Origin of the sequence: Streptomyces sp. NPDC051310 (assembly GCF_044455245.1) — a bacterium.
GTDB lineage: Bacteria > Actinomycetota > Actinomycetes > Streptomycetales > Streptomycetaceae > Streptomyces.
This window is the reverse complement of the sequence record NZ_JBITEO010000020.1, coordinates 1-115343: the sequence shown is the minus strand read 5'-3', so window position 1 is coordinate 115343 and position 115343 is coordinate 1. Positions and strand designations below refer to the sequence as shown.

General features: G+C 70.7%; 103 protein-coding genes and 5 pseudogenes. 45 read left to right on the top strand and 63 right to left on the bottom strand.

What is annotated here, in order from left to right:
• The first annotated feature begins 1911 nt into the window (after window positions 1–1911).
• Window positions 1912–2166 carry a hypothetical protein gene (locus ACIA79_RS25895; RefSeq protein WP_399430725.1) on the top strand — a complete coding sequence of 85 codons (255 nt, stop codon included), beginning with the start codon at window positions 1912–1914 and terminating at the stop codon, window positions 2164–2166.
• A gap of 412 nt (window positions 2167–2578) precedes the next feature.
• Here ACIA79_RS25895 and ACIA79_RS25890 read toward each other — a convergent pair whose 3' ends face one another.
• Both ACIA79_RS25890 and ACIA79_RS25885 read right to left on the bottom strand, forming a co-directional pair.
• Entirely contained in the window at window positions 2579–3058 is a 480-nt protein-coding gene (locus tag ACIA79_RS25890; RefSeq protein WP_399430724.1) for a hypothetical protein, read from the bottom strand.
• 332 nt (window positions 3059–3390) lie between these two features.
• The gene (locus ACIA79_RS25885) at window positions 3391–3843 is read right to left on the bottom strand and encodes a hypothetical protein (protein ID WP_399430723.1); all 453 of its coding nucleotides are present in this window, start codon (window positions 3841–3843) and stop codon (window positions 3391–3393) included.
• Window positions 3844–3965: 122 nt separating this feature from the next.
• Here ACIA79_RS25885 and ACIA79_RS25880 point away from each other — a divergent pair, with 122 nt between their 5' ends.
• Genes ACIA79_RS25880 through ACIA79_RS25860 form a run of 5 tightly spaced genes read left to right on the top strand, consistent with a single transcriptional unit; the run spans window position 3966 to window position 8083 of the window.
• Complete coding sequence (locus ACIA79_RS25880) at window positions 3966–4370, top strand: hypothetical protein (RefSeq protein ID WP_031069236.1); 405 nt, start codon at window positions 3966–3968, stop codon at window positions 4368–4370.
• Complete coding sequence (locus ACIA79_RS25875; protein ID WP_399430722.1) at window positions 4340–4615, top strand: hypothetical protein; 276 nt, start codon at window positions 4340–4342, stop codon at window positions 4613–4615. Before ACIA79_RS25880 ends, ACIA79_RS25875 begins: the two co-directional genes overlap by 31 nt.
• A gap of 5 nt (window positions 4616–4620) precedes the next feature.
• Complete coding sequence (locus ACIA79_RS25870) at window positions 4621–5730, top strand: radical SAM protein (RefSeq protein WP_399430721.1); 1110 nt, start codon at window positions 4621–4623, stop codon at window positions 5728–5730.
• A gap of 23 nt (window positions 5731–5753) precedes the next feature.
• Complete coding sequence (locus ACIA79_RS25865; protein ID WP_399430720.1) at window positions 5754–6860, top strand: radical SAM protein; 1107 nt, start codon at window positions 5754–5756, stop codon at window positions 6858–6860.
• Window positions 6857–8083 (top strand): 2OG-Fe(II) oxygenase, encoded by a 1227-nt coding sequence (locus ACIA79_RS25860; RefSeq protein WP_399430719.1) that lies wholly within the window; start codon window positions 6857–6859, stop codon window positions 8081–8083. Before ACIA79_RS25865 ends, ACIA79_RS25860 begins: the two co-directional genes overlap by 4 nt.
• A 47-nt stretch (window positions 8084–8130) precedes the next feature.
• Here ACIA79_RS25860 and ACIA79_RS25855 read toward each other — a convergent pair whose 3' ends face one another.
• Window positions 8131–9114, bottom strand: coding sequence for a glycosyltransferase family 2 protein (locus ACIA79_RS25855; RefSeq protein ID WP_399430718.1), 984 nt, complete (start codon window positions 9112–9114; stop codon window positions 8131–8133).
• Window positions 9114–10025, bottom strand: coding sequence for a hypothetical protein (locus ACIA79_RS25850; RefSeq protein WP_399430717.1), 912 nt, complete (start codon window positions 10023–10025; stop codon window positions 9114–9116). Before ACIA79_RS25850 ends, ACIA79_RS25855 begins: the two co-directional genes overlap by 1 nt.
• Before the next feature lie 288 nt (window positions 10026–10313).
• Between ACIA79_RS25850 and ACIA79_RS25845 the strand changes: the two genes are divergently transcribed.
• Window positions 10314–13697, top strand: a complete 3384-nt coding sequence (locus tag ACIA79_RS25845) for a LodA/GoxA family CTQ-dependent oxidase (RefSeq protein WP_399430716.1) — start codon at window positions 10314–10316, stop codon at window positions 13695–13697.
• A complete protein-coding gene (locus tag ACIA79_RS25840) occupies window positions 13697–14827 on the top strand; it encodes an FAD-dependent oxidoreductase (protein ID WP_399430715.1) in 1131 nt (376 codons plus the stop codon). Before ACIA79_RS25845 ends, ACIA79_RS25840 begins: the two co-directional genes overlap by 1 nt.
• Before the next feature lie 117 nt (window positions 14828–14944).
• Here the strand turns inward: ACIA79_RS25840 and ACIA79_RS25835 are convergent.
• The 4 genes and pseudogenes from ACIA79_RS25835 to ACIA79_RS25820 all read right to left on the bottom strand — a co-directional run.
• Window positions 14945–15316: pseudogene (locus tag ACIA79_RS25835) on the bottom strand (potassium transporter TrkA); the annotation flags it as partial.
• Between the two features lie 146 nt (window positions 15317–15462).
• Window positions 15463–15897 (bottom strand): hypothetical protein, encoded by a 435-nt coding sequence (locus tag ACIA79_RS25830; RefSeq protein WP_399430714.1) that lies wholly within the window; start codon window positions 15895–15897, stop codon window positions 15463–15465.
• Window positions 15898–16146: 249 nt separating this feature from the next.
• A complete protein-coding gene (locus ACIA79_RS25825; protein ID WP_399430713.1) occupies window positions 16147–16908 on the bottom strand; it encodes a ZIP family metal transporter in 762 nt (253 codons plus the stop codon).
• 543 nt (window positions 16909–17451) lie between these two features.
• Window positions 17452–17598 (bottom strand): hypothetical protein, encoded by a 147-nt coding sequence (locus tag ACIA79_RS25820; RefSeq protein ID WP_399430712.1) that lies wholly within the window; start codon window positions 17596–17598, stop codon window positions 17452–17454.
• A 501-nt stretch (window positions 17599–18099) separates the two neighbouring features.
• Here ACIA79_RS25820 and ACIA79_RS25815 point away from each other — a divergent pair.
• Window positions 18100–20142 (top strand): PA14 domain-containing protein, encoded by a 2043-nt coding sequence (locus ACIA79_RS25815; protein WP_399430711.1) that lies wholly within the window; start codon window positions 18100–18102, stop codon window positions 20140–20142.
• Window positions 20143–20254: 112 nt separating this feature from the next.
• Here the strand turns inward: ACIA79_RS25815 and ACIA79_RS25810 are convergent, their stop codons facing one another.
• The 3 genes from ACIA79_RS25810 to ACIA79_RS25800 all read right to left on the bottom strand — a co-directional run bounded on the left by ACIA79_RS25810 (window position 20255) and on the right by ACIA79_RS25800 (window position 21825).
• Window positions 20255–20377, bottom strand: coding sequence for a hypothetical protein (locus tag ACIA79_RS25810; RefSeq protein WP_399430710.1), 123 nt, complete (start codon window positions 20375–20377; stop codon window positions 20255–20257).
• Between the two features lie 170 nt (window positions 20378–20547).
• Entirely contained in the window at window positions 20548–20757 is a 210-nt protein-coding gene (locus ACIA79_RS25805; RefSeq protein ID WP_399430709.1) for a hypothetical protein, read from the bottom strand.
• A 453-nt stretch (window positions 20758–21210) separates the two neighbouring features.
• The gene (locus tag ACIA79_RS25800; RefSeq protein ID WP_399430708.1) at window positions 21211–21825 is read right to left on the bottom strand and encodes an RNA polymerase sigma factor; all 615 of its coding nucleotides are present in this window, start codon (window positions 21823–21825) and stop codon (window positions 21211–21213) included.
• Between the two features lie 743 nt (window positions 21826–22568).
• On the opposite strand from ACIA79_RS25800, the gene ACIA79_RS25795 reads away from it, so the two are divergent.
• Window positions 22569–23210 (top strand): PQQ-binding-like beta-propeller repeat protein, encoded by a 642-nt coding sequence (locus ACIA79_RS25795; RefSeq protein WP_399430707.1) that lies wholly within the window; start codon window positions 22569–22571, stop codon window positions 23208–23210.
• 246 nt (window positions 23211–23456) lie between these two features.
• On the opposite strand, the gene ACIA79_RS25790 is transcribed toward ACIA79_RS25795, so the two are convergent.
• The 4 genes from ACIA79_RS25790 to ACIA79_RS25775 form a co-directional block, all read right to left on the bottom strand.
• Complete coding sequence (locus ACIA79_RS25790; protein WP_399430706.1) at window positions 23457–24677, bottom strand: hypothetical protein; 1221 nt, start codon at window positions 24675–24677, stop codon at window positions 23457–23459.
• 143 nt (window positions 24678–24820) lie between these two features.
• Entirely contained in the window at window positions 24821–25969 is a 1149-nt protein-coding gene (locus ACIA79_RS25785) for a hypothetical protein (RefSeq protein ID WP_399430705.1), read from the bottom strand.
• A 228-nt stretch (window positions 25970–26197) separates the two neighbouring features.
• Window positions 26198–26932: a C40 family peptidase gene (locus tag ACIA79_RS25780; RefSeq protein WP_399430704.1), complete on the bottom strand. Its 735-nt coding sequence runs from the start codon at window positions 26930–26932 to the stop codon at window positions 26198–26200.
• A 234-nt stretch (window positions 26933–27166) separates the two neighbouring features.
• Window positions 27167–29251, bottom strand: coding sequence for a protein kinase (locus tag ACIA79_RS25775; RefSeq protein WP_399430703.1), 2085 nt, complete (start codon window positions 29249–29251; stop codon window positions 27167–27169).
• Between the two features lie 571 nt (window positions 29252–29822).
• Here ACIA79_RS25775 and ACIA79_RS25770 point away from each other — a divergent pair.
• Window positions 29823–30104: a hypothetical protein gene (locus ACIA79_RS25770; protein ID WP_399430701.1), complete on the top strand. Its 282-nt coding sequence runs from the start codon at window positions 29823–29825 to the stop codon at window positions 30102–30104.
• A gap of 111 nt (window positions 30105–30215) precedes the next feature.
• A pseudogene (locus ACIA79_RS25765) lies at window positions 30216–30545 on the top strand (transposase); the annotation flags it as partial.
• 430 nt (window positions 30546–30975) lie between these two features.
• Here the strand turns inward: ACIA79_RS25765 and ACIA79_RS25760 are convergent.
• The 7 genes from ACIA79_RS25760 to ACIA79_RS25730 all read right to left on the bottom strand — a co-directional run bounded on the left by ACIA79_RS25760 (window position 30976) and on the right by ACIA79_RS25730 (window position 39257).
• Complete coding sequence (locus ACIA79_RS25760; RefSeq protein ID WP_399430754.1) at window positions 30976–31290, bottom strand: NIPSNAP family protein; 315 nt, start codon at window positions 31288–31290, stop codon at window positions 30976–30978.
• 1070 nt (window positions 31291–32360) lie between these two features.
• On the bottom strand, window positions 32361–33596 hold the full coding sequence (locus tag ACIA79_RS25755; protein WP_399430700.1) for an endonuclease/exonuclease/phosphatase family protein: 1236 nt from the start codon (window positions 33594–33596) through the stop codon (window positions 32361–32363).
• Between the two features lie 37 nt (window positions 33597–33633).
• On the bottom strand, window positions 33634–33987 hold the full coding sequence (locus ACIA79_RS25750) for a hypothetical protein (protein WP_399430699.1): 354 nt from the start codon (window positions 33985–33987) through the stop codon (window positions 33634–33636).
• Window positions 33980–34192, bottom strand: coding sequence for a hypothetical protein (locus tag ACIA79_RS25745; RefSeq protein ID WP_399430698.1), 213 nt, complete (start codon window positions 34190–34192; stop codon window positions 33980–33982). Before ACIA79_RS25745 ends, ACIA79_RS25750 begins: the two co-directional genes overlap by 8 nt.
• Before the next feature lie 548 nt (window positions 34193–34740).
• The gene (locus ACIA79_RS25740; protein ID WP_399430696.1) at window positions 34741–35646 is read right to left on the bottom strand and encodes a hypothetical protein; all 906 of its coding nucleotides are present in this window, start codon (window positions 35644–35646) and stop codon (window positions 34741–34743) included.
• Between the two features lie 4 nt (window positions 35647–35650).
• Entirely contained in the window at window positions 35651–36007 is a 357-nt protein-coding gene (locus ACIA79_RS25735; protein WP_399430695.1) for a hypothetical protein, read from the bottom strand.
• A gap of 55 nt (window positions 36008–36062) precedes the next feature.
• Window positions 36063–39257 (bottom strand): CHAT domain-containing protein, encoded by a 3195-nt coding sequence (locus ACIA79_RS25730; protein ID WP_399430694.1) that lies wholly within the window; start codon window positions 39255–39257, stop codon window positions 36063–36065.
• Window positions 39258–39723: 466 nt separating this feature from the next.
• Between ACIA79_RS25730 and ACIA79_RS25725 the strand changes: the two genes are divergently transcribed.
• The 3 genes from ACIA79_RS25725 (at window position 39724) to ACIA79_RS25715 (ending at window position 41355) form a co-directional block, all read left to right on the top strand.
• On the top strand, window positions 39724–40302 hold the full coding sequence (locus ACIA79_RS25725) for a hypothetical protein (protein ID WP_399430693.1): 579 nt from the start codon (window positions 39724–39726) through the stop codon (window positions 40300–40302).
• A gap of 173 nt (window positions 40303–40475) precedes the next feature.
• Entirely contained in the window at window positions 40476–40820 is a 345-nt protein-coding gene (locus tag ACIA79_RS25720) for a hypothetical protein (RefSeq protein WP_399430692.1), read from the top strand.
• A gap of 367 nt (window positions 40821–41187) precedes the next feature.
• Window positions 41188–41355, top strand: coding sequence for a hypothetical protein (locus ACIA79_RS25715; RefSeq protein ID WP_399430691.1), 168 nt, complete (start codon window positions 41188–41190; stop codon window positions 41353–41355).
• 115 nt (window positions 41356–41470) lie between these two features.
• Here ACIA79_RS25715 and ACIA79_RS25710 read toward each other — a convergent pair whose 3' ends face one another.
• Entirely contained in the window at window positions 41471–41641 is a 171-nt protein-coding gene (locus tag ACIA79_RS25710; RefSeq protein WP_399430690.1) for a hypothetical protein, read from the bottom strand.
• A 36-nt stretch (window positions 41642–41677) separates the two neighbouring features.
• On the opposite strand from ACIA79_RS25710, the gene ACIA79_RS25705 reads away from it, so the two are divergent.
• The 6 genes and pseudogenes from ACIA79_RS25705 to ACIA79_RS25680 all read left to right on the top strand — a co-directional run bounded on the left by ACIA79_RS25705 (window position 41678) and on the right by ACIA79_RS25680 (window position 47709).
• The gene (locus ACIA79_RS25705; RefSeq protein WP_399430689.1) at window positions 41678–42229 is read left to right on the top strand and encodes a hypothetical protein; all 552 of its coding nucleotides are present in this window, start codon (window positions 41678–41680) and stop codon (window positions 42227–42229) included.
• Between the two features lie 127 nt (window positions 42230–42356).
• Window positions 42357–43301 (top strand): endonuclease/exonuclease/phosphatase family protein, encoded by a 945-nt coding sequence (locus ACIA79_RS25700; protein WP_399430688.1) that lies wholly within the window; start codon window positions 42357–42359, stop codon window positions 43299–43301.
• A 43-nt stretch (window positions 43302–43344) separates the two neighbouring features.
• A complete protein-coding gene (locus ACIA79_RS25695; RefSeq protein WP_399430687.1) occupies window positions 43345–45384 on the top strand; it encodes a S8 family serine peptidase in 2040 nt (679 codons plus the stop codon).
• A 165-nt stretch (window positions 45385–45549) separates the two neighbouring features.
• Window positions 45550–45678: pseudogene (locus tag ACIA79_RS25690) on the top strand (transposase); the annotation flags it as partial.
• Between the two features lie 829 nt (window positions 45679–46507).
• Window positions 46508–46759 carry a hypothetical protein gene (locus ACIA79_RS25685; RefSeq protein ID WP_399430686.1) on the top strand — a complete coding sequence of 84 codons (252 nt, stop codon included), beginning with the start codon at window positions 46508–46510 and terminating at the stop codon, window positions 46757–46759.
• A 137-nt stretch (window positions 46760–46896) separates the two neighbouring features.
• Window positions 46897–47709 (top strand): IS5 family transposase, encoded by an 813-nt coding sequence (locus ACIA79_RS25680; protein WP_399430685.1) that lies wholly within the window; start codon window positions 46897–46899, stop codon window positions 47707–47709.
• A 46-nt stretch (window positions 47710–47755) separates the two neighbouring features.
• Here the strand turns inward: ACIA79_RS25680 and ACIA79_RS25675 are convergent, their stop codons facing one another.
• On the bottom strand, window positions 47756–48496 hold the full coding sequence (locus tag ACIA79_RS25675; protein WP_399430684.1) for a class I SAM-dependent DNA methyltransferase: 741 nt from the start codon (window positions 48494–48496) through the stop codon (window positions 47756–47758).
• Between the two features lie 264 nt (window positions 48497–48760).
• Between ACIA79_RS25675 and ACIA79_RS25670 the strand changes: the two genes are divergently transcribed.
• Both ACIA79_RS25670 and ACIA79_RS25665 read left to right on the top strand, forming a co-directional pair.
• Window positions 48761–49114 carry a hypothetical protein gene (locus tag ACIA79_RS25670; RefSeq protein WP_399430683.1) on the top strand — a complete coding sequence of 118 codons (354 nt, stop codon included), beginning with the start codon at window positions 48761–48763 and terminating at the stop codon, window positions 49112–49114.
• A 16-nt stretch (window positions 49115–49130) separates the two neighbouring features.
• Window positions 49131–49376, top strand: a complete 246-nt coding sequence (locus ACIA79_RS25665) for a hypothetical protein (RefSeq protein ID WP_399430682.1) — start codon at window positions 49131–49133, stop codon at window positions 49374–49376.
• A gap of 262 nt (window positions 49377–49638) precedes the next feature.
• On the opposite strand, the pseudogene ACIA79_RS25660 reads toward ACIA79_RS25665, so the two are convergent.
• The 3 genes and pseudogenes from ACIA79_RS25660 to ACIA79_RS25650 form a co-directional block, all read right to left on the bottom strand.
• Window positions 49639–50271, bottom strand: a pseudogene (locus tag ACIA79_RS25660) (HNH endonuclease family protein).
• A gap of 214 nt (window positions 50272–50485) precedes the next feature.
• Entirely contained in the window at window positions 50486–51712 is a 1227-nt protein-coding gene (locus ACIA79_RS25655) for an SUKH-4 family immunity protein (RefSeq protein ID WP_399430681.1), read from the bottom strand.
• Window positions 51713–52021: 309 nt separating this feature from the next.
• Entirely contained in the window at window positions 52022–52705 is a 684-nt protein-coding gene (locus tag ACIA79_RS25650; RefSeq protein ID WP_399430680.1) for a TetR-like C-terminal domain-containing protein, read from the bottom strand.
• A gap of 795 nt (window positions 52706–53500) precedes the next feature.
• On the opposite strand from ACIA79_RS25650, the gene ACIA79_RS25645 reads away from it, so the two are divergent.
• Window positions 53501–55003, top strand: a complete 1503-nt coding sequence (locus ACIA79_RS25645) for a hypothetical protein (RefSeq protein ID WP_399430679.1) — start codon at window positions 53501–53503, stop codon at window positions 55001–55003.
• A gap of 272 nt (window positions 55004–55275) precedes the next feature.
• Here the strand turns inward: ACIA79_RS25645 and ACIA79_RS25640 are convergent, their stop codons facing one another.
• Complete coding sequence (locus ACIA79_RS25640) at window positions 55276–55887, bottom strand: hypothetical protein (RefSeq protein ID WP_399430678.1); 612 nt, start codon at window positions 55885–55887, stop codon at window positions 55276–55278.
• A gap of 511 nt (window positions 55888–56398) precedes the next feature.
• Window positions 56399–56845 carry a hypothetical protein gene (locus tag ACIA79_RS25635; RefSeq protein ID WP_399430677.1) on the bottom strand — a complete coding sequence of 149 codons (447 nt, stop codon included), beginning with the start codon at window positions 56843–56845 and terminating at the stop codon, window positions 56399–56401.
• Between the two features lie 60 nt (window positions 56846–56905).
• Between ACIA79_RS25635 and ACIA79_RS25630 the strand changes: the two genes are divergently transcribed.
• The 9 genes from ACIA79_RS25630 (at window position 56906) to ACIA79_RS25590 (ending at window position 65091) form a co-directional block, all read left to right on the top strand.
• Window positions 56906–57070 carry a hypothetical protein gene (locus ACIA79_RS25630; protein ID WP_399430676.1) on the top strand — a complete coding sequence of 55 codons (165 nt, stop codon included), beginning with the start codon at window positions 56906–56908 and terminating at the stop codon, window positions 57068–57070.
• Window positions 57061–57753: a hypothetical protein gene (locus ACIA79_RS25625; protein ID WP_399430675.1), complete on the top strand. Its 693-nt coding sequence runs from the start codon at window positions 57061–57063 to the stop codon at window positions 57751–57753. The genes ACIA79_RS25630 and ACIA79_RS25625 overlap by 10 nt, the downstream gene beginning before the upstream one ends.
• Before the next feature lie 389 nt (window positions 57754–58142).
• Entirely contained in the window at window positions 58143–59090 is a 948-nt protein-coding gene (locus ACIA79_RS25620; RefSeq protein WP_399430674.1) for a 3-oxoacyl-ACP synthase III family protein, read from the top strand.
• The gene (locus tag ACIA79_RS25615; protein WP_399430673.1) at window positions 59087–59827 is read left to right on the top strand and encodes a glycosyltransferase family 2 protein; all 741 of its coding nucleotides are present in this window, start codon (window positions 59087–59089) and stop codon (window positions 59825–59827) included. The genes ACIA79_RS25620 and ACIA79_RS25615 overlap by 4 nt, the downstream gene beginning before the upstream one ends.
• The gene (locus tag ACIA79_RS25610; RefSeq protein ID WP_399430672.1) at window positions 59827–61350 is read left to right on the top strand and encodes a class I adenylate-forming enzyme family protein; all 1524 of its coding nucleotides are present in this window, start codon (window positions 59827–59829) and stop codon (window positions 61348–61350) included. Before ACIA79_RS25615 ends, ACIA79_RS25610 begins: the two co-directional genes overlap by 1 nt.
• On the top strand, window positions 61347–62123 hold the full coding sequence (locus ACIA79_RS25605) for a glycosyltransferase (RefSeq protein ID WP_399430671.1): 777 nt from the start codon (window positions 61347–61349) through the stop codon (window positions 62121–62123). Before ACIA79_RS25610 ends, ACIA79_RS25605 begins: the two co-directional genes overlap by 4 nt.
• Complete coding sequence (locus ACIA79_RS25600; RefSeq protein WP_399430669.1) at window positions 62120–63319, top strand: cytochrome P450; 1200 nt, start codon at window positions 62120–62122, stop codon at window positions 63317–63319. Before ACIA79_RS25605 ends, ACIA79_RS25600 begins: the two co-directional genes overlap by 4 nt.
• On the top strand, window positions 63316–64230 hold the full coding sequence (locus ACIA79_RS25595; protein WP_399430668.1) for an NAD-dependent epimerase/dehydratase family protein: 915 nt from the start codon (window positions 63316–63318) through the stop codon (window positions 64228–64230). Before ACIA79_RS25600 ends, ACIA79_RS25595 begins: the two co-directional genes overlap by 4 nt.
• Window positions 64231–64389: 159 nt before the next feature.
• Window positions 64390–65091, top strand: a complete 702-nt coding sequence (locus tag ACIA79_RS25590) for a hypothetical protein (protein WP_399430667.1) — start codon at window positions 64390–64392, stop codon at window positions 65089–65091.
• A gap of 964 nt (window positions 65092–66055) precedes the next feature.
• Here the strand turns inward: ACIA79_RS25590 and ACIA79_RS25585 are convergent.
• A complete protein-coding gene (locus ACIA79_RS25585; protein WP_399430666.1) occupies window positions 66056–66649 on the bottom strand; it encodes a dihydrofolate reductase family protein in 594 nt (197 codons plus the stop codon).
• A gap of 378 nt (window positions 66650–67027) precedes the next feature.
• On the opposite strand from ACIA79_RS25585, the gene ACIA79_RS25580 reads away from it, so the two are divergent.
• On the top strand, window positions 67028–67171 hold the full coding sequence (locus ACIA79_RS25580; protein ID WP_399430665.1) for a hypothetical protein: 144 nt from the start codon (window positions 67028–67030) through the stop codon (window positions 67169–67171).
• Window positions 67172–67369: 198 nt separating this feature from the next.
• On the opposite strand, the gene ACIA79_RS25575 is transcribed toward ACIA79_RS25580, so the two are convergent.
• On the bottom strand, window positions 67370–67660 hold the full coding sequence (locus ACIA79_RS25575) for a hypothetical protein (protein WP_399430664.1): 291 nt from the start codon (window positions 67658–67660) through the stop codon (window positions 67370–67372).
• Window positions 67661–68503: 843 nt separating this feature from the next.
• Window positions 68504–68809, bottom strand: coding sequence for a hypothetical protein (locus ACIA79_RS25570; protein WP_399430662.1), 306 nt, complete (start codon window positions 68807–68809; stop codon window positions 68504–68506).
• A gap of 655 nt (window positions 68810–69464) precedes the next feature.
• On the opposite strand from ACIA79_RS25570, the gene ACIA79_RS25565 reads away from it, so the two are divergent.
• Window positions 69465–69836: a hypothetical protein gene (locus ACIA79_RS25565; RefSeq protein ID WP_399430661.1), complete on the top strand. Its 372-nt coding sequence runs from the start codon at window positions 69465–69467 to the stop codon at window positions 69834–69836.
• A 411-nt stretch (window positions 69837–70247) separates the two neighbouring features.
• On the opposite strand, the gene ACIA79_RS25560 is transcribed toward ACIA79_RS25565, so the two are convergent.
• Window positions 70248–70823 (bottom strand): YdeI family protein, encoded by a 576-nt coding sequence (locus tag ACIA79_RS25560; RefSeq protein WP_399430659.1) that lies wholly within the window; start codon window positions 70821–70823, stop codon window positions 70248–70250.
• 347 nt (window positions 70824–71170) lie between these two features.
• On the opposite strand from ACIA79_RS25560, the gene ACIA79_RS25555 reads away from it, so the two are divergent.
• Window positions 71171–72691 carry a VWA domain-containing protein gene (locus tag ACIA79_RS25555; RefSeq protein WP_399430657.1) on the top strand — a complete coding sequence of 507 codons (1521 nt, stop codon included), beginning with the start codon at window positions 71171–71173 and terminating at the stop codon, window positions 72689–72691.
• Window positions 72692–73060: 369 nt separating this feature from the next.
• Here ACIA79_RS25555 and ACIA79_RS25550 read toward each other — a convergent pair whose 3' ends face one another.
• The 3 genes from ACIA79_RS25550 to ACIA79_RS25540 form a co-directional block, all read right to left on the bottom strand.
• Window positions 73061–74137 (bottom strand): DNA alkylation repair protein, encoded by a 1077-nt coding sequence (locus ACIA79_RS25550; protein WP_399430656.1) that lies wholly within the window; start codon window positions 74135–74137, stop codon window positions 73061–73063.
• A gap of 67 nt (window positions 74138–74204) precedes the next feature.
• Window positions 74205–74504, bottom strand: a complete 300-nt coding sequence (locus ACIA79_RS25545) for an antibiotic biosynthesis monooxygenase (RefSeq protein ID WP_399430655.1) — start codon at window positions 74502–74504, stop codon at window positions 74205–74207.
• Between the two features lie 105 nt (window positions 74505–74609).
• A complete protein-coding gene (locus ACIA79_RS25540; RefSeq protein WP_399430654.1) occupies window positions 74610–75335 on the bottom strand; it encodes a helix-turn-helix transcriptional regulator in 726 nt (241 codons plus the stop codon).
• Between the two features lie 373 nt (window positions 75336–75708).
• Between ACIA79_RS25540 and ACIA79_RS25535 the strand changes: the two genes are divergently transcribed.
• Window positions 75709–76638, top strand: coding sequence for an ADP-ribosylglycohydrolase family protein (locus tag ACIA79_RS25535; protein WP_399430653.1), 930 nt, complete (start codon window positions 75709–75711; stop codon window positions 76636–76638).
• A gap of 556 nt (window positions 76639–77194) precedes the next feature.
• On the opposite strand, the gene ACIA79_RS25530 is transcribed toward ACIA79_RS25535, so the two are convergent.
• Window positions 77195–77728, bottom strand: a complete 534-nt coding sequence (locus ACIA79_RS25530; protein ID WP_399430652.1) for a hypothetical protein — start codon at window positions 77726–77728, stop codon at window positions 77195–77197.
• An 892-nt stretch (window positions 77729–78620) separates the two neighbouring features.
• On the opposite strand from ACIA79_RS25530, the gene ACIA79_RS25525 reads away from it, so the two are divergent.
• From ACIA79_RS25525 to ACIA79_RS25515, 3 genes are read left to right on the top strand one after another with little or no spacing between them, the layout of a single operon-like run.
• Window positions 78621–79805 carry a hypothetical protein gene (locus ACIA79_RS25525; RefSeq protein WP_399430651.1) on the top strand — a complete coding sequence of 395 codons (1185 nt, stop codon included), beginning with the start codon at window positions 78621–78623 and terminating at the stop codon, window positions 79803–79805.
• The gene (locus ACIA79_RS25520) at window positions 79802–80392 is read left to right on the top strand and encodes a class I SAM-dependent methyltransferase (RefSeq protein WP_399430650.1); all 591 of its coding nucleotides are present in this window, start codon (window positions 79802–79804) and stop codon (window positions 80390–80392) included. The genes ACIA79_RS25525 and ACIA79_RS25520 overlap by 4 nt, the downstream gene beginning before the upstream one ends.
• Entirely contained in the window at window positions 80317–80877 is a 561-nt protein-coding gene (locus ACIA79_RS25515) for an NAD(P)H-dependent flavin oxidoreductase (RefSeq protein ID WP_399430752.1), read from the top strand. The genes ACIA79_RS25520 and ACIA79_RS25515 overlap by 76 nt, the downstream gene beginning before the upstream one ends.
• Window positions 80878–81083: 206 nt before the next feature.
• Here the strand turns inward: ACIA79_RS25515 and ACIA79_RS25510 are convergent, their stop codons facing one another.
• The 3 genes and pseudogenes from ACIA79_RS25510 to ACIA79_RS25500 all read right to left on the bottom strand — a co-directional run bounded on the left by ACIA79_RS25510 (window position 81084) and on the right by ACIA79_RS25500 (window position 83434).
• Complete coding sequence (locus ACIA79_RS25510; protein ID WP_399430751.1) at window positions 81084–81935, bottom strand: MFS transporter; 852 nt, start codon at window positions 81933–81935, stop codon at window positions 81084–81086.
• Window positions 81883–82341, bottom strand: a pseudogene (locus tag ACIA79_RS25505) (MFS transporter); the annotation flags it as partial. The pseudogene ACIA79_RS25505 and the gene ACIA79_RS25510, both read right to left, overlap by 53 nt.
• A 229-nt stretch (window positions 82342–82570) precedes the next feature.
• Window positions 82571–83434, bottom strand: a complete 864-nt coding sequence (locus ACIA79_RS25500) for an alpha/beta fold hydrolase (RefSeq protein ID WP_399430649.1) — start codon at window positions 83432–83434, stop codon at window positions 82571–82573.
• A gap of 642 nt (window positions 83435–84076) precedes the next feature.
• Between ACIA79_RS25500 and ACIA79_RS25495 the strand changes: the two genes are divergently transcribed.
• The 4 genes from ACIA79_RS25495 to ACIA79_RS25480 are packed head-to-tail and all read left to right on the top strand — an operon-like array spanning window position 84077 to window position 90192.
• Window positions 84077–85348: a phenylacetate--CoA ligase family protein gene (locus ACIA79_RS25495; RefSeq protein WP_399430648.1), complete on the top strand. Its 1272-nt coding sequence runs from the start codon at window positions 84077–84079 to the stop codon at window positions 85346–85348.
• Between the two features lie 46 nt (window positions 85349–85394).
• Window positions 85395–86531: a GNAT family N-acetyltransferase gene (locus ACIA79_RS25490; RefSeq protein ID WP_399430647.1), complete on the top strand. Its 1137-nt coding sequence runs from the start codon at window positions 85395–85397 to the stop codon at window positions 86529–86531.
• On the top strand, window positions 86528–87676 hold the full coding sequence (locus tag ACIA79_RS25485; protein ID WP_399430646.1) for an acyl-protein synthase: 1149 nt from the start codon (window positions 86528–86530) through the stop codon (window positions 87674–87676). The genes ACIA79_RS25490 and ACIA79_RS25485 overlap by 4 nt, the downstream gene beginning before the upstream one ends.
• Window positions 87673–90192 (top strand): acyl-CoA reductase, encoded by a 2520-nt coding sequence (locus ACIA79_RS25480; RefSeq protein ID WP_399430645.1) that lies wholly within the window; start codon window positions 87673–87675, stop codon window positions 90190–90192. The genes ACIA79_RS25485 and ACIA79_RS25480 overlap by 4 nt, the downstream gene beginning before the upstream one ends.
• A 137-nt stretch (window positions 90193–90329) precedes the next feature.
• Here the strand turns inward: ACIA79_RS25480 and ACIA79_RS25475 are convergent, their stop codons facing one another.
• The 19 genes from ACIA79_RS25475 to ACIA79_RS25385 all read right to left on the bottom strand — a co-directional run bounded on the left by ACIA79_RS25475 (window position 90330) and on the right by ACIA79_RS25385 (window position 110494).
• On the bottom strand, window positions 90330–91109 hold the full coding sequence (locus tag ACIA79_RS25475) for a metallophosphoesterase family protein (RefSeq protein ID WP_399430644.1): 780 nt from the start codon (window positions 91107–91109) through the stop codon (window positions 90330–90332).
• A gap of 68 nt (window positions 91110–91177) precedes the next feature.
• The gene (locus tag ACIA79_RS25470) at window positions 91178–92416 is read right to left on the bottom strand and encodes an ATP-dependent carboxylate-amine ligase (protein ID WP_399430643.1); all 1239 of its coding nucleotides are present in this window, start codon (window positions 92414–92416) and stop codon (window positions 91178–91180) included.
• Entirely contained in the window at window positions 92413–93186 is a 774-nt protein-coding gene (locus tag ACIA79_RS25465) for an inositol monophosphatase family protein (RefSeq protein ID WP_399430642.1), read from the bottom strand. Before ACIA79_RS25465 ends, ACIA79_RS25470 begins: the two co-directional genes overlap by 4 nt.
• The gene (locus ACIA79_RS25460) at window positions 93183–94415 is read right to left on the bottom strand and encodes an ATP-grasp domain-containing protein (protein ID WP_399430641.1); all 1233 of its coding nucleotides are present in this window, start codon (window positions 94413–94415) and stop codon (window positions 93183–93185) included. The genes ACIA79_RS25465 and ACIA79_RS25460 overlap by 4 nt, the downstream gene beginning before the upstream one ends.
• Window positions 94408–95562: a hypothetical protein gene (locus ACIA79_RS25455; protein WP_399430640.1), complete on the bottom strand. Its 1155-nt coding sequence runs from the start codon at window positions 95560–95562 to the stop codon at window positions 94408–94410. Before ACIA79_RS25455 ends, ACIA79_RS25460 begins: the two co-directional genes overlap by 8 nt.
• A gap of 17 nt (window positions 95563–95579) precedes the next feature.
• A complete protein-coding gene (locus ACIA79_RS25450; protein WP_399430639.1) occupies window positions 95580–96641 on the bottom strand; it encodes an amidohydrolase family protein in 1062 nt (353 codons plus the stop codon).
• A 25-nt stretch (window positions 96642–96666) separates the two neighbouring features.
• On the bottom strand, window positions 96667–97530 hold the full coding sequence (locus ACIA79_RS25445; protein ID WP_399430638.1) for a hypothetical protein: 864 nt from the start codon (window positions 97528–97530) through the stop codon (window positions 96667–96669).
• 2 nt (window positions 97531–97532) lie between these two features.
• Window positions 97533–98381, bottom strand: a complete 849-nt coding sequence (locus ACIA79_RS25440) for a hypothetical protein (protein WP_399430637.1) — start codon at window positions 98379–98381, stop codon at window positions 97533–97535.
• Window positions 98378–99649 (bottom strand): MFS transporter, encoded by a 1272-nt coding sequence (locus tag ACIA79_RS25435; RefSeq protein ID WP_399430636.1) that lies wholly within the window; start codon window positions 99647–99649, stop codon window positions 98378–98380. Before ACIA79_RS25435 ends, ACIA79_RS25440 begins: the two co-directional genes overlap by 4 nt.
• The gene (locus tag ACIA79_RS25430) at window positions 99646–100335 is read right to left on the bottom strand and encodes a class I SAM-dependent methyltransferase (RefSeq protein WP_399430635.1); all 690 of its coding nucleotides are present in this window, start codon (window positions 100333–100335) and stop codon (window positions 99646–99648) included. Before ACIA79_RS25430 ends, ACIA79_RS25435 begins: the two co-directional genes overlap by 4 nt.
• On the bottom strand, window positions 100332–102323 hold the full coding sequence (locus tag ACIA79_RS25425; RefSeq protein WP_399430634.1) for an alpha-hydroxy-acid oxidizing protein: 1992 nt from the start codon (window positions 102321–102323) through the stop codon (window positions 100332–100334). The genes ACIA79_RS25430 and ACIA79_RS25425 overlap by 4 nt, the downstream gene beginning before the upstream one ends.
• Entirely contained in the window at window positions 102320–102913 is a 594-nt protein-coding gene (locus tag ACIA79_RS25420; protein ID WP_399430633.1) for a thiamine pyrophosphate-dependent enzyme, read from the bottom strand. Before ACIA79_RS25420 ends, ACIA79_RS25425 begins: the two co-directional genes overlap by 4 nt.
• Before the next feature lie 6 nt (window positions 102914–102919).
• Complete coding sequence (locus tag ACIA79_RS25415) at window positions 102920–103441, bottom strand: hypothetical protein (RefSeq protein WP_399430632.1); 522 nt, start codon at window positions 103439–103441, stop codon at window positions 102920–102922.
• Window positions 103442–103443: 2 nt separating this feature from the next.
• The gene (locus ACIA79_RS25410; protein ID WP_399430631.1) at window positions 103444–104673 is read right to left on the bottom strand and encodes a GNAT family N-acetyltransferase; all 1230 of its coding nucleotides are present in this window, start codon (window positions 104671–104673) and stop codon (window positions 103444–103446) included.
• Between the two features lie 17 nt (window positions 104674–104690).
• Window positions 104691–105389, bottom strand: coding sequence for a YqcI/YcgG family protein (locus ACIA79_RS25405; protein ID WP_399430630.1), 699 nt, complete (start codon window positions 105387–105389; stop codon window positions 104691–104693).
• A 49-nt stretch (window positions 105390–105438) separates the two neighbouring features.
• Window positions 105439–106362, bottom strand: a complete 924-nt coding sequence (locus ACIA79_RS25400; protein WP_399430629.1) for a nucleoside-diphosphate kinase — start codon at window positions 106360–106362, stop codon at window positions 105439–105441.
• A 2000-nt stretch (window positions 106363–108362) separates the two neighbouring features.
• Window positions 108363–108755, bottom strand: a complete 393-nt coding sequence (locus ACIA79_RS25395; protein ID WP_399430628.1) for a VOC family protein — start codon at window positions 108753–108755, stop codon at window positions 108363–108365.
• The gene (locus tag ACIA79_RS25390; protein ID WP_399430627.1) at window positions 108752–109054 is read right to left on the bottom strand and encodes an ArsR/SmtB family transcription factor; all 303 of its coding nucleotides are present in this window, start codon (window positions 109052–109054) and stop codon (window positions 108752–108754) included. Before ACIA79_RS25390 ends, ACIA79_RS25395 begins: the two co-directional genes overlap by 4 nt.
• Window positions 109055–109255: 201 nt before the next feature.
• Window positions 109256–110494, bottom strand: a complete 1239-nt coding sequence (locus ACIA79_RS25385; protein ID WP_399430626.1) for an FAD-dependent oxidoreductase — start codon at window positions 110492–110494, stop codon at window positions 109256–109258.
• A 98-nt stretch (window positions 110495–110592) separates the two neighbouring features.
• Between ACIA79_RS25385 and ACIA79_RS25380 the strand changes: the two genes are divergently transcribed.
• Window positions 110593–111609 (top strand): helix-turn-helix transcriptional regulator, encoded by a 1017-nt coding sequence (locus ACIA79_RS25380; RefSeq protein ID WP_399430625.1) that lies wholly within the window; start codon window positions 110593–110595, stop codon window positions 111607–111609.
• Window positions 111610–111787: 178 nt separating this feature from the next.
• Here the strand turns inward: ACIA79_RS25380 and ACIA79_RS25375 are convergent, their stop codons facing one another.
• The 4 genes from ACIA79_RS25375 to ACIA79_RS25360 all read right to left on the bottom strand — a co-directional run bounded on the left by ACIA79_RS25375 (window position 111788) and on the right by ACIA79_RS25360 (window position 115195).
• Window positions 111788–112351: an Imm21 family immunity protein gene (locus tag ACIA79_RS25375; protein ID WP_399430624.1), complete on the bottom strand. Its 564-nt coding sequence runs from the start codon at window positions 112349–112351 to the stop codon at window positions 111788–111790.
• A gap of 156 nt (window positions 112352–112507) precedes the next feature.
• On the bottom strand, window positions 112508–113731 hold the full coding sequence (locus tag ACIA79_RS25370; RefSeq protein WP_399430623.1) for an endonuclease/exonuclease/phosphatase family protein: 1224 nt from the start codon (window positions 113729–113731) through the stop codon (window positions 112508–112510).
• 138 nt (window positions 113732–113869) lie between these two features.
• Window positions 113870–114469, bottom strand: a complete 600-nt coding sequence (locus tag ACIA79_RS25365) for an HD domain-containing protein (RefSeq protein ID WP_399430622.1) — start codon at window positions 114467–114469, stop codon at window positions 113870–113872.
• Window positions 114470–114868: 399 nt separating this feature from the next.
• Complete coding sequence (locus tag ACIA79_RS25360; RefSeq protein WP_399430621.1) at window positions 114869–115195, bottom strand: MerR family transcriptional regulator; 327 nt, start codon at window positions 115193–115195, stop codon at window positions 114869–114871.
• Window positions 115196–115343 lie beyond the last annotated feature (148 nt).

Here is a 115343-nt window from a genome sequence, read left to right as displayed (position 1 = left end):
CGCGGCGTGCATGGCCGGCAGCAGCGGGTTGTTCCTGGTGTCCCACTCGTCGACGGGCGGAACTCGCCAACAGCTTCCCCGGTTTCCTGCGCCACCCGGCCCGGAGGGCACCATCGGCGGCCTCATCCTCGGCGTCCTGCTGCTCTAGGAGCCGGACACAGCGACTCAGGGGCGGTCCGGCAGACGGCCCGCCCCTTCGCACGTCGTACGGCGAGGACGCTCCCGCGGAGGCAAGCGAGCCGGGGACCTGATCCGGCATGCAGTTCCTTACCGGGAAGCGGCACGCCACGCATGCGCAGAAGGCGGAGCACGGCCCGCAGAGGCTGTTCACCGAGACCGTTCTGCACGGCCTGAAGGCCCGCCTGTGCGACGACGTCGCCTCGCTGGACAGCTACCCGCCCCACGGTCGCGGAGCTGGCGAGGAAGGTCACCAGCGTGCTGGAGGAGCCGCAGCCAGCCACCGCGTGACGGCGGGGGTCGCAACGTCGTTGGACGATGCGACCCCCGAGCCGGGCCCCCGGGGACGTCATGGCTGACCCCCGGGGTCCATGGTGCGTTGAGATCAGATCTCCTCGGCCGCCGTGGCGGTGAGCCAGTTGGCGGCTTCGGCGTCGGTTCAGCACGGCCTGGGCTGGCTGGGCATCGCCGTCCTGGACGACGTGGACGCAGCCCGGGAGCGGGCTGCTCTTGGGGGCAGGGTCGACTACCGGGGCGAGCCGCTGCCCAGTGCCGGCGCTGACCCGGGCGAGGATGACGGTGCGAACTGCGCGCGGGCGGCCGGGATGAGGCAATCGGCGACGGTGGCGGGCCTTTCACGCCGGCGCTGCCCATCTCCCGGTCGGCGGATGGACGGGCAGGCCCAGGACCTCATGGGTACGGCGCAGCAGGGTCGCGGCCGCGCGGGCTGCCGTGCCAGCACGAGCAGCAGGCGGCGGTGGCGCGGATCGCCGAACCAGGCACAGAGCGGCGGGCGCGGCAGCGCGGCTCCGGCACAGCGACCGGCGGCGGGGCAACGACACCGGCCACGCGCGGCGACCTCAAGCAGCACGGCACCGCCCCGACGCGCGGTACGGCGCACGGCGGAACGGCGACCGCAGCAGCAACAGGCGGCAAGACGACGCGGTGCCGGCCAGGCCGTACGACGACCGGCCAGCAGCAGCACGCGCGCGCCCGCGGCGGGCAGCGACCCGGCGGAACGGCGCGCGAGCGCGCGGCCGTGCGAGCGGTGAGTACCAAGACCCCGACACGGGACGACGGAGCTGCGTTCGGCACGGAGCGGCGGAAGGCCGGACGGCGGCCGGCCTGGCCGGACCCGGGGCCCGTGGGCAGTGCCTGGCCGACCTCATCGGCGGAGGCGTGCGGGGTACGGCGACCTCGGCGCTGGGCGAAGCGGAGCGGCGACCGCACGACGACCTCGTACGGCGGCACGACCGTATGGCGACCCCGGCGCGGAGCAGCGGACGGCGAACGGTCCAGGCGGGGTGCGGCCGTACGGCGACCTCGGCTGGCGGCCGTACGACGGGCGGCAGGGCGGCACGACGGAGCCGCAGGCACGCGCGAAGTGCCGTACGACGGACGAACGGCGCAGCGGCAGCCCGGCAAGCGACCCAGCGGGCCCGGCGCCGGCACGCAGGACCTCAACCCGCGCACGCTCCAGGCGCGAAGGCGGCGCGGCGCGGCGCGGCGGCCCCCGCCACGACCAGCCGCAGTCGGCCGGAACACAGCTCGGGCCGAACGGCGCGTGAACACCACATACTGAACGGCAGCTCGGCGGAAGGAAGCGGCCTGACGATCCCGACACGGAGGGCGGCCGTACGGAAAGCGGCCCACGCAGACGGCGGCGACCACACGACAGGCAGCGAGGCCCGGCCGCAGGTGGAGCCTCCGTGGAGCGGGGGTCCGGGGCCGCGCGTGACGTCCTGGGTGCCCGGGCCCCGGCCCGCGCTGCGGGTGTGGACCGGGCGGCGCTGGGTGTATGCCGAGGTACAGGCCCGCCATGACTACCCGGCTCCGGACGGCCGGGCCGTCTACCTCGTGCTGATGCCGGTCCGGGACGACGCCCACTCGGTGCGCGCGTACCGGTGGCCGCAGCCGGTGCTGCGGGTCGCACACGGGCCGCGTGAGCCGTCGGAGCAGCCGAGCCACATCGACTCGGCCACGGCCTGACCTGGCCGGGTCGCGGGGTGTGCCGCTATCGACTGCTCCCAGCCCCTCCGGTAGCCGGGCTGCTTACAGGCCCGGGACGCGGCACGGGCGGTCGCACCGGCGTGCGCGCACATCCGCTGGACCTTCCGGCGCTCTCTCCCGCGTAATGACGTGGCGCCCGCAGAATCGCGCCCAGCCCGAGGCCCCGTTGCGGGGGCGCTCAGGCGACAGGTGCTCTGCTCGAGGTTGTCACTGCCGTCATCCACGCCTGTGGCACGGACAAGTGGGGGCAGACCCGCATACGCCGCTGCACCGGCGTGTCCTCGTCGACCCTGTGACTGGCTCCGGACCGGGCAGGACAGGACAGGACGCAGCCACTCCCCCGGCGGCAGTGCCTGCCTTCGGGCCCGATGGACAGCACCTGCTGGCGGTATCAGAAGGGACAATCTGTCCCGTAGCTTGCGGGGAAGGTCCTCTCCGGGACGCCGTTGTTCATGTGGAAGGTCGAGTACACCTGGTGCTGCTGTCCGCACCATTGCGAGAAGGGGACACTCGGTCCGAAACAGGCCCGACGCTCTCCGCCGGGGAGAGGGGCAGTGTCACAGTAGAACCCCGCTACGCCGCCGTTGATGGTGTTCGGCTCGACGAGTCCCGTGATGTTGGCGACCTTGGTTCCCTTGTTGAGCACGATGAGGGCAGCCTGAGCGGCAGTCCCCGGACTTGCGATGATGCACGTCTGGAAGTGGATGTTCTGTGAGAGGTACGAGATGCTCGTCACCCCGCAATTCCAGCGTGAGCTGGTGCTGAACGTCTGCCACTGACCATCCGCGTGTGCTGATGAGCTGGCGGCGAAGACGAGTCCGAGGGACCCGGCGGCGGCGGTGACCAGCCTGGCAACGCGGCTGAACTTCACGAGGCAATCCTCCGGAGAGTGATGATGACGGTCACTGGAACCATGGTGCGGTGAGGCAGAGCTGGGCGGCCGGCAGTCTGCGAAGGAGCAGGTCAACGGCTTCTGACGGCGGGCCGCGAACCACCTTCCCCTGGGCTGGCGGGCTGAACAAGGCCGGTTTCCGCATGAGAGTCATAAGCGGGAATGATCAATCGGGAATGCAGTGGAGCTGCGGGGCGTCGAGATTTTTCTGACCGTCGCGGAGGAGCTGCACTCCGGCCCTGCTGTCACGGTCCAGACGGCGGTCACCGCGCACGTCGAGGCGATCGGTGAGTCCCGGCACGAGGCGCCGGCTAGGACGCTTTCTTCCGCCGCGCGGTCGTCTTCTTCGCCGCCGTCTTCTTGGCGGCCGGCTTCTTCGCGGGCTTCTTCGGGGCGGGCATCTCGTGCACCGTGGCGTGCTCCCCGGCCTCGCCCCGGGACGCGCGGGCCTGCTCGACGGACGCGTTGAGGGCGGCCATCAGGTCGACCAGCTGCCCCTCGGGCTCCGGCGCGGCGCCGCCGACCGGGACGGGCTGGCGGTGCTCGGCCTTCGCGTGGATGAGCTCCTCGAGCTCCTCGCGGTATTCGTCCCGGAACTCTTCGAGGGTGTCGGTGGTCATGGCGTCGATGAGCGCGACGGCACCGTCGACCTCGCTGTCGCCGATGTCTACCGCGGGCGGGGCGACGGCGGAGGAGTCGCGGATCTCGTCCGGCCAGCGCATGGTGTGCAGCGCGATGACGTCGCCGTCCAGCACCTGCAGCAACCCCAGCCTTTCCCTGTTGTGCCGCGCGCAGGGCTTCGCACAGCAGCTTCACCCGCACGGCGCTGCCTCTGCGGCGCGCCGCCCGAGGCGTTGACCCCACGCGCGGGAGAAGCTGAGGGGGCGTGATCAACATCACCCGCCCGGGTCGGCTCCCGTTCCACGACGAGGTGGCGGACCGACGGGGCGGCGCACCACTCCATGTGAGGGAGGCCGTCATGGCTGAGGAACACGAACGCATTTCGGAAGACGAGGTCGCGGCATTCGTCCGGAAGCTCGAGCAATGGAGCGAGGGCCTCGACGACAAGGAAAAGGCCCTGCTGCAGGCCATGATGACTCCTCCTGAGGACGTGCAGCACGGCACGACAAGTCTTGAGGAGCGCGGCTTCAAGTTCAACAAGTTCAGCATCGAGGTTCCTCTGGAGAGCCTCCTGTACCGCTTCCGGTACGAGCAGGAGGGTCCCGGGAAGCGCGTGTACATCAAGGAGGCAGGCCCGTCGTGGGTGAGATTCATTCAGCGGCAGAGGTGAGGAACGGCATGGAATCGACCTCGGCAGTGCAGCCGGACAAGCAGACGGCGGCCGATCTGGCGGCCAAGCTCTTCGACTGGGGCAATGCGGAACTCTCCGAGAGGGAGCGCGCGATCCTCATCGACCTCGCCTGGCGTCACGCCGGTCCTCACGACCGCATGCGCGTGGAACAGGTGGACGTGCTCGACCCTTCGGAGGAAGCTCTCGTCCGTGAGCTCGAATCGGAGTTTCGGCGGCCGGAATGACCAGTGTGGAACTCATCGTCAAAGCGACCCGACTGTGCAACCTGCGCTGCACCTACTGCTACGACTGGCGCGCGGGCGAGGGCAACACCATGTCCTTCAGCACTCTTGCACGGCTCGTCGCCAGGACGCTCGGCCACCCCGACCATCGTTCGGCCGGGTTCGACTGGCACGGCGGTGAGCCCACGGTCCTTCCCCTCGCCTTCTTCAAGAAGGCACTTCATCTGCAGGAGCGCTTCCGGCAGCCGGGCCAGCTGGTCCGGAACGCCATCCAGACCAACGCCACGCGGATCACGTCGGAGTGGGCGCGATTCTTCGCGGACAACCACATCGACGTGGGCATCAGCATCGACGGGCCGGCTGCCGTTCACGACCGCTACCGTGTCGACAGAGCAGGTCGCCCCACATTGGCCCGGACGCTGGAGGGGCTCCGGCGGCTGCGGGACCACGGGATCGAACCGGGCGTCGGAGTCGTCGTGGACCAGGCGGCCCTGGACCTGGGCCCCGCAGCCCTGTTCGACTTCCTCATCCAGCATGACATCAGCGTCGCCGGTCTCAATTTCGTGATGCCGGACGCCCTCGCCGATGCGATCGGGCACGGCGACGGGCGGCACTACGTCGATCCCGGGCAGTCCGCCCGGTTCCTCATCGGCCTGTACGACCGCTGGCGCCGGCACACAGGCCCGGACATCCACATCCGGGAACTGGCCGCGCTCGTGGAGTCGCTGCACGGCAGGAAGCCCTCGCCGTGCACCCTGGCGGGTCGCTGTTTCGGCATCGTCTATCGCATCGAGCCGAACGGCGACGTCCGCCACTGCGACTATTTCGGAGAAGACCCCCGCTATCGCTGGGGGAACATCAACACCGACGACTTCTCCGCCATCCGGCGGAATGCCGGCCTTCACGAGCGGTCCAAGGCCCATGCGCAGGACCGCGAGCGGATGCGCTCCTGCGACGAATTCAGTGTGTGCAACGGCTGGTGCCCCCATGTACGGCACACATCACGTCAGCACTACGCGGGGCATCGCGAGGACTGCTGTGGCCTGCGACCGCTCATCACGCACATCCGTGCGAACCCGCCGCAGAACGCCCAACCGGCTCCGGCCGTATCAGGTTGACCGACTACAGGGAGAACAGCGCGATGCGCGACGTCGGGCTCATTGTCAAGGTAACCCGCTTGTGCAACCTGCGGTGCTCGTACTGTTACGACTGGCGGTCAGGACCGGATCAGAGGATGCCGTTCCGAGTGGCCGCCCGCATGACGGCCGCGGCGCTCCGGGACCCCGAGCACCGGGCGGTCGAGTTCCTCTGGCACGGCGGAGAGCCCACGCTGGTTCCGATCGACTATTTCGAGAAGGTGATGGCGGTACAGGGGCGTTTCAGGCGCCCGGGACAGCCCATCGTCAACTCGATCCACACGAATGCCCTCCACATCAGCGATAGGTGGATCGACTTCTTCCGCCGGTACGAATGGCAGGTCGGCATCAGCGTGGACGGCCCGCGCGAGGTCCATGACCGCCACCGTGTGGACGCGGCCGGCCGTCCCACCCTGGACCGCGCGCTGCGCGGCTACGCGAAGCTCCGCGCGGAGGGGCTCGGTGTGGGAGTCATCTCGGTGGTGGACCGGCAGGCACTTGCCCTCGGCCCTGACGCGCTCTTCGACTTCATGGCAGAGGTCGGTATCCGTGACTACGGCATCAACTTCGCCATGCCCGAGCCGCAGCCCCATGCCCCGCCCGGCACCAGGGTTGATCACTACATCACGACCAAGGAACGGACGGAGTTCCTGATCGGCCTGTACGACCGGTGGCGGGCTCACGGCGACCGGGGCATCGAGATCCGGGAGATCTCCACGGTGCGGCACCGGCTGGCGAAGATCCGCGGCGGCTCGTTGCCGTGCACGTTCGCGGGCGACTGCTTCGGAAACCTCTACACGGTCGAAGCCAACGGTGATGTCAACCATTGCTGTTACCTGCTGGGCGACCCGAGCTACCAGTGGGGCAACATCATGCACCAGGACTTCGCGGCCATCCGGCGAAGCCCGAACATGAAGGTGGTCGTTGCCGAGCGAGCGGAGGAAGAGGCGTCGCTGCAACAGTGCCCCGAGGTCGAGGTGTGCCGGGGCGGATGCCCCATGGAGACGTACATGGCCGCGCGTCATGACCCGGAACCCGTCGGCGGGTGCTGCGGGCAGGCCGATTTCATCCGCCACGTCCGAGCACATCCCGTGGCGGACGAGCACGGATGACCGGCCGGACGAGTGATACGAGAGCCACATCCCGATCCGGCTCCGCCCCCACCGGCCCCGAACGGTGCGCCGGCTCCGCCGCACTCGCACGGGAGCCGTATCGGCACGCTCTCATCGACGGATTCCTCGACGAGGACATCGCCGCCCGCATCCTCGACTGGCTCGAGAAACAGGGCTCCTGGGCCGTCGAGCACACCGGTCTTTACGAGCAGCACCGCTGCGTGAACCTCCTGGATCTTCTCTTCGCCGACTCGACCTGCACCAGCGCGATGCTGCTGGGCTCAGCCGACCGGCTGGAGGAGGTCTTCCGCCGTCCGATGGAGCGGCGGCGCATCGAGGTCAGTGCGCACAAGCTGGTGGAGGGGCAGTACATCCGGACGCACACCGATGTACCGCACGGCCTCACCGAGACCCATCGAGCGGTGATCTCGCTCGCGTCCCCCACTCCCCCCGTCACAGGGGGAGAGCTGATGCTCCAGCGCTCGCAGTTCTCCTCGGACGACGCCGTGCGCGTGCGGCCGGTGCACAACCGTGCGGCGCTCATGGAATTGTCCGACCGCTCCTTCCACTCCGTCCTCCCGGTACGGAGCGGCATCAGATACAGCCTGGTGCTGTCGTACTGGGCCGCGGATGCGCGCGAAGGACTGCGCCGCGGTCGGGACGCGGGGGCTCTCCCCGGTCACCTACGGCAGTTCATGGAGCGGATCGGGGCCCATGAGGTTCCGCATGCCGGTCGGCGGGCTGCCACCTCCGGACGCCTGCGACCACTATCCGATCATCTGCTCGGTACGCATGCGATCCTCAAGTCCTGGGGATGCGATCCCGACGTGTGCACGGCCGGGCTCTTCCACGGGATCTACGGACCGCTGGGCCTCGGCACCGCCCTCCTGCCCCCGGACGCCCGGGCCACACTGCGGGAGGTCATCGGCGCGAAGGCCGAACAACTCGTTCACCTCTACACGACCCTCGACCGCCGTACCGACCGGCCCACTTCCGGCGGTCGTTTCACTGCTCGCATCCTCGGGGAGCCCGCGGCTGCCCATCTGGACGGCAGCACAGCGGCAGGTGTCTTCCTCATCTCCTGGGCCAGCCTGCGCGAGCAGGTTCCCGACGTCGAAGTGTCCGGAGCCGAGATGGATGAAATCCTGGGCCGGCTCGAGCTGTTCGGGCCTCTAGTTCCTTCCCGCGCGGCCGCTGATCTGAGGGCGACGTTCTGCCCCTGATGACATCGCAGGACCCACCACCAGCGCCCCGGCCGGCGGCCGGAGTGTCAGCAGGGTTGCCAGCCCGGCAGCCCACCGTCGTACTGATCCCTGAGACGGGTACGGGCATACTCGCCGGCCACCCGCACGTGTGCACGCAGGAGTTCGACGCCGACGTAGTCGTCGTGCGCATCGGCCGACCACGACATCTGCCCGAGGTGGCGGAACTTGGCTGCGACACCGGGCGGGAAGGGCTTCCACGGCACTCCTTGCCGTTGCATCTCCTCGAAGAGAGCGGCTGCCGTGTCGTAGAAGGCCGCTGACGGGAAGCCGTCGAAAGCCGACGGATCGAGAACATGGTGGCGTGCACGCGCGTACCACCGCTCCTCCTCACGTGGGTCGCCGAACCGCAGAACCTGGCGGAAGGGGACGCCGAGCCCGCGGAATGCGTCGGTGCGCAGCAGGAGCAGGTAGGTCGCGAGGCGATCCTGGCAAGGAAACCGGCCGGGTTCGAATTCGCCGACGGCTGCCAGCCCCTCGGCTTCCGCAAGGTCGACGAGATCGCTGAGCCACCCCGGGGCCAGAAACTCGACATCGGAGTCGAGCAGCAGGAAGTACGGCGTGTCCACCTGGGGCGCGAGCCAGTCGAGAGCTGTGGAATGCTGGCAGAGCTCGCTGTCGGTCGGGAGCACGATCTCCACTCCGGTCGTGAGCTTTTCGAGCAAGGAACGCTGCCCCGCTGGGCACTCGGCGAACAGCGCATCCATCTTCTTCTTCAGCTTCCGCAGCGTCCTGCGCGCTTCCAGCGCCTCCTCCCGGGCACGGCGCTTCCTCTCGTCCAGTGAGAAGACGGTCACCCAGTCGAGTCGCCGTAGATCGTCGAGCGTGCCGTCAGTGGATCCGTTGTCCGCCACCAGCACGCGAACGGGTTCGGGAGTGTGGCGACGGAACGACGCGTACGTCAGGCGGGTCACCGGACGTGCGTTCCTCGTCGCTCCGATCACCGTCACCCGCGGGTCTGCCGTCACCCCTTGCCCGGTGCGCCGGTCCATCAGAGTCGTGTCCGTTCGACGTCGAGGGTCAGTGCACACAGGTCGTGCCGTGCCGTGATGCGAACGGCCGCACCCGCCTTCGTCGTGACCGGCGCGGGGAAGGTTTGCACTGCCTGCTCCCAGTGGCACGAACCCGCGCCGTGGTTGCTCACGGTAATGCCGTTGCCGAGGTCGAGTTCGAACCACATGACGGCGGCGTGTGCGATGCCGTCCCTGGTGACGGGGACCGTGAGCTGCCGGGTGCGGGGAACGGGTGGTTCACCGAAGGTGAAGTCGAAAAGCCTGAACGCGGGAGCCAGAACGGTATGGGGGTGACAGTCGATCCGGCGCGGGAAGTAACCGCGCGTGCTCGCAGCGTTGAACGGGCGCAGGTCGAAGCCCTCCACGACATCGACGTGGTTGAGCCCGTGGAGGCTCTCGCTCTCCACCAGCTGCGCCCAGAGGCGGCCGCCGGAGGGAACGAGGCGCGTGGTGGAGGAGATGAGCTCGCGGTGGGCGTGCTCGAGGGCATGCAGGGCCGACTCACCGATCAGCCCGCAGTCGAAGATCTCAGCGGTGACGACGTCCGGTTTTCCGGGGAGGTCGCGGCCGACAACGAGCTCGGTGGACGAGCGCGGAATCAGTGTGATCCGGTCGCCGTAGCCGTTGGCGCTGATCACCCGGTCTGCGAGGAACGCCGTGTGAAGGTTGCTTTCGCAGGTGAAGACCTGACCACCGGCGCGAGCGGCGAGCAGCGCCGTGACACCGGCGCCGGTACCGATGTCCAGGACGAGGTCGCCGGGGCGAACGGCCGTCTCGATCGCTTGCCGATAGGCGTGATTTCGCTCCTGGTCGTTCATCATGGCGAAGTGCCAGGGAGGGATCGCCTGTTGCATCGTCAATTCCGCGCCCCGGGGGAGCTCGGCGGACAAGGAGGTCACCTGTGCATGTCCAATCGGGTTCCGTCATCACAGAATCAGCCGGTGCCCGTTTCCCGGAGAGGGCTTCTCCCAGGACGTGAACACCGGCAAGGTTCCCCTCCTCGTTGCAGCGTAGCTGCTGATCTCTACTGTTGGCCTGCCCGGCGCGGCACAAACCCCCCGACGCTCGCATATGCGACCATGCGGACGTTTCCAGCCCACTCTGCGACGACCCCCTGGCAGCATCCGGGGGAATGCCTGCACGTCCATCGGCCGTCGCAGTTCCTGACGGAGGCCTGGTTGAATCCTGACGAGATCGCCCATTGCGAAATCCATCCGACGGTCGGCGTCGCACGAGTCGGCAACAGCCCGGACGCGTACTTCGTCGGGCCGGAGTCACCGGGCATCCCGGTCCGTCCGGAGGGTGGTTTCAAAGATCCCGAAGGACGGATCAAGCGCCAGGCCGCACGCTTTCGTGTCTATGCGTTCGACAAGGACGGCAATGTCCTCGGCGAGGTGTCGGCTGCCGATGCAGACGTGGAATGGTCGGTCGAGCTGTCCAACACCAAAGCGGCGTGGTTCCAGTTCCGCGGGCGGTTCCATCAGTCGGAATCCCTGGAGAACCGGCGTAATCAGCACGTCGATCCGGCGGATCCGCAGGCGCGTGCGACGCTGATGATCACGCCGGGGCCGCGACGGGTCAAGGGCCCGGACGCGGATGGCACGGACGCCCAGTTCGACACCGGGACTTTTCTCGGGAAGCCGGTCCCCCTCGGGGAGCTGCGGACCGACGAGGCGGGGCGGCTCCTCGTCCTGGGCGGCTTCGGGCAGGCGGCCTCCGTGAAACCGGACAACCCTCTGACCCACTACGCGAACAACGACCACTGGTACGACGACACCTCCGACGGACCGGTCACGGCTACCGTGCGTGTCGGCGAGCACCGCACGGTTCCCGTGAGGCCCGCCTGGGTGATCGTCGCTCCACCCGACTTCTCACCCGACACGTCGAATCTCGTGACCCTGTACGACGTCGCCCGCGATGTCGCCGAGCGCACCGGCCGGCTGCCGCAGGCCGGCGAGGTGTCGTTCACCCGTGACATCCGCCCACTGCTGGAACGCATCCATGGCTACTCATGGGTGAACAGGAACGCTCTGCGAGGGCACGGCCGGGGCACGCAGGGCGATTTCCTGAACCCCGGCCTCCTTTCCCGCCTGGCATCGAACGCCCCGGCGGACTCGGGCGTCAGGAAGGCGGTCTTCGACCGGCTGCGCACGCCCGGCGCGGAGGACGTGACCCAGGCCAACTACGCCTTCATGCCACAGCTCGCGGGGGACGACGGAGCTCCGACCGACGGCAAGCCCCGCACCTGGACGTCGCTCCTGCCGGGACAGTACGAACAAATGCGCCGATGGGCCGCAGGCGAATTCATCGCCGACGGCACGGGCCCGGTCGAAGCGGTTCCGCTCAGCGACCTCCCTCTTGCCGAGCAACCGCACGCGCTGGTCCGGGCTTCCCTCGAGGCATGTGTCGGGGCGTCGTTCTTCCCAGGCATCGAGATGACGTACATCGCCGCCGAGCCGTCGACCTGGTCGGAACCGTTCCGCCTGCGTGAGGACCTTCGGGCCGGAGATGTCACCAAGCATATGGCCGTGCCGTGGCACGCCGACTTCTACGAGTGCCATACGCACTGGTGGCCGGCTCAACGCCCGGACGACGTCCTGCCCGAGGAGCAGTACCGGCGGCTCATCAGCACGGCGGAGGCCCATTGGGAGCCCACCGAGCTCAGTGTGTACCGCAGGCCATGGGCGCGTGGCGTCGGCGTCCAGCCGGTCTACCCTCCGCAACTCGATCCGCTGCCGGGCGAGAACGAGCAACAGTACCTCGACAGGGTCGCCGAGCGCTGGACCCTGCTGCGCGCGCACGCCGGAGACAACGAGATGGTCGAGAAATGGAGCAGCCTCGGCTTCGTCGTGTCCCGTACCGGTACGTCGGGCGAAACCATGCTGGTCGAAACCGAACGCGCGGAGCACGTCGGACTCGGCGACCGTGACTGGTTCCACATGCTCCAACACCCCGACCGGTACCCCGAGCAGGCGGATGCTGCCCAGCGCTACGCGGAGGCGGTGCTGGCCCAGGCCCGGGCGGCACAGACCACCGACCCCTTGTTCCCGCTGATGCTGCGTCCGTTCCGGTACACCCGTGACGCATTCGAAGCACGGCTGCAGCTCATCTACACGGACATCGTGGAACGGGTGGAGAACGCAGACCCCGCACTCGACCCGCTCCGTACCCGTAGCGACGTCATCGAGCGGATCCGTCAATTCGCGCCGTTCAACCTTCTGGACGGCGCCTGGTTGCGCAACATCACTCCCCTGGGGCCGATCGACGAGGTCCATTCACTGCTGTTCTCCATCTGGATCGACGAGATCGGCGGCGGTGATCCCGCCCTGAACCATTCCAACCTCTATGCCGATCTGTTGCACAGTGTGGGCCTGTACCTTCCACCGGTCGACTCCTACCAGTTCGCCATGCTCCCGGAGATGCTTGATTCGGCGTACACGGCCAGCGCGTTCCAATTGGCCATCTCCCAGCATTCCCAGCGCTTCTTTCCGGAACTGCTCGGAATGACACTGCAACTGGAGTGGAACGTTCTGGAGATCGTGCCGGTCGTGCGGCTGCTGGACTATCACGGCATCAGTTCGCAGTTCTACAGGATGCACATCGGCATCGACAATGCGGCGGCGGGTCACGGTGCCAAGGCCCGCGATGCGGTCATGCTCTACCTGGACAAGGTGCACGAGAGCGGCGGAGATGAAGCCGTACAGGAGCACTGGCGACGCATCTGGGACGGCTATGTGGCCTTCCTCATCGTCGGCACCCTGTCCGATGACCTCAGAGCTCTGGTGGCCGACCGGCCGACACCGCAGGAGCGGCTGATCGGCCTGATCGAGCGCAAGGCTCCCTTCGCCCGCATGAACCACCACGACAAGCGGCTCGGAGGCAACACGATCAACGACTGGTTCCTCGACCCTCCCGGCCTTCTGCTGGAACTCCAGGAGTCGGGACTGATCGTGCCGGGGGAACCGGAGAAGAGCCCCTTCTTCGAACTGACCACGTTCTCCGGGCCCATGTACAAAGTCTTCGAGGAGAGCGAGCTCGAGCTGTGGCGCGAGTGGACTCGTTCACTCGCCCTTCCCCCCGACGGCCACCCTCACCTCTCACCGCTGCAGGCAATGATCCGGTTGGTCGACACGCTGCGCCCGCGGCAGACGGGTTCGGTCGCCCACACCGGCATCCGCATCACCGGCCCCGACCCCGGCGACCCGACCCGCACAAGGCACGAGTCGGTAGCCTGGTGGTTCACCCAGCCCACGGTGTTCCTCCTGAGCGCCGTCGCCCACCTAGCAAACGAGCTCGTCTCACCCGGCCGCCCGGAGGAGAGCGCCTTCCTCGGCCTTCTCGCACCGTCGACCAGCATGGGCAGGGCCTACGCCGGCGTGGTGCCCGGGACGGGGACGACCGGCCGCGAGATCACCATCAACTGGATCGCTGCGGGTTGTCCGCTGCCGGACCTGACGCCTCCGGCCAACCGGCCTCTTCTCTCGGCACCGTTGCCGGCCAAGGCCCCCGGCGCCGCGGAGAAACCGCCGATGCACGTGTACGGCATGGGGGCCGTGCACTGATGAGTGAACCGTGGGCCGGTGCGTGCAGTGACGTGGCCGTTGCCGGGGCGGGGCCTGCGGGGGCCGCGGCCGCGATCACCCTTGCACACCACGGTGCCTCCGTAGTCATCATCGACCCGGGCAGCAGACATCCGTGGAAGCCCGGTGAAAGCCTGGCGTCCCGAGCGAGACCTCTTCTGGAGCGCCTCGGCGTGCTGGACGCGGTGGCCACCGGGCCCCACACCCCGTGCTTCGGCAATCAGTCGCTCTGGGGTGGTGACACGCTCGATGAGGTGGACTTCCTCTTCAGCCCCTATGGAACGGGGTGGCACCTCGATCGCACTCATTTCGACCGGCTGCTGGTCGACACGGCACGCCGGGCCGGTGCTCGCGTCTGCACCGGCCGCGTCAGGTCGGCGCGGCGCGACGGCGCCCGCTGGCAGCTCTCGCTCGATCACGGCAGCATCCGGGCCCGGTACCTCATCGATGCCACGGGGGCAGGTGCACGGCTGGCGCGTCAGGCAGGAGCCACCCTCGTGAGGGCCGACCGTATGGTCGCTCTCGCGGCCTGCCTGCCGTTCGGCGCGCCGGGTCGCGGTGTGCCCCGGAGTTCGCTGATCGAGTCGGCGCCCTTCGGCTGGTGGTACAGCGCGCCGCTGCCCGCCGGAGCTTGCTTCGTCATGGCGATGACGGACGCCGACCTCGTCGCCGGGCAGGCGCTCCACAGGCCGGACCACTGGTGGGGGGCGCTGCAGGAGACCACCCTTCTTCGCCAACGCGTGTGGCGCGCAAGGGCAGCCCCGCCTTCCGGACTGCGCATCGTACGGACGGCGACGTCCTGCACCAGCCCCGCGGCAGCTCCGGGATGGGCCGCGGTGGGTGACGCTGCCACCACGTCCGACCCGATCGCCGCGAGGGGCATCATCACCGCACTCGCCACAGGCATCGCGGCGGCCGACGCCCTTCACGCCGACGCGGCAGGCGACTCCGCCGCTCTGAGTGCTTATGCCGGACTGGTCGGGGCGAGCCACAGCGAGTTCTTGAGGGGCCGCCTCATCTGTTACGGGAGGGAGCGGCGGTGGGACACACCGTTCTGGAGGAGACGCCGCTCCGGAGCGTCGGACCCGGCTGCCGGCCTCGAGTCGTCATGATCCCTCCTCTCCGGCGTCACGGGCACTTGCCGCGAAGGTGAGGACTTCGGGCCCAGGCGTTACGTGCACCCTTCGCGCGCCGGTCGTTCAGACGGTCCTCGCGGCGAAACGAAGCTCCTACCCGGCGGTGCGCGCACGCGCGTGTCTGCCGAGCAGTTCGGCCAGGCCACGACGGGTCGTGGCGAGGACGACGCGGTCCTCGGGCTTCAGGACGCAGCCGGGATGAAGGTCCCAGACCAGACCCGTGGGGTGCCGTTCTCCGTCGGCTGGGCGGGGGGTGGCCAGGTTGGGGCGCCGGTCGGCGGGCGCGGTGGTGTCAAGGGCGAAGACGCGCCAGGCCCCGGGCCGGAAAGCCTCGGCGACGGTGCGTCCCCGCAGCTGTGGGCGGCCGGCGACCTCCAGCGCGGCGAAGAGGAGGACCCTGCGCTCGACAGGTATGGCGCCGAGGAACTGGCGTCCCATCATGGCTCCGGCCGATGACGAGGAGGCGGGGCAGGTCCGGAGTGGGCGCCGAGTCCCGTCCCGGTCGCGGGGCTGGGAGCAGCACCGCCAGCCGCGGACGAGGGGCCTGCAGTCGTCCATCCAACTAGGGAAATGCGCTGGCCTCGGTATGAGGCCAGCGCCTCTCATTTCGGCTAGATCTGGGTCAGGTAGCTGTCCATGCTGTACCAGCCGCTTCGCGGGAGCTTGAACCAGCCAGACTGGACGTAAGCGGGACCAGCTCCCATGTTGAGCGAGCAGGTGTTCTTGTAGTACCCGTTCGCTGGCGAGCTGATCGTGCATGTCCAGTCGTACGTACCGGCCGCGAGGTAGATCTCTCGTGTGCCGTGACTGTCGATGTAACTGTTGCCCGCGTCGGATGTGGAGATGTCCCACCCATAGTTGCCAGCCGCAAGGTAGATCGTCCGGCTCATCGAGGCCGAGGCCCCTGCAGTCGGAGTGTTGGTCAGGTAGAGCGACCGCTGCAGAGTCGCTCCCAGGGCGAAGGCCTGAGTGGCCGCAAGCAGCAAGGCTGCGGTAGCGGCCACAACTGCGGTGGCGAAGCGTCCGATGGAGCGTCGACTAGTCATGCGGGTCAAGGTGCTCAACTGGTTCCCCCCTGCTGAGGATTCGGTTGTATGAGTGGCCCGCACATCCTCCTTGTGTAACCTCAAATATTCAAAATCATTTTTGGGTCAGGGCTTCTAAGGCCTTGGAGGAAGTGAGGGTGATGCGTGCGCCGGGGACTGTGATGGGAAAGAGCCGCACGGCAAGGGAGCGGCAGCTCGCCTCGCCCGGCCCGACCCGGCAAACCGCCGCCGCAGAGAGACGTGCGTGACTCAGGCGTGGGAGAGGGCGAAGGACACGAGGAAGCCGCTCACCGTGATCAGTCCTATGAACAGGTGGGCGTCCTTAAAGGCCTCCGGGATCATCGTGTCGGCAATCATGGCGAGGATCGCCCCGGCCGCTACCGCCGTGACTGCGGCAATCACGGCAGGGGAGAAGGCTCCGACGACGGTATAGCCGAGGACAGCGGACACCGTGCTGGCGGCGGCGATCGCACCCCACACACCGAAGACATACGTCTTGCCACGGCCCGCCCGCTTCATCCCGGCGGAACTCGACAGCCCTTCTGGGACGTTGCTGATGAACACGGCCGCCACGGTTACCAGGCTGACCACGCCGCCGTCGAGCAGGCTCACGCCGATCACGGCAGACTCCGGCACCCCGTCCAGCAGCGCCCCGAGCGCCAGCGCCAACCCCGAACCGCCTTGCTGAGCCTCGGACGGCTGTTCCTTCGACCTGTGGTGACCAGAGCGTTTCCGATGGCGGGCGCCACGGCGGGACAGCCAGAGGTTGCCGACCGTGTAGGCGCCCGCGCCAAGGATCGTGCCGATCGCGGCCGGCCCCAGCCCGGCCTGGTCGTAGGCCTCGCCGACCAGCTCGAAGGAGACGGCGGAGATCAGCACGCCCGCGCCGAAGGCCATCACCGTGGCGATCACCTTCTGCGGCACCCGCACGCCGAAGCCGATCACCGCGCCCAGCAGCAGTGCCGAGCCCGCCAGCAAACCCCAAAGTCCTGCCTGCACCACCTCAGCCATGCGGTCCCGGCCCACCTCCGCAGCGTCGAGACCGCTGGCCTGCGTAAATCAGGCGTGAGCGTCGCTCACGCGCCGCGCCTCGCCGCCGACCGCCACGTCATGAGACAGGCCTCGTGGCGACCAGGACGTAGTCGAAGTACCGCGAACACCCCCGGAGGCCGCTCGCGTCCGGGCTGAGCGCTGATCCGGCCCAACCTTGCACCAATCTCCATCGCTTCGTCGAAGGGAATACCGAACCGGAGCGGTCCCACGCCGACGTGCGGCTGGATCTCAACGTCCATGCTTGCTCCGCCTACTTTTTGAACGAAACGCTCTAATGGCGGCGTTCCAGGATGTACAGGTCCCAGCTGTCGGGATCGCCGATGTACACGAACAGCTTCGGCTGCTCGGGCTGCCGAAGACCTCCCAGGTGCCCATCGCGCAGTCGGCCACGGACACCTCCACGTGCTGGGACCACGGTCCGGTGCCCGGGTCGTACGTCCAGGTCCCCGCGCCGGTGCACTTGCGCACTACGGGTTCGTAGGAGCTGTCGAAGTGGAACGTCTACACGCGGCTCGCCGTGGCCTTGCCGTCCGCCGTGAGGATGAGCGTGCCGCCTCTGCCGTCGGACCACGTCCCGGCGACCCGCTTCGTGGTCAGTTGCGGAGGCTCGTATCCGATCCCGGCGTAGAGACCGATGCTGGCGAGCATGCCGGCCATGACGACAGCGAGCGTCCCGTACAGGGCCACGGTTCGGCAGCAGCAGCCTGCGGGCGGTCGGCCCAGGGCGCCGCAGGCCAGGTGGATCTTGCTGGTCAGGCCGCCACTGGACCGGCCGAGTCCTGGGGTGCGAACCGGCTTCCGCGGACGGCTCTGCCACACCTGCTACATGTTCGGCCGGGGGCACGACGCGGCGGCCGAGGAGCGGTTGGTTACGCCGTACGCGGGTCGCCGCGCCAAGGAGAGGCGCATCGCGATCGTGCGTTGTACGGCCTGCGTGCCACCGGCTTCACCGTGGAGCTTGCCGCGCTCGTCCGCGACTGGACGCCGCGCCGCTACGGGTGAGCGGTCGGGACTTCCCCCGAAATCCGGAGGTCCTCCCGAAAAAACGTGCGGGGGTGACGGGCAACCCCGCCGCCGCCTCACGAGTCACACAGGCGTCTGACACTGCACGTGATCCGCCATGGTCCGAAAGGGGCCCTTTTCTCTGTGATGACTCGTACCCGGCTGAGCGCGCTGGCCGCGACGGCCATTCTCGCCGCCGTCGGCGGCCTGATCACCGCCGTCCCGGCCTCCGCGGCCGTTACCTGCACCTCTCCGGTGTGGACGGCGCAGTACTTCGCCAACACCTCGTTCAGCGGCACCCCGAAGCTGACCGCCTGTGACTCGGCCATCGCCGAGAGCATGGGCTCCGGAGACCCGGCAGGCGTCACGCTGCCGAACGACAACTTCTCCATCCGCTGGTCCCTCACCCGGGACTTCGGCTCCGGCGGCCCCTTCCGGCTTGCCGCGGCCACCCAGGACGGCATGCGCGTCTACGTCGACGGCGTGCGCAAGATCAACCTGTGGACCAACGTCTCCACCACCGCGCGCAAGACCGTGGACCTGAACATCCCGGCCGGCCGCCACACGATCCGTGTGGACTACGTCGCCTGGACTGGCGCCGCCTACGCCGGGTTCACCTACGCCCCGCGCACCGAGGCAAGCGTCGACACGGTCAAGCCGCTGGCCCCGACCGGTCTGACCGCCGCGTACAGCCGGGACACCGCCAAGACCACGCTGCGCTGGACAGCCAACAAGGAGATGGACCTCGCCGGGTACCGCGTCTACCGCCGGCTGAGCACCACCTCCTGGGCGAAGGTCAGCGGCAGCTCTCTGCTCACCACCCCCTCCTTCGTCGACACGCCGCCCGCGACCGGCCAGACCTTCCTGTACGAGGTCCGCGCCGTGGACAAGGCCGGCCGCGAATCCACCGGCAGCGTCGACGCCACCGCCGCGACGGTGGACCGCACGGGCCCGGCCGCCCCGACCGGTCTCACGGTCGTCAGCGACGCGTGGATGGCCACCCTGAACTGGCAGGCCGTCTCCGACGCGGCGACGTACGAGGTGTACGCCTCGTCCGCGGCTACCGGCCCGTTCGAGCTGCTCATCACGACGACTACGACGTCGTACCGCACCAGCGCGCCCACGAACGCGAACCAGTACTACCGCGTCCGCGGCATCGACGCGTCCGGCAACCCGGGGGCGTACGCCACGGTCGCCGGCGACGGCGTCGACCGCACGCCGCCGGGGTCCCCAACCGGCCTGAACTCCGTCGCCCGTCCCGGCTCCACCGCGGTGTACTGGACGGCGCCCGGCGGCCGCTGGGTCGAGGACTGGGACAACGGCGGGCACTACCGCGTGTACCGCTCGTCCGGCAAGACCTTCGACCCGGCCGCGCGCACCGAGGTGGCCTGCGCCGAAGAGGGGAGCAACGAGGCGGGCAACGGGGGTGCGTGCGTCGACCTGGGCATGCCCGTGAACACGTACGTGACGTACGCCGTCACGGCGGTGGACCCGGACGGCAACGAGTCGGCGTACTCCGCCCCGCTCGTCGTGCGCACCGGCGACACCGTGGCGCCGGGCCCGGTCACCGGCGTGCAGGTCACCCCGCGCAGCGACGGGATGCTGGTGAGCTGGGCCGCCTCGCCCGAGGACGACATCGACGAGTACGTGGTGTGGGCCGGCGCCCGGCAGGCCGACGGCACGGTCAAGTGGCTCGGCCCCGACCGCTGCTGGGAGGGCGTGAGCAACCCACTCGCGATCCTCTGCGGCAACCTCCCGGACGGGGAGACACGCGTGTACGCGGTGATCGCGAAGGACCACTGGGGCAACGGGCTGCACCCGAGCGACCCGAAGGTCATCGCCGTCGAGGTCACCGAGCTCGACGTCCGGCCCTCCGTAACCGTCACCCGGGACTGGAACCTCGGCAGCCTGAGCCACAACCCGACGGCCGCCCGCCCGTCCGTCGACTGGCAGTGCACCGACACGACCCGGTGCGGCACCGTCACCGGCTACCGCGTGAGCCGGTGGAACCCGGCGACCAAGGCGTACGAGTCCCAGCACGACGGACTGCTCCCGGCCGACGCCCGAACGTGGACGGACCTCACGGCAACGAGGGGGAACACGTACTTCTACACGCTGGAAGCCGTGACGGCCGACGGCGCCGTGGTGGGGACGTACCCCTGGTACACGATCTTCCATGACCGTGTCTGAAGCACCGTCCGACTGAGTGCCCCAGCGGCCGCCTCCTCCACGGAGGCGGCCGTTTCCACACCCCCGGCACGGCGGCCGGCGGACCACGACCACCGGGACGCCCGCCTCGCATTCAGGCGCGGTGCTGGATCCAGAAGGTGATGAGGCTGATCAGGCCCGTACCGATGCCGTAACAGGCGCCGCGCAGCAGGTGGCTGAGTGCCGCGCGCCTGCGGCGGCGAACCCAGCAGGCCAACCGAGCGGTAGATCGGTGGATCGTGCGTGCTGTACGGCGGGGCGGGCTATCGTGCATGGCAGATGTTCCTCTTCTCGGGGTGCGTCGTACGAAGGAGCCCTCTCGACCCGGTGGCCTCGGAACCTCAGGGGTCGAGGACGGGCTCCTTCGCTGTGAGCGGGGGCGGGCGGTCAGCGGCGGGCGAAGTCGTGGAGCTGGTCGGCCAGGCGCCGGTCGGGGCCGCCGACGATGATGCAGGAGTCCTTGGTGGCCAGGCGGTCGACTTCCATCTCCAGGTGCCCGGTCGGCGGGGTGGCGGCGGAGCCGTTGTTGCGCACGTAGCGGGCGAACATCTCCAGGCAGTCCAAGAACGTCTCGTCCGGGGCGTCGGAGTCCACCACGGAGTGGGTCACCTCGTGCAGCCAGTGCTGCGCTTCCTTGCTCTCTCCCAGCGCCTGGTGGTGAAGGTGCAGGCAGTACGCGGCCGCGCGGTTGCCGGCTCCGGCGGCAAGCTGCCACCAGAACTGCGCGCTTTCCGGGTGCCCCGTCAGGTACAGCAGGCAGGCGAAGACCAGCGCGCCGTCGACGTCCAGGTGTTCCTCCCCCCCCCCGCTCGGTGCCGTCGGTGTCCTCGGCCAGTCGGTCGACGTGCACGGCTGCGCCCGGCTCGTTCAAGACCCAGCGGCAGACCACGGCCAGACGCTTGCCCGCCTCGGCCGCGCGTGCCATGTCCGGGGTCGGGGAGGCCTTGGTCGCGTCCGCGGCGAGCCGGCGCAGGGCTGCGGCCACGTCGAACGTGGCCGACGAAGACACCGGCACGGCCGCCTTGGCCAACAGCTCGTCGATGGTGGCAGTCACTGTCCCGTCCCTTTCTTATTCTTGTTCTTGGCTCGCTGCGGCGCCGGGAGCCCAAGCTGAGCCCGCAGGCGCTCCTTGCCCTTGCGGCCGTGGTAGTCGACCGTCCGCTCATGCAGGCCCATGAAGCGAGCGATCCGCGACGTCTCGTAGCCGAGGAGGTGCCGCAGCACGATGACGGCGAACTGCCGGGTCGGCAGTCCGGTGATCGCCTCGTACAGGCCGCTGCTGGACTCCATCAGCTCGAGCTTGTCCTTCGGCTCACGCAGGGCACGGAATATCGGGCCGTTGATGACGAAGGCCGGTTCACGGCCCTCCTTCTCCAGCCGGGCGCGGACGTGGCGGTGCAGCACCGCGAGCGTGCGCTGCTCCAGGTCCCCCTCCTGCAGGAGCTGGTCCCAGCCGCCGAGGATTTCCAGGAAGACCTGGTGGGCCACCTCTTCAGCCGCGCGTCGGCTGCCGAGGTGGATCTCGCCGTACGCGTGGAAAAACTCCTGATGGCCCAGGTAGAAGGCCTCGAAGTCCAGGGGCAGGTTCAGCACCTCGTCGGCCATGGGCTGGCCGCCGGCGCTGTCCTGGGGCGAACCGTCAGCGTTGACGTCGCCATCTCTCACACGGGCCTTCGCTATGCGTTGACCACCGTTCGGTCCTCGTCATCGAGGCGGTGGTGCCGAAAGCGAGTACGGGCGACTCGCCCGTACGAGGGCTCCGTTGGCCCTCAGGACCCACCCTGTCGATTTCCAGGGCCCGACACTCACGCCCACCTCAAGAAGAATGACCGAGCGATCACACCTGGGGACGCAACGTAGTCGCGAGAGTCGGATTCACATTCGAACAATGACCCGTGACCTGGCAAGACGCACCCTGCCCGGCGCCACCCCCTGTCCTTTGTCGAGCATCAAGTGGCAGATGTCACACCGCACTTGCTCGGCATCCGTCACCGGACGAACCACAGCAGTCACATAACCGACCGCCACCTCCCGCTCGAGCGCGACGGCCAGGCCCCAGATGCCGCGTACGGCCTCGACCCACCGCGCGCGTCCGCGCGCGATCCCCGGCGCCGTCACGAGCCGCTTCGCGTCCTCCCCGCGCCCCCAGGTTGTCCGCCATGGCGGGCCCGACGCCCGCCGGGCGCCGGGCCGCTCCTGCTCCGCGCCTCCCCCGCCGCCACCGCAAGGCGTGCCGTGGGAATGGAAGTTCCGCGCCACCGGACAGGGGCACGCGCGCCCTCTGTACGGGGGCGGCCGTGGCGAGCCCGCCCGCTTGCGGGCCTAACCCGCCGGTCCTCCACCGTGCTCCCGCCGACCCGGCCCGTCCGGGACGGGAGGACTCTTTCCACACACTCACTGGAGGACCCATGCCCATCGACGTACTGCTCGCCCTGCCCTGGATCCTCGGCCTCGGCATGCTGTGCGCCGCCGTCGTCTGCATCGTGGCCCTGTGTCGCGCGCACCGGACCGACACGGTGGCCGTGGTCCGCGCGCTGCCCGAGCTCGCGGCGACGTTCCTGCGCTACCGCCGGCGGCCCCGCCGAAGAACCCGGGGGCGGCCATCCCCGGTCAGCCCATCGAGCGCGACGCAGAGCGCCGTCGTACGTCATCCGGACGTAGGGCGGGGCCCGCCGACGCCGCGCGTCGGAACCTTCATTGCCTCACGCGGCGGCGCGGTCGTCGGTGTGGATGCGAGTCAGGCCGCGCCGCAGCTGTTCCAGCTTGAGGGGCAGCAGCTGACGCAGCCCGTCGTACCACAGCCGGCCGACGCGGTACGAGGTGATCAGCCCGTTCTCCTCCAGCGGCATCCCCGGAGGCCTGATCGTCGTGTTGCCCTGGTCGTCGTACCCTCCGGCAGCTCGGACGCCAAGCTGTATGCGGTGGCCGCCGACACCGGGAAACAGCGCTGGTCCTTCCCCACCGGCGGCCGGGTGTCCTCGCCGGTGGTGTCCGACGGCGTCGTCTACGCCGGCAGCTTCGACCACAAGCTGTATGCAGTGCAGACATGACAGCGTCGGCGCACTATTTATCTCCCGAAGGGGTGGCCCGCTACGTGAAGTGGCTCCGGGACACCCCGTTCGCCGCCCCGGACTGGCTTCGGCGGGGCAGAGCGCGGCGGATGAGAGCCGGTGGGCCATGGGGGACACGGACGGAGGCGGCACCTGACGACCGCCGGCCAGCGCGCTCGGGGCCGATCCGCCGAGGGCTCCCCTTGGGCGGCCCGGCCGGGGCCGTGCCGCCCTCCCTCTGTGGGATCAGCTGATGCGAGCGGTGAAGGTGCGGTTGTCGCCGGTGAAGCGGACCAGGGGATTGGCCTGGGCGTGGAAGAGGGTGCGCTCGTGGTCGGTGGCGATGGTCAGGTGGTTGACGTTCCAGTTGTCGCCGCCGAGGCCGCCGCGGGAGGTGGTGGTCAGCTGCACGCCGGTGATGTGGGAGGCGGGGACCGGCTGGTCCAGGCGGATGCGGACGGTCTGCTGGTAGTGGTCGATCCAGCGGGCGCTGTTGTTGAGGTTGAGGGCGTGCTGCGGCGGGCGGCCGGCGACGTGGATGGTGGCGTTCACGTTGTCGTTGCCGCCGCGCAGGTCGTCGCCGCCGGTGCCGATGTGGAGGACGAGTTCGGTGACCTGTCCGGGGACCGGGGTGGCCGGGCCGGGGAACGCGGGGGGCGTGCGGGGCTGGTACCTGTGGTCGACGAAGTAGGTGCGCCAGGTCTTGTGGGGTTCTTCGAGGTAGCTGAAGACGTTGCGGTCGGGGTGCGGGACGAGCGTCAGGGTGCGGCCTGGGAAGTTGGGGTCGTACACGAAGATTTTCAGGTCCTGCTGGTGGCTGCGGAGGTCGCCGGTGTAGCGGCCGAGTTCGTAGCCGACGGCGACGACCTGGTGGTGTGGGCCCCAGACGTTGGCGTCCGGCTTGAACAGGCCCAGGGGCATGGGCGTTCCGGCGTCGATGGCCTCGCGCAGCTCCTGGAGCCGTCCGCCGCCGAAGCCCTGCAGGCCCCAGGTGAAGAACTCGCGGTTCCGCCATCCGAACGGGTTGAAGGTGAGCTCGCCCCACTTGTCGAGGTTGTCGGCGATCGACGTCACCTGACGGCCGTAGATGCTCTGGTGCAGGGGTGATCCGGTGGCGGGGAGGGTCTGCTGCTGTGGGATGCGCCGGCCGGTGTGGAAGTGGTCCAGGGACAGGTACGACATCCCGCCGCACAGTCCGCCGAAGCGGAAGTCGAACAGCGGTTTGCTCTGGAAGTCGTTGCTGAAGCGGAAGCCGTGCCGGCCCGGGTCGAAGCCGGTCATCCGGCGTCCGAGCGTGCGCGGGTCGACGCAGGTGTGGTCACCGCCGGACCGGGCGTCGCGCCAGACCTGGCCGGTGGGGCAGGACCGCGGGTCTGCGGTGGAGGGGGTGGCGCCGGCCAGCATGCCGGCGAGCACGGTGAGAGTGAGCAGGAGGGCTGCGGCGCAGCGCCGCCAGAACCGGTGCATCAGCGATTGTCCTCTCGGGTTGCGGTGTGGGTTGTGGTGCGGGAGACGGCCGGGCATGGGGGGTGGGGCCGGACGCTGCCGGGGTGGGGCCGCCGGCAGCGTCCGGGGCGGGGTGAGGTACCGCTGGCCTGCTGAGACCGGGGTCAGCTGGAGAGGACCTTGATGTCGTCGATGGCCATGTGTGCGGGTGCTCCGACGCCCCAGAAGCCGGCGAAGGCGGTGACGGTCGTGTTGTCGCCGGAGTTGAAGCGGACGCTGATCTGCCCGTAGCAGCGGGGGGTGGTGGGCGGGCACCAGGCGGGTGCGGGGCCGAAGTGGCGTTCGGTGGGCGGCCAGACGCCGGGCAGTCGGACTCCGAAGAAGGCTGTGTTGACGTTGCTGGAGGTGCGGAAGAACCCGGTGATCACGTAGTTGGTGTGGGGCCTGACGGGGATGGGCTGGGTCAGGGCGTTCCACACGCGGGTGCCGGGCGAGCTGAGGACGGCGGCGTTGCTGCCGGAGTTGGCCCCGCCGGGCCTGTTCACGATGGTTTTGACGTCGGGGCCTTCCACGTTCCAGGGCTGGGAGACGGTGGAGGTGCGCTGCTGCTCGAATCCGCCGTCCTGCAGGGGATTGCGGTAGAGCTGGATGTCGACGTTCCAGGCGCCGAAGTTGTCCCAGTCCTGGTCGTCGTTGATCCGCAGGTCCAGCTTTCCGGAGATGCCGACCTCGCGGCAGCCAAGGCGGCTGAGGACCTCGAAGGGCTGATCACCGGTCAGGCGGGCGATGAGGCTGTACTTGTTCAGGCCGGGTGCGGGGTAGCCGGCGTCGGCGGGCTGCCGGGGGTCGGCGCCGGCGGGGGTGACCCAGTTGGAGCCGTCGGCAGGCTGCCACCAGAAGCCGCTGGTGGAGACCTCGTCGTTCATGCGCGGGACGATGCGGACGACGTCGCCGGGGCGCAGGCCCCGGGCGTCCGCGGGGAAGGTGGTGCCCCGGCCGCCGGACAGGTGCAGGCTGGCGGAGGCGTCCGGGGTGAATCCGTTGGTGCAGCGGGCCTTTGCGGTGGTGGGCACCCTGGGGGGCCCGGCGTGGGCCGGCACGCTCTGCAGGAGGGTGGCCAGGACGGCTAGGAGCAGGGCGGCGGCCAGGCCGCGGCCCGTGCCGGGGCGGGTGTGACGGCTCATGACGACCACGGCGCTACGCCGGGTGCTGGTGTCAGGACGCTGCCCCGGGACGAAGCGGGAGCGTGGCCGGCCCGATCCGGCGGGGGCGGAAGGGACGGCGGCGCGGCACCGCTGCCAGAGCTTGTTCATGCTGTTCTCCTTGTCGGGTGATGGGGCCCGCCGAGACCGGTCGTGCATGCTCGGCAGCACTTGGCTCGGCGGGATGTGCGGGGGAATCCGGGCCGGTTGGGGCGTCCGGATGTCCGGCGGGCAGGTCAGCGCCGTGCGGCGGGCAGGCGGCCGGACAATGCGCGGTGTGTGCTGCAGGCGTCGGAGCGGTTGTGGCCCGGGTACGGCCTGAGCTGTGCGGCGTGCCTGTCAGCGGCGGGCGGGGCGGACGTAGGCGGTGACGCTGCCGGCGGCCGGCAGGGGGGCGTAGCGCACCACCGGACGGGTGGCCTCCAGGACCCGGCCGCTGCCGGCGTAGAGCTGGACGTGGCCGAGGCTGCGGGTGAAGACCAGGTCCCCGGGGCGCAGTTCGCTGCGGCGGATACGGGTGCCGGCGCCAACCTGGGCGTAGGTGGTGCGGGGCAGCCTCACGCCGGCGGAGCGCCAGGCGGCCTGGACCAGGCCGGAGCAGTCGTAGCCGCCCCGTCCGGTGCCGCCCCACACGTAGGGGGTGCCGATCCGGCTCCGGGCGAAGGTCACGGCGGCCCCGCCCCGGCCCTCGGCGCGGGCGGAAGTCCCGCGGGTGTTTCCGGGGGTGATGTCGGCCTTCCTGGTGCCGGGGGCTGTGTTGGCGGCCGGCAGGCGGAGGCGGTGTCCGGCGTAGATGAGGGTGGAGCGGCCCAGGCGGTTGGCCTTCTGCAGGGCGGCGACGGTGGTTCCATGGCGCCGGGCCAGCGACCAGAGCGTGTCTCCGCGCTGCAGCACGACCGATCCGGCGGCCGGGCGAGGGGCGGGTGGCTGCGACTGGTGGGCCGCCGACGTGGTGGCCGGCCGCGGGGAGGACAAGTGGTGCGCCACGGTGGGGCCGAGCAGCATGGCCAGCAGGCCGAGGGCCAGGACCGCGGCCAGCTTCGCCGCTGCGGCGACGGGGGTTCGGGTACGCATCGTTGACTTCTCCTTGGAGGGGAGCAGGGCAAGAAGGACCTCGGTCGGGCGAGCCAGGCACGGACGGCGTTCCGAGGCCTTCTGCGGCCGAAGGGCGGGCCGGTGGCCGGTTTTGGGCATGGCGGGGCCGTGCCGCGGCGTGGCACACCGCGCGCCGGGAGGTGAGGAGAGGGATGTGCCGTCAGGGGGCAGGCCCGGGGATGGGCCGCGCGCGGGCCTGCCCTGGACGGGGCGTCAGGCGCAGGTCAGGTAGAACTGGTCGCCGACCTTCTGCCGGTCGATCTCGGGAGAGTCGACCTGTACAGCCATCTCGCCCTGCACGACCTGGCCGGACTGGGTGCCCTGGAGCTGGACCTGGAAGGTCTCGTACTGGGTGTTGGGGGTGGTGAAGGTCATGCTGCCCGTGCGGGGCCGGTAGCCGCGGTCGGTCAGGCGCTGGTCGGGGTACCAGGTGTAGGTGATCGTCCCGGTGCGCCGGGCGGTCGCGGAGAAGGTGAACGTGATCGGCTTGGTGCAGTCCACGGTGTCCGAGCGGGGCTGGACGTAGACGGAGGTGCCCATCAGGATCGGCTCAGGCGGGTTCTTGGACTCGCCCGTGCCGTCCGAGGGGCCTTCCGAAGTCCCTCCGGAGGGCCCCCGGGAGCTGCCCTCCGACGTGCCGGGCGACGGCCCGCCCCCGGGACCCTCGGTGGTGCCGGCCGTCCTGCCGGTCGTGATCCCGGTGGTCGCGCCTTGCGTGGGCCCGCCCGACGTGCCGCCGGTCGGCCCGCGGCTGCTTCCTTTCGTGGCCCCGCCGGCCGGGCCGCCGGTGACCGTGCCGCCGGTCGGCCCCTGGTTGGTGCCCCCCGAGGCGCTGCCGCCCGACCAGGTGGGGACCGGCACGGTGGCTCCCCCGGTCGGCCCGGTCGTCGCACCGGCGGTCGCACCGCCGGTCGGGGAGCTGCTGCTGGGCGGATTGGCGCCGCCCTGCCATGACGGCGGGTTCAGGTTCAGCACCGCTCCCACCAGAGCGATCACCGCGGTCACCGCCGCCGTGGCGAGCGCCACCCGGGCGATCCGCGGCCGGGGTCGCTCCACGCTCCCGTCGCGGTCGGGCGCGCGGACCTCGGCGGCCTCCTGGGCGCGCTGCCGGATCATCCCGGTCAGCGGGGCGGGCAGCCAGCCGGGGCCCGGCTGGCCGGCGCGCTCGCAGCACCAGTCGAGCACCTGACGGGGGCTCGGCCGCTGGTCCGGGTCCTTGGCCAGGCACCGCGCCACCAGTTCCCGCAGCTCTTCGGGCACCGGCTCCAGGTCGGGCTCGCCGTGCACGATCCGGAAGCTGATCTCCGACGGCTCGGTCCCGAACGGCAGCCGCCCGGTCGAGGCGAAGGCCAGCAGCGCGCCGAGGGAGAACACATCGCACGCCGGCCCGACCTTGCCCTTGGCCAGCCGCTCGGGCGCCACATAGCCGGGAGTTCCCACCAGCATCTGCGTGCGGGTCAGCGTGGTGGCGTCCCGGGTGCGGGCGATCCCGAAGTCGATGACCTTCGGCCCGTCCTTGGCCACCAGCACATTGCCGGGCTTGAGGTCGCGGTGCACCACGTCGGCGCCGTGGATCGCCGCCAGGGCCTCGGCGACACCGGCGGCCAGCCGGATCACGCTGTCCACCGGCATCGGGCCCTGCTCGCTCACCATCTCCTGGAGCGAGGGCCCCGGAACGTACTCGGTGGCCAGCCACGGGTCCTCGGCGTCCGGATCGGCGGCCACCACCGCCGCGGTGAACATCCCGTGCACCCGGCGGGCCGCGGCGATCTCCTGCCGGAACCGGGCCCGGAACTCCGCGTTCCCGCCCCGCCCACCGTCGATCACCTTGATCGCGACCCGCCGGCCACCCAGGCTCTCCCCCAGATAGACGCGTCCCATCGCCCCGGCCCCGAGGAACCGCAGCAGCCTGAAACCGCCCACCTCGCGCGGGTCGTTCGGGCCCAGCGGACGCAGCGTCTCCAGCCGCGTCCCCTCCCCGCCGGCGTCGATGCGCTCCCCGGCCGCGGGGCGCTCCCCGGCCGCGGACCGGGCCGCGTCCTGCGCGTCCTCCTCCTCCAGGTCCTTCTCGAGCCGGGCCTTCGTGGCCTCCCAGCGCCGGTCCCACTCCCGCACCGTCCGCTCGTTGCCGCCGCAGGCCCGCACGAACGCCAGCGCCACGTCCTTCGACGGCAGGTTGTCGCCGCCGGCCGCCGCGTTCAGAGTCGACCTGCCGTACCTCACCCGCTTCGACATCGCCTCGTACGAGGGACTCCCCGCGTCCTGCCGCAACTGGCGCAGTCCCGCGGCGAACTCCACTACCGGCCCCCCGCCCGGGTCCAACGGCTGTTCCCGACGCCCCACCATCACTGCCTCCCCTGGCTCCGCGTGCGGGCGACACCCCGCGCCGCGGTCGTTGCCACCGCGCCCACCGGCACCGGCGGCGCGAACTTGCTGACCACATGAATAGCGGCAAATCCGCCCCCGCGGACAGCAATCCGGCGTCCCGGGATATCCATGGATATCCGGAGCCGCTTCGCCGCAGGTCAGAGCCCTCCGGCGAAGTGGCTCCGGACAATCCACGGCGCGCGGGAAGCCTGTTGGCTCCAACAGATCCAGCGACGGCCGTCTCCAACCGACACAGCAGAGTGCCCGCGGCCAGAGGGCTGGTCCGCGGGGCGTCAGTGCGCGATCACCCCCGCGGCACGGTTGCCGGACGAGTCACCACAGCGGCGGCGCACTGAGCGGAGCGCCCACGACGGGTTGGCGACATCCCGTGGGTTGTTCTGAGCCTCCCCGAGCCCTCAACCTCGTGGCCAGGCGGTTCGTCCTCTCTCCCGCAGCAGTTCGCAGGCAGACGTAACTTCGGGATTCCTGAAGCGTTCTCACCTTGCCCGATCAGTTCGCGATCGAGCTGAAGGTGAGGAGCTCGGGTTGGCGCTGGCTGTCGTACGGGACCTGCGATGTCCGGCCGCCGGCCACGGCGGAGGAGCTGGAGCAGTTCGAGACCGACGTGCTGGCGGGGTTCGTGCTGGCGCGGGCCCCGGCTGCGACGCGCGCCGCCCATGCTCCAGCGCCCGTAGTTCTCGGCTTCCTCGAGGAGCAGCACCCGTTGTCCGCTGTGCGCCCAGGCCGCCGCGATCCCGCCGACCAGGTAGTAGAGGTTCCCTGAGCGCTCCGCCAGGAACCGCAGGACGTGCGGTGCGGGCGGCGCGTCGCTGGTCGTCGCGCGGCGCAGGGCTTCGGTGTACTTGGCCCCGTTCCGGCTCGCCCGGCGGGCGCTCTGCGCCGGCCGGGGCCGGGCAGGCCCCGGACCCGGCCCGACCGCGTCGTCGCGGACAAGGGCTACTCGGCCCGCAAGATCCGCGCCTACCTCCGCAGACGCGGCATCGCCGCGACGATCCCGGAGCGGATCGACCAGATCAACGGACGCATCCGGCGAGGCGAGACCCTCTGCCGCCTCGACCGGACCGCCTACCGGCGGCGCAACGTCATCGAGCGCTGCTTCAACCGGCTCAAGCAGAACCGGGCCCTGGCCACCCGCTACGACAAACGCGCCACCCACTACCAAGTTATGGTCACCCTCGCCTGCCTCCGACTCTGGCTCCCATGACTTTCCGGACACGACCTAGGCCCTCCCGGCCGGTGGGCGGATAGACCCGGCGCCACAGCCGCTTCCCGTGGCCGACGTCCTCGATCGCGTCCGGCCGGGAGCGGACCAGGTCCACGGTGTACTTGTCCGCGTCCCGTGGCAGCAGCCGGCCCCACTCCCAATACCGGCGCAACTTGTGCACCAGCTCGTGCGCGTCCTCGGTACGGCGGTCGATCCCAGCAGCAGCACCGGCACCCCGGCCGCCGGCGCCCGCACCACCAGATCCGCCCGCTGCACGTACCCGTCCGCGAGCCGGTGCGGAATCTCGGTGGCCAAGCCGAGCCGGTGCCCGATCCCGGCACGGTGCAGTTCGGCGGCCGTCGAGGTGACCCCTGCGGAGTGGTCGTCATGCCGACATCTTGATACGGGGATGAGGAGGGTGCGGGGGGGGCTAGGAGGAGCCGGGTAGCAGCGGGCGCATAAAGGTGCGCTCGTAGCGCAGCACGCATCCACTCTCGTCCCTGATGCGGTCCGCGTCGATAAAGTCGGGGTCCTTGCCGAACAGGGTGCGGTACTTCTCGTAAGCGGCGAGGCTGGGAAAGCTGAACAGGGCCAGCGCCTTGTCGCTGGCGCCCTCTGCCGGCAGGAAGTATCCGTGATGTGTGCCGCCGTGTCGGTCAACTAGCTCCATCCAGCGGCGTCCGAAACGCTCGAACGATTCGGTTTTCCCTGGGTCGATCACGTACTCAACCACACAAGTAATCATCATTTGAGGGTAGCGCCGCAGCACAGGTGGTGCCGTGGCCGGGAGGTGAGGACCCTTGATCGGCGAGATCGCGAGCAGCAGGCCGGCGAGCCCTGTGCGGTTCAGGCGTCCGGCCAGGCCGTTTGCAGTGCAAGGAGCCGCGGGCGGATCGTCGGCTTCACCCATCCGGGGCAGCCGTCACCGCTGAACGTGGGAGATTTCGCCGATTGAGTGTGGCGAAGGCGAAAGTTATCCGCCCACCCGGCATCGTGTCTGACGAACCCGTTTGCTGCGCAATTCTCCCGGCATCGGATGCCCAGCCCATTAGGTGAAGGACAAGTAGTGAGACTAGCCACGAGAATCGGCACCCTCTGCGTTGTAGCCGCCGCAGGTGTACTGCTCGGTGGTACCGCGGCCCACGCCGATGGTGACGGAGGACTACTCGGCCTCGGTCTCCTCGACACGCCCTCGGTCACCCTCGCCTGCTTTCCCGCCGGGCAGGTAGGTGCAGGCAACTCCTTCAACGGCAACCAGAACGTCAGCTGCAGCCAGTCCGCGTCTGCAACGGGGACAACTCCGCCCCCGAGCAACAGCGGTCTGACCGGCTTTGAAGTTGTGAGCGCGAGCGAGACCGTTGGGCCTGGCGAGGAAGCTTCTGTAGTTGCACAATGCCCGGAAGGGAAGACGCCAACGGGTGGCGGCTGGGGTCAACAGCAAGGGTCGGGTGACTCCTGGGACGTTACGAATGACCAACCTTCTATCGGCGTCGTCGGTGGTGCGTCAGGTTGGCTTGCGATCGCCACGAACACAGGCACTGGACCCCAGACCCTGTTTGTTTTCGCCGTTTGCTACAACGGCACAGACGAGGGTTAGAGAAATCTCTGAGTGAGCGCCGCGTCGAGGTCCTCGATGCCGTGACGAGGCGGGGCGCCTCGCCGCCGTCGGGCAGGGTGGTCGGCCGCCGCGCTGATCGAACCTGCCGGGCGCGGCCGGCGTTGTCCTCGCGCGGCTGACGCGAAACGAACGGCCCGTGCCGCACACGTCGTGCGGCACGGGCCGTCGGTCGGTTCACGGCACCCGTCACGGGAGGATCAGGAGGGGATGGTCACCGTCGCCCAACCGCGGTAGAAGGCGTGGTCGGACAGCTTCAGGTACGTGCCATCGGCGTTCTGGGCTGCCAGCTTCGGGTCGTAGGTGATGTTCGTGCGCGCGGCACTGTCGAAGTACATGGCGTAGGGAGCAGCGCTGAGCGTCCCGCGTCCGGTGGCCTCGGAGAAGAAGAGGTAGTCGATCTTGCTGTTGCGCGGCTCCGTCGGGGACACGTCGACGACCGTGGACTGGCCGCTCCGGCAGGTCTCGACATCCTGGGAAGCGACGCAGTCCGGGTCCGGCTGAGTCCAGAGGGGAGGTTCGGGGCCCTCGGGGAGGGGGCCGTCGGGGTCGCGGTCGTCGGTGGTGTCGGCTTCGAAGAACCGGCCGATGCCGCCGCCCGGCGCGGCGCCAGGGCGGTAGAAGCTGTCCAGTACCGGGACCTTGTCCGGCTGCGGGACCGCGTTGAAGTCCCCGCCCACCACGACGACCTTGCCGGCGTCGATGTCGTTGTCGAGTTCGGAGGCGAGACGCGCCGTCTGCGCGGCACGCGCCCGGTGGCCGACGCCCTTGGCGTCGTAGTAGGCGTACAGGTGGACGCTGCAGCCCTTCACCTTCCCGGTGCCGGGAACGCCGACGAGGGTCACGTCGTGGCAGAGGGCGTTGAACGTCCGCGGCAGGGCAAGCGGCTTGCCGTCGTTGTCGAGCTGGTGGTTCTCGCCGCCGAGGGAGATCTCTTCCTTGGCGCCCAGCGTCCCACGGGCGCCGAGGACCTGGCCGATCCAGCAGCGCTTGTCGTCGTTGTTCGGGTCGCTGTCCGAGTTCACCGAACAGTTGGACACACCACAGCCGGTGTAGTTGGTGAGCATGGGCGTGAAACTGAACTCGTAGGTGCCCGCGTACTTGCTCTTGAACCACTCGAACTGTGGGTGGCACACCTCCTGCAGCATGATCAGGTGCGCCGGCGGCTGGAACTTCGCGAGCTCGTTCTCGATGTGGTGCAGCAGGTCGGTGCCACCCTTGTTGCAGTAGCCACCGCACATGTTGAAGGTGACCGCCCGGAGCTGGACTGGGGTTCCGGGCCCCGCGTCCCATACTTCCGCGCCCGCCGTCGTGCGCTTCGTGTCCGTCACCGCCCGGTCCGCCCGCAGCAGGTCCGTCCCGTTCTGGGCCAGGCCCACCATCAGGACGACGGAGAGGGCGGCCACGAAGGCCGCCAGGAATCCGCGTAGTCTCATCGCTTCCCCTTCCAGGAATTCAGCAAAGGCGATGATCCTAACGCCGCGTGAACATGCCACGTTCGGTTCGGGGCTGACTAACGGCTGTCCCGTACAAGGACGTGAGCTGGGGGTTTGCCTGACGGTACGGTCGACGCGTGGAGTCGAGGAGGGGCAGTGAGCCCGTTGCACGGGGTCCTAGCTTGAACGTCTCGGTCCGGTGCGGCTGAAGAGCGAACGCCCGCCAGATCCGCGAGATCGCCGACTGCGACATACCGGTCGCCGCGGCCATCGACCGCGTCGACCAGTGGGTGGCATCCTTTGGCGTCTCCTCCAGCGTCTTCACGATGACCCGTTCCACGTCCGCGTCGGTGATCTTCCTGGGGACGCCGGGCCTCGGCTCATCACACAAACCGTCCAGCCGACGTTCCAGGAAACGCCGGCGACAGGCCCGGACGGTGTCCCGTGGTGATGCTCAGCCGCCGGGCGACCTCCGCGATCGCGTGTCCTTCCGCGCTCTCCAGAACGATCCGTAATCGCAACGCCAACGACTGGGCGCTCGAACGACGACGCACCCACGACTGCAACATCGCCCGCTCGGAATCGGACAGCACCACCGGCGGGATCTTCGGTCCAGGACGACTCACACCAGACCAACGATGAATCTCCGACTCAGGACACTAGCCGTATCGCCGCCGAGCTTCGGACATGGCCAACCACCACCTGACCACCTGGCAAGCCATTCGTCCCCGCACGCGCGGGGGTAGTCCCTCTTGCAGTCGTCCTGCGCCGGTAACCGCGTGCCGCGCACAACTCCGGCGGCGCCTGGAGCCTGCCGTACTGCTCGCCCGCAGCGCCTGCCCGACGGCGGCTTCGACCGCCTCAGGCCAACACCCGCTCCGTCGTACGGGACAGCAGGTACGGTGCGGGATGGCCTCCTTCACCATCTGGGCGAGGCGGGTGACGGTGAGCCTGCGGCGCTTGCGCGCCAGGACGAGCCGGGATGCGGTGGTCATGGGAGTGCCAACGGGTTGTGGACTCGACGGTCCGTTTGTCTACACGGTGCCGACCCGTCAGCTGATAGCGGTCGGAGCGGATTGTTGGTGGGCCCGTACTCACGGCTGAGAACCAAGAAGGCCGACATCAAGAACGGTCGGTCCCCGCCTCAACCGGACTTACGAGCTAGTCGGTTTAGGGCAGTGCCTACCCGGGGATCGGGTGGACTGCCGGACGGGTCGACGCCGAGTTCGTCGACCAGCCTCTTGAGATAGACGTCGACGGTGGACTCCACCAGCTCGGCGTGGACCGTCACGACGCGTCGGCCGCGGCGCCATGCCACGAGCCCGGTCACAACGGCGGCCAGGGCTGCTGGCCACCAGAAGAACCCCAGCACGGCGTAGCAGCCGGCCCATACCGAGCCGGCCACCGCCGCGTCGAAGCGGGCCCGTGAGGTGCGGAGTTCCGTTCTGACGTCTTCCGGCAGGAACACCCAAAGCCGTGTCCAGCATGAGGCGAGATCGATGCCGTACTGGTTGCGCAGCCGGGTCTCGATCGCGGCCATGCGGTCTCCGGTGAAGGTGGGCCTGCATGGCGGGGCGAGCGCGATCCCGTCGCGGCGGGCTGCGCGCTCATCGAGGTCGCGCCGAAGTTGCTCGCCGCGTCGGTGCGCCGGGGTCGATCCGCGGAGCTCTGCGATCTCCTCCTCGATGTCCTGCCACTGCCTGAGCCGTCGGGCGGTCAGTCGATCGGCCAGCGGCCGTGCCACGGTCGGCCAGTCCCCGGTCCAGATCCGCTCGACGCCGTCGGCGCAGGCCCGTACGAAGGTTCCCACCGCCACGGAGACGAGGACGATCGCCGCAATCAGGGCGATCTGACCGACCGTGGGCCACCGCCCCGCCACCGTCGCCCAGTGCCCGAACCGCTCGAAGAGGGCGGACCGGTCAAGCGCGGCCCCGTGGCCGAGTACCGCGCCGGTGGCCGCCGCCGCGACGAAAAACAGGGTGGGAGCTGCCAGGGCGGATAGCCACTTCTCAGCCAGCTTCTGGCTGAGGCTGTCGAGGGCCGGGGCCACCGGCTCACGCCTCGACGAGGCGCAGCGGCCGCTTACGCAGCCAGCAGCGCCCACCAGAGGGAAGCTCACCGCCCGGCGTTCGGACCACGCTGAGACTGCACGCCCCGTCGGGGCAGCGGTACCACTCCCCCGCGGAGCCCGGCCTCGTCCCGAAGACCATGCTCCCTGGCTCGTCCCCGCGCATCGGGCCCGCCTCCTCGAACACGTACGACGGGATGTCCAGCCCCGCCACCGCCTGCCGTACTGGGGTATCCGCAAGGACGGCACGTACGGCGTCGTTGAGGTCCTCTTCCGGTATGTCCTGCTCCAGCCAGCGCAGCGCCGAGCAGAATTTGGCGCGCATCTCGCGGTCGTCGTCCATCGGCCTCTCCTCGCTTCGTGCGGCTGTGCACCGGCGCGTACGGTCCTCCGGTCGCCTAGGGTCCGCTGTGGACGACCGACGCCCAGAACAGCGGTTCGCGGTAGCGGTCGTGTTGGCGCAGTTTCCCGATCGCCCGGTGCAGGGCGTGCGCGGTGCTCGGGGTGTCCGGTGCGCCGAGAAGTCGATAGACCTCACGGGCGAGCAGCGGGCCCATGCCGTCCTCCACCGTCCACAGGCTCCCGATCACGTGTCGGTAGCCGCAGAGCTGGAAGGCGGACGCGACGGAGATGACCTCGTCAGCCAGCTCTTTGCCCGGGGCGGCACTGTGGCAGGCGGACAGGTAAGCGAACTCGGCGCCCTGGAGCCGCTCGGACGCGAGCTGGCGCAGCGCCAGGTCGCCGCCGTGCAGGAGGAGTCTGCTCTGTGAGGGGTCTGCCGGGTCCCGTACGCCATGGCAGGCCAGGTGGGCGTGGGTGTGCGCTCGCAGGGCGGCCAGGACCGCTTCCGGCGTGGCGTCCGCGTCCCGCAGCTCGGCTCTGGGGCCGGACAGCGATCCGGTGGCGGCCAGTTCGTCCTCAAGGGCCGCCAGCCGCGGGTACGCGTCGCCGGCGTCCACGGCGACCGCGACGAGCGAGGTCCGTCCGGCCTCGGGGGCGGGCGTTTCACGGGCGTGCAGCAGCGAGCCGATCGTGGGGACGTAGGAGGACACCACCCGATCATGGGCGTACACGGAGCCGGACCGTCCGTTCCCTTCCAGCAGCGCCGCGTGCAGCGGCAGCAGGGAGAGGAGGCCGGTCGGGCACCACCAGAGTCTGGGCGGGGTTTCGCCCGGCGGCACGGGCCGGTTGAAGTCCAGCCGGCCGAGGACCGGGCCCACGATCTTTTCGCCCAGCCACCGCAGAGTGCGCTTCATCTCCAGGTCGTGCAGGTACTTCTCGTCGCCCGTGGTACCCGGCGTCACCAGTTTCATCACGGCCGTCTGGAAGGCGTCGGCCCGGCGATCGATCTCTTTACGCGTGATACCGGACAGGGGCACCACGTCGATGATCGTGTGGCCGAAACGGCGGTGCAGCAGCAGGGCGTCGCAGCCCAGCGTGGAGACGTTGATGACGGCGACGGGCCCTTGGGCCGCCGCCTCGCGCAGCCGCGTCCAGTTCGGCGGCCTGTGGAAATGGCCGAAGCCGGAGAGTGCGCGAATCTCGGCCACGATCCGGTCGAATTCCGCGGCCGACGCCTTGCGCTGCTCCGGGCTGCGCTGCGGCAGGACCAGTTCCGCGCAGACCCGCTCGTAGCGGCCGGCGAGCTCCGGGGAAGCGGCGATCAGATCGTTGTGCCGGCTCCGCATCTGCAGTCCTTGGGCCAGCAGGACACCACGTCCCTGTTCCAGCCGGATCAGCGCGTCGCGAGGCCGCCCGGCGGCGATCTCCACGGCTGCCGCAACGCCAGCCAGCGAGGGCACCTCGCGCAGCCGCACTTCCTGTGACGCCCTGCCCAGTGACCGGCCGGTCAGCTTGGGGAGCAGATCGCCGAGCGCCACACCGAAGGCGGTACGGGCCTGCTCCCGGTCTCCGAGCGTCATACAGGTCACGCCCCACAGAGCGGCGCACGCCAGCCGGGTACGCACGTCCTGGGTCCGCGCGAGCGCCGTGGTGCGGTACTGCGCGACGGCCTCGGCCAGATCGGCCACGGCACGCCGGCTCATGCCACGCGTCCATAGCAGCTTCCCGAGTTCCCAGCGCGCCAGCTGTCGGTGGGGTCCGGTGTCCGAGGGCTCACCGGCTACCTGCCTCAGGATGGACTCGGCCGCGTCGAGGTCCGCCTCCCGCGCCGTGTGCACACCGCGCTTCCAGAGCGCGACGGCCAGCTTGATCAGCATCACGGGGTGGTCGTGCTGGGTCGGTGGAGTGGCCGAGACGGCGTACTCCAGGTGGCTCACCGCCTCATCCAGCTCCGTGACGTCTCCGAAGACGTCGAACCGTGCGGTCAGAACGGCGGCCAGATTGGTGACGCGCTGGGCGTGGGCGGGTGACGTGGCTGCCCGGGCGATACACGGATGACGCACAGCCTCGGTGGCCGCCTCCAGGTCCGCGAGGTCTTCCGAAGAGGCGTACCGGTCGAGATGGGACAGAGCCAGGAACGCGTACACCGATGCCCGCTGATCATCGACGAGAGGGCCTTCGAGGGCTTCGGTGAGTTCGGCGACCGAGCCGTCGAGGTCGGCCAGCTCGCCTTCCATCTCGAAGCGCATCCGCAGGGCCTGGCCCAGTTCGACCCGACGGCGAGTGCGCTCCGGCTCGCCGGTCGTGGGTGCGCCGACGACCGATCGCATGCGTTGGATGACCCTGTCGAGCCGGTCCACATCCCCGTCCCGCATGTACTGGATGAACTCGGCCGCCACACTGTCCTCGGACACAGCCGCCGGTGGCGACGCGGCTTGCGTCCGCATGAGGATCAGCAGCATCTGCTGACGCGCCGGATCGCCGGTCGGCAGGGTGGCGATCGCCTCACGCATCAGGCGCAGTCCGGTGGCCCTGTCCGACCCCGGATCGCTGTCTGAACCGCCCAGGCTGGCCATCTCCGTCAGCGCCACACCGGCGTGGAAAGTGACGTGCGGTTCGCACGCACTTCCCCGCGCCTTCTCCCGTGCCCACAGGAGCATCCTCGTGGCCAGGGCGGTCCCTGTCCGGTCCTCGGCCGGCACGCTGCCAGCGCGCAGCGAGTTGGCCACGGCGTGCACGGTGTCGTACGGCGGTACGACCGGCGGCGGATTCTTCACGAAGTGCTCCCGCGGCAGGTGCGGAACCGCCTCGGGACGCAGCGCGTGCACGATCCCGAACAGGAATGTGAACGCGTAGCGATTCCAGTTCTTTTCTTCCTCGGGCGCGTGCCACCACCGCGCGAAGTGGTAGCACCCGAGGAGGTAGACCACGTCAAGCACTTTCGTACCAAGGCGCTCCGAACCGCCCGTGCCGCCCGCCTGTTCGGGAGTCAGCTTGTCGCGGACCTGGTAAATGAGCTTGGCCAGGTTGTCATGTGTGCCCCGCGCCAACACGCTCTCCGGTGGTTCCAAGAGGAACAGCGGCGCCTCTTCCGGTGCAGCCATCGCCCTCCGGATGGCAGCGAGGAACTCCGGGCGCAACTCACTCATCGGTCCCCCGATCCCCCTGACCGCCCCAGCGATGGCGCCACGGTATGCCAGGAGGCAAGGCCGCGCAGGGCGGTCGACGAAAATGCCGGCGAGCAGTACCACTGCCTGAAGGCTCGGCAGGCATGCCCGGCGCCCTTGCAAGGACACCACCTAGGGAGTACGCGTGACCTCCACGAGCCCCGGCGATCCCTGTAGGCGAGGCGGCGACGGCTGGCACTCCGAGCCGGGTTACCCCCGCGCGTCATGGCTCCGCCTCGCACAGCTCGGCCGACCACGTCATCACGCCGCTCGCGGTCGGAGCTGGGGGGCGTCCACGTTCCCGGCCCGCACCGCGCACCAGGACCGCTCCCGCATCTCGGCTGAGCAGAAGGTCCGCGCGTGTGGCCGCGCAGGCCGGTTTCGCCCTCGCTGTGACCCTGCTGCGCTGCACGCCCATACGCGTCGCCATCGCCGTGGCCAGGGCCGCTTCCCGCCTGCCGGGGGCCGGTGCCCGCGACTACACCAAGACGGACACCGCGATCGAGGAAGGGTTCCGCAGGGTCAAACGTCCGTCACGGATCGCGGGGCTGTGCTGGTTTCCTTCTACCGGGAGATCCTCGACACCGACCTGGCCCCGCTGCAGAAGCTCACGGATCAATGGCGTACCACTCACAAAGACATCAGCAGCCTCGGCAAACGAGTACAGGACGAAATGCTTGTTCCGCTGCGGGACAAGGGCTACTGGGAGGGTGCCGCAGCGCCATTCGCCTGGCGAATGATCGATGACATCCCGCGCCAGATGGAGGCTGCCACCAAGGTGGCGGCGGCTGTAATAGGTGTTCTTGACGATGCCTTGGGCGAGCTCACGGCCGTGAAGAGCGCCCTGAAAGACGCCGTGCGGCGCGCCGAGGAGAAGGGCCTGCACATCTCTCCAAGCGGCGAGGTATCGCCCAAGACCATCGGTGGCCAGTGCAAAATCATCGAAAAGGGCTCCCCGGAAGCGGGAACCATCGAGGACGCCACGCGGAAAATAGTCGATCTGGTAAGGCGGGGCATCGTCGCCGACCAGAACCTCGCCTTTGCCATGATGGCGGACGTCGGGTTGGGTTCCTGGTTCAACAGCAACCCTCAGCACAAAAGCATCGACACCCACCAACAAGATCAGTGACGGCGCGTACAACGCCTTCGCCCGGGTGTTGCAGGGCAAGGACCCGTACCCCGGTATCGAGGACGAGGGCCCCTACGATCTCGGCCTGGACTGGGTGACGGGCAACGGCCCACGCGAGCGCGAGTACGCAGCCGGCGACGAGATGACCGAGGCGATCCGGTCCAGCGTGAGCATTGCAGCAGCTGCGTCAGGACACCCTCACCGAGTGGCGCGAACAGGGCAAGACCGACGGCATCGTCAGCTACTCGATCTCCGAAGGCGGCAAGCTGGGAGCCTTGAAGAAATTGGTACTCACGGACATCCCCGCGATCGTCACAGCGGACGACGACCACTTGGGCGAGGCTTTCGTGGGCTCGTACTCCCTGGGCTACAAGGTCCAAGGCCAGGACCCCGACGGCACTCTGGTAGTCGAGTACACCATGGATAATTCGACCAGTAACGAATCGTTCCTCCACTACGTCGGCTACTACGACTGGCTGGAGAACTTCAACCGGGATGAGGGCGCCTTTCCACCGTGAGCCAGGAGATCAAATGGACCGAACGCATCCCGGCAGGTGATTAGCTCATGACCCACCGATCGCCTCGTGTCGTCGCAGTCGTGACGGCACTTGTGGTGCTGGCGGGAACGCTCAGCGCCTGCGGTTCCGACGCGTTCGAACGTTGTGTCCCCGAGGAGTCGGCGGAAGCGGGTGGCGCCGATCTCGCGGGCACCTACGAAGGTAAACGTGACGCCGAGGGGGTTCGTCTTACTCTCACCACCGTCCCCCGTCAGTCGGGCGGCACGCTCTCCGTGGAGAACTGGCCCACCGGGGACTACTACGGGAGGAACTGGGTGAGACGTTCGACGGCTCGGGAACCTGGGAGATCGACCCGCCCTCAGGCCCTGTGAAGTCGCCGTTGCTGCGGCTGCACTTCGACAAGCCGAAGGCCCTGCTCCGCGGGGACACCGTGGACCTTCTCACGATCGCTGTGGACTCCAAGCGCACCGTTGTCTACAGGAACGACGACCCCGACACCTGCCCGTCCTTCCGGCTGGACGTGAAAGGGCCATGACCTCCAGCGTCAAGCGGGCACCGGCTGCTTCGAGCGCCCCTCGTTCACGCTCTGCCCCGCGTGTCGCGCCCGCGTCACGTGGGCGGTGACCGGGGCCGGCGCCCCCTTTGACCGGTCACGCCGTGGTGGCCGGGCCGGGCCGGGCCCGGGCAGGAGCGGTGGTCATCATGACCGACGTGGCCGACCGGGTGGGGAACGTCACCCGCAGTGTTACGAACAGCTCGTCACCCAGGCGAGGGACCTGATCGCGCAGTTCGCCCGCGCGCAGTTCACCCCTGGGTGACATGGCGCTGGAGATTGAGCCGATGAGGTCGGTGGGTCGATGCCGAACGGCACGGATGACTTGTTCACGGTGACGGAGCCGTTGCAGATGTTCGCAGACGACGTCGGTGTCGAGCACCGGACGGTGGAGGACTGGCGTTACACCGCCAATCGGTGGCCGAAGGAACGTCGCAAGGCCGGGGTGTCGTTCACTGTGGAATACACCGCGCCCACTCATCCCCAGCGGCGGCCCCGCACGGAGCGCCACGGGTTCGGCCGGCCGCCGGGGAACTGCCGGGAGCGGCGCCGGACGGGCGGCGGCTTCGGCGACGGGTACAGCGCCGCGCGCGGCCGGGCCGCGTCGGCGAGCAGATCAAGCCGCCCAGCGATGGGACGTTCACCGGGACAGACGGGATGTGCGTGGGTCAACAACTCACCCGTCAAGTATTGCTGGTTCAACGAGAAGGCCTACGCGGGCACCTCCCACCCCATGGCGCCGATCGGCAAGGAAAGCCACCTTTCCGATGCCGCGCTGAAGCCCATCAAGCCGCAGCGCGGCGGCCGTGGGCGAGTCTTGCCGCGGCCCCCGGCCAGGCGGACACTGGTCATATGACCCACGGGCTTGCCCGTGGACCGGGTCGGGGGCGGTACAAGGCTCCGGATGCCGTCGGCCCTCGCACGGGTAGCCCTCCACATAGCCCCGGGGGTGCCGGGACTGCGATCCGGTCGTAGGAGGGCTCATGTCCACGACATTGCGTTTGGCAACCTTCAACGTCGAAAACCTCTTCGCCCGCTGGCGATTCAGGGACGGTGTCAACCCCGCTACCGCGAACACACGCGGCTGGGTCGTCGAGCAGACCCAGTTCGAGGAGTTGGGTGTCGACGACAAGGCCATCACGGCAGCTGCGGTGCGTGAGATCCACGCGGATGTGCTCGCTCTCCAGGAGGTCGAGAACGTCGACACCCTGAAGCACTTCCGGGCACAGGCCCTCGGTGGGCGTGCCGAATATCCCTACGTCGCGGGAGTGGACGGCAACGATCCACGCCTCATCGACGTCGCCGTGCTGTCCAAGCTCCCCATCACCCGCATCCGCTCGCACCAGCATCTGATGGACCCCGGGGGTCCGAGTGCGACGCTGTTCTCGCGGGACTGCCTCGAAGTCGATGTCGAGGTCAGGGAGAGCGAATCGAAGAGCACGACCGTGACGCTCTTCGTCAACCACTTCAAGTCCATGATGGGCGGGCGCCCCGAAACCCGGGGAAAGAGGCAGCGCCAGGCCACGAAGGTGAAGGAACTCGTCACCGGGCGCTTCGGAACCGCCTCTCCCGGAGACCATCCGTTCGTCATCCTCGGCGACCTCAACGACTACCTCGGTCCGGACGGCAGCTCCGGCGTCGACGGCCTCGTCGTATGGGACCAGGTCGAGAACGTGGTGACCCGCCTCCCCGAGACCGACCAGTGGACCCACTTCTTCAAAGGCGGCAACGAATACCGGCAACTCGACTACCTGCTCCCCTCGGCGTCCCTCGCCGAGGCGTCCGCGGAGTCGGTGCCCGAAATCGTCCGCAAGGGTATGCCGCTGCGAGCGACCCGTTACACCGGGCCGCGGTTCCCGGGCGTCGGAACGGACAAGCCCAAGGCGTCCGACCACTGCCCCGTCGTCATGGACCTCACCATCGCCTGAAAACTCCTGAAAGACGGAGCATACGGAATACGGAGCTCAAGCAATGGCTCGCATCACCATCAACGAGGTGACGGTCGACCCGCTGGCCCAGCGAGACGAGTTGGCCGACGCATCCCTGATCGCCGAGGACGCCTCCCAGTCCAACTACCTGCTCGTCCAGACGGACCACGCCCTCTCCGCCGAGGAAAAGGAACAACTGGCGCAGATGGACGTGGTTATCCACGAATACGTGCCGGAGAACACGTATCTGTGCGGCTATCAGCCGTCCGACCTGGACGCGCTCCGCGACCTGCCCTTCGTGACCTGGGCGGACGTGTATCTCGAAGGTTTCAAGATCGCGCCTTCGCTGCGCGGGGAAGGGCTGCGACCGGACATCTCGGTCCTTCGGGCACCCGCCGACGCCCTGGCTTCGGGGACGCGCACCGTCGACATCGTCCTCCACGACGATGTCGACCCGGGCTCGTACGAGGTGCGGCAGCGGATCGCGGCGGCGGCCGGGCTCAGCCCGGACGACCTGCGTCCGGCCCGCGACAAACTGCGTGTGGAGGTTCCGGAGGAGTCCTTGGCCGCGCTCACGGCCGTGGACGAGGTGCGGCAGGTCGAAGCCGTCCCCGAGCGGAGTCTGTACAACGGCGTCGCCCGGCCGATCCTCCACGCCGACGTGGTCGTGGACGGCACCCCGCAGCAAGGCGAGGGGCAGGTCGTGGCGGTGGCCGACACCGGCTTCGACTTGGGCTCCACCACGAATGTGCACAGCGCGTTCACAGGCCGGGTCGCCCGTTTGTACGCCCTCGGCCGGCCCACCCGGGCGGATGACCCCGACGGGCACGGCACCCACGTCGCGGGCTCCGTGCTCGGCAACGGCACGTCCGCCGCGATGGGCGGAGCCGTCCAGGGCACCGCGCCCCGGGCCACCCTGGTGCTGCAGGCGCTCATGGACCCTCGCGGGCACCTCCGCGGAATCCCGGACGACCTGCGCGACCTCTTCACCCCTCCCTACGAGAACGACGGCGCGCGCGTGCACACCAACTCCTGGGGCTCGGTCGAGCCGGGGCTGCCGTACGACAGGAGCGCGTTCGAGATCGACGACATGGTCTGGAACAACCAGGACCTCGTGATCTGCTTCGCGGCGGGCAACGACGGCAATGACCGGGACCGTGACGGCCGTGTCAACCTGGGGGACGTCGGATCGGAAGGGGCGGCCAAGAACTGCATCACCGTCGGTGCCAGCGAGAACGACCGCCCGGGAATCCGCTCCACCTATGGCCAACTCTGGGGCCGGGACTTCCCCGTCAACCCGATCCGCGACGACCGGCAGGCGGACAACCCGGACGGAATGGCCGCCTTCAGTAACCGCGGGCCGACCCGGGAAGGCCGGATCAAGCCGGACGTCGTCGGACCGGGCACCTCGATCCTCTCCGCGCTGTCACATGCCGCGGCGAGCCTGCCCGGTGACCCCTTCGGCGCCTCCGCGGACCCGGAGTTCTGCTTCCTGAGCGGCACCAGCATGGCCACCCCCTTGGTCGCCGGCTGCGTGGCGGTACTGCGCGAGACCCTGGTGAAGAACGGCACCCCGCGACCGAGCGCGGCGCTCATCAAAGCCATGCTGATCAACGGCGCGGTCGAACTCCGAGGGCAGTACACCCCCTCGGAGGCGGGTACGTCGCCCAACAACGACTCCGGCTTCGGCCGCGTCGACCTCTCCCGCTCGGTGGTCCTCCCCGGAGACGACGAGCGTGTGGGCTTCCACGAGGGCGGCCCGCTGGACCAGGACGAAGAGGAGCTGCTGCGTATAAGGATCCGGGAGCGGGACGGGGGCCAGGAGCCGACGTTCAAGGTCACGCTGGTTTGGACGGACCCTCCCGGCGCGGCCCTGCAGAACGACCTCGACCTCGTCGTCCGGGCCGCCGACGGCCGTGAGCGCCATGGAAACATGGGCACATCCGACGGGTTCGACCGCATCAACAACGTCGAGCAGGTCCAGTGGGGCGACATTCCCGCCGGAGAGGTCGCGGTCATCGTCCGCGCCCACCGCATCACCCGCTTCCCACAGCCCTACGCCTTCGCATGGTGCATCTCCTGACCGGCGGCGTGGCTCCGGAAGTGGGCGGTGATCGGCAGTACGCCACAGGGTCTGTCGTCAAATGATGTTCGGTCGGGGATCACGGTCGGGTGATACGCCGCCATGAACTGTCCGGTGCCGAGCGGGCGTTCATGCAGCCACTGCTGCCCCGGCCCGAGCGAGGCCCGCAGACGGCTGGACGACCGGACGGTCCTCAACGGGATCGTGTGGAAGTTTCAGACCGGCTCGGCCTGGCGGGACGTGCCCGAGCGGTACGGCCCCTGGGCCACGCTGCACACCCGCTTCCGCCGGTGGGCAAGCTGCAGGAACATCTCGGGTCTCCATGGCGACGGCCACCGGATCGCAGGGGACGTCACGATCTTCCTGTCGGAAGACCTCACCCAGTGCATCGCCTGCTGGTGACACGGCCTCATTGTGTTGGGACCGGAATGACTCTTTGGGGTCGGCTTCTCGTCGCCGGGTGTGGTCGGGCATGAGGTCGGCGACGGCCGTACGGAGCGCGCCGCGGCTGACGCCGTGGTCGCGGCGATGGCGGCGATGGACCGGCCTCCCGGGCTTCCGGGACTCGACGTCGCGTCGCGGCCGGGGCGGCGGGCGCCGGTTGGATGCCGCTCACCCCGCCTGACCTGTCCGCGCCACCGTCGGATGCCGACAGTGGCGACCTGATGCCAGCCCAGTTCTACCCATGCGTCCCCGCGGGCACCACCCCCGGCAAGCAGACGCACGGGGAACGATGTGGGCCTTCCCGGTGTGTTTGTGAGAAGGAGCACTGCCTTGCCCAAGGGGACACCATGCTGCGCTTTCCAGGCCGGTTCCTCCTGGCCTTCTTCATCCTCGCCGCCGTCACAGGTTCGGCCGCAGCAGCGCCTCACCTGCCCGCTCCCGAATAGGTACGCATCGCCGCAGTAGCCCTGCGATCGGAAACGGAAGTGGACGTGCTCGTGGGGTACCGATGTCGGGGCAAGAGGCAGATCGACGCGGAGGTGACCTCCGACACGGGCGCGCACGCTACTGGGAGTGCCGAGGCCGACTGCACGACCTTCGAAACAGTGGGCTGGCTATGGACCCGGCCGGCCATTGACCTCGATGCCTGGCGGCGGCGTCAGCCCGATACGGTCTTTCCATGCCGCTCACTCCCGATGACGAAGTCCGTAGCCGCGAGGAACTGGTCGCCTTCGTCCGCGACCTGCACCAGGACTACCTACGACGAGGCCACACATGGGAAAATCAGACCCTCGATCGCTTCCTTGAAGCCCTCGCAGCGTGGATGGATGATTCCCCCGGCTGGTACCGGAAATTCGGCTACGAACTGCCACCAGACGGCGACTGGACCTACCTGGCGAGGGCACTTCAAGCAGCCACCCTCTACGAATGATCCGCCCGCTGAGACACGACTGCGGAGGCATTGCGTCACAAGATCAGCGGCAGAGCCGATGAACGTGCTTAGAACTCCTAACGAAATGATCCTCAAGGTGGTTGGATCACTCCGGGACTGACGATCCGGGGGTTGGAGTGGCTCGGCCGAAGCCGTGGGAAGTCGACCACGAGCTGTGGGCGGTGATCGAGCGGCTGCTACCGAAGGTGGAGCGTCGGCCCCGGCACCCCGGGCCAAGGCGGCATCCGGACCGGCTGGTGTTCCAGGGCATCCTGTTCGTCCTGCACACCGGGGTCGCCTGGGAACATCTGCCGCAGGAACTCGGCTTCGGTTCGGGCATGACCTGCTGGCGCCGCCTGGCCGAGTGGACCGAGGCTGGAGTCTGGCCCCGGCTGCACAAGGTCCTTCTGGCCAAGCTCCGCAGCGTGAACGCCCTGGACTTCTCCCGGGCGGCCGTCGATGGCTCCCACATACGGGCATTGAAAGGGGGATCCAAGACGGGACGAAGCCCTGTTGACCGGGGCAGGACGGGCAGCAAGCATCACCTGATCACCGACGCCACTGGTATCCCGCTGGCCGCCACTTTGACCGGCGGCAACCGCAACGACGTCACCCGGCTGATCCCGCTGCTTCAGGCGGTACCGCCGGTGAGGGGCAAGCGAGGCCGGCCCCGGCGCCGCCCGGACGTGGTGCTGGGCGACCGCGGCTACGACCACGACAAGTACCGCCGCCTCGTCCGGGATCTCGGCGTGAAGCCGCTGATCGCCCGCCGGGGCACCGAGCACGGCTCGGGCCTGGGCACGCAACGCTGGGTCGTGGAGCGAGCATTCGCCCACCTGCACTGGTTCCGCCGCCTGCGGATCCGCTGGGAGATCCGCGACGACATCCACGAAGCCTTCCTCACCCTCGGATGTGCACTGATCTGCTGGCGACGCCTGAACTCCCGATAGAAGTTCAAGACAGGCACGACCAACGTTGATGGCCCGGTGGCCGACCTCAGGCTGGCTTGCGCCACACGGAGACGTGCTTCGCGGAGTCCTGGGTGAACGGAGACCCATCCCAGTCCGCAACGCGACGTTCCAGCTCGAGCCCGGCGATCCGTGCCATCAGGTCGAGCTCCGCCGGCCAGGCGTACCGGTGCCGGGAGTTTTCGCGGCGGTAATGGCCGTCGTCGCCGTCGCGGGTGAAGTGGTGCGAGACGAGAATTTGCTCGACCAGGTCGAAGGTGTCGAAGCCGAGATGCTGCTGGGAGACGTCGAACGGCACCGCGACCTGGCCGGGCGGCAGGAACCGCAGCGGCGGCACACTCAGCTCGATGACGAATCGGCCGCCGGGCTCCAGATGACGTGCGGCGTTGCGGAAGCACTCGACCTGCTCGTCCTGCGTGAGCAGGTTCGTGATGGTGTTGTAGACGAGATAGACCAGGGTGAACCCGCCCGGAACGACAGTGGTGGCCATGTCCCCGATGACCACCGGGAGGGTGTCCTCGTCGATCTTGTGCCGCAGCACCGCTGCCATGTGCTCGGACAGTTCGATGCCCACGACCGGCACGCCGCGTTCCCGGAGCGGGACGCCCACGCGTCCGGTTCCGATGGCGAACTCCAGTGCCCGGCCGTCTCCGGCGAGCTCGGCGAGGAAGGCGAGAGTCGGTCCGAGAACGGCAGCCGAGGACGCTTTGGCCTCCTCGGCGTCGTAGCGGTCGGCGGTCGCGCGGGTCCACAGTTCACTGCTCGTCACGGCTGGCCACTTTGCCGGGTGCCGAGAGGCGCTGTCGACGCATTTAAGTTCTCCGCGGCGCAGCGTGCACCGCCCACAACTCGTCGTCGCCTTGCCAGGGCTTCGACCAAACCACCCCGCACCCCGGATCATCAGTCCCGAAGCCAACCACCTTGAAGATCATTTCGTTAGGAGTTCTTAGCCGGATGTTGCTCGTAGACTCGGGCAGGTAACGCGTGCGACGATCGCGTTAGGGAGAGTCCCGGTCTTTTGTTCCGTCGGCGCTTGTTGCTTGAGTCGCTGGCCGTGCTTGCCGCTGATGCCCCGTCCCAGGTTGCCTGGTTAACCAAGCACGACGTGGTGACGGATGAGATCGCCCTGGACTTCGATCATGCCCTCGGCATGGCCGAAGCCCTGGTGGATGAAGGGCACCTCAATAGCGGCGTACTGCCTGACCTGCGGGAGAACGACGCTGTTCTCAGCGAGATGAGCGGTGCGGAGAACGCTGATCGAGGGACGAAGGGCGCGTTGTCCGGCGATGAGGGGTGGGCTCAGACCCGTCGGCTTGCCCGCCGGGTACTCGTTGCCGAGCTGGGCGAATGGCAGCAGCTGCTGCCGGAGATTTCGGTCATCCGGTGATGGACCGAGCTGCAACATGGCAACGCCTGAGGTCAGATCAGACGCCAGGAAGAACAAACGCGTGCCTTCGGCTGTAGCTGACACCCTCACACCGGCCGCAGACTATCCCGTCACGGTCAAAGTCCTCTGCGACATCCTTCAAGACGCCAAGAGCCCGTCCGCCACGCAGGCAGTGACCATCTCCATCACGCCATGGGGTCTGGAATCGGCCGACGGCAATGTCGAGTTCGAGGTTCATGCTGATCAATTGATCACCAGCTGAGGCACACGATCCCGGCCCCGTCGACCTGGCGGTCGGCGGGCCCACCCAACAGGCGACAGACCAGGACATCCCTGATCGATCCAATATGATCCGGGAGGAGCTGATCGACACTCTCGCCCGCGCCGGAAGAGCCGACACAAGACTGCCGCCCGACGTGCCCCCGCGGCCGCACTCCGCGACGGCCGGCCGAGGGGTGAGCCGACTGCTCCAGCCGGTGCCCCCGCGTTCCGCTCCGCGCACGGACGGGGCACCCCGACAAGGTTCAGGGGGATGGCTCGTACGTGACCGTCGTGGTCACGCACGGGGTGGCGAGTTGGAAGAAGGCCTCCTGTTCGGCCAGGTCGGCGGCAAGGCCCCAGCGCAGCTTCGTCGCGGTCCACTCCGCGGCATACCATCAGTGTGCGGCTTCGCTGAGCGGCTTCCACTCGCGCGGATCCTGGTCGGCCTTCTGGCGATTTTGCTGGGCGGTGACCGCGACGAGCGAGGTGTCGGCGGCGAGGTCGTTGGCGTACGCCTCACGTCGCTGCGCGGACCACGCCGAGGCGCCGCTGTCCCAGGCCTCAGCCAGCGGCACCATGTGGTCGATGTCCAGCCCGGATGGGCCAGGTACCTCCTTGGCGTCGTCGTACGACCACCACGTGCCGCCGGTCAGCCGGCATCCGGCACCAACTGTCGGGGGTTCGATCGCCTCGGCCAGCAGCACCTCGTTACGGGTGTTGCACCCGTCCGACGGGTTGGCGCCGCTGTTCCAGTGCTTGAACTCGTCACGGGTATAACCCGCGCGGGATTCGTCGGCGACGGGCAGCTGCGCGACGGCGGCGCCGAGCGGGAGCGTCTCGGCAGCGTGCGCGGCCGGAGACATGGCCAGCGGGATGACGGCGAGTGCAGCGGCCATGGCGGCGCGCGTCAGTGTGGAGATCACATACAGAGGGATAGTGGCCACGGATACGTTGTGGGGGCGGCGTTGGACCACCGCGCCCGCATCGAGGCCAAGCCCGGCACGGCACGACCGACCCCGGCTGGCGCCGCCGCCGGACGACGCCTACGGACTCTGGCTCGCCGCCGCGTAGCCGCAAGGCCTCAGGCGGGCTCCGGACGGAGCTGGGCCGTCACAGCACGCCGCCCGCCTCGTCATGGAAGACCTCCGGCCAGTACCGGTAGTCGTCGGGGCCCTCGGCAGGACGGCAGGCTATCGGGTCGACCGAGGACAGCACCTCGATCATGGTGTCGGCGAGCTGGTGGTAGAAATCGTGGGTGAAGTCGTGCTCCTCGTCGTGGACTTGCTCCCGCTGGTGCAGCCAGAGCGTGAAGGCGAGCGTGGAGAGGTCGGCGTTGACCGGGACGACGTGGTCGGCGCCGATCTCCGTGTAGAAGAGGGCACCGGTCCGGCCGTCGATGAGGACGCTGAAGTCGTGGACAAGCCCGCCGAGCACGACCAGGTGCTCCGCGTCGGGCGGCAACTGCTTGTCGCCATGCCACTGGTGCGCGTGACGGGGGTTGCTCTGCGACTCGGCCCAATCCTGCGGGAGAGTGAGCAGCGGCTCCGGTTCGGGGCCGTAGAACATGAACCCGTCGGAGGGCAGACCCACGTCGGTCAGGAAACGGCGCGTCGGCGCGTGTACGAGGGCCGACGGCAGCTGGTCGTCCGTCAGCCGCACCATGTTCTCAGGGCCGAACGCCCCTTCCAGCAGGCCTTCCGGCAGTGCCAGGGCAAGCCCCCGCCCGGGCCCGGCGATCAGGCCGAGCGGACGGATCACCGCCGCGATCCGCCAGAACGCCGGCATCGGCTGGTCCCAGCCGGACCGCGGACCCGCCGGACCCCAGCCGTCCTCGCCCCACGCCTCCTCGGTGAACACCGCGGTCAGCGCCTGCTCGGCCGCACGCACCGCTTCGGGCCCCGTCCACCCGGCCAGGGTGGCGAACCTGCCGCGCAGGCCCCGGAAGTCGTCCACCGCACCGAGGAAGCGGAGCAGCGCTCCGACCGACGGTGCCAGCGGGAACAGCTTGGCTCCGTCCGGCGACTTCTCGTAGAGCCACATGCTGAACACCCGCCCGGTGGCACCGTCGAGGACGACCTCCTCGCCCTCCTCCCCCTCCACGATCAGATGGCCGATCAGCAGCAGTTCCGCGCAGTCCGGATCGAGCTGCGCCGGATTGCCGCCCCGCACGACCAGATGTTCACGGACCGACAGCAGGGACGGCTCGGTGAGCGGGCGGAAGCCGACCAGGCCCTGGCCGTCCAGCCGCTCCCCCGGAGCCAGGGCGCGGCGGGTCGGCGCGTGGACGATCGACGGATGCGGCGCGTGCCTGGGCATGACGATGCTGGTCTCGGACATGGTCCCCCCGTGTGCTGAGTTCGAGCAACACCCCACCATAAGAGCCACCACTGACACAGCCCTGCCCCACTGACCCTGGCCCGTACGCTGACCGCGCATTGCGGGCACGGCCCCCATGGCCACCCGCGCCTCAGTACCAAGGAGCCCGCCGGCGTCGTACGGCGCCGCGCCCACGAGCTGCCAGACCGAGCGCCCATCCTGTTCGGGTGCGCACCGGAGTAGAGCGGGGGACAATCGAGTGGCCGCCGGCGGTGGCGTGGATGAACGTGGTCGCCGCCGCGATGCCGCCCGCGGTGCACAGCCAGCCGTTCACCGGAACTCGATCCCCTTGGCAGGCATCGCGGCGATCCGCCGGGCCAGATCCGGTTCGGGGCGTTCGCCGGCGATCCCCGGGTGGACGAAGACAGCGCCGGCCAGCGTGTCCAGCACGAGGTCGACCGGCGGATCGCTGGTCTCGCCGCGCAGCTGCGCCTGGTCGAACACCGCAGGTAGCCGCTGCTTGGCCGACTTGACGAACCGGGAGCGGATCGTCACGCGCAGTTCCGGGGCGGCGGCGAAGTCGGCGAGCAGGCCGGGCAAGGCCCGCTGCGACGCCGGCGCGGGGAACTCCTCGACCAGCGACTGGACTACCGCGGTCAGGTCGTCTTCCAGCGTCCCGGGTCTGCCAGGTCCGCAGGATCGGCGGCGGTGAACACCGCCTTGTAGACCAGCTCGGGTTTGCCGGACCAGCGGCGGTAGATGGTGTCTGCTCCAGCTCGCTGCCGCTCTTCTCCCCCCTCCCCCCCCCCCGCAAGGGCGCAGGACGTCCTCAACGCGCTGTACGTAGTAGTCGGAATCCGGTTCTGGCGGATGATCTCCCGGGCGACGTGACAGGTGGCGGCCACTACGGTGGCGAAGCGACGGCACACGCACAGCGGCGCGCCGGCCTGAACAACATTGCCGGCCGGCCCCTACGGGCAGCAGCAGCCGGCTGCCGGTGACATGGCGGGACATCGCGACGGAAGAGACTGCCGGACGGTGGCCGGACGGCGCGGCGAGGCATCGGCGTACAGCGAGGCCGTGGGCAGGCGGGCGGCAGCCGGGGGCAGCGGCACCCGAAGGTCCGAGCGCGGGGGTGAACCTAGCCGTCACGCCACCGAGGCTCCGACGGACGCCCCCACCCCGGTCGACGCCGCGCCTGCGGCCATCGAGCTTGAGCCCCGAGGCCGCACCGGAGCCCAAGGCCCCGGCTGTCGAGGCTGCCCCCGGGCCGGAGACCCCGGCAGGCCCGCGACAAAGCCCCCAGCAAGGCCCCGCGCCCATCAAGCGCCTGGAACGCGGCGGCCTTCGCCAGATGGTCTATGAGCACCTGTAGGCCCACCCGAACGACGAGGTCATCCCCTTGAACCTCGGCGGGGAGCCGGGCCGCGGCCCTGGAGCGGTGACCAACGCCCTGGCCAAGCCAAAGGAGCCAGGCCGACCCGGTCGGCGAGAGCCCCCGCGGTCACCGGCCGGCCGGGCAGGCGTAACGGCAGGAACGACCCGGTGGCCTGTTGCGTACCCCCGAGTCAGCGCCGACCGGGACGGACCCACCGGCAGAAGTATGCAAACGGCACTTCTGCCGGTGGAACTGCCTGGTCCACCCCCTATGCCACCGTGTTGGCTTGAGGCGATCCGGGGGCAGGGCCGACCAACTGCCCCGCGCGCCCCGGCCACCTGACCGTCCATCCGGTCACCGGTGCCGCGGTTCCCGCACCAGTGACCGCCTTACGTGTGGAATACGACATGCTTCCAAGAAGCGCTCGCGCCGTGACGACCGACGCCCGAAGTGCCGTGCCTCGCCCGGGCCCCTTCCATCGGCACCGTCTGCTGCGACGACTGGCCCTTCCGGTGCTTTCGCTGCTGTTCCTGGCCGCGATGCTGCCCGCTCCGACGACTGCGGCGGCAGCCTCCACGACCAAGTACGGGGACGCCCGCCTGGACCAGTGGTCGTGGCTGACCACCCACAACTCCTACGCGGACGACGCGTCGATCAAGGTGCCCGCGCGAAACCAGTCGCGCAACATCACCCAGCAACTGAACGATGGCGTACGCGGGCTGATGCTCGACACCCACGAGGTCACCGTCGACGCGGATCCTCCGTACCAGCACATCATGCTCTGCCACAGCAAAATCGCCTGCTACGAGAGTTTCGCCGGTGGTCTCGGCAGGGTCGTGGACTTCCTCAAAGCCAACCGCGAGGAGGTCGTCACGATCTTCTTGGAGAACTACACGGGTCGGGAGAAGCTCACCCGAGCGGTCGCCCAGGTGCTGGAAGCCAAGGATGCCGAGGACCTGCTGTTCCAGCCGGCGGAAACCGGCTTCAACATCGACAAGCACAACTGGCCGCGCCTGCGCGACATGGTCGCCCGTAACGAGCGCCTGGTCCTGTTCCAGAGCACATGGGCCGACGACGTACCGGTCACATCGCGGTCGAGCTCCGCTGTCGAGTACGGGCGTCTCATGCACACCTGGAAGCGCACGGTGGAAACCATCTACGACTACGACGGCAGGCCGAGCGGCTGCGCGTCCCGCAACGACAATCCCGTCTGGCTGAACCCCATGCCCGACACGGCTTTGACCCCCCTGTTCACCATGAACCAGTTCGACTCGAGCTCGATCGATCCGGAGAACAAGGCCCCGGGCGACAACGGCAAGGCGCTCAAGACCCGCATCGACAAGGATTGCCGACCCGCCGCGGGGCGCAACCCGAACTACGTCGCCGTGAACTTCTACCAGCACAGCGACACTGCCGGCGTCACCCCCCTGTCGGTGATCGCCGAACTCAACCGTGACAGCGACGGTTTCGCATCGCACTCGGCGCTGTGGACCGTCAACTCCAGCAAGCAGTACGTCGGCACGAAGCACACCAACCGGTGCATGGTGCGCGGTGACGAGTTCGAGGACGGTCAGGGCGGTCTGGTCACGCAGCGCGCCTGCGCCAGCCCGGCGCCCAGCAGCCACCAGTGGACCGCCACCACACCCTCGTACGACAGCAAGGGCTTCTTCTGGATCAAGGCGGGGAACGGGTCCTGCCTCACCGTGCCCTACAACAATGGGACGCCGCCCGGATACGGCACCCAGATGTTCTGGTGGCCCTGCGAAACCAGGTGGTCCTCCGGCAGCCAGCTGTGGAACGTCATCCCGGTGAAACTGCAGGGCGGAGCGCGCGCCTTCTACTTCATCAACCAGTGGACCGGCCACTGTCTGACGCTGGACCCCGCGACGGTGGGTGCCAAAGCCGGCAAGGTGACGCAGGCCGGCTGCCCGTGACCGTAAGTCACGGGTCCGCTCCTGTATGACGGGGTAGCCGGTACGTGTACGCGGGCGGATCCTGACCGCCGGAGATCGGACGATGTGCCGATGGCCGACTCCCGATCCCTGCGTACGCGGCGAAGGGCCGGGGCGGCGGTCCCCCGGGCAAGGCGCCCCGGGGAAGCTCGGCCGAAGTACGACGGTCCAGCCCCGGGTCACGACCGATACCGGGCCGTCCTTCCGACCCCCGTGGCGGAAGGACGGCCCCGGCCCTTTCCGGTGGCCGCCGGTCAGTACAGCTTGGCGACGGCTGTGGTCGTGGTCTTCTTGAAGGCGGCTACGGGCGCGTCTTCGAAGTCGCCCATCTGTCCCCACCCCACGACGGTGACGGTCCTGCCGTCCTGCCCGACCGACAGCAGGGCGATGTCGGTGGCGCCCCAGGACGTCTCGGTGTGCAGGCCGCGGATTCGGGCGCCCTCCTCGACCGGCAGCTTGCCGTAGTCCCGGCCCTCGGCCTCGACGTCGGGCGAGGCCTTCTCGATGCGGTCGGCGCAGGTGCGGATCAGGTCGTCGTAGTGCTTCGCCAGGGCCTTGGCCTGGGCGGCTGTGCCCGTCACGACGGTCAACTGCACGGCGCCTGTCCGGAACTCACGGTGCTTGTGGTCGTAGGCGGGCACGCCCTCCGTGCTGACGCAGAGGCCGAGCGCCTCCGGGAACCCGTCGGTGACCGGCCCGGCGGTCCAGGACGACGTCGGGTGCGGCGGCAGCTGGGAGGCCGACAGGAACTTGGGTGCGGCGGCCTTCGGTGCGGCGCCGGCGGCCGGTGCCGTGAGGACCGTGCCCGCCGCGAGGGCGGCGACGGTCGGTGCGGTGAGAGCGCTCGTTCGGATGCGCATGGACATGGGTGTTCCCCCGTGGATGAGTGCGTGGGTGGATGCCGCGGCGAGGCCCGCTGGTCGGCCCGGGCCTGGTCGGTGCGGCACTCCCACAAGCACGGGGTACGGGTCATCGGTCGTACGCGGTCATGCGGAAGACAGACGCTTACCGGTCTCACTGTCCAGGGCTGTTCCATCCGGAGTGCACTTGACGATGCGATCCGGGGCCCCCGATTCAGGCTTGGCGCCTGCGCGCCACTCACGGGAAGGTCGACACAGGCTGGACACGACGACCGAGCGGCCGTGCGTGCCGGGCAAGCCCTCGTTGGAGGCAGGCGCGCCCAGGGGGCCCCTTCGGCTTGCCAACTGTCAGGTGGCTTCGCGCTCCGGAGGACGCGTCAGCGGCTCTGGTTCTTCAGAACGGGTCACGACGCGCATGCGGGTCGCTCTCCATGCCGTCGGAGCCGGCCGCCGCAGCAGCCCCGAAGAGCGGCGGCCGGGCGGCGGCACGCGGCCGTGACCTCGACGGAGGGCGAGGTCAGGGGACGAGGACGAGACCCGTCACGGCCAGCGTGCACGCCGTGAAGCCAGCGATCACCATCCACACGGCATGGCGGAGGTACCTCTCCCGGCGCTCCTTGCGCACCGCGGCCATCGTGCCCATGTGGACCTTCTGCGCGACGCGCGGCAGCCGCACCAGCGGAAACGTATCACCCACGACGTGCAGGGGGTTGGGGCTGACGCCCTTCGTGTGCCGGGCCCGCGAGCCGCCCGCCGTCGTGTATTCGTAATGGGCGCGCAGGGTGTCGGTGCGGACCAGCGGCTCCAGCGCGACGAGGACCGCGGGGACCTCGACGCCCGTCTCCTCCAGTTCCCTCGCCGCACTGAGCTCGCTCTTCTCGCCGCTGACGCACAGCAGGCCGAAGAAGAGAAGGCCGCCGCCCGCCAGGACGAACGCACTGAGTACCAGGATGACCATGTTCACAGCAGGGACCGTGCGCCAGGGGATGAGTGCCGGGAACCCCCGCCCCTTACGATCGCACGCATGTCGAACATCGCGTCCATACCCGTCCTCCTGGGCGACCAGGCAACCGAGCTTCTCGCCGACGAGGCCGGCCTGCGCATGCGCCGCCCCACGAGGAGATTCGCATCCCCCTCGCCGCCGTCGCACATGTGCACGCGGCCGGGCGGGTGGTGGCCGTGGAACTGACGGCGCCGGCCGGGACCGAGTCGACCCTGTACCGGATCGAGGGCGTGAGCCGCGCCGCGGGCACGGTGTTCGCGGAGGCGGTGAACGGGTCACTGCCCGAACGCCCCGCCGGCCAGGACCGGGTGGACGGTTCGACGCTCGTGAGCGTCACACCCCGGGACGCCGACACGGACGCGAACCGGGAGGCGGACAGCGAGGAGGAGGCAGAGCCGCTGCAGCCGGCCGTGCTCGTCATCCGCTGCGTCATGGCCGCGGTCGCCCTCGGACTCGTCGCCCTCGCCGCGGGCGTGGTCCTCGCCGGGGACCATGTGAGCCGCGCGCTGGCGGTGCTGCTGCTCGGCGGCACCGGACTGGCGATCGGCCGGACGGCGGTCCGCACGGTGGCGATCCTGTGGAACGAGTGGTACCTGCCCCGCCACGGCATCACGGCCGAGGCTCGGCCCGTCCTCATCCACGGCGAGGTCGCCTACGGCTACACGGCCACGGACGGGAGGCTCCGCCGCGCCCCCGGCGGCGTCCGCGGTGAGACGTACCACGTCGCCTACCACCCCGAGCACCCCGCCCGTGTGGCCGCGTGCAAGAGCCTGGGTGCCGTGCTCAAGTGGCTGCCTCTGCCGGTCGTCTTCACGGCCGTCACCGTCCTCCTCGGCTGGGGCACCGTCGCCCTCCCCGCCTTCCGCTGAAGCCCTCAGGAGCACTCACCGGCCCCCGGCAGCTCGGGGCAGACGCCGCCCCCGTACGGCAGCCGCCCGTCCCGACGCGACACAAGCACGCCCGGTCTGCTGCGCGGAGGAGGACCGGCATCGCGCCCGCGACGTAAGCGCCACCAGGGCCCGGTGTCCGGCTGTTGCAACCGGAAGGACAAGCTCGCGGAGTGAGCGATCCGCTCCCTCGGGCGTGACGGAGGCTGCTCCTCACCGCGGCTTTCACCTATGCCGGTTGAGTACGCGCACTCAGGCAGGTGTCCGGACCCGGTCGTAGCGTCCAGCACATGCACATAGACCACTCTGCCCACAGTCCGGCGCGCCGGGTGGGCATCACGGCAGTGGCCTCTTGCCTGCCGGACCGCGAAGTGACGTCCCGGCAGCTGCAGGAGCGGATCGCCGCGGCCTCCGGGCTGTCCCTGCCGGCGCGGTTGCTCGAACGGGCCACCGGCATCGCCTCACGTCGGGCGGCCGCGGAGGACGAGTACGCCTCGACGCTCGCGGTACGGGCGGCCCGCACCGCACTGGAGAGGGCCGGGCTCACCCCGTACGACGTGGACCTTCTGGTGTTCGCCTCCGCCACGCGGGACGTGGTCGAACCGGCGACCGCGCACATCGTCCAGGCGGAACTCGGCTCCCGGGCGCACGCGCTGGACGTGACCAACGCCTGCAACAGCTTCGTCAACGGCATCGACACGGCACGCGCGATGATCCTCGCCGGCCGCGCCCACAGGGCCCTCGTGGTCACCGGGGAGACGCCCAGCCGCGCCGTGCGGAACGACCCTTGCGGACCCGACCAGCTGCGGGACGGGTTCGCCGGCTACACCTTCGGCGACGCCGGGGCCGCGGTCGTCCTGGAGGCGGTGGACCGGGGCGGCATCCTCGACGTGGACACCGAGACCCGCTCCGAGCACTGGTCGGTCGGCGGCATCTTCGGCGGCGGTTCGCGCCACCCCCGAGGGGACGAGCACACCTACTTCCACGGCGACGGCGGCGAGTTGCGCGAGGTGTTCGAGAAGGTCGGCACGTCGGTGCTCGACCGGATGCGCCAGCGCACCGGACTGGCGTGGAGCGACTTCCGGCACATCCTGGTGCACCAGGTCACCGTGCCGTACCTGGAGCGGTTCGTGGAGCTCACCGGCGTCCCCCGGGACCGCCTCGTCGTCACCGTCCCCGAGCTCGGGAACATGGCCAGCGCCACGCTGGGCGTGCAGCTCGACCGCGTCCACGAGCGGCTGCGCGCCGGCGACCGGGTCCTCTTCGTGGGCCTGGGCGGCGGTGTGAGCATGATGACGATGGTCTGGGAGAAGGCGTGAACTCCCTGTGGGTGGTGGTGCCCGCGCACCAGGAGGGCGCGCGGATCGGCGCCACGCTGGACGCGCTCGCGGGCCAGCGCGACCGCGACTTCGCCCTCGTCGTCGTGGACAACGCCTCCACCGACGACACCGCGGCCATCGCACGCGACTTCGCCCGAAGGGCGCCCTTCCCGGTCCACGTCCTCGACGAGCCGGAGAAGGGGGTGGGCTGCGCGGTGGACACGGGCTTCCGGTACGCGATCGAGCACGGCGCGACGCTGCTGGCCCGCACCGACGCCGACTGCCTGCCGCACCCCGGCTGGACGGCCGGCGCACGCGCCGCCCTCGGGCGCGGCGCGGGCCTGGTGTGCGGGCGCATCGACGCGCGCCGCGACGAGCACGGACCGCTCGGGCGGGCGGCCTTCCGCGCGCTGGTGCGCGTCGCCGCCTTCTTCGGCCGGATACGCCTCGCCCACCACCGCCGGCACGGCTACCTCGCCCCGTACCGGATGCACGCCGGCAACAACATGGCCATCACCGCCGCGCTCTACGAAGCCGTCGGCGGGATGCCGCGCCGTCCTTCCCCCACCGACCGGCTCTTCCTGAACCGGGTGCGCCGACACACCACCGCCATCGTCCACGCCCGCGACATGGTCGTGGAGAACTCCACCCGCCGGCTGAGCGCCTACGGCCTCGTCGGCACCGCCCGCTGGTACCTCGACAAGGGCCCGGGCCGTCACGGGGAGGACCCGCGCTGATGCTCGACATACTCGCGCACACCCTGCGCCGCCACCCCGACCGGCCCGCCGTCCTCGGCACCACGCGCACCGGGGCCGTACGCACCATGGCCACCTACGGCGAGTTGGCCGACCTCGCCGACCACTACACCGCCGCCCTCCACGCGCGGGGCGTCGCACGCGGCGGCACCGTCGGCGTCGCCGTACGGCCCGGGCCGCGGGCCCTGGCCGTGATGCTCGCCGTGCACCGGCTCGGCGCCCGGGCGGCGGTGCTCGACCCCGGCGCCGGACCGGACGTGCTGCGGGCCCGCCTCGCCCTGGCCCGCCCCGACGTCGTCCTCGCCGACGCCACCGCCCAGGCGGTCGCCGGATGGGCCCGGCCGCTCGCCCGCCGGGCCCGCCTCGCCCTGCCCGACCTCGCGGAACTGGGACCGGTGGCCACGGTCGGGCCACGGCTGCCCGGCTGCGCCCCCGCCCTGGACGGCGCCATCCGGACCGTACCTCTGCCGCCCCCGGTGGACGGGGACGGCGACGCGGTCATCGTCTTCACCTCGGGCACCACCTCGCGGCCCCGCGCGGTGGTGCACACCCGCTCCTCGCTCGCCGCCGGCATGGCCACGGTGGCCGAGCTGGTACGGCCCGAGGCCGGGCGGCCCGTCCTGGGCGGGACCTTCTTCGTCCTCCTGCCGTCCCTGGCGAGCGGAGCGCCGGTCGCGCTGCCCGCCCGCTCCACGCCGGTGCTCCGCCGCCAACTGCGCAGGCTCGCCCCGCAGGCCACCTATCTGACGCCACCGCAGCTGAGGCGGCTGCTGGCGGCGGACGTCCGCTTCAGCGGGCGGGTGTGGACCGGGTCGGCCCCCGCGAGCGCCGAGCTGCTCACCCGCGTCAAGCGCGCGGGCGCCGACGAGGCGTGGGGCGTCTACGCGCTGACGGAGCTGTTCCCCGCCGCCGCTGTCGAGCAGGCCGACAAAACCGCCTTCACCGGCGAGGGGGATGTGGTCGGCGCGCCCCTTCCCGGAGTGGCGGCCAGGACCGACGCCTCCGGGGAGCTGCTGCTGTCCGGCCCCGCCGCGCGGGACCGCTACCTCGGCGAGGACCCCGACCCGTGGGTCGCCACCGGCGACCGGGCACGCCTCGACGGCGGCCGGATCGTGCTGGAGGGCCGCCGCAAGGACATGATCCTGCGGCACGCGGAGAACATCTACCCGGGCCTGTACGAGCCGGCGTTGCACCTGCCGGGCGTCGAACTGGCCCTGCTCGTGGGCGTACCGGCCGGCGACGGCGACGAACGCCTGGTCGCCGTCGTCCAGCCCGGCCCCGGGGCCGACCGCGACGCGCTGCGCGCGGCCCTGAAAGGACCGCTGGAGCGCATGGGCACCGCCCGCCCGGACGCGGTGCTGCTCGCGGACATCCCGCTGTCCGGCCGCTCCCTGAAGCCCGACCGCGCCGCCACCGCCCGCCTCGCCGCCGACCGCCTTGCCACCGCCCGCCTCGCCGCCGACCGCCTTGTCTCCCGGCGCCTCGCCGGACGGAGCCGGGGGTGACCGCGTCCGGCGGCGCGCCGCCGCTGTGGGTCGTGGTGCCCGCCTACAACGAGGAGGTGGGGATCGGGGCGACCCTCGCCGCGCTCGCCTCCCAGACCGACACCGGCTTCGCCCTCGCCGTCGTCGACAACGGCTCCACCGACGCGACCGCCGCCGTCGTGCGCCGCTTCGCCGCCGGCGCGCCCTTTCCCGTACACCTCGTCCGCGAGGAGGAGCGGGGCACCGGCGCCGCCGTCGACACCGGTTTCCGGTACGCCGTCGCGCACGGCGCCGCACTGCTCGTGCGTACGGACGCCGACTGCCTGCCCGCCGCCGGCTGGATCGCCGCGGCGCGCGAGGAGTTCGCGCGCGGGACGGAGATGGCCTGCGGCCGCAGCCTTCCGCGCCGCGACGAGCGCCCCTCACCCGCCGAGCGCTACCTCCTCCCGGCGGTCCTCCGGGCGACCTCGCTGTACGGGCGCTACCGGACCGAGCACCGGCACCCCCGCTACCGCGCTCCCTACGTGCTCTGCCACGGTCACAACCTCGCCATCACGGCCGCGCTCTACCTGCGCTGCGGGGGCGCGCCCCGCACCCCGCTGGAGGGACCCCCCGAGGACGTCGTCCTCCTCAACCGGGCGCGCGAGCACAGCGACCGGATCGCACGGGCCGAGCGCATGGTGGTGCACACCAGCCTGCGCCGCCTGCGTGCCTGGGGCGCCCGCCGGACCCTGCTGTGGTGCTGGGACCGCCGCTACCGACCCGCCGACCCGAAGCAGGTGCACGTCAGGTGACCACGGTTCCCACCCCTTCCGCCGCTCCCGCCCCCTCCACCCCTTCCGCCGCTCTCACCCCCTCCACTGCCCCCGCCGTATCCGCCCTTCGCGCCGCCCGGCGCCGCGACCGGCGCGTGTACACCCGCTCCCACCCCGTGCTGTTCGCCCTTCTCGCCGCCGCCCGCCGCCGCGCGGTCACCCGCGTCGGCGGCGCGGTCCTGGTGCACGGCACCGAGCCCTACCGGCAGGCCCTCACCCGCATCCCGCTGGACCGCACCGCCGCCGGCACCACCGGCGGTGCCGCCCGCGAACTGTCCGCGGGCGGCACCCTGTTCGACCAGGAGGGCACCGGACACCGCGTCACCCGGCGCGCCGTCGCCGACGGTCTCGGCACGGCCGGGGTGGAGCGGCTGCGCCCGGTGTGGCGGGACGTCCTGGACCGCCGTCTCGCCCCGCTCGGCGCGGGCCGCGACGTCGACCTCGTACCGCTGGCCCGCGAACTGGCCGGAGCCACCGTCCGCGCGCTGCTGGACACGGCCGGCGACCCCGAAGGCATCACCGCGGCGGCCGCCGCGGCAGCGGCCGCCGTACGCGACCACCTGCCCGGCCCCCGGCGGCCGGGCACGGCACGCGCAGCCGCCACCGCGACCGCACGGCTGGAGGCGCTGCTCACCCCGGTGTCCGGCGAGACGACCGAGCCGGCCCTGCGGGCCATGCTCGCGGTCGCCGCCGTCAACACCACCGTCGCCGCCCTCCCGCGCGCCGCCGCCTGGTGCGCCGACGCGGGGCTCTGGGAGCAGGCGGCCGACGACCGGCTGCGCCCGGCCCTGGTGGGCGAGCTGCTGCGGGTGACCGCCCCCTCCCCGCTGCTGCCGCGCGTGGCGGCGGCCGACGCGGAGCTGGACGGCTGTCCGGTACGGGCCGGGGATCGCCTGATCCTGGTCGCACGGCACGCCGCGCGGGCCCACGACCGACTGCCCGACGCCCGTCACCCGGCTCCGCCCGCGGTGGCCCAGCTCGTCTTCGGCGCCGGCACCCACGCCTGTCCCGGCGCGCGGCTGGCCCGCGCCCAGCTCGACGACACCCTCGCCGCGCTCGCCCCCCACCGCCCCACCGTCCTGCGCGCCCGCGTCGACCGGGGCGCGGCCCTTCCGGGCTGGCGCTCCCTCACGGTACGGGCGAGCGACGCCCGTCGATCCCCGGAGGACCGATGACCACGATCGCCGTCACCGGCGCGAGCGGCTTCTGCGGCTCCCACGTCGCCACCACGGCCGCCGCCCGCGGCGCCGACGTCCTGTGCGTCGGTCGACGCCCCGGGCCGGTCGGCCGACACGTTCCCTGGGACGCCGCGCGCGAGGTGCCGGACCTGTCCGGCGCCGACCTCGTCGTGCACTGCGCGGCGGCCGTCGGCGACCCGGTGCCGGGCTCTCCGGCCGAGGCCGCCATGCACGCCGTCAACGTCGGTGGTACGGAACGGCTGTTGGAGGCGGCCGTCGGCCGGCCGGTGGTGTGGGTGAGCAGCGCCAGCGTGTACGCGCCCGGCCCCGACCGCTCCCGCGTCACCGAGGACCATCCGGTGCGCGGGCACCTGAACGCCTATGGCCGCACCAAGGCCGCCGGCGAGGCGCTGGCGCTCGCCGCGGGCGCCGTGGTGCTGCGGCCGCGGGCGGTCTACGGCGCCGGGGACCCGCACCTGGTGCCCCGGCTGCTGTCCCGCGTCCGCCGCGGACTGCTCGCGCTGCCGGGTCCCAGCGTCCGCCTCAGCCTGACCGCCGTCGAGAACCTCACCGATGCCTGCCTTCAGGCCGCCGGCTGGCCGCCGGGCGCGTACAACATCGCCGACCCGGCGCCGTACGACCGGGACGAGGCGATCCGGACGGTCCTGCGCGCCCACGGCGTACGGGCGCGCATCGGCCACATCCCGCTGCCGGTCGCCCGTGCCGCGGCGGGCACCGCCCACACGCTGGCCCGGCTGCGCCCCCACACCGAGCCGCCGCTCACCCGCTACGCCGTCGACCAACTCGCCCACTCCGTCGTCCTGGACGTGTCCCGGGCCCAGGCCCGGGGATGGACGCCCAGTCGGACGATCGGCGATTACGCGGCGGCGACCGCGACCCTGGAGTGACGCCTCGCGGGAGCCCTTGAGTGGATTGATCCAAGACGGTGTCGTGGATGACCCCGCCTCCAGACAGCGACGCCGTCAAGCCTGGTCGGTCGGGAGGCCGGGGGGCGAGGGGCCGGGGGGCTTCGAACAGTGCTGATCGGGTGAGGAGAGAATCCCGGCATGGTGATGGCACGGCACTGGTACTCCTCGTCGCCCGTCGTGGACGGGCACCCGCTCCTGGATGAGCCGGGCTTCTGGCCGGCCTACTTGGCGGACTTGTCCGAGGGCTTCCTCCCGGAGGCATTCGGCTCGGATGCGGGCGATGCGGGCGTCATGCTCGACAGGCTCCACGATCCGTCGGCATGGCCGGTGTTCGCGGTGCCTCTGGCCGACGGCTTCACGATCGTCGTGCACTTCAACAGCGGCGAGGAGTACACGGCCACGGACTACTTCCTCACGCATCCCGACTGGAGCCAGGACCTTGTCCTGGCCAGCGACGATCAGGACCGCATCGGCCCCGGACTGTGCTGGCCCGAGCTCGCCGCCCTGCTGGAGGCACCACCAGGTGCCACGGGCGTCACCGACCCTCACGCCCGCCTGCTTCTCCTTCTCCCGGTCCTCGGCGACGCCGCGGTTCCGGAGGCAGCAGTGATCGCCGTCGTCCGGGCCCTCGTCGCGCAGGGTGCTCCCGAGGCGGGCGAGGCGCTGGCCAGGCACCTGCTCCAGGGGCACCCCATGTGGGGTGCCGAAACCTGGTGGTTCGACGAGGAAGAGCAGAGCTGGATCTGCGATGGCGATCACAGCCCCCGCAAGGTGCCTCTGGGCGACCACCTTCCCCCGCACCAGCGGGCGGCCCTCGAAGCCTGCCTCACTTCCGGCTGAGTGCGCGGGCCGCGCTCGGACGGCCGTGGCGGGAGGGGGCCCGATGGCGAGCGATTCGTCGCAGGTTCGGCCCTGCTGCAGGCATTGGTGGAGCTGCCCGGTCACGCGGTGGAAGAGGTTGCGCTGGGCTGCCGTGTGCCGGTCTGCGGTCCCACGGCGACGCCGGTAGTCGGCGCCGGCCGGGACGAGTGCCGGAGGGCGGCGCACCGGCGCCTGCTGGGGCCTTCGCACTGCCCGCGAAATGTTTTCACGTCAGCCACTTCGATCGGCCTTCGTGAGGTCGCCGAGGAGCCCGGTCCCATGGGCGGATCCGACAGGTTCGGGTGCTGGGCACTCTCCTCGACCAGGTGGGCGACGTCGTGCGGGTGACAGTCCCCCACTGGTTACCCGCTGGTCCAACGCCCCGCAACAGCGCGAGGAGGCGATCGGGCTGCAGGTTCTGGCCCCTCGATGCACCGCCCGGCCCGCTCTTCGTGCCCAGCGTCCACTGTCTGCCGACGTGGAACCCAGCTCTTCCCCCTCGATCACCTGGCCGCCCGGTTCCAGCCCCACAGCGGCGCCGGGCGCCTGTAGTGCCGGCGGTCCGTCCGCGGACTATGCGGGTACGTGGGCAACGGCACCCTTATCTTCAGCGCTTCGCCGAGGATCAGCGTCGAACTCGCTCACGCCCGCGGCGAGCACGGACACAGGCGCTTTCGGAGTGCCCGGTCACGCTCCATCTCTGCCGTCGCGTCGTTGAGGCGCTGCCTGGGGCCGGCCCGCACCCGTCTTCGGGTGCGGGCCGGCCGGGGAAGCCGCCCTTCACGGCACGGGGGACACCGTGAGGGCGGTGGCCGTTGGCGGCCCCGTCGCCTCGCCGCCCGTGTGCCCGCGAACCGGCTCGTCATGCACACGGGCTACCGCACGGGCCTGACGGGCTCCGTCACACTCCCGCACCCGAACAGGCATGCTTTTGCTGCGTGTCTCACTTCTTTGCATACGTGAGGAAGATGGTGCCGCTCTTGAGAATCTTGCTGTCGGTCAGGGTGAAGAAGGCGGGGTCGAACGGGGTCGCTTGCCCGAAGAGCCGCGTTCCTGAACCGACCGTCATGGGCGCCAGCTTGACGATCAGCTGGTCGATTTCCGAGTAGAGCGCCCCGGCCAGCTCGCCGCCTCCGCACAGCCAGATGTCCTTGCCATCCTCCTGCTTGAGCTCACGCACCTTGGCCAGAGGGTCCGTGGAGACGACCTCGATGGCGGGATCAGGCGCCTCGGTGAGGGTCCGGGAGAAGACGAGGTGCCGCAAGTGCGGGTACGCGTTGGCTATTCCGGCGTCCACACCGTTCTGATAACTCCGGCGCCCCTCGAGGACGGTGTCGAAGTGCGCCCCTTCCCCGCTGATCCCGAACGCGTCCCGAGCAGGGGCGGGCAGTGTCTCCGGGTACTCGGCGGCGACGTGCTGCACGTAGTCCTCACTGAAGGGCCAGAAGGCACCCGGCCCGCTGGTGGGATCGGACCCGTCGGGAGCCGCGATGCATCCGTCGAGGCTGGTGGCGATGTAGTACACGAGCTTGCGCATGCGAACTCCAGGTAACGTCAACCGATGTACTCTGTATGTAGTGGTTTAAACGTAGTACTGCACATGCAGTGGTGTCAACGGCCCTCGCAAGGAAGTCACCATGCGTCAGAATCCCGAACGACGGGCCGCCCTCCTGGACGGCGCGATCGAGGTGCTCGCCGGCGAAAGCTCGCGCGGCCTGACGCTGCGCGCGATCGACGCCAGGCCGGGGTCCCCAAGGGCACCACGACCAACTACGTCGCCAACCGTGCCGAACTGCATGCCGAGCTCACCCGGTTCTTCACCGCCCAACTCGACGGGAACATCGCCTTCCCTCTCGAGGCGGACCTGCCTGGGTCCCGCACCGCCGTCGTCCTGCTCCACCTGTCCATGGGCGGCATGACCCTCGACGACCTGACGGTGCCGCAGCTGCTGGCGCCCTACGGAACCGACGAGTTGATCGACCACATGGCGCGACGGACCCTCCGAGTCACGGACCAGGCGGACTCCGGCAGCCCGGGCACATGCCTGCGCGCAAGCTGACCCATCGCTCAGCCTGGGCCACGGCCGACGTCACCTTCCCGGTCGCCGAACGGACCGTGATCCGCCTGGACAGCGACCAGCTGCTCAGCGGAGCGACACCGAAGCCGGTTCGACTGTGGTGGTCGGGCACCGATGCCACCCCGGTGAACGCGGACCGGCTCCGGCAGGCATACCCCGCCGCACGGGTTGGAGATCGCGTTAGGTGCGGAGCAGCGAGGCGTGGATGCGAGCGATGGCCCGCAGCACCTCGTCACGGTTCTTGGCCTGCTGCATCCATGCGGGCAGACGGGCCACCACCGTCATCCTTCGACCCTGGTCGCGCCAGGGGATCCCTTCACGCAGCGGTGCCTGCACGAATCGTCTGAGCAGGTCCAGGTGTTCCAGGTCGTAGGCCCACACCCACCCGTGCCGGGTCTCGGTCTGCAGCCGGAGGCGGACATCGAAGTACGGATCTGTGGCCGGCGCGTGCCGGTCCCGGTGCAAGGCCACACCGCCACCACGCCACTCCTTCGCCAACCCGCAGCTCCGGCAAACGAGACGCCTTGGAGAGAAAAGGCCTTGCTGGTGCACCCCGGACAGTCTGGTGCCGTACCGACGTGCGCGACCTTCCCCAGCCGGGAAGCACACGAGAACCGACGCGAGGAAGTCGTACTTCGTACGTCGAGGGTCCCGTAACCGCAGGTGCGTGGAGATCGAACTCATTGCACCAGTATGCGAGCCACGCGCCGGAAGCCCCTACTGGTTGAAGGACCAAGTCAGGCCCCATCGATCATCAAAGGCGCGCTGGACCAGAGCTCCTGGTTCGTCCGATCTCAGCCGACCGACGCGACCCGCGTAGGTGCGGTGCCCACCTCGTCGGCCGGCCAGCCGCAGGTGCAGAAGGCTGGGCAGTGGGACCGCCTTTTCTGCCCAGTGGTCCAGGTGGCGACGGCGCCTCATGCCCAGGAGCCCTGCCTCGGCCACGGCGACAACCGCTGCCGCAGCCCACTCCCCCGGCCTCCCCCGGCATGCGCGGCCTCCGCCGCCGACGTGCCATCAGCGTGCTGCCGGCTGTGAGACGGAGGGGGCCGGCGAGGGCGCCGGGGCTTCGGTGGCCTCGCCGAAACCGACGACCTGGCGGCGGCGCTGGTCGGCGCCGTCACTGCCGCCGCCGCACGTCGCTGATCTGCCCGGTCGTGGCACCGGGCGTGCCGGTGAGACAGCCTTGACCGGTGGGCGGAAGGACCTTGAACCGTAGACGGATGGCTACCGCCGGGGCGACTTCTCGACGCCTACGCCGCTCCGCGCCCCGAGGTGTTCAGGGCGCGGGGCTTCTCCTTGCGGGCGCGCTAGTCAGGACGAGCTGTTGTCCGGCGCGGGAGATACCGAGAGGACGGACGGGACGGTCGACGGGGTGGGGGACGACGGCGCGTGACGCGGGCTCTCCTTCTTGCCGTCGGCCTCGACGTCGGGTGCATCGCCGAAGAGGAGCATGAGCACGGTGATCACAGCGGCGGCAGCCCCGATGGCGCCGATGACGTCGCCGGGCCCGACGGGCAGGCCGTGGTGGCGCGTGCGGCTGTGCTTGTACGCGGCGTAGCCGACCAGACAACCAATGGCGAGGATGAGCAGGTGTACACCTTCGATGTGTACCGTCATCAGTGGGCCCCTTGGCTCAGGGGGGCCTGCCGCCTCGACCCGCCAAGATCCCGGCGAGCAGGCCCCCTCTCTCGGAAGACCGCGGGAGTGCAGCCCTCCGCCCCTCCAGGGAGTTGCATGCCTCGGACAACAAAGCAGGCCCAACTCCCCTTAAAGGGAGTGGGCCTGGCTCGCGGGGCGACTTCAAAAACGCTGTCAGGACGCACGCGCCGCCACAAATCCATCTCACAATCCGGACGGGGTTCGAAGCAGCACATACCATCTGGAAAGGACGGACGAAAAACCCATAGGCAGCAAAACGCGCCGAAGGTGTGAGCTGAACCACAATAGCTTGCGAGCTTGTGAAAAGAATTTTCCCTCTCATAACGGACGCTCACCCCGCTGCGCCTTCACCACCCACAACGAAAGCTGGCAACAGCCGGAGCAGGCATACGAGCTGACGGCGTGGATGACCTCATGCCGTGCCCAAGCCGGGGCCGGGCGCACCACCCGGTCCGCGAAGGTGCGAAGGGAGCTGGACGGCCGGACGGCGCAGGGCGACGCCAGGGGCGAGAATTCGCCGGCCCGGCGGCAGACAGGCGGCCGGACGGCACCGAGCCGGGGCCGGCCGGACACCCTGTGGGTGCCACGCTCCGCCATAAGGGATGATCCCCTCATGGACAGAGTGGTTGATCTGGACGAAGCGGCCGCCTTGCTGGTGGAGCGAGTCGCACGCTGGAGGTCGGCCGGCCTTGCGGTGGGAGAGATGACCTGGAGGGATGGGGAGGCCGCGTGGCCTCAGCCGTTGGAGACCGACAGGGCTCGCGTGAACGATCCCGATTCCGTCGGCTTGGTCGTCTCCGATTCGGCAGAGGCTGAGCTGTCGGTTGTCCTGTTTCGTGGCGGCTGGGCCGACGTCGACTTCTTCGACGGCCTCGACGATGGCGGTTCCCTGCCTGCCTCGGACATCGACTCAGCAGCGGACTTCGCAGCCAGGATGGACCAGTGGGTCGTGCAGGTCTTCGGCGACTTCGGCAGCACTCGGTAAGAGCGGCCCACCCCTTCAGCTGGGCGCGAGCGCCTGTGTGGCAAGGCGGCACCAGCTGGTCCCAGGCTCGGGAATGTTGCCGCTTCGAAGTGAGGCGATCGACATTGGCCGTGCACCCCTCCCCCCTTCGGGCAGCTCGCCAGCACAGGGCGTCGCCGTCACCAACGTCATGGGGACGCACAGTAAGCCGCCGCGCAGAGATGACCGACAAGCGCCCGCTCGGCCTCGGCCTCGCGGCGGCAACGCGGCAGGAAATCCGTCAGAAACGGTGGTAGACGGTCGCCGAATGGTTCGCCCGGTCCGGGGCATCCAGAGTTGCGGCCAACAGCACGAACCAGTCGTACACGGTATCGCCGTCCCGACAACGAGCCCGCCTCGTCTCCCCCAGAAACGCCAGAACCCGCGGCAGGCTCAGGCGTCCCGCCGAGCGGGCCCGCGCCCGAGCTTCGTCACGGCCGCCGCCAGCCGGGCAGCCCGCCGCTCGGGCGTCCGGGCGCGCAGCAGGTCCAGCACGACGAGATACCGGTCGGTCCTGCCGAGCGCGTCGAAGGCCGCCTTCGCCGCAGGGCTGCGCTCCAGCGCCGCGGCGAGGTCGTCCGGAACGTCCGCCTCCCGCTGGGACGCATAGGCCGCCGCCCAACGCCCATCCGCCTTCGCGGCGTCCACCTCGGCCAGCCCCGCGGGGCGCATCCGCCCGGCGGCTGTCAGCACCGCCACCCGCCGCACATTGACCATGGACCAGAGACTGCCCGGCCGCCGCGGAGTGATCCGCTGGAGGTAGTGCGTGGCGTCGAGCGCCTTGCGCTGCCCGGTGATCCAGCCGTGGCAGAGCGCCGCGTCGTTCACCTCGGCGGCGGTGACAGAAGGCAGCCCGGAGCCCTTCTTGGCCACCTTGACCCACAGCCCCCCGTGCGGGGCGGGATGCCGGGAAAGCCAGCGGTCGAGATCAGCGACGGTCTCGAAAGGCAGGGGCTCCTGAGTGGTCATAGGAGCACACTAAGCCCGATACAGGACGACATCTGTCCTATATCGAGGAGAGTGGTTCCGCCGCGTCCCGGGCCGCGGGCACATGCGGATGCCGGTGCCGATGCCGCATCACGGCGGCCATACCGCAGGTGGCGGAGTCACAGCCCGCCTCAGCCTGTCGGGCCGCTGGACCTGTCGCCACCGCAGTCGGTCGTGCGGCCCGCTCCGGGCGGCGCGGGCATCCGTGGACGGGCTGGTCGTTCTCCGCAGGGGCAGCCGGCAGCAGGTACGTCGCGGGTGTGCAGCCCTTACCCGAATCCGCCGGGGGCGGGTTACCCGGTGCCGGGGCCTCTGGGCAGACTGGGCGGATGACAGCGACATCGATGAGCAAGGGCGGCAACCTTCCCGTCGCCGCCGAGGCGGTGCAGGTCGAGCTCGGCTGGTCCGGAGGCACCGGTGCGCCGGACGTCGACGCCTCGGCGCTGCTGCTCCGTGCCGACGGGCGGGTGAGGGACGACGGGGACTTCGTCTTCTACAACCAGCCCCACCACGCCTCGGGTGCCGTGCGTCATCTGGGCAAGCGGCGGGACGGTGGCGGTACGACGGACACCGTCGGCGTGGATCTGGCGGCCCTGGAGCCGGAGATCGATCGGGTCGTTCTCGGCGCCTCCACGGACGGGGGCACCTTCGGCCGGTTGTCCGGCCTGCGGCTGCGGCTCCTCGACGCCGGGACGGGTGAGCAGCTGGCGTCGTTCGAGATGGAGGCCACGACGGAGACGGCGTTCATCGGAGGAGAACTGTACCGGCGGGCCGGTCAGTGGAAGTTCCGCGCGGTGGGACAGGGGTACGCGTCCGGACTCGCGGGACTGGCCACCGACTTCGGCATCAGCGTGGACGAAGAACCGGGCACCACCGCGTCGACGGCTTCCTCCGCGGCCACGCCGACACCCCCGTTCCCGCCCGCGCCCGCCGCCCCGATGCCCGCACCTGCCGTCACGGCATCCCCCGCACCGTCAGCACCGCCCGCCCCCGCCCCCGCTCCCTACGCCGCCTCGCCGTACGCGAGCGCTCCGCCCCAGCCCCGTAGTTCGATGACTCCCGCTCCGGCCGCCTCCTCCTCTCCGCGTCCCGTCAAGGGCGAGGAGCAGCTGCCGGTGGACATGCGCAAGCGGCTCTCCCTGCGCAAGGAGCAGGTGGCCGTCAGTCTGCGCAAGCACGGAGCGGAGGGGGTGACCGCGCGGGTTATCCTGGTCCTGGACGCCTCCGGGTCGATGTCGTTCCTGTACTCGAAGGGTGTCGTGACCGATGTCGTGGAGCGGATGGCCGCGGTGGCCGCGCAGCTCGACGACGACGGTGAGATGCAGGCGTGGACGTTCGCGTCCAACCCGGCCCGGCTGCCGGACCTGGCCCTGGGTGACTTGCCGGAATGGCTGAAGCGTCATGTCCGGGTCGGTGAACTGTCGTTGTTCCGGCGCAAGAAGCCACGGAAGGGTCTGCTGCCGGGCCAGGTGGACATGCGTGCGGTCGGGATCCAGAACGAGGAGCAGAAGGTGATCGCGGAGGTCCGGACGTACGTCCGTGAGCACCCGGCGGCAGCCCCCACTCTGGTGCTCTTCTTCTCCGACGGCGGCGTCTACCGGAACAAGGAGATCGAGACCGAGCTGCGGGAGGCGGTGGACGAACCGGTCTTCTGGCAGTTCGTCGGGCTGGGGCGGTCCAACTACGGCGTACTGGAGCGGTTCGACACCCTGCCGGGCCGGCGCGTCGACAACGTGGGCTTCTTCGCCGTCGACGACATCAGCGACGTACCGGATGCGGAGCTCTACGACCGGCTGCTGTCCGAATTCCCGTCGTGGATGCGCGAGGCGCGGCGGCTGGGCATCATCTGATCCGGCGGCCGGTCCGGAGGTCCGGAAAGCCACTGCCGTCCCCCGCCGAGGCAGCCCTGGCGGCCCGCTCACCCGCCCCGGCACCTTTCTCCCGTGGCCCCGACCGTCGCCGTCCGGGGCCACTCAGGCTGGCGTCCCGGTCCTCAGAAGTCCGGGCTGGAGAGGCTGGGGGCGGTCCGGCCGCGGGCTGCCGTCGGGGCTGCCGAACCCAACCCGTCGTAGTACAGGTGCGTATGCGGCTGGGCGCCGCTGTGTTCCGGTCGTCCGGTCCAAGCCGCCGGTCCCGTCGCAGTCCAGCGGACGCTTGGTGCCCGTGCAGCCGCACGAGCACACCGCGGCCGCGCGGCGGGCGGGCGCGATGCGGCACGCCTATCCCGTGATGGTGCACGGTGCGTGGGCGTGAGGCGTGCCGTTGGCGAGGATGGTGAGGCGGTAGTCGCCGGGCCGCAGGGACTGCGTCGGGTGGCTGCGTTCAATGCTGCGGCGGAGTGGCGCCTGTGGGGCGCTCTGGGAGAGGAAGTGCAGGCGGGGACTGTCGGCGTCGCTGAGGGCCGGGGTGAGGGCGTAGTGGAGGATCAGGCGTTCGCGCGCTGCCTGACGGGGGTTGAGGTGGAGGTCGAAGCTGAAGGTCAGCGGCTGTCCAACTGGTGTGGAGTTGCGGGCCGGGCGGAGGCCGGTGATGCGTGCCGGGATATCGGGTCTGGCGTTGATCAGGGCGAAGGCGTCCAGGTTGCCGCGGCGGATCAGTCCGCGCAGTCCATGGCGCAGAACGGTGTCGGTGTGCTTCCCGCCCTCGTCTGCCCAGCGAAGCCCCGTGAGGATGGCGACTGCCGGTTGGTCGTGGGCGATGTCGTTGAGGTGGTTGGCGACGGAGCGCCGTACGTAGTCCTCGGGGTCGTTGCGGAGCCGGTCCAGCAGGGGGATGGTGAGCTCGGGGTCGGCGAGCAGGGGGACGCGGGTTGCCCAGGGCAGCCGGGGGCGGGAGCCTTCCGAAGCGAGGCGCCGCAGATGGACGTCGGAGGAGGCTGCCCACGTGTGCATCTGTGTGAGGGTGCGGTCGGGGTGTGCGGTGAGGAAGGCGCGGATGGCGAATTCTGCGGAGGCGTGCGATGTCAGTGCTGCCAGGGTGTGCAGAGCCTCGTCCGGGTGGTGGAGGCCGTGGTCGGCGACGTAGTTGTTGGCCGGCCAGCCGCTCCACAGGTCCAGGGCCGTCCGGGCAGCCGCTCGGCGCAGGACATCCGCTGCCTGCGGGAACGGCTGGGGAAGGAATCGTGCGAGGCCGGCTGCGACGTGTGCGACGCGTTGTTTGAGTTCGAGTGGGTTCAGCCCATGGGCTGCTGCGGCCACGAACTCGGTTTCCGCGAAGCCTGGATGCACCTGCGTGATGGCGGATGCCAGTGTGCCGATGCTGAGAGGGTTGATTTCGTCTTTGAGTGGCTTGGGCATGCGTTGTTCCCGCGTGGCTTGAGCCCGGGACCCTGCGGCGCGGGGTCCCGGGCGGAGGCAGACTCTGTCAGTGGTGGTCGAGGATCTCGCCGACGTCCATCGACAGGCCCTCATCGATCACGGCGAGCAATGACTGGCACGCGGGCAGGTCAGGCACGGTTTCGGCGGCCTTGAGGGCGTCCGCCCTGGTGTCCCATTCCGCGACGTGGATCCAGGTGCGCTCGTCCACACGCAGCAGCCGCAGGCTGCGGAATCCCGCGCAGTTCTCCCGCACGGCGGCTGCAAACCGGGGGTGTTCGGCAAGAAACGTGTCGGTGTTTGCCGGGTCGATGGTGAAGCGCGCGACCTCGACGGCAGGGGACTGCATGGCTTGTCCTCACGGTGCAGAAGTTCTGGGGCGCCGGGCCGGCGCCGTTTCCACCATGAAGGAGCATCGCGACAGCCCTATGTCGGTGTTTTCCTGTGACTGGCGTCACCCCAGTGTGAGGTCTTGGACGGTGAAGCAGGCGTCCGGAGGGATGAAGGTGTGGGCGGGCCTGGCCCTGAAGTGCTCGCCGGTCCCTTCGGCGTGGCGGATGCGGTCCAGCCGGAAGGCCCTGCCTTCCTGTCGCAGACGGCACCAGCCGGCCAGGTACCAGTCGGCCAGGAACCGGCCTTCTTCAGCGGTGAGCATCAGTCCTGGCTCCACCTCGCGCGTGGACGCGCGTCCATGGGCGTCGGTGTAGTCGATCCGTACGCACTCCCGACGGTGGACGGCGTTACTGATCACCCTCCACACAGCTGTCGGGGCTGCCAAGGGACCATCGGCTTTCCCCATGAACTTGACCCGGTCGGCCAGGTCACGTGCCCCTGCCATGGACGCGGCGGGCATGGCCGCAAGCACCTTGGACAGCGCGCTCACCGCCTGCCCGGCGAAGGGCGTCTGCTGCAGCGGCACAAGCGCTATCGCCACTGCGACCGCTTCCTCCGCGGTGAAGTTCAGCGGAGGCAGGCTGGCTTCTTTGTCCAGGACGTATCCGCCCCGGCGGCCGGCCTGCGCGTAAATGGGCACTCCAGCCTGCTGCAGAGCGGCGATGTCACGCTCGATCGTGCGGATGCTGACCTCGAACCGGTCGGCCAGAGCCCGCGCAGACCTGCACTGCGGTGCAACAGCGCGCAGGTGCTCCACCAGGGCATACAAACGGTCGGTTCGGTTCACTCCCCAACCCTATGTCGCCTACGGAAGGCCAAGGCAGACAGGGAGATGATCAGATGCTGAACGAGCTGCGCCGGCGTGCCCCAGTCGCAAGATCCAGTCGCTTGTCCGTCTCGAGGCGGAAGGTGTCGTACGGGTCGACGTCCGGCGCTCGGCGTGCCAGCGGATCATTACGTTGCTGCCGCCGTAACGGGCAGCATCGCCTTGGCCGCCGCGCAGGCGGGCCGCTCCCTCACGGAGCCGCTGGAGGCAGTGAACACGCTGGAGGCCCTTCGTCAGCGGGCGCGGGTCATGGGGCGGCAGAGTCCGCAGGAGTTGCGCGGTCCGAGGGAACAGGGCTGCGCGGCCGTCGGTGCGGCACGGATAACCTGCGCGAATGAAGCGGATGCAGCGGGCCGTCGGCGCGGTCGTCGGCTCAGCGGTGGGAGACGCCCTGGGCGGCCCCTTCGAGTTCGGCCCCAAGGGAGCGTTCTCCGCACGGTTTCCCGCGCCTGGGGCCGGTGGCGAGATGTGCGGAGGCGGCGGCTGGGACCCCGGCGAGGCCACGGACGACACGCAGATGGCCGTCCTCGTCGCGGAGTCGCTGCTGGAGCGGGGCCGACTGGACCTGCCGGACATCTTCGCCCGCTTCCAGCGGTGGGCAGCGTCAGAACCGAAGGACATCGGCCTGCAGACCGAAGACGTCCTGACCAACGGCATGCCCTGGGACCTCGCCGCCGCGGTCCATTTCCAGGTCAACCGACGAGCAGCGGGGAACGGTTCCTTGATGCGGGCATCGACCTCCGCGGTCCGCTTCGCGGCCGCCGGCCAAGAAGCCACCATGGACGCGGCCCGCCGCATCGCCGCCCTCACCCACGGCGACCGCGCGGCCTGGGAAGGCACCGCGATCTTCCACGAACTCATCCGCGTCACGTTCGAGGACACCGACCCCCTCACCTCGCTCCCTGACATCCTGGATCTCGTCCACCCCGACCACCGGGACCGCTACGCCACAGTCCTCGCGCCCGACTGGCACCCTGATCAGGCGACCGAGTTCAACGGTGCCGTCTGGCCGTGCCTGGGCTCCGCCGTCTGGGCCCTGCGCACCACCAACAGCTTCGAAGGCGCGCTGCGCGCGGCGGTCGACCTCGGCGGTGACACGGACACCGTCGCCGCCGTGACCGGAGGCCTCGCGGGGGCGTACTACGGGCTGGACGCCGTCCCCGCCCGCTGGACCGAGCCGCTCCATGTCCCCCTCCCCGGCTTCGACGGACGGGTGCTGCGGCTGTCCGATCTGCTTCACCTCGCACACCGCCTCGGAGGCTGAATCGGCTCCTGCTCACCCCATGCGCGGGGACGCGCGGCCGCGGCCGTACGTCGAGCGCCACGGGCTGCCGCTCGACCTGCTCGCCGCCATCCCGGCGCCGGTTCGGCCGGTCCCCTGCGACCGACGACTACGACACCGTCCTGGTGTGGTTCGAGCACCTCCGGGGCCAGGGCATCGGGGCGTCGTCGCGAAGCCGGGCCGGTCCGCCTGCCAGGGCGATCCAGAATCCCGCGGAAAGACGAGGCATTCCGGGACCGTCGACGCGGCGGTGGTCGGCTGCACCGCGCAATGAGTTCTTCGCTTTCCGCGCCCACCATTCCCCCCGTCGGTTCTCTTTGTGAAACCAACGGGGACGAAGAGCGCCACTGGGGAAGATTCGGGCTCTGTCCACAGCTCCACATCCTCACTCAGCCATGTTTTCCACGGACTGCGGGGGGCCGTTTCAGAGCTCCGATCGGGGTTCCGGCAATCCGCAGGCGCCGGAAGCACACCGCGGGAAGAGGCCAGGTCAAAAGGTGGTGCCAGCCGGCCCAGTGCGTCTTGTGACCAGGTGGCGTCAGGACGCCGTCCCACCTGGATGGGGCCACAGACGGCCCACCCATTCACACTCCGGGATCGCACCTTCCCAGTCATCGGTGCACCGGTCGGCCCATGCCCGGCCCACCATGACCGGCCTGGTCACCACGCCGCCGGCAACCTCCTGCAGTCGCACCACCAGACCGAGTTCATTGCTTCCAGGGTTCCCCCGCGGGCCGTAGGACACATCGAGCACCTCACAGCAGTGGGCATGCAAGAGGAACCGTTCCAGATCGGCAGGGGGGCAGGCAGTCAACTCCCTTCCCCAGAGCGTCACCTGCGGGCCGTGGACCGCGTCGACCGCGAAGCAGAACAACCGGTCGTCGACGAAGTAGGAGTACACCGCAGGCATCGCACGTCCCATTCCGAACTCCACGCCGAGGGTCTCCGCGAAGGGGTCAGCCCGGAACCGACGCAGCTCGATCATGTCCGGCAGTACTGCGGCGGCCTCAGTGCTACGCATGCCGAAGAACAGCGGACCGACGCCTTCCAGGGGCAGCAGCTCCCAGTCCAACCGCGCCGGCACCCTCGCAGCACCCCGAAGCCCTGTTGCCGCCATGTCTCCACCCGTCCTCACCCCCACACCGAGCCGCCCCGGTTCCCGGCGCTCGGCATCACCCTGGCATTACATCAAGCTCCCGGCTGCGCCCGACCTCGGCACAGGCCGCCGTGAAGGCGTACCCGCTCTTCAGGTGGTAGCGCCCCGGCTCGTCCTCCGCGCGCCTGAACCGGTGCGCCTCGACACGCCCCCGGCACGGTGAGCACCATCGTCGGCGATTCGGCCAACCTTCCCAGTGCGTACACCCGTTGCAAGGGCTGGGCCCGTGCATCCTCCACACGTCGCCGCCCGCTCCATCTCGGGATTCCGAGACCGACCGAAACACATGTGTTCGATATCCCGGCTGGGTCGTTGAGCCACACGACCGCACCGGACGGCCGTCAAGGGGGGACCACGTCGGTCTCGGCCACCAGGAGTGGACGACAGGCCCCTGCACCGTCCACGCCGCCGCCCCACGCCAACGGCACCCGGTCTCCTTGCACTCTCCGGGACCGCTGACCGACCCCTAACCCGCCAGCGCCGCCCGCCCTCGCGCAGCGAGACCAGCACCCCCAGGAGGAACCGTGCCCCTTCGCCTCACCGCAGCCGGCGGCCGCGGCTTGTCCACGTCCGGCTCGCACCGCAGTGCAAAGTCCGCTGCGTGAGCCCGGCGAAGCAGTTGCCCGCAGACGTGCAGCGCTGGGCGGAGCAGCACATCGGGCCCATTGCGGCCGCACGCGATGCCTCACACGACCGAGCCCGCTCCCAGGGGTGGGGACTGCAGGGGGCCGGCGGGGCCCGCCGGTATGCGAAGGTCTCGCCCCGCGACAGGTTCTGCACCCGCGAAATCCGGGCATGCCGTCACGTCGTGCCCGCGTTCGGCCACAGACAGGCTCCCCAACTCGTCGGGAGCAACACGCAGGACCTCGTCCTGCTGCTCACCGCGGTGTCCGATACCCCGGCGGCCGGGGCCGGCTCGACCGCCGCCGAGTGGTGCGCCGTCCACCGGCGAGCCGGCACACTGTGCGCCCGGCTGCAGGAGTCCGGTGCACTCGACCGCGCCGATCGGGCGGAGGCCGAAGCAGCCCTGGATGCCGCCGCCGACGGAGCGGAGAGGAACCCGGCCCGCACCGCTGACCGGCTCCCCCAGGACGAACACCAGGTGATCCGCGGCTACGCCGCCCAGCTGCTCCGCGTCGGCCCGGTGCCCATCGGATACATCCACGGAGACAAGCAGCCGCGGAACGGGGGGTGGTGCGAGGCAGGGTTCGCGCTCGTCGACTTGGAACGCCTCGCCGACGCCCTATCGTTCCTCGTCTCCGCCGCGCTCGTACGGCGCATCCCCACGACGTCCGGATCGGCCGCTCTCCCCTCAGGGCAGCGCCGCCCCTCTCTGGCGAGACATCACCGAGGGCGTGCGGTACGTGGCCGGGCAGCCCACGATCCGCATTGTGATCGCAGCCCTTGCCACGCTGTCGTTCGGCATGGCGATCATGAGCACCTACTGGGCGTATTCCTGCTGACCACGCTCGACGCCTCCCCGGCCGCTCTCGGGATGATCATGGGCGTCGGTGGAGCCGGCAGCCTGGCCGGCGCGCTGCTTGCTCCCCGTATCGCGGCCCGGATCGGCGTCGGCCGGACGATCATCACAGGGTTCGCGGTCAGCCCTCTCGCCCAGGTGCCGCTGCTCCTCGCCGCGCCCGGCCGGCGCTGGCTGACCGCCCTGGCCGTGACGCTTGCGGTGCAGCTGTTCTGGGCCACGGCGGCCGGCACCAGCCAGAGATCGCTGCGGCAGATCCTGTGCGACACACGCTTCCAGGGTCGGATGCAGGCGGTCAGCACGGCGGTGACCGCCGGAAGCCGGCCGCTGGCCGCCGCGGCCGCCGGCGCCCTGACGCTTCTCCTCGACCTACGGGCCGTCCTCGCCATGGGCGCGCTCCTCCAGGTCACGCCCCTGATCCCGCTGCTGGCCTCCCCGGTCCGCACGCTGCGGGACATGCCCGCCCCACCCGACTCCGCGGCCGTGCCGCCCGCCCGTGAAGGAGCTTCATGACCACGACCGTGTCGACCTCGAGCGCGGCCTACTGGGAGCCACTGTGGGTGCAAGGCCGCCGCTACCGGCGGCTCGATGACGTCGAGAGGCGGCTCATGGACGAGAATCTCGGTCCCGGTCGTGCTCGCCCGGCCCTCGACATCGGCACCGGAGAAGGCGTCGTGGCCCGGCACCTTCAGGACGAACTCGGGTACCGAGCAACGGGCGTCGACTGCTCGATCACTGCCGTCGCGCTCGCCGCGGCCCAGGACACCGGGCCCGGCCCCCGGGTCGCGTGGCGGTGCCTGGACTTCACGGCTGACGATCTCACCGTCCTGCCGGAGCCTGCGTACACGGTCATCACCTGCCGCCTGGCCTACCGATGGATGGACGACAAGCCGGCATTCCTCCACCGCGTCCGCCAGCTCCTGGCGCCGGGCGGCACCTTCTGGGTCGTCACCGAGATCACCGGCCGCCGCACGACCACCGACCCGGCCCTTCTACGGCTCGGGATCACCGAAGCGGAAACCGAATTGCTCACCGCCGGCTGGTCGGTGGTCCGCACCGCCGACATCGACGTCCTGCGCTGCTACGCCCTGCGCCCCTGACCCCCTTCCAGTGCTGGAGCACCTATGTCGGACATCGAGACGGAGAACCGGGACACCTGGATCGCGTACGGCGCACATCAGCTCAGCAGGGGCATCGAGCTGCCCGAGCTGGAACCGCATTCCTCGCCACCCGGGAATCCGGCGCAAGTGACGTCCACAAGCGCCGGCTCGGGACCCCAGCGGCCCGTACGACCGTCCTCACCCGGCTCTTCTCGGGCCGCACCGCCCGCGGCATACCCAACCGGTTCGTCCGCGACATGGCGGCGTACGAGGACGCCGTGCCGCCCTACCCCGTCCAGAACGCGCTGATGCAGCCCATCCGCCGGGCAGCCGCCGCCCAGGGGAGGCCGGAGTACGTGAACCTGTGGGCCGGGCAGGCAGCGGCGCTGGCCGGCGATGGCCTGCGCGCAAGGGAGTACCTGGCCCAGCTGGTCAAGGAGCTCCCGGGCCGAGGCGTTCCCTTCGGATCACCTCGCGCCCGTTGAAGATGCCCCTGCGGTGAAGCGCGGCCACCGGCCGCTGTGATCGAGTGGCGGTGTCATACCACCGCCACTCGGTCACAGCATCGGCGTCGGGCGATCCGGTCGAGCGGACCCCTTCCACCGGACCAGCAGCACCGCGCAGCGCCGCTGACGAGAGCGCCACACACGGCACTTCGGTGTCGCTGGTCTCCTGCGGCGGCGACTGCCGCCTATTTCTTCGTCTCCTCGGCCGCCTGCTGGGTGCGGAGCGTCGCCTCGATGCGGTCGTTGCTGAGCCGGCGGAACAGGATCGGCCCGAGAGCGACGACGAGAGCGCCGGCGACGAGGAAAGGCCAGGACAACCCGAGTGCGCGGGCCAGCAGTCCGCCCAGGATCGCGCCGAGGGCGGAGGCCCCTGTCGAGAGTGTGCGGAAAACGGCGGTGACGCGACCGAGCATCCGGTCCGGGATGAGCCGGGCCCGCAGGCTCACGGCGATGACCGATTGGGTCACCACGACGAATCCGTCCACCGCCATCAGTGCGCCGAGGAGCACGACGTGGTCGGCCAGCCCCACGGCAGCGGTCGCCAGGCCGGATACGGCGGTGGTCCACAGCAAGGCCGTACCGGGGCGCGTGAGTCCACCGATGCGGTCGCCGTACGTGCCGCCGAGGAAGGCTCCGACCGCCCCGCCGGCAAGGACGAGACCGTAGGTGGCGGGGCTCGCGTCGAGGCGTTCGACCACGGTCAGGGAAATCAGGCCGTAGACGGCCGAGCTTGCCAGGTTGCCGACGCCGAACAGGACGCACAGGGACATGAGCAGGGGCGAGCCGGTGAAGCCACGCACTCCCGCTTTGAGATCTGTCACGAAGGTGGTCGGGGTCCTGTGGGGCGCTCGCTTGCTGTGCGTGAGGGGGAGCACGGTCAGCAGCACTGCGGCCACGGCGTAGCCGGCTGCGCCCAGGGCGAAGGGAGCGGCGACCGAGAGCGCGAACAGGCTGCCGCCGAGCCGGGGGGCCGGCGAAGCTGTTGGCGACGGTGCAGGTCGCGTAGAGCCTGCCGTTGGCTCGTTCGAGCTGGTGATCTTCGACGAGGGTCGGTACCAGGGCGGAGGAGGTGTTGTCGTAGAGGGTTTCGGCCAGGCCGAACAGGAACGACAAGGCGTACAGCATGAGGAGATGCACGTGTCCTGTGGCCAGGGCCAAGGCCAGCAGGCCGACGCCCAGGGCCCGGGTGGTGCTCGCCATGCGGAGCAGGACCATGCGGTCGACGCGGTCCGCCAGCGTCCCCAGGGGTACGGAGAACAGCAGCCATGGCAGGTACTGCACGGCGGTGACTGTGGTGATGGCGAGGGGATCGCGGGTGAGGGTCAGGGCGACCAGTGGTGTGGCGGACAGCAGCATCCCGTCGGCCAGGTTCGACGCGGCCGTGGAAGCCCAGAATTGCCGGAACCGGCACCAGGCAGCTCGATCGTGCGTCGAAGCCGACATCGCCCTACTCCCTCGCGAGCTTGCAGTGCCGTGACGCTACCGCCGCCCCTTCGGGACCTCGGAACGCGGCCCGGTGCGCTGCTGGACGGAGGCTTGCGTTGCAGCACGACGTCCAAGGGCGCTGGCGCAACCAGCGGTCGCGCCCGGAGACACGGAGGTTCCACCTGCCCGCAGGAGCCGGGCCGGGCTCGTAGGCGACGTACGCCCCGGCTGCTCGACTACGCCGCCGTCAGCGCGCGTGGTCGAGCAGGGTGCGCAGGACGGCTTCCGTGTGTGTCCAGAGCAGGGAGCCCGCTGCGTCGGGGAGCAGATGCCGGGTTGCCGTCGGGAGCATCCCCACCAGCGATGCGCCGAGGTCGGGAGAGTGGACCGGGCTGGTGTCGTGCTGCCCGTACCAGAGGTCGATCGGGACGGTGATGCCGGCGAGGTCGAACGGCCAGCGGGCCATGGCGAGAACGGTGTCGCGGGCGTAGCCCGCCGGGCCCTGGCTGAAGGCCTCGTCCATCGCGCGCCGGAAGGCTTGCCGGAAGACCGGGTCGGTGTAGACCGCGCGGTCGGCCTCGGGGCTCGTCGTGATGACCAGATCCCACAGTGCGTCGGCGCTGCCGAAGTCCGCGAAGGAGGCCGTAGCGGCGTCGGGGTCGGCCGCGACGGCGTCCACCATGGCTCTCACCTGCGGGGTCAGTGAGTGGGCGAAGCGAGGATGGGCGAGTTCGTCGCTGCCCGACACCACCGCGACGGCTTTCACCAGACCGTCCGCCGCCAGGGCGAGGGCAAACGGAGCCCCCTGCGAGAACCCCACCACCGACGGCGCGTGCAGGACCCGGTCCTGGATGAGGTGCCGCAGGTCGGTGGCCCAGCTGGACAGGGTGCGGCCGGGGGCCGGGTCGGAGGCTCCCAGGCCGGGCCGGTCCACGCTGACGAGCCGGACCCCGAATGTATCGACGGCATCGCCGCCGAAAGCGAGCCACCTGCTGGTCGCCGCCCCCGGGCACAGCAGCACGGGAGTGCCGTCGGCCGGCCCCCACTCCGCCCAGCCCAGGTACCTGCCGTCCGGCAGCCGGGTCCGCCCGAGCCGAGCCGGCTCCCTCACGCCGTAATCCATGATCCGTATCGCCCCCTGCGCCGCACGCATCGCCGGCTTCCGCCTCTGACGGGTCACGTCGGCCCAGCATAAAACACGATGATCCACCTGCCCGGCCGAGCCGCGCATCCCTCAGCCCGGCGGCGGTGGCTCGGCGGCAGCGGGCGGTGCGACAGGGACGCAGCACCGGAACGGGCCGGGCGGCGCCATGGAGGCGAGGGCCGAGGCGCCGCGCCATGAGAGCGTCCCGCCGTCCCCTCCGGCCGTCCGTGGCGGCCTCCGCACCGGCCGGTGCCTTCGGCGGTGACACCTCGTGGACCGCGGCCCGGGCGGACGCGGCCGGTGCCGCGCAGGTCGCCTCCAGCACGGGGGTCGCGGCACGCGTTCCCGAATCGGCAGAAGAATGATCGGAATGGTTGATTCCGTAACAACTCTTGTTTCAGCCACCCATAGCGAAATAATTGCCGTCAATTTTGCGATGAGCCGACGAATGATTCATCATCATGACTGCGCGTCAGATGTCGGCGCGCCACGGGAGCGGGGGATCCGGAGTCTCCCCCGCACAACGCTCGATCCCGCCGGCGGCGAGTTCGTGGGCTCGCCCCGCCGCGGTGACTCCCACCCAGACACCTTCACCTAGGCAAAGGCCGCATGTCCGCCCATCAGCTATCGGACCTCATACGTTTCGCCCGTCACAACTCGCCCTTCTACCGGGAGCTCTACGCCTCCCTTCCGCCGGACGCCCATCGCCTCACCGACCTGCCGGTCGTCGACCAGGAGGCGTTCTGGGCGGCCAACACCCGCCACGGCAACCGTGTACTGACCGGTCCGCTCAGCGAGGCGACCGTCTACCAGACCGGCGGGACGACCGGCGCACCCAAGTTCTCCGTCTACACCCGTGACGAGTGGCGCACCTTCGTGACCGCCTTCGGTCACGGGCTCGTGGACGCAGGACTGCGCCCGGGGCACCGGGTCGCGGACCTGTTCTACGCCGGTGAGCTCTACGCCAGCTTCCTGTTCGTCCTGGATGCGCTCGCCCACTGCCCCGTCGACAACGTCCGTCTGCCGATCGGCGGCGCGGCACCGCTGGAGTCGACGGTCCCCACGCTGCGGGACTTCGCGGCCCAGGTCGTGGCGGGCACGCCGACCACCCTGTGCCGGCTGGCCGAGCACCTGATCGCGGCCGGTCTGCGGCTGGACGACGTGGAGCTGGTGCTCTTCGGCGGCGAGGCGCTCTTCGCCGACCAGCGGCGGCTGCTGGCCGCCGCGTTCCCCAACGCCGCGGCGCGGTCCGTCGGTTACGCCAGCGTCGACGCCGGCCTGCTCGGGCGCCCCGTGCCGGGCCCTGACCCGCGGGTGCACCGGGCGTTCGCACCGTACTCGGTCGTCGAGATCCTCGACGACGCGACGGACGAACCCGTCACCGAACCGGGGCGTCCCGGGCGGGTCGTCGTGACCAGCCTCTTCCGCCGCCTCATGCCCGTCATCCGCTACCCGGCCGGCGACCGCGCCGAGTGGACCGACACCGAAGCCGGCCACTTCCGCATCCTCGGCCGCGCCGAGGAGGGCGTACGGGTGGGGCCCGTGTCCCTCTACGCGCGCGACGCGCAGGACGCCGTGGCCGACGCGGACACCACCGGCCGCGTCATCGGCATGCAGTTGGTCGTACGCCGCTGGGACGGCCGGGACGGGCTGGTCCTGCGCCTGGCCACCGCCCCGGGCGACGACGACCCGGCCGGCCTGGAGGAGCTCGCCGGGACGATCACGGCACGGTTGGAGAAGGCCCGGCCGCTGTACCCGGACAGCGTCCGCGCCGGCTTCGTGCACCCGCTCGCCGTCGAGTGGGCGCGCCACCGTGACCTCGCCGTCAACGCGCGTACGGGCAAGCTCGTCCGCGTGCTCGACGAGAGGCCGACGACATGAGCGGCCACCGCGCGGACCCCCCGGGCTCGCCGTCGGGAGGCGGACGGTGAACGCGGTGATCGCACCCGCGCACGGCGCCGACATCGCCGAACTGCGCCAGCTGTACTACGCCGTCTACGGGCCCCACTACCCCGTCGCCCTGGGCACCGACCCGGTGGCGATGGCCCGGCTCATCGAGGACCCGCACACGCTGTGGCTCGTCGCCCGCTGCCCGGACACCGGCGCGCTGGCCGCGTCGGCCGCCGTCCGCGGGGAACCGGGCGGGCGGGTCGGCCGGCTGGAAGGGCTCGCCGTGCACCCCGACCACCGGTCCGGGGGCCTGGCCGCCCTCCTCACCGAAAAGCTGTGCGCCGGGACGCTGGCGGCGGGACGGCTGGACTCGGTGTACGCCACGGTGCGCACCGTCAGCCCCGGCCCGCAGCGCGTCGTCGCGCGCAACGGCTTCCGCCCGCTCGGCGTCCTGCCCAACGCGGTGGATCTGAGCAGCCGTGAGAGCCTCGCGCTCTACGCGCGCCACCGCCCCGGGGTGCTGGAGCGCCGCCATCCGGTGCGCGAGGTGCCCGCGCCGCTGCTCCCGCTCCTGCGGACCGTCGAGCGCTCGCTGGGCATGCGTTTCGACGGCACGCGCGCGGTGGCCCCGGCCCGTGCGGCCGGGGAGGGTTCGACCGAGCAGCTGGAGACGATCGAGGCGCCCGCCTTCGTGCGCCGGCGCTTCCGCGAGCGGTTCCCGGACGCGGAGCGCTGGTTCTACCCGCTGCACACGCCCAACGTACTGCTCACGCCGGAGGACGGGCGGTTCGAGGTGTACGCCTACCTCAACCGCACCGGCCGCTACTGCTCGCTCGTCGCCGCCCATCCCGATCCGGCCGCCGCGGCCGCGTACCTGGAACCCGTCACCCGGACCCTGACCAGGGCCGGCGCCGGGTACGTCGAGGCGCTGGTGCCGCTGGCGCACCACGAGGCGCTCTCGGCCTTCCTCGCCCAGGGGTTCGTGGCCGGTGCGCTGTACCCGGCGATGCGGCGGGAGGGGGACGGCTTCCACGACTACGCCGTGCTGTCCCGTTCCACGGAGCGGATCGACTTCCGTGACGTCGTCGTCGAGCCGCCGCTCCAGCCGTACCTGGACTGCTACCTGTCGGCCTGGGCGTCGGCCCACCTGCCCCCTTTCGAGGTTGCCTCATGAACCCTCATCTCGCCCCGGTCGAGGTCCCCGACCCGGCCCTCCTGCCGCACGTGCAGCGGCTGTGCGACCTGGCCGACCCCTACGCCCACGGTCCCGCCGAGGACGGGCTGTTCGCCGCGGCCATGGCGGAGATCAACGCCTGGCACGCCGAACGGTCGCCGTTCTTCCGCTCGTTGTACGAGGCGACACCACCGGCGCTGCCGTACCGGACGCCGCTGGTGCACGCCGGTTTCTTCAAGCGCCACGAGGTGCTGTCCATCCCGCGCGACCGCGTGGACCTGCACCTGACGTCCTCGGGCACCACCGGCCAGAAGTCGCAGATGTTCTTCGACCGGTGGACCATCCGCGCGGCGCAGCGCATGGTGGCGCGGATCTTCGAGCGCAACGGGTGGATCACCCCGGACCAGGAGGTCAACTACCTCCTGTACAGCTACGAGCCGGCGCCCGCCCTCAACCTCGGCACCGCCTTCACCGACAACTACCTCTGCGACTTCGCGCCCGCCCGCTCGGTCGCGTACGCGCTGCGCAACACCGGCAAGGAGCACGAGTTCGACCCCTTCGGGTGCGTGGCGGCGCTGCAGCGCTTCGAGCGGGACGGCGCGCCGGTCCGCATCCTCGGCTTCCCCGCCTTCCTCTTCTTCACCCTGGAGCGGATGCGGGCCATGGGCCTGCCGCCGCTGCGGCTGCCCGAGGGTTCGCTCGTGGTGCTGGGCGGCGGCTGGAAGGGCCATGCGGACCGGCGCATCGGCAAGGAGGAGCTGTACGCCCGCGTCAGCGAGCAGCTGGGCATCCCGGGGGAACGGATCCGCGACACGTTCGGCTCCGTCGAGCACTGCATCCCGTACATCGAGTGCGACCACCACCGCCTGCACGCACCGGTCTGGTCACGGGTGACCATCCGTTCCACGCGGACGCTCGAGCCGCTGCCGTACGGGGAGACGGGCTACCTGCACCTCGTGTCGCCCTACATCACCTCCGTACCGGCCCAGAGCGTCGTCATGGGCGACCTCGCCTCGGCGCAGCCCGGGGAGGCGTGCGGGTGCGAGCTGACCACCGACTGGTTCACCGTGCACGGCCGTGCCGGAGTGAGCCGCAACCGGAGCTGTGCGGTGGCCGCCGCCGAACTGATGAAGGGGATGTCATGACGACCGTGCAGCCGCACCGCGCCGACGCACACCACTACTGGCAGGGCGCTTTCATCGACGACGAGGAGGCCGGGCGACGGCTGGCGGACCTCGCGGGGACGGTCGAGGACGCGCTCGGCACGCCGCTGGAGACGGAGGCCCTGCTCGGCGCGTGCGACGCCCTGGCCACCGCCCTCGCGGATCCGGTGCACCCGGTGCACGCCCGGCTCGCGCCCCATCTGCCCGAGGGCGAGGGTGCGGCGGTGCTCGCCGAGATCGCCGGCGCCCTCAGCCGGCGGGAGCTGACGCGCAAGCTCCGCCGTGAGCTCGGCGGTGCCGCGCCGCACCGGCTGAACCGTCCCGACGCGCGGGAAACGGTGTACGAGGCGTGGGCGCCCGTCGGACTGGTCGCGCACATCGCGCCGGGCAACGCCGCGACCGTCGCACCGCTCGGCGTCGTCGAGGGCCTGCTCGCCGGGAACGTCAATGTCCTGAAGACCAGCGGCGGTGACACGCTGCTCGCCCAGCACCTGCTGGCCGAGCTGGCCGCGCTGGACCCGAGCGGCGCCGTGGCCGCCCGTGTCATCGTGCTGCGCTTCCCGTCCGCGCGGCAGGAGTGGCTGCGTCTGATGTGCGCGCCGGCCGACGCGGTCGCCGTCTGGGGCGGCGAGAGCGCGGTGGAGGGCGTCGCGGCCCATGTGCCTCCGGGCTGCCGGCTGGTGGAGTGGGGGCACCGCATCTCCTTCGCCTACCTCACGCGGGAAGCCTGGGGCGATGCCGGCACGCTCGACGCGCTGGCGGACGACGTCTGCCTGTACGAGCAGCAGGCGTGCGCCAGTCCGCAGGTGGTCTACCTCGACACGGAGGACGACGCGGAGCTGTTCGCGTTCGCGGAGCGTTTCGCCGCGGTGCTGGCGGCGCGGGAGCCGGCCCCGGCCGATCATGCTCCGGACCTCGCCGAGGAGGCGGAACTGAGCACCACGGAGCTGCTCGCCCGGCTGGAGGAACACCTCGGGCTGACCCGCGTGTTCGCCGCGCCGGACGGCTCGTGGCGGGTCATGGCCGACACCCGGCCCGCCCTCACCGCCTCGCCGCTGCACCGCAGCGTGTGGGTCAAGCCACTGCCGCGCAAGCGGCTGATCGGCACGCTGCGACCGATGCGCCGGTACCTGCAGACCATGGGTCTGGCGGGCGGTCGCGGTGATGTCGCCGAGCTCTCCCGTCTCGCACTGGCCGCCGGGGTCACACGCGTCACGCCCCTCGGCTCCATGCACGCGAGCTACTCGGGTGAACCGCACGACGGGGTGTACGCCCTGCAGCGCTACAGCCGCCGCGTGGCGGTACGGGCCGACGAGCGGTTCGCCACCACCGCCTGCCTGGACGACCTGGCCAGGCCCGTCGTCCTCCCGCCGCCCTCGGGGCCCCTGGTCGGCAAGGAGGAGGCGCAGGAGCGCGGGCGTCACGTCGCGCGGGAGGACGCCGAGCTGTACTTCCGCAGCGGCGGCACCACCGGCCTGCCCGCCCTGTCGCTGTTCAGCTACGACGACTACGACACGCAGATGCACGCCGCCGCCCGCGGTCTGCTCGCCGCGGGTTACGACCCGGTGCGCGACCGGACGGCGAACCTCTTCTACTGCGGCGGCATGTACGGCAGTTTCATCAGCTTCTTCTCCATCCTGGAGCGGCTCGGCGGCGTCCAGCTGCCGCTTGCGGCGGGCCCCGACCACCGGGCGACGGCCGAGGCGCTGATCGCCCACCGGGCGGACACGCTCTTCGGGATGCCGTCGTACCTGTGGCAGCTGCTGCACGACCAGGCGGACGCGCTGCGCTCCTACGGCGGCATCCGCAAGATCTTCTACGGCGGCGAGCACTTCACCGACGCGCAGCGGCGCACGCTGCGGGAGACCTTCGGCGTCGACGTCGTCCGTTCGCTGACGTACGGCAGCACCGATCTCGGCCCGCTCGGCTACCAGTGCACGGAGAGCACCGGCGGCGTGCACCACCTCCACGCCGACCTGCACACCATGGAGATCCTGGCGCTCGACTCGGACCGGCCGGTGCCGCCCGGCGAGACGGGCCGACTGGTCTTCAGCACCCATGCCCGGCGCGGCCAGGACCTGGGCCGGTACGTCATCGGCGACCTCGGCCGCGCCGTTCCCGGACGCTGCCCCTGCGGCAGCCACGCCCCGCGCTTCGAGCTGCGCGGGCGGCTGGGTGACGTGATGCGGGTCGCCACGTACTTCCTCGACCACCGGCGCTTCGTGACCCTCGCCGGGGAAGAAGGCGGCTACCGGGGCGAACTGCAGATCGTGCTCGCCGGGCAGGACGCGCGCGAACGGCTCACCGTCCGCGTGGAGCGGTCCTGCGCGCCCGATCCCGAAGGGCTGCGGGCGGTCCTGCTGAGCGGCTACCCGGAGCTGCGCACGGCCGTGGAGGAGCGGCTGCTCGACCTGTCGGTCGAGGCGGTGGACGGCGCGGCACTGGACCGCAGCCCGAGGAGCGGCAAGCTGCGCTCGGTGGTGGACACGCGGGGGTAGCGGGCGGGCACGGCGCGCGTCCCGGCAGGCCCCGCTCCCCCGCGTGACGCGGGGCGGGCGGGGCGCCGGGCCGTCTGCCCGACGGTGCCCCGGAACCGTGGTCCGGCCGGGCGGGGCTGCCGGGGCGCCGACAGGGTCTAGGCCCGCGGCGTCGCCGCCGGGCGGCCGTCCCGTGGGCCGAACGTCCGTACCGCCTCGGCGTCCGTCGTGATCGCCCGGAGGTAGTGCTCCGCCCAGGAACGGCAGTCGTGGTAGCCGGACCCCTTCACCACGTGTTCGACGGCGCTGTCGACGTCGTACGGGGTGTGGCCCAGATGGACGTGGCCGTCCCGCAACAGCACCCAGGGGCTGCCGGTCCGCCCGTACGGCATGCCGATGCTGCCCGCGTTGATCACGAGCCGCTCGTCGACGAGCCGCATGAACGGCATGTGGGTGTGCCCGCACACCACGGTCCGCACGTCGTCCGGGAGCCCGGCGAAGACTTCCTCCCAGCGCTCCAGGCGGGTGTCCACCAGGACTACCTCGTCGTCGTCACGCGGGGTGCCGTGGCAGAAGACCACCTTGCCGAAGCCGTCGACCTCGAGGGTCACCGGATGCGGGAGACCCGCCAGCAGCTCCACGTCCTGGGGGCCGAGCTGCCGGGCCGCCCACAGGTCGATCTCCCACGCCTCGTCGTCGGCCGGCCACTCCCCCCGGGCCATCGCCACCAGTTCGCGGTCCGAGTTGCCCCGCACCAGCACGGCCCTGTCGCCCAGGGCCCGCAGCCGGTCGAGCACCTCCACGGGCTGGGGGCCGGCCGCGTGGTCCCCGGTGACGACGATCAGGTCGGCGGTCATGACGTCGGGCTCGGCCAGCACCGCTTCGAGCGCGGGCAGCACGCCGTGGATGTCGGACAGAACAGCGACGCTTGCAACCATGGGGGGCCTTTCCGTGGGATCACGAGCTCCGCCGGCCGTGCGCCGGACGGCGGGAGGACGAGGCGGACTCAGTGGACTTCGTCGGTCACTTCCAGTGTGAAGGCCGACAGCACATCGGTCATGCGCTTCAGGACGACGTCGGAGTCCTCCCCCTCGATGTGCACATGGCCTACACACGCGTTCGACGCGCGTGGGGGGTCGAGGCGATCACCCGCGGACGCGGTGAGTTCACCGGAGATCACCCCCGGGAGGGCCAGGAGTTCCTCCAAGGGCGAGATCTTCGAGACGATGCCCCGGCGGGCCGGCAGGAGCAGGTCGCCCACCGAGCGCGCCAGGGTGTACGCCAGGGCCGGGCGGCGCCCCACGTACAGGTCCGCGACGGCGGCCATCATGTCGAAGCCGCGGGACAGGCCGTGGTTGTCCGGCAGTGCTGCTCCGCTCAGCCGTGCGGCGATCTCGCCCATGACGAACGAACCGTCCGGCCGCAGGAAGAACTCCGCGTGCAGGTACCCGTCGCGGTAGCCGAGCGCGTGCGCGACGCGCCGTGCGACCTCGCGCCCGTCGAGGGGTTCCCGTTCGTGCGGTGCCAGGGTGATGTCGGCGTTCATGGCTCCGCTGAGAGTGTCCAGCATGGGTGCGGGGTTGACGGCGATGAACGCGTCCAGCACGTCACCGGCGTGCAGCAGGGCACACAGCTGGTGCTCGGTCCCCCGTACGTACTCCTCGACGATCCACGTCCGCTCCGGCCGGCTCCTGAGTGTCCGGTCGATGGCGGCGAGGTCGCCGGGACGGACCTTCCAGGTGTCCACGGAGGACCCGGAGAGGGCGGGCTTGACGACGACCGGCCATCCGTGGCCCGCCGCGAAGTCCGCCACCTCCGCCGCCGAGGTGACGACCCGGAACCGCGCGGCCGGCAGGCCCGCGTCGGCGAACAGCTCCTTCATCGCCGTCTTGTCCGTGGCCCGGCGGACCTGCTCCGGTGAGAGGTGGGGCAGCCCGGCGGCCGCGGCGAACCGGTGCGCCGAAGGCTGCGCCGCCTCGTCCGGGTTGCAGAAGTACGCCGGCTGCAGGCCGAGTTGCGCGCGCCACGCCCGGAAACGGGCCGCCTCCCGGGCCGGCGGCGCGTCCTCGTGCAGGACGAAGACGGGCCGGTCGTCCGGCGCGCCGACCGGTGAGCCGGACGGGCGCAGCAGGACGGTGTCGATGTCCGGCCGGTCCAGGACGTGACGCGTGAACCGGCGGCGGCGGCTCAGCACCAGCGCCAGTACGGGGCGGTCGCTCCGGGTGCCGGGGGCGGGGGCCGTCATCGCCCGCCCCCACTCAGCTTGTGGTGTTCGGCCAGCAGGCGCGCCAGGTCATGGACCACGTCGGGCCTGCCCGAGATGTCGATCCTCGTGTGCCGCCGGGACCGCCGGTGCAGGACCGTGCCGCCCCGCGCCCGGACCAGGGCGTGGCCCGCCGCCGTGTCCCACCAGGGAAGTGACACCGCGATGTGGGCGTGCAGCGCGCCGGTCGCGACGCGGAGGAGGTCGCACGCGGCCGAGCCGGTCCGGGCCACTTCGTACCGCCGGCCGACCAGGCCGAGGATCGCGTGTGCTTCGTCGAGTTCCTCGGCTCCGTAGGGCAGGGCGACGGCCACCCGCGCGGCGTCACCCGCGAGGGGCGGGGCATCCGTGCAGTGACCGTCCGGCGAGCCGTCGAGCAGGGCCATCCACTGCCCGTCGGCCGGCCGGACGATGGCGGCGGCCAGGCTCCGGGTGCCGGACACCGCCGCGACGCTCACCGCGTAGTGGGGCGATGCGCGGACGAAGTTGGCGGTGCCGTCGAGCGGGTCGACGATCCAGGTCACACCGGTGTGACCGGCGCGGTACCCGGATTCCTCGGCGATGACGGCGTCTCCGGGCCGGGCTTGCCGCAGCCGGCCGGTGATGACGGATTCGGCCCGCAGGTCCGCTTCCGTCAGCAGGTCGTGCGCGCCCGTCTTCTGTCTGATCCGGTAGGTCCGGCGGGCCACGGCGTTGATCTCCGCCGCCGCCTGCCGGGCCATCGTGATCGCGAGCGTCTCGATCTCCGTCACGGTCGTCCCCCCGCCCGGCCCGTGCCGCGCAGCCGGTCCTCCAGCAGTTCGATCACCTGGTCGAGCCGGGACTCGACCTCGGTCTCGGTGTCCCCGCGTACGGTCACGGTCGCCGCCGCCTGGTTCCAGCCGGCCGGCTCGGGCATGAGGTCGCCGACCCGGAAGCGCAGTTGTGTGTCGATGATCCAGTCGGCGTCCGGCGGTGTCAGGTCGGTCTCCAGCCGTCCGGCAGGGGCGTAGACCAGGGCGTAGCCGGTCAGGTGCGCCGCCGGGGGTGCGGGGCGGACGATCTCGTCGCCCAGCTGGGCCCGGATGGTCACTTCGTCGAGGTTGACGCCCGTACGCGAACGGAAGCCGGGGATGATGCCCCCGCCGCCGGGCCGGCCGCCGATCTCGCAGAAGCACACCTCGTCGTCGTCGAGGAACACTTCGAGATGGGTGACTCCGCTGAAGTCGGGGTAGCAGGCCAGCACGTCGCGGTTGAACCGCAGGAGCCGGTCCAGCGTCCTGCCGGGACCGACGGCGACGTCGCGGAAGGCTTCCAGACGGCGGTAGGACGTCGTGTCCTGCACGCTGCGCCCGGCTGTGGCGGCGAGCGGCACCCCGTCGCGGACCACGCTGTCGATGTGGAAGAGCCGGCCGCCGATGCGTTCCTCGACCTCGTATCCGGTCAGGTCCTCCCGCGCCGAGGCGAGGAGCCGGTGCAGGGCGTCCGCGCCGTCGAGGAAGGTGATGTCGGCGGAGCTCTCCCCCCGGCGGGGTTTGACCACCACACGGCCGTGCCGGCGCAGCAGCCGCTCGGCGTCCGCCTCGGTGAAGGGCGCGAAGTCGGGGACGCGTATGCCGTGCTCCCGCAGGTGCTCCTTCATCGTCACCTTGTCGCGGTAGCGCAGGACCTGCTGCTCCGTGGGTCCCGGGACGCCCAAGCGGTCCCGCAGTCCGCCGGCGGTGAGCAGGAGGCCCTCGCTGAGGGCGACCACTCCCTCCAGGGAGCGTCCGGAGGCGGTGTGGTGGAAGAGTGCCGCGGCGTCGAGCAGGGCGCCGTCACCGCGCGGGACGCCGACGACCGCGGCGAGCTCGTCTCCGCGGGCCTGATCGACCTTGCGGATGTCGGTGATCAGCCGTACGCGGTTGCGGTCCGCCGGCAGGAAGGGGCGGCCGTCGGTGTCCCGGTAGTAGCGGTACCCGATGTGGTCGACGACGAGGACCTCCCTGACCCGGTCACTCATCGCGGCAGTACTCCGCGTACCTGGCGGCCAGTTCCACGGCCGCTTCCTCGACGTCGGCCAGCGCGAGTTCCTTGCAGTGGTAGCCGAGTTCCGCGCGCATGATCTCCACGGACTCCTCGGTGAATTCCACCCGGCCGTCCTCCTCGATGCGCGCGATCCCGTCATGGCGCTGGCCGTCGACGTTGATCTCCACGGCGGCCCGTTCGCTCAGCCCGGGCGGCAGGTCGAGTTCCGTGCCCTCCGGGGTGATGCGCACCGGGTAGCCGCCGGGCAGCCCGTGCCAGCCGGGTGCGTGGATGGTCGCGGTGGTGCCGGTGGCGAGTGGTTCGAGCACGCTGAGGGCCGAGGCGGCGGTCATCATCTGCCCCTCCCGGCCGCCGGTCCGGCGGTAGTCGGTCCTCATCCGGTGGAACAGGGTGTCCACCGGCAGCTCGGCGGTGACGTCGTCAGCCCCGCGCCGGAAGGTCAGGTCGAAGGCCGCGCCGCCGCTGTCGCCGGTGCGGGATATCCGGTGGCTCACGAAGTGGTGCGCCACGAAGCGGGGCTGGACGGCGGACGGTGCGCAGCCGAGGTGCTCCGCGGCGATCGCCGCCAGCGCGGGCACCGAGTTCGCCACGTTGCCGATGCCCAGCCGGGGGCTCAGGCCGGCTCCGCGGAGGGCCGGGTGCACGGCGTCCGGGTAGGCCGCGTTCACCACGGTGGCGTCGCTGCCGGCGGCCCGTACCGCCTTCATGAGTTTGAGCACCGGCTCCAGGTGCATGGGCAGCCACGGACCGAAGTGGGCGGCGCTGAGGCGTGCGAACCGGTCGGCCGGGAGCTGGGAGATCACGTGCCAGGACTGCCTGCTGGCCGCCGCGAAGATGATGTCCGGGGCGAACCCGGCGATGGCCTCCGCGGTGCCGGCCACGTCGTCGAGGTCCCGGACGAGGGGTTCGACCGGACAGGCCCTGCCCAGCTGGGCGGCGGAGAGGGAGACCATGTTGGCCGTACGGACGACGGTGTCCTCCGTACGGCCGAGCAGTCCCAGGTGCCGGGGCTGGGCCGATCCGGCCAGTCCGTGCAGCACGCGGACCGCGAGGTCGCCGCAGCCGACGACGAGGATGCGGACGGGACGGCCGTCGTCCCGGGGGGAGTGGTGCTGTGTCATCGTCGCTCGCCCTTCGTTCATGACGGCTGCCCGGTCAGGCGGGGAACCAGCCGGGAGGTGTTGGCGGCCAGCTTGTCGAGGGGTGCGAGGTCCGCGAACCCGGCCAGCCAGCTGTCGGCCTCGACGGTGTCCCAGTGCGGGTAGTCGGAGCCGAACAGGACGGAGTCCGCGCCCAGTTGGCGCACCGCCCAGGTCACGTGCTCCTCCCCCGGGTCGGGCACCACGGCGAAGTGCTCGCGGAAGATGTCGGTGGGGTTCACCGCTCCTCCGGAGAGCCGCTTCGTGTGGCTGGTGAGGCGTCCCAGCACGCTGGGGATCCAGGCGATGCCGGACTCCAGCATCACCACGTTCAGGCCGTCGGGCAGGCCGTCGGGCCGTGTGACGAGGTCGGCGAGGGCGATCATGTGCTCGCCCATGTGTCCGAAGGCGTGCGTCATGGCGTAGTCCTCGTACGCCTCGGCCAGGGGGGACCACTGGTAGCAACCGGTGCCTCCGTGGACGAACAGCGGCAGCCGGAGCCGGGCCGCCGTCTCCAGCAGCGGTGTCACCGCCGGGTCGTTGAGCCGTACGGAGGGGGTGCGGCCGGTCGGCCTGACCACCACGCCGACCAGGTTCGGGTCGTCCGCGTACCGGCGCAGGGTTTCCTCACTCCACCCGGGGTCCTCGACGGACGCGAGGAAGGCCCACTTCAGCGAGAGCGAGGACCGGGCACAGGACCGCGATGCGAGCCGGTTGTAGCCGTCGAGCAGCCGCAGGCGGGTCTCCGGGTCGGCGACGGCCTGGACCGACAGGCCGACGAAGCCGGGCTGGAGCACGGCCGCCGCGATGCCGTGCTTGGTCATGAAGTCGGCACGGTCCCCGTCCTCCCCGGGGCCGATGAGGTGACCGAGGCCCTTGGGGTTGCCGTGACCGGGGCCGCTCGGCCGGGGGAAGAGCCGGTCGCCGAGGCGCAGGCGCGTCACCCGGTCCTCGGTGACCACCTCGGGGGCTTCGGCGGGGAGGAATCCGATGTCCGTCCAGAGCTCGGGCAGGTGGTCCGTGAAGTGGGTGTCGCAGTCGTACAGGTGGGTGTTCGTCACGGTTCTCTCCGTCTCCTTCGTGGGATCAGGTGTGCGTGCGGCCGCGGCCCGCGCCCGGCGTCAGGTGCTCTCCCCCGGCGAGCCAGTCGAGCCCGTCCGCCATGTCGAGTCCCAGCTCGTCCGCGACGCGCCGCACCAGGTCGGGGGTCAGCTGCCGGGGTGAGAGCCCGGCCAGGGTGCGGCGGGCGCCGTCGTCGAGGGCTCCGGGCTCGTTCAGGAGCCGTTTGGTGATGGGGTACCAGTGGCCGCGGGCGATCAGCCTGGCGTGGGCCAGGGAGGTGGCCGCGGCGAGGACGTGCCCGAGTGCCCCCACCTCCTCCCCCGCCGCGGCGTGGTCGACCGCCAGCAGCAGGGCGCACGAGGCGCGCCCCCGCCACCACGGCACGGCGGTGCGGACGAGCGCGGCCGGGCAGGGCGGAGGGGCGAGTTCACCGTGCACGGGCGCCGAGAGCGCCACTTCGCTGAGGAGGATGTAGGACGGCACGCCGCTCGCGGTCTTGGGATACGCGTGCAGCGTGAACGTCCCTGCGGCCGCCCGTTCCTCCTCCCGCCTCACCTGCGCCAGGGGGCGGAAGCAGACGTCGATCCTGGGCGAGGCGGGGATGGAGAGCTCCGCCTCCTGCAGGGGGTGGCCCTCGTTGGCGGTGGCGTATTCGAGCGGGTCGTCGGGGCCGTGGTCCGCCGGCAGCAGGGCGCGCAGTTCGCCGGGGGCCGGGAGCTCGTCGACGTACGCGAGGAGGTCCCAGTCGCTGTCGGGCCGGGTGGGTTTGCCCCGGGCGCGGGAGCCCCCGACGCGGAGCGACCGTACGGTGGGAAGGCGGGCCAGGCCGTCGGCGACCTGCCGGACGACGGGGGGAAGCTCGGGTGGTGTGAGGCTGTGGGTGGTCACGATCACTCTCCCTGGGCGGCGTGGATCCGGCCGTCGAGGTACGCGGCGGCCGGCCGGCCGTGTGCGGTGGAGGGAAGCCAGTGCAGCAGGTCGGCGGAGCACTCCTCGATCAGCGCGAAGGTCTCCGGCTCCGCCTTCGCGGTCCGGCCGAGCAGGTCTTCCGCCTCCCGGAGCAGTCGCGGGCCCCGGGCGCCGGCGGACCGGGCGGCGTCGACGTTCCGTCCGAGGTTCTTCACCTCGTGCAGGACGCGTCCGTCGGCGGCCAGGGCGCTGATGAGGAGGTGCTCGACCGCCAGGCGGAGCAGTACGGAGGCGTCGAGCGGCATCCCGTCGGCATGGGCGGTCATCGCCTTCCGCCGGAAGTGCACCGCCGTCAGGTACGTGGTGGCGCAGTGGAACGCGGGCAGCCAGCGCAGCCGCATCCGCTCCCGCCAGCCGGCCACCACCCGTTCCCCGTGCACGATCCGGCCGCTGCGGAGCCGGGCGAGCAACCGGATCTCCAGGATGTCCAGGACGGGTAGTTCGAGGTCGGGTGTGAGCGGGTCCCGGATGCGGGACATGCCCTCGGCGAGGCCGGCCAGGTCGGCCATCCGCTCGGGACGCAGGACGTCGAGGGTGATGACCGGGTCGTCTTCGTACAGGTAGTTCCGGGCAAGGCTCATCGGACGGAGCACCGGTTGCCGGGGGCCGTCCGCCGGTGGGGCCCAGTCGGCCGGCGCGTCGATCACCAGCACGTTGACGTTGGAGCCGCGCATGGCCACCCCTTCGGCGGTGGATCCCGCGAGCAGGACGCCGCTTCCGGGGGGCCAGCAAAAGCGCCGGGCCAGCAGGTTCACGAGGTGGTCGGTCATGAGTGCCTCATCTCCGGTATCCGGCGGGCCGACCGGATGAGCAGCACGGCCGGCACGCCTGCCAGGCCGCCCAGGGCGGCGACGAGGAGTGCGGTGCTGGTGGAGGTCGCCCCCGCGAAGGCGCCCGTGACGGAGTACGAGATCGGCACGAGCACCTGGGACAGCGCCCAGTCGATGCCGAACATGCGGGCCACGAAGGCGCGGGGAACGGCGGTCTGCAGGAGTGCGCCCCACAGGACCGCCGAGACGGCGAGGGCGGCGTTGATCACGAAGCTGCCGATCAGCGCGGGCAGGAGCGACGCGTGGAAGGTGAAGCCCACCAGCCCGCCCGCCATCACCCCCCAGGCGAGGTACAGCGAGAACAGTGACCGCCCGCCGAGCGACTTCCCGCCGACGGCGAGCGCGCCGGCGATCTGCCCGACCCCGCCGACGGCCAGGACGAGGCCGTAGGTGCCGGCGCCCCTGGCCATGTCGTTGTGCAGCACGTAGGGGACGAGGACGTTCCACGGCCCCATGACGCAGACGACGGTCACCGCGCCGGCGGTGAAGGCGTACAGCAGCCACTTGTGCGCCCAGAGGTAGCGCAGGCCGTCGACGCTGTCCGCCAGCAGGCCGGTGGCCGTCTGCTGGTCCTGTGGCCGGCGCTCGGCCCCGACCGCGAGCAGGAAGCCGAACGACACGACGAAGGTGGCCCCGTCGAGGACGAACACCCATTCCGCGCCGGCCGTGGCGACCAGCGCGCCGCCCGCGACCGGACCGATGAGCCGCCACATCAGGGGGCGTACGACCTGGTCGGCGGCGTTGGCGCCGACCAGGTACTCGGCGGGGACCAACGACTGCACCATGGTGTTGAAGGCCGGGACGAAGGCCGCCTCGGCGGCGGAGAACACGGCCAGTCCCACGAGCAGGTGCCAGGTGGCGAGCAGGTCGAGCATGCCCAGCAGGCCGATGGCCGCCAGGACGAGCGCCCGCACGAGGTCGCCGGTCAGCATCACCAGCCGTGCCCCGTACCGGTTGACGCACGCTCCGGCGACGAGCGCCACGGGCAGGGCGGTCAGCGCCATCACGACGCCGATGGTGGCGAGGGCCGCGGTGGTGTTGCTGAGCGAGAGCACCAGCCACGGCAGGGCGACGAACATCATGCCGTCGCCGAGGAGCGAGAAGGCGAACCCGGCCCACAGGAGCCGGAAGTTCCTGTCGCGGAACGGCTGGAACTGGGGCCGGTCCGCCACGCGTGCCAGCAGGGCCGTCCGGCGTCCTTGCGTCACGCGCTGCCCCCTGCCTCCCCGGACAGCTCGAACAGGCAGTGCCAGTGGAACGATCCGGCTGCCGCGTGCTCGTGGTCATGGGCCATGAGCAGCGCCGCGGGATGGTGCAGGGAGATCAGTCCGGCCGCGTCGCAGTAGTGGTGAGGGTGGACCTTGTCGTCGGTCGCATCCGGTTGCACAAACGTTCCTTCACCGACTTCGACACCCTTGCCGAAGTGGTGGTTGCGGTGTGACAGCATCGTCACCTGGTACAGGCCGCCCGGCTTCAGGACCCGGTGGATCTCGCGGACGGTGGCCCGTACCGCCTCGCGGTCGCCGTGGTAGATCGCGTTGTACGCCAGTACGTAGTCGAAGTGGTCGTCCTCGTAGGGCAACCGGTCCATGGGACCGACCCGGAGGTCGACGTCCACACCGGCTTCCCCGGCCGCCGCCCGGGTGTGCTCGACGGCGGTGGCACTGGCGTCCACGGCCCACGTGTCGAATCCGGACCGGGCGAGGAAGACGGCGTGCCGGCCGACGCCGCAGGCGAGGTCGAGGACCCTGCGGACCCGGCGCTCGCGGAGCAGGTCCACGGTGCCGGCGACCCAGGGGTCCACCGTGGACCAGTCGGCGCGTCCCCCGCTGGTCTTCCACACCTCGTCCCAGTGGCGGTGCGCGGTGGTGCTGTCCGTGGGCGTGTGCTTCATGCCTGCTCCCGGGAGTCGATGAGTTCGCGGCCGAGGTCGGTGACGGAGGAGGCCCCGAGCAGGGCCATCGTGTGGTCCAGCTCTTCCACGAGGGACCGCAGCACGCCGGCCACCCCGTCCCTGCCGCCTGCGGCGAGACCCCACAGCACCGGCCTGCCGACGAGTACGGCACGTGCTCCGAGAGCCAGTGCGGAGGCGATGTGCGTTCCGTTGCGGACGCCGGAGTCGAACAGGACCGGCACGCGGTCGCCGACGGCCGCCACCACGCCCGGCAGCGCGTCGACAGCCGCCACGTGGCGGTCCGACTGGCGGCCGCCGTGGGTGGACACCTGGATCGCGTCCGCCCCCGCGTCCACGGCACGGACGGCGTCCTGCGGGTGCAGGATGCCCTTGACGACCAGCGGGAGCCGGGTGCGTGAGCGCAGCTCCGCCAGGTCGTCCCAGGACACGGCGGGATCCGGGAACACCTCCGCCAGCAGCTCTTCGGCGGTCAGGGAGGGCGTGTGGCGCCTGCGGTGCTCCAGGAGGTCGGCGAAGCAGGGGTCCCGCACGAGCGCCGGCGGCGCGGCGTCGAACCGCCGGAACCCGTTGCGCGCGTCCCGCGTGCGGCGGCCCACCAGCGGTACGTCCACGGTGCACACCAGCGCACGCGCGCCGGCCTGCTCGGCCCTGCGCACCACCGACCAGCTGACAGCGCGTTCGCGCAGCAGGTACACCTGCTGCCACAGCGAGTCCGGGGCGACGTCCGCGACCTCCTCGACGGAGCGCGAACCGAACATGGACAAGGTGAAGCCGAGGTCCAGCGACGTGGCCGCGGCGGCCGTGGCGCGCTCGGCCTCCGGGTGGCACAGGGCCTGGAGTCCCATCGGGGTGACGAGCAGCGGCGCGGCCAGCCGCTGCCCGAACAGTTCGATCCCGGTGCTGCGTTCCGAGACGTCACGCAGGACCCGGGGCGTGAGGGTCAGGGCGTCCAGGCGCTCGACGTTGCGCCGCGTCCCCGCTTCGTCCCCGGCGCCGCCGGCGCAGTAGTCGAAGGCCGCCTCGGTCATCAGGGCCCGGGCCCTGATCCGGTCCGCTTCCGCCCCGGTCGCCGCGTCGGTCAGCGACTCGGGCTCGGGAGGGAGCCGGCGGGCCGTGTGCGGCCGGTTGCCCGCCTCCGGGCGGGCGGGCGCCGGCTCCTCCTGGCGGACGTGGCTCCGCTCGGCGAGTTCGAACAGCCTCTCCACGCTTGCCAGCTCCGAGGAGACCGCGTCCAGGCGCCGGGAGGCCATCAGCTCGTGCAGCACCCGGGAGGTCTGCGCCACCAGGCTGCGCATGACGACGTTCGCGAAGAGCACGGTCACCGGGCCGTGCGCGGCGAAGGCCTCGGCATCGGTCCCGGGCAGGACGGTGGGCGCCAGGACCATGGGGCGGATCGGCGCGACCTTCTCCACGACGGGCAGCAGCTGGTCGGCGCTGGCCCGGTTCGCCTGGGCGAACAGGGCGTCCGCGCCTGCGGCGGCGTAGCGGCGCAACCGGTCGACGGCCGCGTCGGGCCCGTGCCCGGCGACCAGGGCCTCGGTCCTCGCGATCACCTGGATCGAGCGGCGGGCGGCCACCATGGCGGAGATCCGGCCGGCGAAGACCCCGGGATCCATGAGCTCCCGGCCGCCGAACCGGTCGTCGAGCGAGTTGCGTTTGGGGAAGAGGTTGTCCTCGACGCAGATGGCGTCGGCACCCGCCTCCTCGTAGAGCTTGGTCGCCAGTACGGCGAGCTCGTCGGAGCCCCGGCCGGTGTCGGCGTCGACGTAGATGGGCAGGGTGGTCGCGGCCCGCACGGACCGGATGATGCCGGCGATCTCGTGCGGCTCCAGGATCTCGCGGTCCGGGACCCCGCGGCTGGTGGACATCTCCAGGCTCCCCAGCCACAGGACGTCCGCGCCGGCTTCCTCCGCCAGCAGTGCGGTGATCGGGCTGTGCACACCTATGCCGATGCGCAACTCACTCATAAGGCGACCTCATTCCGGCCGGTGTCGCTCGTGCGGAAACTGGCGGTGAACCTGCGGGTGATCTCAGCCGGGTGGAACGGCACCCGGGGCGGCGGCGGTCCGGAATCGGCGGCCGTGCGCACATGGATGAAGCCGGTGCGCCGCCCGCCCAGCGCTTCGGCGAGCGCGGCGGAGAGGGCACCGCCGTCGGTGACGGAAACCACCGTCGCGTACCCGGCGGCACGTGCCGCCGTGACGAAGGAGAAACCCGGGGCGGGGGTTCTCTGGCCACCGGTGCTCTCGTAGACCTCGTTGTCCAGAACGACGTGGACCAGCGTTCCGCGTGCCGTCGGGGCGAGCGCCATCCCGGAGAGTCCCATGAGGGCGTTGCCGTCACCCTCCACCGCCATGGCCGCGCTTCCGGCCCGCCGGGAGAACCCGATGGCCAGGGGGAGCGCGAGCCCCATGCTGCCCATCATGTAGAAGTTCTCCCTGCGGTCCTTCAGGGCGTAGAGCGCGCGCGGGTTGAGCCCGTTGCCGATGAACACGGCCGCTTTGCCGGCTTCGGCCGCCCGGGCGATCCGGGCGAGTGCCTCGTCCCTGGTCAGCACGGGGACTCACGCTCCTTCCGGTGCGCACAGCACCGCGACGGGGCGGCGGACGTCGGCCGCTGTCCTGCGGGCGGCGCGCAGCTGCGCCGCGACCTCCGCGGTGTCGCCGAACCGGCAGCGCAGCACCGGGATGCCGAGCGCCTCGAGTACGGCCGGGGCCGGTTCGCCGATGACGTTGTGGTGGGGCACGTCCTGTCCGTCATGGCCCGCCCAGGACACCAGCAGCACCAGCGCTGTCCGGTACACCAGTGCCAGACTGGTCAGGGCGTCGATGCAGGTGCCCAGGCCGGCGCTCTTCATGAACACCAGCGGTGTCGCGCCCGCCAGGTGGGCGCCCACCGCGAGTCCGACGCAGTTGTCCTCGCGGGTGCCGGGCAGATAGCACTCCCCCGCGCGCTCGTGCCGTTCCAGCGCGCCCAGGAATCCGTGGAGGTAGGAGTCCGGCACGCCGGTGATGAAGTCGTACCCGGCGGCGAACATCTCCTCGACGAGTACGGAGTTCTCCGTCACCCGCTGTGTGGAAGTCATGATCACGACAATTTCTCCAGTGTGCCGGCGATGGGCGTTGACCGGTGGGCAGGGGTTTCGGGTCCGGCCGCCGGAGCCGCTGCGGGTTCCTCACCTGCCGCGGCGCGCTCCATCCAGGGGGCGAGGTGCCCGCGGAGGTCCTTGACCCAGATGTCGCGTACGGCTCCGCAGCAGCCTCTCCACTTCTTGCTCCGCTCGTAGCCGAGGCCGTAGTCGATCAGCCGCACGCCCTCCTTCTGCGCGGTGCGCACCGGGGAGTAGAACATCGCGTCGAAGTACGTCCTGCGGGAGGCGGGGTTCTCGTAGTCGAACCCGCACCAGAACACGTGCCATTGGTCGCCGTGGCCGATGAAGAGGCTGAAGCCCACCACGTCGCCGTCGGCAGTGGTGCTGTGGAACAGCCGGAGGCGCTCGGCGGGGAACAGCGACGTCAGCCTTTCCAGCCGGGACCGCTCGACGTCTTCGGTGCTGTAGCCCCCGTACTTGTCGATGAGCGCCAGCCGCAGCCTCAGCTCGGTCGCGCCGAGCCGGGCCGCGTCCGCCGGCGCGGTGCGGACCCCGGCGAGAGCGAGGTCGCGCACGTCCCAGCGCACTTTCTGGCGGCTGGTCTTGGTGAGTCCGGCGACGTAGTCGTCGAAGGAGCCGGGCGGGACGTCGAGCACGGACCGGACGGTTCCCCGCACGCGGTGCCAGGCCGGTTCGGCGGCGAGCGCGGCCGGCAGGACGGTTCCCGCGGCGTACAGGACGGCGGTGCATGCCACGCCGGCGTCCCGTGCCCAGTGCGTGACGGCGGCCAGCAGGTCCCGGGTGCGCTCGACGGCCGGTTCCCCGGCCGTCACCACGTCGGCGTCGTAGCCGGGCTGGACGATCGCGAGGCACGGGAACCAGGCTGCCCGGTCCGTCCGGCCGACGGGACGCGTCCGGCGCTGGTCGGGGAAGACCGGCGGGTCGCGGAAGAGCAGGTCGTGGACGTTGAAGGACTCGTAGCAGTGCGGGTCCTCGATCAGGTAGCCGGTGGTCGCGGCGACCGTGACGCCGTCCTCCACCAGCCTGAACCAGTACCCCGTGCCCGGCGGGCGGTCCCCCATCATCCTGAGCCAGGCGGGTGAGGTCAGGAACGTCCGGTCCGGCCACTGCGGGGGGAGGGTCTCGTCGACGACGAGCGTCCGGGCGGCCGTTCCCCGCCGGGCGGTTCCGCCGGGCCCCGCCGGGCGTGCCGGCGCCGTGCGCATGTGTGCTGCGGAACCTTTCACCGCTTCTCCCACCGGACGGGGCACGTGCCGGTCAGCGGCCGGCCGTCGACGTCTGGGAAGTACTGCTTCCACTTATGTGTCGTGGAGCCCTTCCCGTCACCGGAATCCGCGAGGAGGGGAACGTCCTCATAGGCGGCCAGACTTCGGCGGATGCGCTTCTTGGCGGCCCGTCCGGCCGGGGTGGATCCATTGATGGAGCGGAATACCGTCCTCGATTGCATTCCTATCACCAGGCATTCTCCGAGCGTCCGGCTGCGCCGGGGTCCGTACGCCGGACAGGTCCCGAAGGTGAAAAGCGTTTCCCCGCCGAAGGTGAATTCCCACCGGGGGTCCTCCGGGTCGTCCGGGACGTCCGGTGGCTGCGGGGCCCGGTCGTACGCGTGCAGGGCCGACAGGATGCGCCAGAACATGGTGCGGTACCAGGCGAATACGCGTCCGGGATCCGGCGGACCGACCATGAGCAGGAGCGACATCCGCTCGTCCGGGAGGTCGCGCTGGATCGCGATGAAGTCCTCCAGATCGCACGCGACGGCTTTCGCTTCGGATCGGAAGTCCTCGTTCAGATCCCAGTACGTGTAATGGTTCGTCCCCCTGCTCTCCCCGATGGCGCCGAAATGGCAGGGGTACGGCGAAGGGAGCGTCGCGAGAAGCGTTTCATGGATCCGCTGCTGTTCTTCCGCGGCCCAGCGCGGCACGGTTCCCGGTGCCGTGCGTCCGCTCGTCCGGAGCCGCGATGCGCCCGTCTCACCCATGGGTGCTGCCGGCCGGTGTCAGCGCGGAGGCCGTCTCGGCCCCGGGGTGGACGAGCGGCGGAAAGTACTGCGAGGTCGAGAGCACGGCCCGGGACCAGGGGTCGACGTCGATGCCGTACCCCAGCAGCGAGGTCCACAACCGGTGCACGTCCAGGGGCGGATCGTCCGGGGTGAAGCTCGAAGTGAGCGCCCGGCGCACGAGCAGGTCCGCGGCGCCCTCCAGGCTCTCGGCGAAGCGCGTGACGAGGTCGTCGGCCAGCGGGCCGCCGCCGGGCACCGCCAGGTCCTTGGACAGGCCCTCCGCGAGGGAGGCCGCCCTGGACGAGGGCACCAGCTCCCAGAGATGCGCGATCACACCGCGCCTGAACTGGTCACGCACCTGGAGGAAGCCCCGGCCCTCCCGCGCGCCCGGAGGCCGGTCCAGCAGGTCGGCCAGCACCCGCGCTCCGGGAGTGGCCGGCCGGGTGTGGCTCTCCGGCAGGTCACTGCGGCCGAGGTTGTTCCACTCCCGCACGAAGAACGTCCGCCAGTCCAGCTCGGCCTCCTCGGGACTGTCCGAGGCGTGCAGCAGACCGAGGATCGTGTTGACGGCGCCGAAGCGGCGGCGGAGCGAGGCTTCCGCGGCCCGTTCCAGGGGGCCGGAGCCCTTCATCTCGGTGAACCGCCGGTGGATGCCGGGCGATCCGCGCAGCAGCACCGCCAGCGAGGGTCCGAGACCGTACAGTGCGTCGATCGCACGGTAGCGGTACGTACCGAAGTGGATCCTCTTGCTCGCCAGGTCGTCGTAGATGGTGTCCAGCAGGAGGCTTCCCGGCTGCACGACGCGGGCGGCGACTTCTTCGCAGCCGGTGCTCAGTAGTTCGTCGACGATGCGGCGCCCCAGGCCCCGGATGAAGGAGTCCGGGCTCAGCACCACCACTAAACTGCGGGACCAGTCCACCGTTTCGAGTTCCTTTCACGCATGCATGAACGGCTTCTACGAGGCACGTGTTCTGCTGGCATGTGAAGCGGAATTAGCAGGTCGGACATACCGGATCACGATGGCTGCTATCGGCGAGTCGTCTCTCGGCGCGGCCGGTGAGGAATTCGCGGAGGAGTTGCATCTTCCTCCGCGCCACTGTTCGCGAACCCCCACGCGACGGGAGCTTCGCTTTCACCGGGCCGCCATCCACATTTCGTTGGATGTGCCAGCCACCGATAACAAGCTAAGTAGCCCTTCCGGGAGCGTCAACGAATGAGGAGGGCGATCGAGGCAGACAAGCCACCACGCCTCAGGGAAGCCCTCCGTCCGGTTTGCCCGGGCTTCGTCCGGTGTCAACCGGAGATTCACTCACCGTCAGGCCGCGGGGTGAGGTGATCTTCGCTCACCATTGCCCCGATTTCCCAGGGTTTGGAAGCTCGAACAGTTGACGACTGAATATGCGCTGTAAAGAGCGCGTAACCCTCGCCGTATGGGCGCTCCATCCCTTTCACCCAGCTTTAGGGCTTGGTGTCCCCTGGCCGCAATGGAGCGGTGCCGAAGAGCACGGCCGTGGCCCCCCGACCCCTTCCTGACGAGGTGGCACGGCCCGTCCTCCCGCCGGGCCCGCGGACCGGGAACGGGCCGAGGGCCCGGATCCGGACACCTCGCGTACGCGTTTCTGCATCGGTTGCGGCATATGTGCCCGGCCTCATGCCCGGGAGATCGCCTCGCACAGGTTGCCGGCAACAGGGCCGATTCTGTCGGGCATACGGGGTCGGTGTCGGGGTACGGCCGTGCTGTCCCGGCGCCGCCTGTGTCATCGTGAGCCCGGCAACCAGCCCACCCCGTACACCCGCGCCTCGGCCCGGGGCCGGCACTGCTTGCGGCGCCTCGCGACACGGCAGCCGTCGGGCCCCCAAGCCGTCGGCGTACGGCGCGGACCCGCGGAGGACGAAAGCACGGTCGGCCACCCGGGGCGCGTGGCGGTGGCCGTCGGCACTCGGCCCCTCGGGCGGGGCACAATTGCCGGTCCTGTGGTGTCACCGATGAGCGGATCGGTGCTGCGAGAGGGGTGAGCGTATCGAGGACACATACGTCGAGGGCGTGGGCGCCGGTGAGTTCGCCGACGGGTCGGCGGTGACGTACGAGCCGCTCCGGGCGCCTGTGGGTCGCCGGGCCATGCGCCGGGCCACGGGAGTGACGTGCCGCGGAACCCGCCGGCCTGCGGACCGCGCACTGCGGCCGAGGGACGCGGTACCCGACGACGACACGTGGCCCATGTTCCGGGCATCACTGCCTGAGTACGTGAGGAGGACGTCTGAGTACGCCGTCCGATGCGGCCCGGATCCACCGCTGCTGGAATGAGCGGCATGATCTTCGACGCATCGCGGCGTGTGAGCATGCAGCACGTCACCCACACCGGCGCGGCCCTCGCCGCGACGCTGCTGCCGCTGGCCGCCGCCGCACTGCTGGCCAGGACGACGGCCGGTGACCCCCTGGCGCCGGTGAACACACTGGTCACCAGCGGCGGGCATCGTGCACGCGTCTCACTGTCGGTGTGGCGGGGATGCGGCAGGACCACGCTGTCCCGATGGAGAGGCGCCACGCCGGTACGCGCATGGTGCGGTCGCAGCATCCCCCACCCGTTGTCACGTGTGGCTTCACGTGCTCACCCGGCCGTTTCGCGGCGCCGGATCATGCAGGCGCGCTGCCGCCACCGGACCCCGACGCCTGCGCGGGAGCCGCGGGCGGATCGGTGAAGGCGCTCGGTCCTGCCTCGGACTCCGACGGACTCGCTGCACCTTCGTGTGGGGCCATGGGGCAAGGATGCCCGGACTTCCCTTCCGCGGAGGCCCGTTGCGGCATGACGTCCGCACGGGCGGGCGGCGCGGCCCCCGGCCGCGGACCTTTTCCGGCGGGCGCGGCCGGTGGCCGACCGCCTACTGCGGCCCCGTCTACTGCGGCTCCGTCGCGATCTGGATCAGGTTGCCGCAGGTGTCGTCGAAGACCGCGGTGGTGACGGGGCCCATCTCCACGGGCTCCTGGATGAAGCGGACGCCGAGGCCACGCAGGCGCTCGTACTCCGCCTTCACGTCGTCGACGGCGAACTGGGCAAGCGGGATGCCGTCCTCGACGAGGGCGTCGCGGTAGGTCCGGGCGGCCGGGTGGCCGGCCGGCTCCAGGAGGAGTTCGGTGCCGCCGGGCTCGTCGGGCGAGACGACGGTCAGCCACCGGTCCTGCTCGCCCACCGGGACGTCGTGCTTCTTCACGAAGCCGAGCACCTCGGTGTAGAAGCGCAGGGCCTTGGCCTGGTCGTCGACGAAGACGCTGGTCAGATGGATCTTCATGGGGTGCTCTCTTCCGGTCCGGAGGTGTCGGGCACGGGCCACCGCTCGGTGATCCGGCGCAGCGGGGCGGTGTTCAGGTCGTGGAACTTGTAGCGGCCCTCCCGCCTGGTCTCGACCAGCCGGGCGGCCTCCAGCACGGCCAGGTGCTGGGAGACCGCCTGGCGCGAGATGCCGAGCTGATGCTTCATGCTCAGGCGCGAGCAGATCTCGAACAGCGTCTGCCCGGACTTCTCGGTGAGCTCGTCGAGGATGATGCGGCGGGTCGGGTCGGCCAAGGCTTTGAAGAGGTCGTCGGCCACCACCCCACCATAGGCAACCGCTCGCTTGCCTATCAAGTCGACGCGCGGCCGAGCGCGGTCAGGCGGCCCCGGGGGGACGCCGGGGCAGCGGCGTGGGCTCCGTGCGCGACGGCCGGCGAGCGGCCGGTCCGCCGGGCTGCGGGCACGGCCGGGCGGTTGGCCGCAGGGTTGCGGGCACGGCCGGGGGTGAGCGGTCGGCTCTCAGTAACGCAACCGGGCGGCAGCAGCCAGGACCGGGGTGGTCACCGCGGTGGCGGCGGCACCGAGCGTGGTGTCGGTCGCCAGGATCAAGCGAACCGTCCTCATGGCCAGGGTGAGCATCTCGCTGCCGCGCCGGCGCACCCCCGCCTCGAATCGGGTGACGGCTTCCGTCGGTGTGGTGGTGCCGTCTGCGACGGCGCTCAGGTTCTCCGCCAGGCAGGCGGCATCGCGGATGGCGGCTCCGGCACCCATGCCGGCGGTGGGGGGTGTCGCGTGGACGGCGTCGCCGAGCGCGGTGATCCGGCCGACGGGCCAGGGCGCGAGGTCGGCCGCGCGGGTGGAGGCGGCGTTGAAGCGGTAGGAGGCCACGCTGTGCGGGTCGGCGCGGGCCATGACCTCGAGTGAACGCGCGGCCCAGCCCCGCTCACGAAACCGGCTCAGCAACCGGGCCTGCAACGCGCCGCCACGCAGGCGGCGGAGGGAGTCGGTCACGGTGGATTCGGGCAGCATGGCGCCCCAGATGTAGGTGGGCTCCGTGGTGACGGACATCCGCAGGTCGGGGGCGTCGAGGGCGGGTTTGCCGACGGGGTCGAGAAAACCGATGTAGAGCGCCGCACCTCGGGGGCCGATGGCCAGCCCCGATCGCGGGCCGAGCCGCTGTTGTTCCCCGGGGCTCAGGTCCCTGACGAGGGTGCGGCCGGAGAACCCGATGATGCCCGCCGGCCTGTTGGTCCGCCCTCCGGCGAGGTGCCGGGCGACCACGGAGTGGGCGCCGTCCGCGCCCACCACCAGATCCGCCGGGACGGGTGCGGCGTCGGTGAACAGCACGCGCGGGGCACCGTCGTCATCATGGTCGACGCCGGACACGGTCCGCCCCAGGTGCAGGTCGTCGCCGACGGCCTCGGCCAGCAGGGTGCGCAGGGTGACGCGGTCGACGTCGACACTGGAGCTGTCGCTCAGATCCGGTCCTTGGCCGAGCAGCCGGCCGCGACGGTCCCACAGCGCGTCCGGCTCGCGCAGCCGCAGCGCCGAGCCCGACGCCAGAAGCCGCTGCATGATGTCCCGCGGCACCAACTCCCGCAGCGCCGACTGCGCCCGCTCGTCGAGGGTGATGTGGTATCCGCCTGTCGCGGTCACATCGGCGTCGCGGTCGAACACCGACACCTCCCATCCGCGGCGGCGCAACCCTGCGCCCAGCGCGAGCCCTCCGATTCCTCCACCGACCACCAGGACACGCATGCCCGTACGTCCTTCACTGTCGCGGTTCGTCTGCACGGGCCCAACAGTGGCACCGGTAGTGGACACGGAGTGGCCACCACCGGTGCCATGATGGGGCGGTGGCGAGCACTTCACAGCGGGCACTGCGGCTGCTTTCCCTGCTCGGATCGGGTCGCCAGTGGCCCTTGCACGAACTGGCCACGGCTCTCGGGGTCAGCGAGCGCACCGTCCGGCGGGACATCGAGACCCTGCGCCGGCTCGACTATCCGGTGCACACCGTCCACGGGCCGGGCGGCGGGTACCGGCTCGGCACTCGGCGCACCCTCCCGCCGCTGGTGTTCGACCACGATCAGGCCCTCGCCGTCGCCGTGGCCTTGCAGACCGCGCCCAGCACGGTGCTGGGCCTGGGGGACGACGCGGCGCGGGCGCTGGTCACCCTTGAGCAGGCCGCGCCCGCCGCGCTGCGGGCGGCCATGGAGTCGGTCCGCCTGACCAGGCTGCACAACCCCTGGGAGTTCATGGCACCGCCCATCGAGCCGACGGCGGTCACCACCGTGGGAATCGCGGTGCGCCGCCGCCACGTCCTCGGCATCGAGACCCTGCGCGCCGACGGATCACGCCCGGGACCCGGTGAGGACGGCTTCCTGCCCGCCCGTCGCGTCGAGCCGCACCACCTGGTCGTCTGGGCCGGCCGGTGGTACCTGGTGGCCTACGACCTCGAGGACGAGCAGTGGCGGGTGCTCCGCGTCGACCGGATGCGTCCGCGCCCCACCACGCAGTGCTTCCCCCCGCGTGAGCTCCCCGGCGACGACCTGGCCCACTTCGTGATGAGCAGTCACGACCGCGGCGACACCCCCGCCGACTGGCCGTGCACCGGCAGCGCCCGCCTCGGTCTGCCGGCCGGGCCCGTTGCGCGTTGGGCACCAGGTGGCTCGGTGGTCGAGTACCTCGACGCCGACCACTGCCGGCTCACGCTCGGCGCCTGGTCATGGGCGGGCGTCGCGGGACTCCTCGCCACCTTCGACACCGAACTCACCGACCTCCACCCGCCCGAACTCGTCCAGGCGTGCCGGCGCCTCATGCACCGGTGGGCCGCCCTTGCGGACACCGGGAACGACCCCGCCCCTCCCTCCTGACGCACTGCCGGTGCTCGGACCGCGGGGCGCGGTGGCCGTTACGGCAGCGACGCCCCGTCCGGCGCGCGGCGGCCTGATTGCCGGGCGGCGGGCCGGGCGGGTCCTCGATCCGGCAGCCGGGCGCGGCACGGGGAGGACGGCGGGCGCGGCCGGGGACGCGACGCCGTGCGCGCCGCGGCTACGGGGTGTCCGGGGCCGTGCCTGACGAGTCGTCGGGCGGGAGCCGCGTGAGCCCGACGAGGACCATCGTCGTCCGGGGTGTCGGCCGGGCATGGGCGGCGCGGACCAGATAGCGCCCCGCCTCCAGGTCGATGCGCTGCCGGTCGAGCTCGTCGAACTCCGCGTCGGGCCCCGGGACGCCGGGCCACCCGGCGTCCAGCAGGACGACCGGGCCCGGCACCTCCCAGTGCACTTCCGCCTCCCACACCGCCGCCCCGAGCGCTTCCTCGGCGCTGCTCAGCATGGCTTCCTCGGAGTCGGCGGCGATCCAGCACACGAAGCAGCCGAGGTCCGGCACATAGGCCGTCGCCCACGGCTCCCCGAGGACCAGGGCCTGTGCGTCTCCGACCGCGATCACACCGAGGTAGCCCTCGACCTCGCAGGCCCTGCCGTAGTCGTCGTCGTTCGTGGCCGACTCGACGTCGCATCCCTGCCACGACGTCAGTACCTTCTCCGGCACCACGATCAGCGGCCCGCCCCCGGACTCGATCCACTCCACCGGCCCGGCCCCGTTCGTGCTCATGAAGGCACGCTACAACGGGGCGAAGGGCCGGCGCCGCGCGGCGGTGGCCCGGACGGCGACACCAGGGTGGAGGAGTCGCGGCAGGCGTCGCCCCGGCCGCCTGTGCAGGCCGGCCGACCGGCACCGCTGTGGCACGGTCCGGTCGGCCGGCAGCGGTCAGGAAGTCTTCACCTGGGCCTGTCCGCGGTAGAAGGTGTGGTCCGAGATCCTCTTCGCAGTCCCGTCGGGCTTCGTGGCGATCGTGCCGTCGGCGTTCTTGACGAAGAGGTAGAACGCGTCGGCGCTGATCGAGGAGGGAGCGGTGGTCTCGGAGTAGAAGATGTAGTCGTACTTCGTCCCCTTGCCGACGGGCTCCTGTCCGTAGACGAAGTCCCTGCTGCTGACGGTCCGTTCACCGGCCCGGCAGTTGGCCGCGGTGCAGGCGGGCTCCACGTACTTCCACGCGTCCTTGTCGGCCTGGTCGGCCTCGTAGAACACGCCCCATCCGCCGTTCGGCCTGGCGTCGGGCCGGTAGAAGGCGTCCATGGCAGGGGTCCGGTGCTCGACCCACGAGTTGCCCTGGTCCGGCCAGGAGTTGAAGTCCCCGGCGACCACGACGATCTTGCCGGCGGCGATGTCACCGTCGAGCTCCGAGGCGAGTCGCGCTGCCTGTGCGGTACGGGCCCGCTGGTTGACGAGCTTTTCGTCGTGGAAGGCCCTCAGGTGCACACTGCACCCCTTGACCACCCGGCTGGGCAGGTCGGTGAGGGCTGCGTCGTAACACAGGGCGGCGAACTTCCGCTTCGGGGAGACCTGTTCGATCGGGTCCCCGGGCTTGCCCTGCTTGATCTGGTGCCGCTCCCCGCCGAGGTCTATCACGTCGGGGTTCCTCAGCGTCCCCCGGGCACCGACGACCTGGCCGAACGTGCAGCGGTTGTCGTCGTTGGTCTGGTCGCTGTCCTCGTTCACCGCACAGTCGGTTGCGCCGCACCCACGGTAGTTGGTCAGCATGGGCGTGAACGCGAAGTGGTACGCGTCGCCCTTCTCCTTGTAGGTGTCGGTGAACCACTCGTACTGCGAGTAGCAGACCTCCTGCAGCATGACCAGGTGCGGCTGGAACTCGTCGATCTTCTTGACGACCTCCGGTAGGTTGCCGGTCCCGCCCGTGTTGCACTGGCCGCCGCACAGGTTGTAGGTGACCGTCTTGAGTCCCAGCGTGCCGACGGGGTCGGCACCGGCGGTACGGGTGACCGGCCGGCTCGCGTCCGACGCCGACCCGCGGTCGGCCGAGAGCCGCGAGTCGGCCCCCCGCGCCCGGAGCAGATCGGCGCCGCCCTGGGCCAGACCGGCCATCAACGCGACGGCGAGGGCGACCATGAAGGCCGCCGTGAACCTACGCATGCGCATCTCCTTACGAATCATGAAAGGTGATGATCGTAACGAGGTACACATCGTCACCGGCGACAGCAAGCCAGGATCACAGCGCCCCGGGACCCGGCGGTGGAGCAGGAACGGGGGCGAGGCTCTCCGCCGGGAGTGTCAGCCGAGCGGATTGGACGCGGTCCGCTCCGCCCACGCCCCCGCTACCAACTCGGCTGCTGCGCAACCCGGCTTGCGCGCCGCCTGGTCCTGGAAGAGACGTACGAAGGACCGGGCGAAGCCCAGCCGGGGGTAGGCCGCAACGAGTGCGTCCCGGAACGATGGATCAAAGGTCTCCAGACCGGCCCCTGATACATCCGCACTGGTGCCCACCTGCAACAGCCGGCTCTCCACGTCCACTTCCGGCGCAACGTCCTCCCTCATATGGAGCACGATGAGCTCGGCCGCTCGGTCGCGTCGCCGGGTCGGCCAGCCGAGACCGGCCGTGAGCACACGGGCCAGATGGCCACCAGCCTCCTCGAACGGAAGCGTGTGACTGTCGAAGGGCGGAACGAGAGCCAGATCGTGCAGCAACGCCGAGACGAAGAGCAACTCCCGGTCGAAGTCCAGCCCTTGGGTCTCCGCCCAGGCCGCGCCGAAGAAGTACGACCGCACGGAGTGATGGTAGAGCGCCTTGTCGGCGTATTCCTCACAGACCATCCGTGCCGCCTCTGCCGCCCGCCCACCGGGGACGGGCACACCTGCAACCTCGATCAGCATCCGCCTGCTCTCCTTCGACTCGGACCAGGGTGATCCGTTGTGCCGGAATGACTCGCAGCCCCTCGGTTTTCCCTCACTCGGGTTCCGGGGATGCAAGGCACCTTGCAGTCTCCTCAGCGCGAGTGATCAGCGGCAGTGGTGCTCGTGCCAGTTGTGCGCAGGATCGGGCCAGGGTCCGGGAGCCTCTTCCCGCTTCAGAGGGACAGGAGGCGCGGATGCTCCATGCCGGGGGTCCTTCGCGCCCTCGTCCGCGAAGGCGCGAAGGCGTGGAGGCGGCGGGTCGAGCTCACGTAGCTGGTCGGGTTCTCCGCGTGCCCGGAGCGGATGCGGCGTGGAGCCCGCCGCCCGAGTCGTGTCGGCAGCGCTGGCCCGCTCGGACGGTCGAACCCCGGACAGCCGTTACGAGGCGGCTTTGCGGGTACGCAGTTCCGCGTTGATGCGCTGGGCTTCTTCGAGCTGGTCTTCCAGGATGACGATGCGGCAGGCGGCTTCTATGGGGGTGCCCTGATCGACGAGTTCGCGGGCGCGGGCGGCGATGCGCAGCTGGTAGCGGGAGAATCGGCGGTGTCCGCCTGCGGAGCGCAGAGGGGTGATCAGGCGGTGCTCGCCCAGAGCGCGGAGGAAGGCGGGGGTGGTGCCGAGCATGTCGGCGGCTCGGCCCATGGTGTAGGCGGGGTAATCGTCGTCGTCGAGGCTGTCGACGGGGCGGGTACTGCGAGGGGTCATAAACCTCTTCCTTCAAGGGACGCGCCGAGGGGCGGGGGGGGGGGGGGGGCCCCCCCCCCCCCCCGAGTAAAAAACAACAAACGCCCGGGGGCGGCCGGGCCGGGGTTTTAGGTGGGGGGCGCCCCGCGGGGGGGGGGCGCGGGGGTGC

Coding starts and splice junctions, on each gene's coding strand:
- ACIA79_RS25865 (WP_399430720.1), top strand. CDS start 5,754: ATGCGCGACGTCGGGCTCATTGTCAAGGTAACCCGCTTGTGCAACCTG.
- ACIA79_RS25860 (WP_399430719.1), top strand. CDS start 6,857: ATGACCGGCCGGACGAGTGATACGAGAGCCACATCCCGATCCGGCTCC.
- ACIA79_RS25855 (WP_399430718.1), bottom strand. CDS start 9,114: ATGGACCGGCGCACCGGGCAAGGGGTGACGGCAGACCCGCGGGTGACG.
- ACIA79_RS25840 (WP_399430715.1), top strand. CDS start 13,697: ATGAGTGAACCGTGGGCCGGTGCGTGCAGTGACGTGGCCGTTGCCGGG.
- ACIA79_RS25830 (WP_399430714.1), bottom strand. CDS start 15,897: ATGACTAGTCGACGCTCCATCGGACGCTTCGCCACCGCAGTTGTGGCC.
- ACIA79_RS25825 (WP_399430713.1), bottom strand. CDS start 16,908: ATGGCTGAGGTGGTGCAGGCAGGACTTTGGGGTTTGCTGGCGGGCTCG.
- ACIA79_RS25820 (WP_399430712.1), bottom strand. CDS start 17,598: ATGCTCGCCAGCATCGGTCTCTACGCCGGGATCGGATACGAGCCTCCG.
- ACIA79_RS25815 (WP_399430711.1), top strand. CDS start 18,100: ATGACTCGTACCCGGCTGAGCGCGCTGGCCGCGACGGCCATTCTCGCC.
- ACIA79_RS25795 (WP_399430707.1), top strand. CDS start 22,569: ATGCCCATCGACGTACTGCTCGCCCTGCCCTGGATCCTCGGCCTCGGC.
- ACIA79_RS25790 (WP_399430706.1), bottom strand. CDS start 24,677: ATGCACCGGTTCTGGCGGCGCTGCGCCGCAGCCCTCCTGCTCACTCTC.
- ACIA79_RS25785 (WP_399430705.1), bottom strand. CDS start 25,969: ATGAACAAGCTCTGGCAGCGGTGCCGCGCCGCCGTCCCTTCCGCCCCC.
- ACIA79_RS25780 (WP_399430704.1), bottom strand. CDS start 26,932: ATGCGTACCCGAACCCCCGTCGCCGCAGCGGCGAAGCTGGCCGCGGTC.
- ACIA79_RS25760 (WP_399430754.1), bottom strand. CDS start 31,290: ATGATTACTTGTGTGGTTGAGTACGTGATCGACCCAGGGAAAACCGAA.
- ACIA79_RS25755 (WP_399430700.1), bottom strand. CDS start 33,596: ATGAGACTACGCGGATTCCTGGCGGCCTTCGTGGCCGCCCTCTCCGTC.
- ACIA79_RS25735 (WP_399430695.1), bottom strand. CDS start 36,007: ATGGACGACGACCGCGAGATGCGCGCCAAATTCTGCTCGGCGCTGCGC.
- ACIA79_RS25710 (WP_399430690.1), bottom strand. CDS start 41,641: ATGTCACCCAGGGGTGAACTGCGCGCGGGCGAACTGCGCGATCAGGTC.
- ACIA79_RS25705 (WP_399430689.1), top strand. CDS start 41,678: ATGCCGAACGGCACGGATGACTTGTTCACGGTGACGGAGCCGTTGCAG.
- ACIA79_RS25700 (WP_399430688.1), top strand. CDS start 42,357: ATGTCCACGACATTGCGTTTGGCAACCTTCAACGTCGAAAACCTCTTC.
- ACIA79_RS25695 (WP_399430687.1), top strand. CDS start 43,345: ATGGCTCGCATCACCATCAACGAGGTGACGGTCGACCCGCTGGCCCAG.
- ACIA79_RS25685 (WP_399430686.1), top strand. CDS start 46,508: ATGCCGCTCACTCCCGATGACGAAGTCCGTAGCCGCGAGGAACTGGTC.
- ACIA79_RS25665 (WP_399430682.1), top strand. CDS start 49,131: ATGGCAACGCCTGAGGTCAGATCAGACGCCAGGAAGAACAAACGCGTG.
- ACIA79_RS25655 (WP_399430681.1), bottom strand. CDS start 51,712: ATGTCCGAGACCAGCATCGTCATGCCCAGGCACGCGCCGCATCCGTCG.
- ACIA79_RS25650 (WP_399430680.1), bottom strand. CDS start 52,705: ATGTCCCGCCATGTCACCGGCAGCCGGCTGCTGCTGCCCGTAGGGGCC.
- ACIA79_RS25640 (WP_399430678.1), bottom strand. CDS start 55,887: ATGTCCATGCGCATCCGAACGAGCGCTCTCACCGCACCGACCGTCGCC.
- ACIA79_RS25630 (WP_399430676.1), top strand. CDS start 56,906: ATGTCGAACATCGCGTCCATACCCGTCCTCCTGGGCGACCAGGCAACC.
- ACIA79_RS25610 (WP_399430672.1), top strand. CDS start 59,827: ATGCTCGACATACTCGCGCACACCCTGCGCCGCCACCCCGACCGGCCC.
- ACIA79_RS25595 (WP_399430668.1), top strand. CDS start 63,316: ATGACCACGATCGCCGTCACCGGCGCGAGCGGCTTCTGCGGCTCCCAC.
- ACIA79_RS25590 (WP_399430667.1), top strand. CDS start 64,390: ATGGTGATGGCACGGCACTGGTACTCCTCGTCGCCCGTCGTGGACGGG.
- ACIA79_RS25585 (WP_399430666.1), bottom strand. CDS start 66,649: ATGCGCAAGCTCGTGTACTACATCGCCACCAGCCTCGACGGATGCATC.
- ACIA79_RS25580 (WP_399430665.1), top strand. CDS start 67,028: ATGACCCTCGACGACCTGACGGTGCCGCAGCTGCTGGCGCCCTACGGA.
- ACIA79_RS25570 (WP_399430662.1), bottom strand. CDS start 68,809: ATGACGGTACACATCGAAGGTGTACACCTGCTCATCCTCGCCATTGGT.
- ACIA79_RS25565 (WP_399430661.1), top strand. CDS start 69,465: ATGGACAGAGTGGTTGATCTGGACGAAGCGGCCGCCTTGCTGGTGGAG.
- ACIA79_RS25560 (WP_399430659.1), bottom strand. CDS start 70,823: ATGACCACTCAGGAGCCCCTGCCTTTCGAGACCGTCGCTGATCTCGAC.
- ACIA79_RS25555 (WP_399430657.1), top strand. CDS start 71,171: ATGACAGCGACATCGATGAGCAAGGGCGGCAACCTTCCCGTCGCCGCC.
- ACIA79_RS25550 (WP_399430656.1), bottom strand. CDS start 74,137: ATGCCCAAGCCACTCAAAGACGAAATCAACCCTCTCAGCATCGGCACA.
- ACIA79_RS25545 (WP_399430655.1), bottom strand. CDS start 74,504: ATGCAGTCCCCTGCCGTCGAGGTCGCGCGCTTCACCATCGACCCGGCA.
- ACIA79_RS25535 (WP_399430653.1), top strand. CDS start 75,709: ATGAAGCGGATGCAGCGGGCCGTCGGCGCGGTCGTCGGCTCAGCGGTG.
- ACIA79_RS25520 (WP_399430650.1), top strand. CDS start 79,802: ATGACCACGACCGTGTCGACCTCGAGCGCGGCCTACTGGGAGCCACTG.
- ACIA79_RS25495 (WP_399430648.1), top strand. CDS start 84,077: ATGTCCGCCCATCAGCTATCGGACCTCATACGTTTCGCCCGTCACAAC.
- ACIA79_RS25485 (WP_399430646.1), top strand. CDS start 86,528: ATGAACCCTCATCTCGCCCCGGTCGAGGTCCCCGACCCGGCCCTCCTG.
- ACIA79_RS25480 (WP_399430645.1), top strand. CDS start 87,673: ATGACGACCGTGCAGCCGCACCGCGCCGACGCACACCACTACTGGCAG.
- ACIA79_RS25475 (WP_399430644.1), bottom strand. CDS start 91,109: ATGGTTGCAAGCGTCGCTGTTCTGTCCGACATCCACGGCGTGCTGCCC.
- ACIA79_RS25470 (WP_399430643.1), bottom strand. CDS start 92,416: ATGACGGCCCCCGCCCCCGGCACCCGGAGCGACCGCCCCGTACTGGCG.
- ACIA79_RS25460 (WP_399430641.1), bottom strand. CDS start 94,415: ATGAGTGACCGGGTCAGGGAGGTCCTCGTCGTCGACCACATCGGGTAC.
- ACIA79_RS25455 (WP_399430640.1), bottom strand. CDS start 95,562: ATGACACAGCACCACTCCCCCCGGGACGACGGCCGTCCCGTCCGCATC.
- ACIA79_RS25440 (WP_399430637.1), bottom strand. CDS start 98,381: ATGACCGACCACCTCGTGAACCTGCTGGCCCGGCGCTTTTGCTGGCCC.
- ACIA79_RS25430 (WP_399430635.1), bottom strand. CDS start 100,335: ATGAAGCACACGCCCACGGACAGCACCACCGCGCACCGCCACTGGGAC.
- ACIA79_RS25425 (WP_399430634.1), bottom strand. CDS start 102,323: ATGAGTGAGTTGCGCATCGGCATAGGTGTGCACAGCCCGATCACCGCA.
- ACIA79_RS25415 (WP_399430632.1), bottom strand. CDS start 103,441: ATGACTTCCACACAGCGGGTGACGGAGAACTCCGTACTCGTCGAGGAG.
- ACIA79_RS25410 (WP_399430631.1), bottom strand. CDS start 104,673: ATGCGCACGGCGCCGGCACGCCCGGCGGGGCCCGGCGGAACCGCCCGG.
- ACIA79_RS25395 (WP_399430628.1), bottom strand. CDS start 108,755: ATGAAGATCCATCTGACCAGCGTCTTCGTCGACGACCAGGCCAAGGCC.
- ACIA79_RS25385 (WP_399430626.1), bottom strand. CDS start 110,494: ATGCGTGTCCTGGTGGTCGGTGGAGGAATCGGAGGGCTCGCGCTGGGC.
- ACIA79_RS25375 (WP_399430624.1), bottom strand. CDS start 112,351: ATGAGCACGAACGGGGCCGGGCCGGTGGAGTGGATCGAGTCCGGGGGC.
- ACIA79_RS25370 (WP_399430623.1), bottom strand. CDS start 113,731: ATGCGTAGGTTCACGGCGGCCTTCATGGTCGCCCTCGCCGTCGCGTTG.
- ACIA79_RS25365 (WP_399430622.1), bottom strand. CDS start 114,469: ATGCTGATCGAGGTTGCAGGTGTGCCCGTCCCCGGTGGGCGGGCGGCA.
- ACIA79_RS25360 (WP_399430621.1), bottom strand. CDS start 115,195: ATGACCCCTCGCAGTACCCGCCCCGTCGACAGCCTCGACGACGACGAT.